The sequence below is a fragment of the Photobacterium carnosum genome (assembly GCF_021236965.1).
Classification (GTDB): Bacteria; Pseudomonadota; Gammaproteobacteria; order Enterobacterales; family Vibrionaceae; genus Photobacterium; species Photobacterium carnosum.
Map to the genome: position 1 here is coordinate 57,672 of NZ_WMDN01000008.1, position 105,082 is coordinate 162,753.

At 40.1% G+C, this 105,082-nt stretch carries 107 protein-coding genes (1 of these 107 running past the window's edge); 52 read left to right on the forward strand and 55 right to left on the reverse strand.

Annotation, left to right across the window (positions count from 1 at the left end; all coding sequences use genetic code 11):
- Together hslU and GLP24_RS09635 are read left to right on the forward strand one after the other, a co-directional pair.
- Positions 1 to 654, forward strand: the 3' end of a protein-coding gene (gene hslU, locus GLP24_RS09630; RefSeq protein ID WP_101768090.1) for an HslU--HslV peptidase ATPase subunit. 678 nt of this gene lie to the left of the window's left edge; 654 of the gene's 1,332 nt are visible here — the last part of the coding sequence; its start codon lies beyond the left edge, outside the window; it ends in the stop codon at positions 652 to 654.
- A gap of 147 nt (positions 655 to 801) precedes the next feature.
- Complete coding sequence (locus tag GLP24_RS09635; protein ID WP_232615925.1) at positions 802 to 1,710, forward strand: 1,4-dihydroxy-2-naphthoate polyprenyltransferase; 909 nt, start codon at positions 802 to 804, stop codon at positions 1,708 to 1,710.
- A gap of 146 nt (positions 1,711 to 1,856) precedes the next feature.
- Here the strand turns inward: GLP24_RS09635 and zapB are convergent, their stop codons facing one another.
- Positions 1,857 to 2,099: a cell division protein ZapB gene (zapB, locus tag GLP24_RS09640; RefSeq protein WP_045028996.1), complete on the reverse strand. Its 243-nt coding sequence runs from the start codon at positions 2,097 to 2,099 to the stop codon at positions 1,857 to 1,859.
- A 597-nt stretch (positions 2,100 to 2,696) separates the two neighbouring features.
- Between zapB and GLP24_RS09645 the strand changes: the two genes are divergently transcribed.
- The 6 genes from GLP24_RS09645 (at position 2,697) to tpiA (ending at position 9,239) form a co-directional block, all read left to right on the forward strand.
- Complete coding sequence (locus tag GLP24_RS09645; protein ID WP_101768092.1) at positions 2,697 to 3,548, forward strand: MIP/aquaporin family protein; 852 nt, start codon at positions 2,697 to 2,699, stop codon at positions 3,546 to 3,548.
- Between the two features lie 89 nt (positions 3,549 to 3,637).
- The gene (gene glpK, locus GLP24_RS09650) at positions 3,638 to 5,161 is read left to right on the forward strand and encodes a glycerol kinase GlpK (protein ID WP_101768093.1); all 1,524 of its coding nucleotides are present in this window, start codon (positions 3,638 to 3,640) and stop codon (positions 5,159 to 5,161) included.
- Between the two features lie 207 nt (positions 5,162 to 5,368).
- Complete coding sequence (gene glpX, locus GLP24_RS09655; protein WP_101768094.1) at positions 5,369 to 6,376, forward strand: class II fructose-bisphosphatase; 1,008 nt, start codon at positions 5,369 to 5,371, stop codon at positions 6,374 to 6,376.
- A 204-nt stretch (positions 6,377 to 6,580) separates the two neighbouring features.
- Complete coding sequence (locus GLP24_RS09660; RefSeq protein ID WP_232602866.1) at positions 6,581 to 7,198, forward strand: helix-turn-helix transcriptional regulator; 618 nt, start codon at positions 6,581 to 6,583, stop codon at positions 7,196 to 7,198.
- Between the two features lie 13 nt (positions 7,199 to 7,211).
- Positions 7,212 to 7,955 carry a ferredoxin--NADP reductase gene (locus GLP24_RS09665; RefSeq protein ID WP_101768096.1) on the forward strand — a complete coding sequence of 248 codons (744 nt, stop codon included), beginning with the start codon at positions 7,212 to 7,214 and terminating at the stop codon, positions 7,953 to 7,955.
- A gap of 513 nt (positions 7,956 to 8,468) precedes the next feature.
- Positions 8,469 to 9,239 (forward strand): triose-phosphate isomerase, encoded by a 771-nt coding sequence (tpiA, locus tag GLP24_RS09670; RefSeq protein WP_152653808.1) that lies wholly within the window; start codon positions 8,469 to 8,471, stop codon positions 9,237 to 9,239.
- A 147-nt stretch (positions 9,240 to 9,386) separates the two neighbouring features.
- Here tpiA and pfkA read toward each other — a convergent pair whose 3' ends face one another.
- Together pfkA and GLP24_RS09680 are read right to left on the reverse strand one after the other, a co-directional pair.
- Positions 9,387 to 10,349, reverse strand: coding sequence for a 6-phosphofructokinase (pfkA, locus tag GLP24_RS09675; protein WP_101768098.1), 963 nt, complete (start codon positions 10,347 to 10,349; stop codon positions 9,387 to 9,389).
- Between the two features lie 502 nt (positions 10,350 to 10,851).
- Positions 10,852 to 11,334 (reverse strand): Spy/CpxP family protein refolding chaperone, encoded by a 483-nt coding sequence (locus GLP24_RS09680; RefSeq protein WP_101768099.1) that lies wholly within the window; start codon positions 11,332 to 11,334, stop codon positions 10,852 to 10,854.
- A 201-nt stretch (positions 11,335 to 11,535) separates the two neighbouring features.
- Here GLP24_RS09680 and GLP24_RS09685 point away from each other — a divergent pair, with 201 nt between their 5' ends.
- The 3 genes from GLP24_RS09685 to GLP24_RS09695 all read left to right on the forward strand — a co-directional run bounded on the left by GLP24_RS09685 (position 11,536) and on the right by GLP24_RS09695 (position 14,163).
- The gene (locus GLP24_RS09685; protein ID WP_152653807.1) at positions 11,536 to 12,228 is read left to right on the forward strand and encodes a response regulator; all 693 of its coding nucleotides are present in this window, start codon (positions 11,536 to 11,538) and stop codon (positions 12,226 to 12,228) included.
- Positions 12,228 to 13,601, forward strand: a complete 1,374-nt coding sequence (cpxA, locus tag GLP24_RS09690) for an envelope stress sensor histidine kinase CpxA (protein ID WP_101768101.1) — start codon at positions 12,228 to 12,230, stop codon at positions 13,599 to 13,601. The genes GLP24_RS09685 and cpxA overlap by 1 nt, the downstream gene beginning before the upstream one ends.
- A gap of 97 nt (positions 13,602 to 13,698) precedes the next feature.
- The gene (locus GLP24_RS09695) at positions 13,699 to 14,163 is read left to right on the forward strand and encodes a tRNA (cytidine(34)-2'-O)-methyltransferase (protein WP_101768102.1); all 465 of its coding nucleotides are present in this window, start codon (positions 13,699 to 13,701) and stop codon (positions 14,161 to 14,163) included.
- 99 nt (positions 14,164 to 14,262) lie between these two features.
- On the opposite strand, the gene cysE is transcribed toward GLP24_RS09695, so the two are convergent.
- From cysE to GLP24_RS09715, 4 genes are all read right to left on the reverse strand, one after another.
- Positions 14,263 to 15,084 carry a serine O-acetyltransferase gene (cysE, locus tag GLP24_RS09700; RefSeq protein WP_101768103.1) on the reverse strand — a complete coding sequence of 274 codons (822 nt, stop codon included), beginning with the start codon at positions 15,082 to 15,084 and terminating at the stop codon, positions 14,263 to 14,265.
- Positions 15,085 to 15,285: 201 nt separating this feature from the next.
- Positions 15,286 to 16,299, reverse strand: coding sequence for an NAD(P)H-dependent glycerol-3-phosphate dehydrogenase (gene gpsA, locus GLP24_RS09705; RefSeq protein WP_101768104.1), 1,014 nt, complete (start codon positions 16,297 to 16,299; stop codon positions 15,286 to 15,288).
- 18 nt (positions 16,300 to 16,317) lie between these two features.
- Positions 16,318 to 16,788: a protein-export chaperone SecB gene (gene secB / locus GLP24_RS09710; protein ID WP_101768105.1), complete on the reverse strand. Its 471-nt coding sequence runs from the start codon at positions 16,786 to 16,788 to the stop codon at positions 16,318 to 16,320.
- A gap of 130 nt (positions 16,789 to 16,918) precedes the next feature.
- Positions 16,919 to 17,356, reverse strand: coding sequence for a rhodanese-like domain-containing protein (locus tag GLP24_RS09715; RefSeq protein ID WP_101768106.1), 438 nt, complete (start codon positions 17,354 to 17,356; stop codon positions 16,919 to 16,921).
- A gap of 373 nt (positions 17,357 to 17,729) precedes the next feature.
- Between GLP24_RS09715 and gpmM the strand changes: the two genes are divergently transcribed.
- A complete protein-coding gene (gene gpmM / locus GLP24_RS09720; protein ID WP_152653806.1) occupies positions 17,730 to 19,271 on the forward strand; it encodes a 2,3-bisphosphoglycerate-independent phosphoglycerate mutase in 1,542 nt (513 codons plus the stop codon).
- Positions 19,272 to 19,278: 7 nt separating this feature from the next.
- Positions 19,279 to 20,571: a murein hydrolase activator EnvC gene (gene envC, locus GLP24_RS09725; RefSeq protein ID WP_232615926.1), complete on the forward strand. Its 1,293-nt coding sequence runs from the start codon at positions 19,279 to 19,281 to the stop codon at positions 20,569 to 20,571.
- A gap of 62 nt (positions 20,572 to 20,633) precedes the next feature.
- On the opposite strand, the gene GLP24_RS09730 is transcribed toward envC, so the two are convergent.
- Positions 20,634 to 21,293: a TetR/AcrR family transcriptional regulator gene (locus tag GLP24_RS09730; protein ID WP_232576058.1), complete on the reverse strand. Its 660-nt coding sequence runs from the start codon at positions 21,291 to 21,293 to the stop codon at positions 20,634 to 20,636.
- A 225-nt stretch (positions 21,294 to 21,518) separates the two neighbouring features.
- On the opposite strand from GLP24_RS09730, the gene lpxM reads away from it, so the two are divergent.
- A complete protein-coding gene (gene lpxM / locus GLP24_RS09735) occupies positions 21,519 to 22,472 on the forward strand; it encodes a lauroyl-Kdo(2)-lipid IV(A) myristoyltransferase (RefSeq protein WP_232615927.1) in 954 nt (317 codons plus the stop codon).
- Positions 22,459 to 23,640, forward strand: coding sequence for an O-antigen ligase family protein (locus tag GLP24_RS09740; protein WP_232615928.1), 1,182 nt, complete (start codon positions 22,459 to 22,461; stop codon positions 23,638 to 23,640). The genes lpxM and GLP24_RS09740 overlap by 14 nt, the downstream gene beginning before the upstream one ends.
- Positions 23,641 to 23,685: 45 nt before the next feature.
- On the opposite strand, the gene GLP24_RS09745 is transcribed toward GLP24_RS09740, so the two are convergent.
- Positions 23,686 to 24,777: a glycosyltransferase gene (locus GLP24_RS09745; RefSeq protein WP_232615929.1), complete on the reverse strand. Its 1,092-nt coding sequence runs from the start codon at positions 24,775 to 24,777 to the stop codon at positions 23,686 to 23,688.
- On the reverse strand, positions 24,774 to 25,889 hold the full coding sequence (locus GLP24_RS09750; protein ID WP_101768113.1) for a glycosyltransferase family 9 protein: 1,116 nt from the start codon (positions 25,887 to 25,889) through the stop codon (positions 24,774 to 24,776). The genes GLP24_RS09745 and GLP24_RS09750 overlap by 4 nt, the downstream gene beginning before the upstream one ends.
- A 659-nt stretch (positions 25,890 to 26,548) precedes the next feature.
- On the opposite strand from GLP24_RS09750, the gene GLP24_RS09755 reads away from it, so the two are divergent.
- Positions 26,549 to 27,640, forward strand: coding sequence for a glycosyltransferase family 4 protein (locus tag GLP24_RS09755; RefSeq protein ID WP_232615930.1), 1,092 nt, complete (start codon positions 26,549 to 26,551; stop codon positions 27,638 to 27,640).
- Between the two features lie 49 nt (positions 27,641 to 27,689).
- Here the strand turns inward: GLP24_RS09755 and GLP24_RS09760 are convergent, their stop codons facing one another.
- Complete coding sequence (locus tag GLP24_RS09760) at positions 27,690 to 28,709, reverse strand: WavE lipopolysaccharide synthesis family protein (protein ID WP_232615931.1); 1,020 nt, start codon at positions 28,707 to 28,709, stop codon at positions 27,690 to 27,692.
- Positions 28,710 to 28,966: 257 nt separating this feature from the next.
- On the opposite strand from GLP24_RS09760, the gene GLP24_RS09765 reads away from it, so the two are divergent.
- Genes GLP24_RS09765 through waaA form a run of 5 tightly spaced genes read left to right on the forward strand, consistent with a single transcriptional unit; the run spans position 28,967 to position 34,003 of the window.
- On the forward strand, positions 28,967 to 29,350 hold the full coding sequence (locus GLP24_RS09765; protein WP_101768115.1) for an HAD hydrolase family protein: 384 nt from the start codon (positions 28,967 to 28,969) through the stop codon (positions 29,348 to 29,350).
- Positions 29,341 to 30,927 carry a capsular biosynthesis protein gene (locus GLP24_RS09770; RefSeq protein ID WP_232615932.1) on the forward strand — a complete coding sequence of 529 codons (1,587 nt, stop codon included), beginning with the start codon at positions 29,341 to 29,343 and terminating at the stop codon, positions 30,925 to 30,927. Before GLP24_RS09765 ends, GLP24_RS09770 begins: the two co-directional genes overlap by 10 nt.
- A complete protein-coding gene (locus GLP24_RS09775; protein ID WP_101768117.1) occupies positions 30,924 to 31,643 on the forward strand; it encodes a glycosyltransferase family 2 protein in 720 nt (239 codons plus the stop codon). The genes GLP24_RS09770 and GLP24_RS09775 overlap by 4 nt, the downstream gene beginning before the upstream one ends.
- A gap of 51 nt (positions 31,644 to 31,694) precedes the next feature.
- Positions 31,695 to 32,729: a lipopolysaccharide heptosyltransferase II gene (gene waaF / locus GLP24_RS09780; RefSeq protein WP_101768118.1), complete on the forward strand. Its 1,035-nt coding sequence runs from the start codon at positions 31,695 to 31,697 to the stop codon at positions 32,727 to 32,729.
- Positions 32,723 to 34,003, forward strand: a complete 1,281-nt coding sequence (waaA, locus tag GLP24_RS09785) for a lipid IV(A) 3-deoxy-D-manno-octulosonic acid transferase (RefSeq protein ID WP_232615956.1) — start codon at positions 32,723 to 32,725, stop codon at positions 34,001 to 34,003. The genes waaF and waaA overlap by 7 nt, the downstream gene beginning before the upstream one ends.
- A gap of 17 nt (positions 34,004 to 34,020) precedes the next feature.
- On the opposite strand, the gene GLP24_RS09790 is transcribed toward waaA, so the two are convergent.
- Positions 34,021 to 34,749 carry a 3-deoxy-D-manno-octulosonic acid kinase gene (locus GLP24_RS09790; protein ID WP_101768192.1) on the reverse strand — a complete coding sequence of 243 codons (729 nt, stop codon included), beginning with the start codon at positions 34,747 to 34,749 and terminating at the stop codon, positions 34,021 to 34,023.
- 89 nt (positions 34,750 to 34,838) lie between these two features.
- Here GLP24_RS09790 and GLP24_RS09795 point away from each other — a divergent pair, with 89 nt between their 5' ends.
- The 3 genes from GLP24_RS09795 to coaD are packed head-to-tail and all read left to right on the forward strand — an operon-like array spanning position 34,839 to position 37,167.
- Entirely contained in the window at positions 34,839 to 35,906 is a 1,068-nt protein-coding gene (locus GLP24_RS09795; RefSeq protein ID WP_101768120.1) for a glycosyltransferase family 9 protein, read from the forward strand.
- The gene (locus tag GLP24_RS09800; RefSeq protein WP_232615933.1) at positions 35,903 to 36,679 is read left to right on the forward strand and encodes a glycosyltransferase family 2 protein; all 777 of its coding nucleotides are present in this window, start codon (positions 35,903 to 35,905) and stop codon (positions 36,677 to 36,679) included. The genes GLP24_RS09795 and GLP24_RS09800 overlap by 4 nt, the downstream gene beginning before the upstream one ends.
- Positions 36,680 to 36,684: 5 nt before the next feature.
- A complete protein-coding gene (gene coaD, locus GLP24_RS09805) occupies positions 36,685 to 37,167 on the forward strand; it encodes a pantetheine-phosphate adenylyltransferase (protein ID WP_232577363.1) in 483 nt (160 codons plus the stop codon).
- A gap of 34 nt (positions 37,168 to 37,201) precedes the next feature.
- Here the strand turns inward: coaD and GLP24_RS09810 are convergent, their stop codons facing one another.
- The 7 genes from GLP24_RS09810 to radC all read right to left on the reverse strand — a co-directional run bounded on the left by GLP24_RS09810 (position 37,202) and on the right by radC (position 42,651).
- Positions 37,202 to 38,140 (reverse strand): glycosyltransferase, encoded by a 939-nt coding sequence (locus GLP24_RS09810; protein WP_232615934.1) that lies wholly within the window; start codon positions 38,138 to 38,140, stop codon positions 37,202 to 37,204.
- 548 nt (positions 38,141 to 38,688) lie between these two features.
- A complete protein-coding gene (locus tag GLP24_RS09815) occupies positions 38,689 to 39,693 on the reverse strand; it encodes an NAD-dependent epimerase (RefSeq protein WP_232602843.1) in 1,005 nt (334 codons plus the stop codon).
- Positions 39,694 to 39,806: 113 nt separating this feature from the next.
- Positions 39,807 to 40,616: a bifunctional DNA-formamidopyrimidine glycosylase/DNA-(apurinic or apyrimidinic site) lyase gene (mutM, locus tag GLP24_RS09820; RefSeq protein WP_232578798.1), complete on the reverse strand. Its 810-nt coding sequence runs from the start codon at positions 40,614 to 40,616 to the stop codon at positions 39,807 to 39,809.
- Positions 40,617 to 40,638: 22 nt separating this feature from the next.
- Positions 40,639 to 41,133, reverse strand: coding sequence for a hypothetical protein (locus tag GLP24_RS09825; RefSeq protein ID WP_232598252.1), 495 nt, complete (start codon positions 41,131 to 41,133; stop codon positions 40,639 to 40,641).
- A 254-nt stretch (positions 41,134 to 41,387) separates the two neighbouring features.
- Positions 41,388 to 41,555 (reverse strand): 50S ribosomal protein L33, encoded by a 168-nt coding sequence (gene rpmG / locus GLP24_RS09830; RefSeq protein WP_005371942.1) that lies wholly within the window; start codon positions 41,553 to 41,555, stop codon positions 41,388 to 41,390.
- 13 nt (positions 41,556 to 41,568) lie between these two features.
- Positions 41,569 to 41,805 carry a 50S ribosomal protein L28 gene (gene rpmB, locus GLP24_RS09835; RefSeq protein WP_045031821.1) on the reverse strand — a complete coding sequence of 79 codons (237 nt, stop codon included), beginning with the start codon at positions 41,803 to 41,805 and terminating at the stop codon, positions 41,569 to 41,571.
- A gap of 171 nt (positions 41,806 to 41,976) precedes the next feature.
- Positions 41,977 to 42,651 (reverse strand): RadC family protein, encoded by a 675-nt coding sequence (gene radC / locus GLP24_RS09840; RefSeq protein ID WP_101768127.1) that lies wholly within the window; start codon positions 42,649 to 42,651, stop codon positions 41,977 to 41,979.
- A gap of 237 nt (positions 42,652 to 42,888) precedes the next feature.
- Here radC and coaBC point away from each other — a divergent pair, with 237 nt between their 5' ends.
- The 3 genes from coaBC to slmA all read left to right on the forward strand — a co-directional run bounded on the left by coaBC (position 42,889) and on the right by slmA (position 45,397).
- Complete coding sequence (coaBC, locus tag GLP24_RS09845; RefSeq protein WP_232615935.1) at positions 42,889 to 44,103, forward strand: bifunctional phosphopantothenoylcysteine decarboxylase/phosphopantothenate--cysteine ligase CoaBC; 1,215 nt, start codon at positions 42,889 to 42,891, stop codon at positions 44,101 to 44,103.
- Between the two features lie 9 nt (positions 44,104 to 44,112).
- Positions 44,113 to 44,571 (forward strand): dUTP diphosphatase, encoded by a 459-nt coding sequence (gene dut, locus GLP24_RS09850; RefSeq protein ID WP_101768129.1) that lies wholly within the window; start codon positions 44,113 to 44,115, stop codon positions 44,569 to 44,571.
- 235 nt (positions 44,572 to 44,806) lie between these two features.
- On the forward strand, positions 44,807 to 45,397 hold the full coding sequence (gene slmA, locus GLP24_RS09855) for a nucleoid occlusion factor SlmA (RefSeq protein WP_045035899.1): 591 nt from the start codon (positions 44,807 to 44,809) through the stop codon (positions 45,395 to 45,397).
- Between the two features lie 93 nt (positions 45,398 to 45,490).
- Here the strand turns inward: slmA and pyrE are convergent, their stop codons facing one another.
- On the reverse strand, positions 45,491 to 46,132 hold the full coding sequence (gene pyrE / locus GLP24_RS09860; RefSeq protein ID WP_101768130.1) for an orotate phosphoribosyltransferase: 642 nt from the start codon (positions 46,130 to 46,132) through the stop codon (positions 45,491 to 45,493).
- A gap of 164 nt (positions 46,133 to 46,296) precedes the next feature.
- Complete coding sequence (gene rph / locus GLP24_RS09865; RefSeq protein ID WP_101768131.1) at positions 46,297 to 47,013, reverse strand: ribonuclease PH; 717 nt, start codon at positions 47,011 to 47,013, stop codon at positions 46,297 to 46,299.
- A 257-nt stretch (positions 47,014 to 47,270) separates the two neighbouring features.
- Between rph and GLP24_RS09870 the strand changes: the two genes are divergently transcribed.
- From GLP24_RS09870 to GLP24_RS09900, 7 genes are all read left to right on the forward strand, one after another.
- Complete coding sequence (locus GLP24_RS09870) at positions 47,271 to 48,134, forward strand: YicC/YloC family endoribonuclease (protein ID WP_101768132.1); 864 nt, start codon at positions 47,271 to 47,273, stop codon at positions 48,132 to 48,134.
- A 211-nt stretch (positions 48,135 to 48,345) separates the two neighbouring features.
- The gene (gmk, locus tag GLP24_RS09875; RefSeq protein ID WP_101768133.1) at positions 48,346 to 48,972 is read left to right on the forward strand and encodes a guanylate kinase; all 627 of its coding nucleotides are present in this window, start codon (positions 48,346 to 48,348) and stop codon (positions 48,970 to 48,972) included.
- A gap of 51 nt (positions 48,973 to 49,023) precedes the next feature.
- Complete coding sequence (rpoZ, locus tag GLP24_RS09880) at positions 49,024 to 49,302, forward strand: DNA-directed RNA polymerase subunit omega (protein ID WP_101768134.1); 279 nt, start codon at positions 49,024 to 49,026, stop codon at positions 49,300 to 49,302.
- Positions 49,303 to 49,317: 15 nt separating this feature from the next.
- A complete protein-coding gene (gene spoT / locus GLP24_RS09885) occupies positions 49,318 to 51,420 on the forward strand; it encodes a bifunctional GTP diphosphokinase/guanosine-3',5'-bis pyrophosphate 3'-pyrophosphohydrolase (protein ID WP_232615936.1) in 2,103 nt (700 codons plus the stop codon).
- Between the two features lie 115 nt (positions 51,421 to 51,535).
- Positions 51,536 to 52,264 (forward strand): tRNA (guanosine(18)-2'-O)-methyltransferase TrmH, encoded by a 729-nt coding sequence (trmH, locus tag GLP24_RS09890; protein ID WP_232615937.1) that lies wholly within the window; start codon positions 51,536 to 51,538, stop codon positions 52,262 to 52,264.
- Between the two features lie 2 nt (positions 52,265 to 52,266).
- The gene (gene recG, locus GLP24_RS09895) at positions 52,267 to 54,348 is read left to right on the forward strand and encodes an ATP-dependent DNA helicase RecG (protein WP_232615938.1); all 2,082 of its coding nucleotides are present in this window, start codon (positions 52,267 to 52,269) and stop codon (positions 54,346 to 54,348) included.
- Positions 54,349 to 54,622: 274 nt separating this feature from the next.
- The gene (locus GLP24_RS09900; protein WP_232598247.1) at positions 54,623 to 56,032 is read left to right on the forward strand and encodes a uracil-xanthine permease family protein; all 1,410 of its coding nucleotides are present in this window, start codon (positions 54,623 to 54,625) and stop codon (positions 56,030 to 56,032) included.
- A gap of 87 nt (positions 56,033 to 56,119) precedes the next feature.
- On the opposite strand, the gene envZ is transcribed toward GLP24_RS09900, so the two are convergent.
- Both envZ and ompR read right to left on the reverse strand, forming a co-directional pair.
- The gene (gene envZ / locus GLP24_RS09905) at positions 56,120 to 57,454 is read right to left on the reverse strand and encodes a two-component system sensor histidine kinase EnvZ (protein ID WP_152653782.1); all 1,335 of its coding nucleotides are present in this window, start codon (positions 57,452 to 57,454) and stop codon (positions 56,120 to 56,122) included.
- Between the two features lie 3 nt (positions 57,455 to 57,457).
- Positions 57,458 to 58,177 (reverse strand): osmolarity response regulator transcription factor OmpR, encoded by a 720-nt coding sequence (ompR, locus tag GLP24_RS09910; protein ID WP_101768140.1) that lies wholly within the window; start codon positions 58,175 to 58,177, stop codon positions 57,458 to 57,460.
- 416 nt (positions 58,178 to 58,593) lie between these two features.
- On the opposite strand from ompR, the gene greB reads away from it, so the two are divergent.
- Both greB and GLP24_RS09920 read left to right on the forward strand, forming a co-directional pair.
- On the forward strand, positions 58,594 to 59,067 hold the full coding sequence (gene greB, locus GLP24_RS09915; protein WP_101768193.1) for a transcription elongation factor GreB: 474 nt from the start codon (positions 58,594 to 58,596) through the stop codon (positions 59,065 to 59,067).
- A 118-nt stretch (positions 59,068 to 59,185) separates the two neighbouring features.
- Complete coding sequence (locus GLP24_RS09920) at positions 59,186 to 61,519, forward strand: Tex family protein (RefSeq protein ID WP_232615939.1); 2,334 nt, start codon at positions 59,186 to 59,188, stop codon at positions 61,517 to 61,519.
- Positions 61,520 to 61,575: 56 nt separating this feature from the next.
- Here GLP24_RS09920 and GLP24_RS09925 read toward each other — a convergent pair whose 3' ends face one another.
- Both GLP24_RS09925 and bioH read right to left on the reverse strand, forming a co-directional pair.
- Positions 61,576 to 62,034 carry an ATP-dependent Lon protease gene (locus GLP24_RS09925; RefSeq protein WP_101768142.1) on the reverse strand — a complete coding sequence of 153 codons (459 nt, stop codon included), beginning with the start codon at positions 62,032 to 62,034 and terminating at the stop codon, positions 61,576 to 61,578.
- A gap of 134 nt (positions 62,035 to 62,168) precedes the next feature.
- Entirely contained in the window at positions 62,169 to 62,933 is a 765-nt protein-coding gene (gene bioH / locus GLP24_RS09930) for a pimeloyl-ACP methyl ester esterase BioH (RefSeq protein ID WP_232576038.1), read from the reverse strand.
- Positions 62,934 to 62,968: 35 nt separating this feature from the next.
- Here bioH and GLP24_RS09935 point away from each other — a divergent pair, with 35 nt between their 5' ends.
- Positions 62,969 to 63,679, forward strand: coding sequence for a phosphoribosyltransferase family protein (locus GLP24_RS09935; protein ID WP_232615940.1), 711 nt, complete (start codon positions 62,969 to 62,971; stop codon positions 63,677 to 63,679).
- Between the two features lie 126 nt (positions 63,680 to 63,805).
- Positions 63,806 to 64,393 (forward strand): Fe-S biogenesis protein NfuA, encoded by a 588-nt coding sequence (gene nfuA, locus GLP24_RS09940; protein WP_167388531.1) that lies wholly within the window; start codon positions 63,806 to 63,808, stop codon positions 64,391 to 64,393.
- Between the two features lie 74 nt (positions 64,394 to 64,467).
- Here nfuA and GLP24_RS09945 read toward each other — a convergent pair whose 3' ends face one another.
- From GLP24_RS09945 to GLP24_RS09970, 6 genes are all read right to left on the reverse strand, one after another.
- Entirely contained in the window at positions 64,468 to 64,851 is a 384-nt protein-coding gene (locus GLP24_RS09945; RefSeq protein WP_101768145.1) for a 3D domain-containing protein, read from the reverse strand.
- A gap of 115 nt (positions 64,852 to 64,966) precedes the next feature.
- The gene (gene dinF / locus GLP24_RS09950) at positions 64,967 to 66,304 is read right to left on the reverse strand and encodes an MATE family efflux transporter DinF (RefSeq protein WP_232583757.1); all 1,338 of its coding nucleotides are present in this window, start codon (positions 66,302 to 66,304) and stop codon (positions 64,967 to 64,969) included.
- Between the two features lie 99 nt (positions 66,305 to 66,403).
- The gene (cyoE, locus tag GLP24_RS09955; RefSeq protein WP_232577382.1) at positions 66,404 to 67,330 is read right to left on the reverse strand and encodes a heme o synthase; all 927 of its coding nucleotides are present in this window, start codon (positions 67,328 to 67,330) and stop codon (positions 66,404 to 66,406) included.
- A 15-nt stretch (positions 67,331 to 67,345) separates the two neighbouring features.
- Positions 67,346 to 68,377, reverse strand: coding sequence for a COX15/CtaA family protein (locus tag GLP24_RS09960; protein ID WP_232615941.1), 1,032 nt, complete (start codon positions 68,375 to 68,377; stop codon positions 67,346 to 67,348).
- A gap of 29 nt (positions 68,378 to 68,406) precedes the next feature.
- The gene (locus GLP24_RS09965; RefSeq protein ID WP_221943634.1) at positions 68,407 to 68,940 is read right to left on the reverse strand and encodes a cytochrome oxidase; all 534 of its coding nucleotides are present in this window, start codon (positions 68,938 to 68,940) and stop codon (positions 68,407 to 68,409) included.
- Positions 68,937 to 69,617, reverse strand: a complete 681-nt coding sequence (locus GLP24_RS09970) for an SURF1 family protein (protein ID WP_232615942.1) — start codon at positions 69,615 to 69,617, stop codon at positions 68,937 to 68,939. The genes GLP24_RS09965 and GLP24_RS09970 overlap by 4 nt, the downstream gene beginning before the upstream one ends.
- 75 nt (positions 69,618 to 69,692) lie before the next feature.
- Between GLP24_RS09970 and GLP24_RS09975 the strand changes: the two genes are divergently transcribed.
- Entirely contained in the window at positions 69,693 to 69,905 is a 213-nt protein-coding gene (locus tag GLP24_RS09975; protein WP_221943633.1) for a DUF2909 family protein, read from the forward strand.
- A gap of 38 nt (positions 69,906 to 69,943) precedes the next feature.
- On the opposite strand, the gene GLP24_RS09980 is transcribed toward GLP24_RS09975, so the two are convergent.
- From GLP24_RS09980 to lexA, 5 genes are all read right to left on the reverse strand, one after another.
- On the reverse strand, positions 69,944 to 70,846 hold the full coding sequence (locus tag GLP24_RS09980; RefSeq protein ID WP_232615943.1) for a cytochrome c oxidase subunit 3: 903 nt from the start codon (positions 70,844 to 70,846) through the stop codon (positions 69,944 to 69,946).
- Positions 70,830 to 71,408: a cytochrome c oxidase assembly protein gene (locus GLP24_RS09985; RefSeq protein WP_232615944.1), complete on the reverse strand. Its 579-nt coding sequence runs from the start codon at positions 71,406 to 71,408 to the stop codon at positions 70,830 to 70,832. The genes GLP24_RS09980 and GLP24_RS09985 overlap by 17 nt, the downstream gene beginning before the upstream one ends.
- An 11-nt stretch (positions 71,409 to 71,419) precedes the next feature.
- Positions 71,420 to 73,009, reverse strand: coding sequence for a cytochrome c oxidase subunit I (gene ctaD / locus GLP24_RS09990; protein ID WP_232577388.1), 1,590 nt, complete (start codon positions 73,007 to 73,009; stop codon positions 71,420 to 71,422).
- An 18-nt stretch (positions 73,010 to 73,027) separates the two neighbouring features.
- Positions 73,028 to 74,164 carry a cytochrome c oxidase subunit II gene (gene coxB, locus GLP24_RS09995; protein WP_232615945.1) on the reverse strand — a complete coding sequence of 379 codons (1,137 nt, stop codon included), beginning with the start codon at positions 74,162 to 74,164 and terminating at the stop codon, positions 73,028 to 73,030.
- A gap of 279 nt (positions 74,165 to 74,443) precedes the next feature.
- Entirely contained in the window at positions 74,444 to 75,064 is a 621-nt protein-coding gene (gene lexA / locus GLP24_RS10000; protein WP_101768155.1) for a transcriptional repressor LexA, read from the reverse strand.
- Positions 75,065 to 75,414: 350 nt separating this feature from the next.
- Between lexA and plsB the strand changes: the two genes are divergently transcribed.
- Positions 75,415 to 77,853 carry a glycerol-3-phosphate 1-O-acyltransferase PlsB gene (gene plsB / locus GLP24_RS10005; RefSeq protein ID WP_232615946.1) on the forward strand — a complete coding sequence of 813 codons (2,439 nt, stop codon included), beginning with the start codon at positions 75,415 to 75,417 and terminating at the stop codon, positions 77,851 to 77,853.
- Positions 77,854 to 77,927: 74 nt separating this feature from the next.
- Here plsB and ubiA read toward each other — a convergent pair whose 3' ends face one another.
- On the reverse strand, positions 77,928 to 78,788 hold the full coding sequence (ubiA, locus tag GLP24_RS10010; protein WP_232613073.1) for a 4-hydroxybenzoate octaprenyltransferase: 861 nt from the start codon (positions 78,786 to 78,788) through the stop codon (positions 77,928 to 77,930).
- Positions 78,782 to 79,324, reverse strand: coding sequence for a chorismate--pyruvate lyase family protein (locus tag GLP24_RS10015; RefSeq protein WP_101768158.1), 543 nt, complete (start codon positions 79,322 to 79,324; stop codon positions 78,782 to 78,784). The genes ubiA and GLP24_RS10015 overlap by 7 nt, the downstream gene beginning before the upstream one ends.
- 170 nt (positions 79,325 to 79,494) lie before the next feature.
- Between GLP24_RS10015 and GLP24_RS10020 the strand changes: the two genes are divergently transcribed.
- Complete coding sequence (locus GLP24_RS10020) at positions 79,495 to 79,917, forward strand: flagellar basal body-associated protein FliL (RefSeq protein ID WP_101768159.1); 423 nt, start codon at positions 79,495 to 79,497, stop codon at positions 79,915 to 79,917.
- Between the two features lie 68 nt (positions 79,918 to 79,985).
- Here GLP24_RS10020 and glpD read toward each other — a convergent pair whose 3' ends face one another.
- The 9 genes from glpD to ftsY all read right to left on the reverse strand — a co-directional run bounded on the left by glpD (position 79,986) and on the right by ftsY (position 90,228).
- Positions 79,986 to 81,521: a glycerol-3-phosphate dehydrogenase gene (glpD, locus tag GLP24_RS10025; RefSeq protein ID WP_232615947.1), complete on the reverse strand. Its 1,536-nt coding sequence runs from the start codon at positions 81,519 to 81,521 to the stop codon at positions 79,986 to 79,988.
- Positions 81,522 to 81,755: 234 nt separating this feature from the next.
- Positions 81,756 to 82,517, reverse strand: coding sequence for a DeoR/GlpR family transcriptional regulator (locus GLP24_RS10030; RefSeq protein ID WP_101768161.1), 762 nt, complete (start codon positions 82,515 to 82,517; stop codon positions 81,756 to 81,758).
- Positions 82,518 to 82,636: 119 nt separating this feature from the next.
- Positions 82,637 to 84,007 (reverse strand): glycerol-3-phosphate transporter, encoded by a 1,371-nt coding sequence (glpT, locus tag GLP24_RS10035; protein ID WP_101768162.1) that lies wholly within the window; start codon positions 84,005 to 84,007, stop codon positions 82,637 to 82,639.
- A gap of 361 nt (positions 84,008 to 84,368) precedes the next feature.
- Positions 84,369 to 85,208: a rhomboid family intramembrane serine protease GlpG gene (gene glpG / locus GLP24_RS10040; RefSeq protein WP_152653768.1), complete on the reverse strand. Its 840-nt coding sequence runs from the start codon at positions 85,206 to 85,208 to the stop codon at positions 84,369 to 84,371.
- Between the two features lie 110 nt (positions 85,209 to 85,318).
- Positions 85,319 to 85,639: a thiosulfate sulfurtransferase GlpE gene (gene glpE / locus GLP24_RS10045; protein WP_101768164.1), complete on the reverse strand. Its 321-nt coding sequence runs from the start codon at positions 85,637 to 85,639 to the stop codon at positions 85,319 to 85,321.
- A gap of 548 nt (positions 85,640 to 86,187) precedes the next feature.
- Complete coding sequence (gene rpoH, locus GLP24_RS10050) at positions 86,188 to 87,048, reverse strand: RNA polymerase sigma factor RpoH (protein WP_232602793.1); 861 nt, start codon at positions 87,046 to 87,048, stop codon at positions 86,188 to 86,190.
- Between the two features lie 178 nt (positions 87,049 to 87,226).
- On the reverse strand, positions 87,227 to 88,159 hold the full coding sequence (gene ftsX / locus GLP24_RS10055) for a permease-like cell division protein FtsX (RefSeq protein ID WP_101768166.1): 933 nt from the start codon (positions 88,157 to 88,159) through the stop codon (positions 87,227 to 87,229).
- Positions 88,149 to 88,817: a cell division ATP-binding protein FtsE gene (gene ftsE, locus GLP24_RS10060; protein ID WP_101768167.1), complete on the reverse strand. Its 669-nt coding sequence runs from the start codon at positions 88,815 to 88,817 to the stop codon at positions 88,149 to 88,151. The genes ftsX and ftsE overlap by 11 nt, the downstream gene beginning before the upstream one ends.
- A gap of 4 nt (positions 88,818 to 88,821) precedes the next feature.
- On the reverse strand, positions 88,822 to 90,228 hold the full coding sequence (gene ftsY / locus GLP24_RS10065; protein WP_232615948.1) for a signal recognition particle-docking protein FtsY: 1,407 nt from the start codon (positions 90,226 to 90,228) through the stop codon (positions 88,822 to 88,824).
- Positions 90,229 to 90,312: 84 nt separating this feature from the next.
- Here ftsY and rsmD point away from each other — a divergent pair, with 84 nt between their 5' ends.
- Entirely contained in the window at positions 90,313 to 90,918 is a 606-nt protein-coding gene (rsmD, locus tag GLP24_RS10070) for a 16S rRNA (guanine(966)-N(2))-methyltransferase RsmD (protein WP_232615949.1), read from the forward strand.
- A complete protein-coding gene (locus GLP24_RS10075; protein WP_101768170.1) occupies positions 90,915 to 91,181 on the forward strand; it encodes a DUF1145 domain-containing protein in 267 nt (88 codons plus the stop codon). Before rsmD ends, GLP24_RS10075 begins: the two co-directional genes overlap by 4 nt.
- Before the next feature lie 74 nt (positions 91,182 to 91,255).
- On the opposite strand, the gene GLP24_RS19985 is transcribed toward GLP24_RS10075, so the two are convergent.
- The 3 genes from GLP24_RS19985 to GLP24_RS10085 form a co-directional block, all read right to left on the reverse strand.
- A complete protein-coding gene (locus GLP24_RS19985; RefSeq protein ID WP_456291275.1) occupies positions 91,256 to 91,381 on the reverse strand; it encodes a DUF7577 domain-containing protein in 126 nt (41 codons plus the stop codon).
- Positions 91,362 to 91,586, reverse strand: coding sequence for a putative signal transducing protein (locus tag GLP24_RS10080; protein ID WP_232615950.1), 225 nt, complete (start codon positions 91,584 to 91,586; stop codon positions 91,362 to 91,364). The genes GLP24_RS19985 and GLP24_RS10080 overlap by 20 nt, the downstream gene beginning before the upstream one ends.
- 864 nt (positions 91,587 to 92,450) lie before the next feature.
- Positions 92,451 to 92,810 (reverse strand): DUF4145 domain-containing protein, encoded by a 360-nt coding sequence (locus tag GLP24_RS10085; protein WP_232615951.1) that lies wholly within the window; start codon positions 92,808 to 92,810, stop codon positions 92,451 to 92,453.
- Between the two features lie 183 nt (positions 92,811 to 92,993).
- Between GLP24_RS10085 and GLP24_RS10090 the strand changes: the two genes are divergently transcribed.
- Entirely contained in the window at positions 92,994 to 93,326 is a 333-nt protein-coding gene (locus GLP24_RS10090; RefSeq protein ID WP_101768174.1) for a DUF2500 domain-containing protein, read from the forward strand.
- Positions 93,327 to 93,380: 54 nt separating this feature from the next.
- On the opposite strand, the gene GLP24_RS10095 is transcribed toward GLP24_RS10090, so the two are convergent.
- Both GLP24_RS10095 and GLP24_RS10100 read right to left on the reverse strand, forming a co-directional pair.
- Complete coding sequence (locus GLP24_RS10095) at positions 93,381 to 94,385, reverse strand: acyltransferase (RefSeq protein WP_232603710.1); 1,005 nt, start codon at positions 94,383 to 94,385, stop codon at positions 93,381 to 93,383.
- Between the two features lie 156 nt (positions 94,386 to 94,541).
- The gene (locus GLP24_RS10100; protein WP_045035854.1) at positions 94,542 to 95,264 is read right to left on the reverse strand and encodes an SDR family oxidoreductase; all 723 of its coding nucleotides are present in this window, start codon (positions 95,262 to 95,264) and stop codon (positions 94,542 to 94,544) included.
- Positions 95,265 to 95,470: 206 nt separating this feature from the next.
- On the opposite strand from GLP24_RS10100, the gene GLP24_RS10105 reads away from it, so the two are divergent.
- From GLP24_RS10105 to GLP24_RS10115, 3 genes are all read left to right on the forward strand, one after another.
- A complete protein-coding gene (locus GLP24_RS10105; RefSeq protein ID WP_101768176.1) occupies positions 95,471 to 96,328 on the forward strand; it encodes a LysR family transcriptional regulator in 858 nt (285 codons plus the stop codon).
- A 109-nt stretch (positions 96,329 to 96,437) separates the two neighbouring features.
- The gene (locus tag GLP24_RS10110) at positions 96,438 to 97,325 is read left to right on the forward strand and encodes a patatin-like phospholipase family protein (protein WP_101768177.1); all 888 of its coding nucleotides are present in this window, start codon (positions 96,438 to 96,440) and stop codon (positions 97,323 to 97,325) included.
- Positions 97,326 to 97,467: 142 nt separating this feature from the next.
- Positions 97,468 to 97,944, forward strand: coding sequence for a Dps family protein (locus tag GLP24_RS10115; RefSeq protein ID WP_101768178.1), 477 nt, complete (start codon positions 97,468 to 97,470; stop codon positions 97,942 to 97,944).
- A 156-nt stretch (positions 97,945 to 98,100) separates the two neighbouring features.
- Here GLP24_RS10115 and GLP24_RS10120 read toward each other — a convergent pair whose 3' ends face one another.
- Together GLP24_RS10120 and rhtB are read right to left on the reverse strand one after the other, a co-directional pair.
- The gene (locus tag GLP24_RS10120) at positions 98,101 to 99,327 is read right to left on the reverse strand and encodes an EAL and HDOD domain-containing protein (RefSeq protein ID WP_221943604.1); all 1,227 of its coding nucleotides are present in this window, start codon (positions 99,325 to 99,327) and stop codon (positions 98,101 to 98,103) included.
- Positions 99,328 to 99,402: 75 nt separating this feature from the next.
- Complete coding sequence (gene rhtB, locus GLP24_RS10125) at positions 99,403 to 100,020, reverse strand: homoserine/homoserine lactone efflux protein (protein WP_232615952.1); 618 nt, start codon at positions 100,018 to 100,020, stop codon at positions 99,403 to 99,405.
- Between the two features lie 201 nt (positions 100,021 to 100,221).
- Between rhtB and GLP24_RS10130 the strand changes: the two genes are divergently transcribed.
- Positions 100,222 to 101,196 carry an alpha/beta fold hydrolase gene (locus GLP24_RS10130; RefSeq protein ID WP_232576025.1) on the forward strand — a complete coding sequence of 325 codons (975 nt, stop codon included), beginning with the start codon at positions 100,222 to 100,224 and terminating at the stop codon, positions 101,194 to 101,196.
- Positions 101,197 to 101,354: 158 nt separating this feature from the next.
- Positions 101,355 to 102,170 (forward strand): Cof-type HAD-IIB family hydrolase, encoded by an 816-nt coding sequence (locus GLP24_RS10135; RefSeq protein ID WP_232615953.1) that lies wholly within the window; start codon positions 101,355 to 101,357, stop codon positions 102,168 to 102,170.
- Between the two features lie 63 nt (positions 102,171 to 102,233).
- Here the strand turns inward: GLP24_RS10135 and GLP24_RS10140 are convergent, their stop codons facing one another.
- Complete coding sequence (locus GLP24_RS10140) at positions 102,234 to 102,692, reverse strand: EVE domain-containing protein (RefSeq protein ID WP_152653760.1); 459 nt, start codon at positions 102,690 to 102,692, stop codon at positions 102,234 to 102,236.
- Between the two features lie 61 nt (positions 102,693 to 102,753).
- Here GLP24_RS10140 and GLP24_RS10145 point away from each other — a divergent pair, with 61 nt between their 5' ends.
- The 3 genes from GLP24_RS10145 to GLP24_RS10155 all read left to right on the forward strand — a co-directional run bounded on the left by GLP24_RS10145 (position 102,754) and on the right by GLP24_RS10155 (position 104,434).
- Entirely contained in the window at positions 102,754 to 103,173 is a 420-nt protein-coding gene (locus GLP24_RS10145; RefSeq protein ID WP_152653759.1) for a hypothetical protein, read from the forward strand.
- 81 nt (positions 103,174 to 103,254) lie between these two features.
- Positions 103,255 to 103,836, forward strand: coding sequence for a tRNA-uridine aminocarboxypropyltransferase (locus GLP24_RS10150; RefSeq protein WP_232615954.1), 582 nt, complete (start codon positions 103,255 to 103,257; stop codon positions 103,834 to 103,836).
- A gap of 130 nt (positions 103,837 to 103,966) precedes the next feature.
- Complete coding sequence (locus tag GLP24_RS10155) at positions 103,967 to 104,434, forward strand: outer membrane lipoprotein (RefSeq protein WP_101768185.1); 468 nt, start codon at positions 103,967 to 103,969, stop codon at positions 104,432 to 104,434.
- Positions 104,435 to 105,082 lie beyond the last annotated feature (648 nt).

Below are 105,082 nucleotides of genomic sequence, written 5' to 3' on the forward strand. Positions count from 1 at the left end.
GAAGAAGAAGCCGCTAAACTCGTTAATCAAGAAGAATTAAAAGAACAAGCTATTTTTGCTGCAGAAAATAACGGTATTGTCTTTATTGATGAAATCGATAAAATTTGTAAGCGTGGTGAATCATCAGGTCCTGACGTTTCTCGTGAAGGCGTACAACGTGATTTATTACCATTGGTCGAAGGCAGTACAGTGTCGACTAAACACGGTATGGTTAAAACAGATCATATTTTATTTATCGCATCAGGCGCATTCCAAGTCGCTAAACCGTCAGATTTAATTCCTGAGCTACAAGGTCGTTTACCGATTCGAGTGGAACTAGAAGCACTGACTAGCCATGACTTTAAACGTATTCTTACTGAGCCAAAAGCATCATTAACTCAGCAATATGTTGCGTTAATGGCAACTGAGTCAGTAAATATCGAATTTACCGCAGAAGGTGTTAATAGCTTGGCTGAAGCTGCATGGCAGGTAAATGAGCGCACTGAAAATATTGGTGCCCGCCGTTTATACACTGTTATGGAACGCTTAATGGAAGAGATTTCTTATGATGCTAGCGAAAAAGCAGGCGAAAAATTCCTAATCGATGATGCTTATGTACAAGCACGTTTAGGTGAATTTGTTGCTGATGAAGATTTAAGCCGCTTCATTTTATAATCAAATTTAAACCAATTATTATCATTATAAACGGTGCGTTTTTTCGCGCCGTTTTTTTGTTTTTTACAAACATTAATGGGATAAATTTGCGCATGACCAAATTTACGCCATAATACCTTTTCAGTATTCACTTTAAGTATCTAATTTATGAACTCACCCTCTTCACTGACAATTTGGTTAGATGCCGCCAGACCAAAAACCTTACCTCTTGCCATCGCCTCAATCGTATGTGGTAGCGCCGTTGCAAAATGGCATGGTAGTTTTTCTGCAAGTATTGCAGCGCTCGCGTTATTAACCGCCCTTTTATTACAAATCCTTTCTAACCTTGCTAATGACTACGGTGATGCCGTTAAAGGTACCGATAACAATGATCGTTTAGGTCCACAACGTGCCATGCAATCAGGTTTAGTTACGGCAGCAACAATGCGTAAAGCAATGATTGTTAATATTATTCTTACCGCTATTAGTGGCTTAACCTTAATTTTAATCGCGTGTAAAAACCCGCATGATATTATTGGATTTTTAGTACTTGGATTACTGGCAATTGCCGCTTCTATTGCCTATACCGTAGGTAATAAACCTTATGGCTACCGTGGTCTTGGGGATCTATCAGTACTGATCTTTTTTGGATGGCTTGGTGTCGCGGGTACTTATTATCTACAAACTGGGCAAATTGATTCATTAATCATGTTACCCGCAACAGCGTGTGGTTTATTGGCTGTTGGTGTACTCAATATCAATAATTTACGTGATATTGATAATGATAAAGCCTGTGGTAAACAAACCTTAGTGGTACGCATGGGCCCGCAATGGGGGCGTAAATACCATCTAATACTACTTTCGACTAGTGTGGTATTGTTTAGCTTGTTTGCCCTATTAGAAGTAAAATCACTCTTTGGCTGGTTATTTATTCTCAGCCTACCACTTCTAATTAATCATGGTCGTCAAGTGTATGATTCAACGGATGGCGCAGCCCTAAGACCCATGATGGCAACCATGGTTAAATGTGCCTTAATCACCAATTTATTGTTTGCTATCGGTATGGTATTAGCCTAATAAATTGCACGGTGGCATTAACTACCATTCGATATAAACTCATTCGTTGTTGTAAACATAATCTCAACACATAAAATATCGGCTCGGCATATCACCTTTTTCAGGTGTTATACCGAGCCGATAATCGTATTAAAATAAATACGCGATTATTCTACGCTATCCATCTTACCTAGTAGTGTACGTACGCGATCTTGCCATACGTTATGCTCACCACGTAGTGCTTCGTTATCTTGAACAAGACTCTCACGACCAGAACGTAGTTCTTGTGCTTCCATAGCTAGGCTATCATTTTTTTCTTTTAGTTCATCAATTTCCATTTGTAACAAAGAAATTGAATCCACAGCCATTTGAACTTTGGCTTCCAATTTTTCCAACATTTCTAGAGACATATTGTTCACCTGATCTATGCCCATATATTTACCTTAACAATTGAAGGTAATCTCTACGGACAGGGTTATATATATTTAGCTACTATTCTAACGAGGCAATGGCTTGCTGACATCTACATTTCCATTGCATTCGTGCAATTGACGGAAAATCATACAAGTCTGATGTAATTTTTGCAAAGGCAGCTAATATCTACTTAATTTAGCAGTTAAAAACAGCTAAATTCAACAACTTTAAGCATATTTAACCCACGTTAATACCATCAAAATCATTTTTTCACAGTCAACCGTCAATAATGTAATAACTGCGAACCTTCTCAAATTATGTCTGACATTACCATGATAATTTAGCGCCGCTATTTTATATTTCATGGTTCTAATCCATACCCTCGCGACAATATAACCTAAATATCACAATCGATGATCTGTCCCTAACTAACTCGACAATAAAAACCCACCAAACGCTCACTTTAGAAAATAATTTATGCTCGAACGCACATTACTGAGTCGTTATTATTTTAAAAAAAAGTAACTATTGTAAATTACAGCGCATAAAGGATAACGAGATACCCTACATTACTTATCAAAAGGACTGACAATATGGCAAGTTCCAAACCTAATGCGCTAGTCGGAGAATGTTTTGCAGAATTTATCGGTACTGGACTACTGATATTTTTTGGTGTTGGCTGTGTCGCGGCGATGAAATTAACCGGTGCTGACTTTGGTCAATGGGAAATAAGTATAATGTGGGGTCTTGGCGTCGCCATTGCTATTTATGTCACAGCAGGGGTTTCTGGTGCCCATTTAAACCCAGCAGTAACCATCGCCTTAGCCAGTTTCCATGGTTTCAATAAACGCAAAGTTTTGCCTTATATCATGGCGCAAGTATTAGGTGCTTTTGCAGCGGCAGCGTTAATTTATGCTTTATACAGCAACCTTTTTACTGATTATGAAGCCAGCCATAACATTGTTCGTGGCACGGTTGCTAGCCTTGATACCGCCTCTATCTTTTCAACATTCCCTCACCCATCATTAAGCTTTGGTGGTGCATTTGCGGTTGAATTTACCATTACAGCAATTTTAATGTTTGCCATTTTAGCGATTGGCGATGATAAAAATGGTGCCCCTCGTGGTGCTATGGGTCCTTTGCTCATCGGCTTAGTGATTGCCGTTATCGGTGGCTCATTAGGTCCACTAACTGGCTTTGCCATGAATCCTGCGCGTGATTTTGGACCAAAGTTACTCACTTTCTTTGCGGGTTGGGACACAGTAGCACTCACTGGTGCTAAAGATATTCCTTACTTTATCGTACCAATACTGGCACCAATTTGTGGCGCACTTTTTGGTGGCTGGGCATACCCTAAATTTATGGGTGTTTACCTTCCAGGTAACAAATGTACGCTACCGAACAAATGTGAAGGCAATACAGAGACCCCTGCGGTTGAAGCATAATATTTGAACCATAAATACAATCAAAGGGGTCTTAATGCCCCCTCAATTGACACTGACTCTAATATAATAAAGATAACGAGGAACCCATCATGACTACTGATCGAAAATATATTGTGGCGCTAGATCAAGGAACAACCAGCTCTCGCGCGGTGGTGCTCGATCACAATGCCAATATCGTTTGTTCATCACAACGCGAATTTACTCAAATCTATCCTAAAGCTGGCTGGGTTGAGCATGATCCTCTTGAAATTTATGCGACCCAAAGTTCAACCATGGTTGAAGCATTAGCCAAAGCAGGTATTCGCAGCGATCAAGTGGCGGCGATTGGTATTACTAACCAACGTGAAACCACCATCGTTTGGAATAAAAAAACCGGTAAACCTGTTTATAACGCTATCGTATGGCAATGTCGTCGTACTGCTGATATGTGTGAAGAATTGAAACAACAAGGGTTAACTGATTATATTCGAGAAGCGACAGGTTTAGTGGTTGATCCGTATTTCTCCGCCACCAAAGTTAAATGGATCCTTGATAACGTTGAAGGCGCACGAGAGCAAGCTGAAGCGGGTGAATTATTATTTGGTACCGTCGATACTTGGCTGATTTGGAAAATGACTCAAGGCCGTGTTTTCGTTACTGATTACACTAACGCCTCTCGCACCATGCTGTTTAATATCAACACCTTGCAATGGGATGAAAAATTATTATCGGTATTGAATATTCCACTATCGATGATGCCAGAAGTGAAAGCCTCATCTGAAGTCTACGGTCAAACCAATATTGGTGGTAAAGGCGGTACTCGTATTCCTATCGCGGGTATTGCGGGCGATCAACAAGCCGCTTTATTTGGTCAAATGTGTGTCTCTGCAGGACAGGCTAAAAACACCTATGGTACGGGCTGTTTCTTGCTAATGAATACTGGCAAAGAAAAAGTCACCTCCCATAATGGTCTGCTAACAACCCTTGCTTGTGGTCCTAAAGGTGAAGTTGCTTACGCCCTTGAAGGCGCTGTTTTTATGGGAGGAGCCTCAGTCCAATGGTTGCGTGATGAAGTAAAACTACTTAGTGATGCTAACGATTCAGAATACTTTGCTGAAAAAGTCGGCAGTGCTAACGGTGTTTATGTGGTGCCTGCCTTTACTGGTTTAGGGGCACCTTATTGGGACCCGTATGCGCGTGGTGCGATTGTTGGCTTAACTCGCGGCGTGAATTCTAATCATATTATTCGTGCCACCCTTGAAAGTGTTGCTTACCAAACCCGTGATGTACTTGATGCGATGCAAGCTGATTCAGGCATTAAGCTCGATATATTACGAGTTGATGGTGGCGCTGTTGCCAATAACTTCTTGATGCAATTCCAAGCAGATATTTTAGCAACGGAAGTCCATCGCCCTGTCGTTACCGAAGTTACCGCTCTTGGCGCGGCTTATTTAGCAGGTTTAGCCATTGGTTTTTGGGACAGCATTGATGAACTTAAACATAAATCACAATTAGATCGTAGCTTTACACCATGCGAAGACGATAAAAAACGTAATCGTCGCTACCGTGGTTGGCAACGTGCAGTTGAATGTGCCAAAGGCTGGGCATTTGATGAAGAAGATGACGACGAGTAATCGTATTTAATAACACTTAGGGCCTGCTCGTAATAGCAGGCCTTTTTTATTTCGCCGTCACCACATAATGCTGATTCTGTTGCGTTAGATCATCAACCTATAACGTTGGCAATCTAATTTCCCACCGTGTTGATAAGCCAATTATGCTAGAATTTACGCTGAATTTTTAAACCCTTTAACCTACCGATTTATATATCTGGAGTTATCATGAAAGGCGATTTAGCAATAGCATTTGCTCGTGTTACCGAAGGCGCAGCCCTTGCTGGCCATAAATGGTTAGGCCGTGGCGATAAAATTGCAGCAGACAATGCCGCAGTGGAAGTTATGCGTACCCTGCTTAACCACACCAACATTAATGGCGAAATTGTGATTGGTGAAGGTGAAATCGACGAAGCGCCGATGCTTTATATTGGTGAACATGTTGGCTGTGGCGGTTGTGCTGTTGATATTGCAGTAGATCCTATCGAAGGCACTCGCATGACGGCTATGGGACAAAACAATGCCCTTGCTGTACTGGCTGCTGGCGATAAAGGTTGTCTGTTAAAAGCACCCGATATGTACATGGAAAAATTGGTTGTAGGACCACAAGCAAAAGGGGTTATCGATCTTGATAAGCCATTAGCGGATAACTTTGCCGCTATTGCAAAAGCACTGAACAAGCCATTAAGCGAGCTAGTCGTCACTATTCTTGCCAAGCCTCGTCATGATCAACTTATCACTGAAATGCACGCTATGGGTGTACGAGTATTCGCATTCCCTGATGGCGATGTCGCAGCGGCTATCTTAACCTGCATACCAGAAAGTGATGTTGATGTGATGTATTGTATTGGTGGTGCCCCTGAAGGTGTTGTTTCTGCTGCTGCTATTCGCGCATTAGGTGGCGACATGCAAGGCCGTTTACTGCCTCGTCACCACGTAAAAGGTGACACAGAAGAAAACCGTCGTTTAGGTGAAATGGAAATTCGTCGTTGTGCTGAAATGGGTATTGAACCAAACAAATTACTGCGCCTTGAAGATATGGCACGCAGCGATGATGTGATCTTTGCGGGTACAGGGATCACTAAAGGCGATTTAGTTGAAGGCATTCAACGCCGAGGTAATATCGCGACTACTGAAACCCTATTGATCAGTGGTAAATGTGGCACTATGCGTCGTATACAATCAAGTTATGACTTAAATCGTCAAGATGAAGCGGTTAAGCAACACACGCTATAATCTGCAAAATTTTCCAATAAAAAATGCACTACGGTGCATTTTTTATATCTATTATTACTCACGCTATTTCACCTTCCTCACTGTGCTTATTTCATTCCTAAATCTAAGAAGTCCTACTTTTAACTCATTATTATATTGTAAAGATATTGCTTTATTTAATTGGCTGATCCCATAATATAATAAGAGCAACAACAATGATTGATTATGAAAACTATTGAAAAAATCCTCTACCACATAAAATATGATGGCCCTGTTACTGTCAAAGTGTTAGCTGAAAAGTTTCAGTTAACCACCATGGGAATTCGTCAACATTTACAGACGATGGAAGAACAAGGTTTAGTCGATGCCTATGATGTAAAAGTCAAAGTCGGACGTCCAACACGCCATTGGCAACTCACCACTCAAGGCCACCAACATTTTAGTGATCACCATGGTGAACTTGCCGTACAAACTTTAGAGGCGGTGAGTGATTTATTTGGTCAGCAAGGGCTACAAGCCATCATTGAAAAACGAGAACAACACACATTAAGTCATTACCAAGCAGCCATCACTGATTGTCCTGATTTAAAAAGTAAGCTCATCACACTCACCGAATTACGCCAACATGATGGCTATATGGCAGAGCTTACCAGTGATGATAACGGCTTTTTATTAGTTGAAAATCATTGCCCTATTTGTCTTGCTGCAACTCGCTGCCCATCACTTTGCCACTCTGAGTTGGCTATTTTCCAACAACTATTAGGCGAGCAGACACATATTCAACGTCAAGAACACATTATTACAGGCCAAAGGCGCTGTGCTTATCGAATAACATCCAAATAACGAGGAGGCCATTATGGCTGATTGGATCCCTGCACAAGTTATTGAAAACCGTCACTGGAACCAAGATTTATTCAGTTTATCGCTACGCGCGAACATTGAACCATTTAAAGCGGGACAATTTACTAAGCTGGGAATAGTGATCGGTGATAATTTGATCCAACGTGCCTACTCGTTTGTTAATTCGCCTCAACAAGCAGATATCGAGATTTATGCTACTCGCGTTACCGATGGTTTATTATCACCACGCTTACATGCTTTACAAGCAGGTGACACGGTCCAAATATCAGCCCGAGCAAGCGGATTTTTTACTCTTGATGAAGTTGCTAGTAGCCAGCATTTATGGCTATTTGCGACAGGTACTGCAGTTGGCCCTTATCTGTCTATTTTAGGGCAAAAAGAGGTCTGGCATAAATACCGTAAGATTATTCTTATTCATGCTGTGCGCTATGCGGCAGATCTAAGTTACCAAGCTGAAATCAGCGCCCTCAAGCGACAATATGGTGACCAATTCATTGTGCAGCCATTTGTGAGTAGAGAGCCAGCCCCGCTATGTTTAACAGGTCGAATACCACAAGCTATTGCTGATGGTTTATTAGAGCGCCATGTGGGTTTATATTTAACGCCTGAAAACAGCCAAGTGATGTTATGTGGTAATCCACAGATGGTCCGTGATACTAAAACGGTACTTGAAGCTAAAGGACTGATTAAAAATCTCCGCCGTAAACCGGGGCAAATTACCATGGAACATTATTGGTAATCACAAACAACGATTAATAAACCACATAACAGAGTCTGAACTATCAGACCCAGTCTTAATCGTAATACTGCCGCTAACTACCGTCATCAACTATAGTTATAAATAGCGATGACGGAAGGAATAGCGAATGCACTCACTGCCTAATTTTGACCAACTGCTGCAACTCGCCGCCACTTCACCAACATTCTGTTACAACAAAAATTACAGCGCCAATTGCAACGATTCAACCAAGCACTCCAATCACTCCAATCACAATCACCGCAACATCAAGCTAAAATCCTACCGTTAAAATAAACAAATACTTACGCATTCAAAATAGAATATCTTGCCTAAATATAATACAAAAACGACAAAAACTGCATATATTGAAATAATTCTCTATTTGTAGTTCACTTTTTGTCTTGAAAAGGGTACAACCAAACACATTAATGATTTTGAACAGTAAAAATTCAGTTACGACTGGTATATTTTTACGCAGTTAATAATTACATTATTTTAATTTGGAGAAAAACTATGCGCTATCCTGTAGTTATGGGTAACTGGAAACTAAACGGCAGCAAAGAAATGGTTGCTAATCTACTTAACGGTCTTAACGCTGAACTTGAAGGCGTTACTGGCGTAGACGTTGCAGTTGCTCCACCAGCACTTTACATTGACCTTGCTGAGCGTACGCTTACAGATGCAGGCAGCGCGATCATCCTAGGTGCTCAAAACTCTGACCTACACAACAGCGGTGCATTCACTGGCGACATGTCTCCAGCTATGCTTAAAGAATTCGGTGCTACTCATATTATCATCGGTCACTCTGAGCGTCGTGAATACCACCACGAATCAGACGAGTTCGTTGCTGAGAAATTTGCATTCCTAAAAGAAAACGGCCTAACACCAGTTCTTTGTATCGGTGAAACTGATGCACAAAACGAAGCTGGCGAAACAATGACTGTTTGTGCACGTCAACTTGACGCTGTAATCAACACTCAAGGCGTTGAAGCTCTTGAAGGCGCTATCATCGCTTATGAACCAATCTGGGCTATCGGTACTGGTAAAGCGGCTACAGCTGAAGATGCACAACGCATTCACGCTCAAATCCGTGCTCACATTGCAGCGAAATCAGAAACTGTTGCTAAAAACGTTATTATCCAATACGGCGGTTCTGTTAAACCTGAAAACGCTGCAGCATACTTCGCACAACCAGACATCGATGGTGCTCTAGTTGGCGGCGCAGCACTTGACGCGAAAAGCTTTGCAGCTATCGCAAAAGCGGCAGCTGAAGCAAAAAAATAATCTTTCTTCATGATTGATTAAATCAAGGTCACCTACGGGTGGCCTTTTTATTGTCACAAATAAAGCACGGTATCAAAATATTAATCAATAAAAAAAGGCCGATATAAATATCGACCTTAATGATTTCAGTATTTTTATAACGTAATTTTAAAACAGCTTTTCAGCCAATTCATATAAATCGTTACGTACTGGACGACGCATATTTTCAATCGCATCGATAATGTCGTGATGAACCAGTTTTTCACACTGGATACCAATACAACGACCGCCTTCACCTTGTAGTAAAAGCTCAACTGCATAAGCACCCATACGAGATGCTAATACACGGTCAAATGCATCAGGCTGACCACCACGTTGAATATGGCCTAATACTGTTGCGCGAGTTTCACGACCAGTTTCAGCTTCAATGTATTTAGCCAATGCGTTAACATCAGTCATTAATTCAGTAATAGCGATAATCGCGTGTTTCTTACCTTTCGCGATACCTCTATTAATGTGAGAGATCAACTGCTCTTTATCAAGGCCAGTTTCAGGCGTAATGATATATTCACAACCACCAGCAATCGCAGACATTAACGTTAGATCACCACAATGGCGACCCATTACTTCAACAATTGAAATACGCTGATGAGAAGATGACGTATCACGTAAACGGTCAATCGCATCGATAACAGTGTTCATTGCTGTCATGTAACCGATAGTGTAATCAGTACCAGCAACATCATTATCAATCGTACCTGGGATACCAATACAAGGGTAACCCATTTCAGTTAGCTTTTTCGCACCCATATATGAGCCGTCGCCACCGATAACAACTAATGCATCAATACCGTGCAACTTTAGGTTCTCAATCGCTTTTTCGCGAACTTCCACTTCACGGAATTCAGGAAAACGTGCTGAACCTAAAAATGTGCCACCTTTATTGATAACATCAGATACACTTTGACGATCAAGCGGTTTAATGTGGTTATTATATAGGCCTTGGTAGCCATCATAAATACCACAAACTTCTAGACCTTCTGTCAACGCTACACGAACTACACCGCGAACCGCTGCATTCATACCAGGTGCGTCACCACCACTGGTCAAAACACCAATCTTCTTAATCATGGTTACCCTCTGACTTTGGGAATTTAAAAATCAAATCCAACACGATATACCAAGGTTCCCCCACTCGGTATCACAATCGATCACTATCGAATTATGTTCGTGAAAACTGAAACTTTCTTACTTATGTAGAAGTATTACAATTTTAATGAAATATTTTGTTGATTCATATCACGCTAACTCGGCACTTCTTCATCAGCCAATGTTTATTATCTGTCATTATTATTATAATTTTTCAAATAAACCTATCGTTACTCGTTATAAGTAATGGCATTAATCATTAAGGAAGTGCTGGCAATAATTAATATTACGCAGTATAGCTGTTTTATAATAAAAATTAATAACAAAACCTACCATAAAAATACAATTTCCGCCTTGTTCTCATACTACTTCGAAGTAAAAATCCCCAAAAAATCATCAAATAATAAACTTAATATCAAAAACAAAAAAAGCCATAGTAAAGACTATGGCTAATGAACGCGGCATAACACTTAATTCATCACAATTAATGGTATTTTTTGGCTTCTAAACGCATAAGATGTTTTTCTGATTGCTGTTGCTTAAGCTCAGCATATTTTTGCTTTTGCTCTGGCGTTAAAATATTCAACATTTCATGACGCTGCTCTAACATCTTAACTCGACGTTCAACTTGCTGCTGTGACATTTTTTCCGCCACCGCACGTACTGCTGACTCATCAAAATTACTGGCTAATACTAGTTTTTCAAGTTGCTGACGCTCAACTTGCATTACTTTATAATTATCAACACGCTGTGCTTTATGTTCACTGCGATTCGCTTGACGTAACGTTTTTATTTCTTGTTTTTGGGTCGCCGTAAGATCTAGCTGACTAAAAATCTTACCACCATGATGGCCTTTATTCATACCACCATTGTGCTGTTGATTATCTTGACCAGCAAATGCTGACATAGAACCTAGAACCAATGGCAATGCCATCGCTATAACAAGTGTTTTATTAAATATTTTCATAGTTATTTCTCCAGCACTATCATGTAATAAGTCACCATCTTATATGGCTTGATGGTTATCATAACCTGTAGAAAGTAAAACGCTGTCTAGCAAATGTAAACTAGCGTAAAGCTAATGCTGCTTAACTTGGCGTACTGACCAAGATTAGCGATACTAGGTCAACTTTATTAAGTAACCATCATTGCATTGTAGGACTTTATCATGGCAAAAATTCTCTTAGTTGATGACGATATAGAACTAACCGCACTTCTAAAAGATATTCTCGAATTAGAAGGATTTGATGTCGAAGAAGCTAACAATGGCATTGATGGCTTAGCTAAAATCGATAGTAGTATTGATTTAATCCTACTTGATGTAATGATGCCAAAAATGAATGGCACTGAAATGTTACGACGCTTACGCGAAAAACACACGACCCCAGTAATGATGCTAACCGCTAAAGGCGATGAAATAGATCGCGTGCTTGGACTTGAACTGGGTGCTGATGATTATTTACCAAAACCGTTTAGCGATCGTGAATTGTTAGCTCGTATGCGAGCGGTTCTTAGACGTACCCAATCAAACACCGATACTAAAACCAGTCGTAGTGAATGTCTTGTATATCAAGATCTGACCATTTACCCAGGTCGACAAGAAGTATTTTGCAATCAGACGCTTATTGAAATGACAGGAACTGAGTTAGCATTATTAAGCTATTTTGTGCAACATCCGGGTAAAATTATTGCTAAAGAAGAACTCAGCCTTGAAGTATTAGGTAAACGCTTAGCTCAATTTGATCGCGCGATTGATATGCATGTTTCAAACTTACGCAAAAAGCTACCAATACGAAGTGATGGTAAGCCATTAATAAAAACCTTACGTGGTAAAGGTTATTTATTGGTTGAGGCGATGTAATGAGAATCCCTGGCTTCACTCACCTTTATGGGCGTATTTTTGCCATCTTCTGGACCACACTGCTCGTGGTGGTAGTGATGCTTGTGCTGATGTTTCAATATGATCCACGCTCAGTGCAAGCTATTCCTGACCATCAATTAAAGCGACTACAATCACAAGCAATACAAGTTAATCAACGCTTAAGCAACCATAATATATCCAATTATGACAAACTCATCACTCGCATAAAAGCACTGACAAAACGCCGAGAAAATCATAATAGTCAGCTCTATTTTACGACGATTAATGGCGATATTATTGCACCACAAAAACACACTAAAGCACTGCGTAATTTTATTACCATTGCAGATAACCCTGACAAGCCTCAGCAACGTCTTTATGGGCGCTGGTTAATAGCTGGACCGTTTATCATTACCACTAAACAACACCCTCTTTTTATGTACAGCGGTCAAATATGGCGTGGCGGCCCCCCATTTTTCGTCCAAATAATGGATAAGCCATTTAAATTATTACTGGTTACCATGCTCGTTAGTACCCCATTTTTATTATGGTTAGCCTGGGCAGTAACGCGTCCTGCACGACGATTACAACAAGCTGCAGAGCGAGTAGCGCGAGGCGAATTTGAAGTGGATCCGACCTTAGAACAAGGCCCACAAGAATTTAAACAAGCAGGTGCTAGCTTTAATCAAATGGTGGGTGCCTTAAATAACATTATTAGTGGTCAGCAACGGTTGTTATCGGATATTTCCCATGAATTACGCTCACCATTAACACGACTGCGCATGGCAACCGCATTAGCACAACGTAAACAAGGCCAAAGCAGTGAGTTATCACGCATTGATACCGAAGCTGAACGGCTTGAAAAAATGATCAGTGAATTATTAGAATTATCTCGAATGCAGGTCAATAGTCACCAACAACAACAAATCGTTGATAGCCATAGTTTATGGTATGAAATGCTAGAAGATGCCTGTTTTGAAGCCGAGCAGTATCATAAAACATTAACCTATCATCACCTCCAAGATTGGCCGATAAAAGGTAATCCAAATTTATTAATCAGTGCATTAGAAAATGTGATCCGCAATGCAATTAAATACGGTAATGATGTGATTGAGATTACTTTTACTCAGCAACAACAACAGTTACTGATCACCATTGATGATAATGGCGAAGGGGTACCCAATGATGAACTTGACGATATTTTTCGACCATTTTATCGCGTTTCAACCGCACGCGATCGCAGCAGTGGCGGCACTGGATTAGGCCTTGCAATAACAGAAAGTGCCCTTCGCCAGCATAGCGGTACTATCAAAGCAACCTCAAGCCCACTTGGTGGTTTACGGATCAGTATGACATTACCGCTAACCCGTTAAGCATTAAGGTTAGCTCTGTACATTAAAGATGATTGCTTGTTGCCGTTACGCTTGTCACAATATGGCTTCTTTTTGCACCAAATGAAGCTGAATGACTATGTTTGATATTGCGTTATATGAACCTGAAATCGCCCCTAACACTGGCAATATTATTCGCCTTAGTGCTAATTGTGGTGCTAATTTACATTTAATTGAACCACTAGGATTTGATTTAGAAGAGAAGAAATTACGTCGAGCAGGCTTAGATTATCATGACTTAACGCATGTTTATCGCTATAAAAACTTTGAAGCTTTTCTAGAAGCAATGGCAGACCGTCGTATTTTTGCTTGTACCACTAAAACGACTAATTACCACGTTAATGCTAAATTTGGTGAAGGTGATGTGCTGTTATTTGGCCCCGAAACACGCGGCTTACCCGCTGAATTCATTGCCAGTTTACCGTTAGAGCAACGGTTGCGCATTCCAATGCAGCCCGACAGCCGCAGTTTAAATCTCTCTAATGCCGTTGCTATTATTGCTTTTGAAGCATGGCGTCAGTTAGATTTTAATGGCTCAATCTAAAATTCACGCCTTAAAAATCTGAACCTAAAAATAAAAAGGCGATCATTCGATCGCCTTTTTAACAATAGTATTAATGAGTTATAAATTCATCACTCTTACTTAATCGATATGATTAAACGTGTCATCACCATCACTACCATGAAACTGTTGATCCATTTCAGTAGCAGGTTTAGCCGTTTTTGGTCGACCAATAATAACTGCAGGTACACCAGCCACCGTTGTATGCGGCGGCACTGGATCTAAGACTACCGAACAAGCACCAATTTTCGCACCAATACCGACTTCAATATTACCCAGTACCTTCGCACCTGCCCCAATCATCACACCTTGACGAATTTTAGGATGGCGATCACCACTTTCTTTACCAGTACCACCTAACGTCACATCTTGTAGAATCGATACTTCATCTTCAATCACAGCGGTTTCACCAATCACGATCCCCGTTGCATGGTCAAACATAATGCCACAACCAATCTGTGCTGCTGGGTGTACATCGACCTGACACGTTACTGATATTTGGTTCTGTAAATACACCGCCAGTGCTTTTCGATTTTGCTTCCACAGCCAATTAGCAACCCGATACCCTTGTAGAGCATGACAACCTTTAAGGTAAAGTAATGGAATAGAATAAGCATCAATAGCGGGATCGCGTTCAACAACCGCACGAATATCATGAGCCGCAGCTTCAACAATATTACAATCGCTAGCAAACGCTTCTTCTATTACTTCACGTACCGCCATCGCAGGCATCGATGGTGTTGCCAGTTTATTGGCTAAAATATAACTCAATGCTGACGCTAAATTTTCATGCTTAATAATAGTCGCATGATAAAAACTGGCGAGCATAGGTTCTTGTTCGGCTTGCTGTCGTGCTTCCTGCTCTATCGCTAACCATAATTGATATTGTTGACATTTTTCCACAAGTCCCTCGGCTTCACTTATTATGTTAATCTTGTTAACGCTACCATTAATTATTCGTAGACAGGTAGAATTAATAGAATAACGTTGCCCAATAAAACACTAAACTAAATATTATTGTATTTTAGTACAGTTATAAAAAATAACGCGAGCCTAAGCTCGCGTTATTTAATAGATACCAGTTATCACCCTCAGCAAGCAACGTTATTCGTACTTTTTCTCACGTGCGAGTAAATCTTTCGCTGCTTCGTGAGCATCTTTACCAAGATAAAGTACTTGATAGATTTGCTCAGTAATTGGCATTTCGACTTGGTGTCGTTGTGCCAATAACCACACTTCTTTGGTATTACGATAACCTTCTACTATTTGACCAATATCCTGTTGTGCTTGCTCGACACTGCACCCATTACCGAGCGCCAAACCAAAGCGACGGTTACGTGATTGGTTATCGGTACATGTCAGTACTAAATCGCCTAAACCTGCCATGCCCATAAAGGTTTCAGGTTGCGCACCAAGTGCAGCACCCAGACGACACATTTCAGCTAAACCACGGGTAATTAACGCGGTACGTGCATTAGCACCAAAGCCAATACCATCTGACATACCCGCACCAATGGCAATCACGTTTTTAACTGCACCACCCAGCTGCATCCCAATAAAATCATTATTGCTATAAACACGAAATGTCTTATCGCAATGGATTTTTTGTTGCAAATCAACCACAAACTCAGTGTCAGGAGAAGAAACGGCAATCGCTGTTGGCATTCCTGCCGCTAATTCTTTAGCAAATGTGGGACCCGATAACACGGCTAACGGTATTTGTTCACCCAAAACCTCAACCGCAACATCTTTAAGTAAACGTCCAGTTTCAGGTTCAAGCCCTTTCGTTGCCCAGCAAACACGAGAGTCTGGACGTAAAAAAGGTTTCATTTGTGCCAGTACCCCACCAAAGACATGGCTTGGTACCACCACTAACACATCACGACTACCTTCAACAGCAGCCTGTAAATCAGCGGTTAGAATTAACGATTCAGGAAAACTAACACCAGGAAGAAACGCTTCATTGGCACGATCGATTTCCAATTGTGCCATATGGTGTGGCTCATGGCCCCACAAAATGACATTGGCACCATTTCTGGCTAATGCAATTGCTAATGCTGTCCCATAAGATCCAGCGCCTAACACTGCCATCGAAATCGTATTATTAACGTTCATCATATTGGTCACTTTTACAAATTAAGCTTCTGAATTAGCAGTATTTGCTTCAGCTTGGTTTTCTAAGTAGCTCATGAATAATGCATCAAAATTTACTGGTGCAAGGTTCAATTGTGGGAACGTACCTTTAACAACTAAGCTAGAAATTGTTTCACGAGCATATGGGAACAAAATGTTCGGGCAGAATGCGCCTAGGCAATGTGCTAGTTGTGGTGCTTCCATACCAGCAATAGTGAAAATACCCGCTTGCTGCACTTCACATAAGAACGCATTCTCTTCTTCGTTCTTAACCGTTACAGTTAAACGAAGCACCACTTCATATACACCTTCAGCTAATTCACGGCTTTGAGTATCAAGATCCAATTTTACATCAGGATTCCATTCTTTTTGGAATACGTCAGGTGAATTTGGCGCTTCAAAAGACACATCTTTTAGGAATACGCGTTGAATTTGGAAGTTTTGTTGCGCTTCGGTATTTGCTGCTTCAGCCATTTTTGGAGTCCTTTAAAAATACTCGCTACCACGAGTTATTAATTATACTTGCAACTGTGAACACCACAGACTACATCAATTTGAATCGTCACTTCACACTCAATAAGCTGCAAAATAACTTCGAATATATTTATTTTTTCTTACTTGCAACAAGCGGTAAGTTTGCTTCATTCCAAGCAATAAGACCGTCTTTTAAAACATTAACGTTAGTAAAACCATCTTTACTTAACTGATTTGCAGTCTCTTGTGACGTTTGACCCGTCTTACATACAACAATAATTGGGGCTGCTTTGTGTTTTTCAAGCTCTGGCGTGTTTTGACGTTGAATTTGGCTTGGTAAAATGTGAACTGAGCCTACAATATGACCTTTACGGAATTCATCACGATTACGGATATCAAGAAAAACACCCTCTTCGTTATTCACTAATGCTGTCGCTTCATTAATGCCAATTGTTGTATATTTAGCATTTTTCTCTTTTACCATCATGCTAATTAGTGCAATAACAATACCAATCCAAGCCAATGATAAAACAGGGTTACTAGTTAAAAATTCAATATATTGATGCATTTACTTTACTCTGTTGTCATGATTCACTACAGCAAGCCATGAAATTACGGTTTAAAAAAATGAGTGTGAGTATACCTAGGTTGCTAATCTTGTAACAGCGACCTTGAGTATAAAAGCTTATTGGCTGATGACCTATCAATGAAATAGGAAAAAACTGTGATCCAGAGCTTACACTTTGATGAATAAATGCTTATATTCGATAGAAAGCACAAACAGGCAAGCGATGATTTAGTTACATCTACTGCTACTGCTTTGATGTGCTTTTGTAGTAAAATCGTGATAATTATTATATCAATTACCTTAAGCGGTGTTTAAGACACTAAGCCCATTAAGGTAATTCATATATTTTTATTAATTCGAAGAGGGACAGAATATGTCTGCGAAGAAACCACTTGCACTTGTAATTTTAGATGGCTGGGGCTACCGCGAAGATAACTCAGATAATGCGATTGCGAACGCTAATACACCCGTAATGGATGCATTAATGGCGAACAATCCTAATACGCTTATCGCTGCGTCAGGCTTAGAAGTCGGTCTACCTGAAGGCCAAATGGGTAACTCTGAAGTAGGTCATACCAATATCGGTGCCGGCCGCGTGGTATATCAAGATCTTACTCGTATCACTAAAGCGATTGGCGATGGTGAGTTTTTTGAAAATGAAGCGCTAGTTAATGCGATTGATAAGGCAGTAACTACAGGTAAAGCGGTTCATATCCTAGGTCTTGTTTCTCCTGGTGGCGTACACAGCCACGAAGACCATATTGCAGCAGCAATTGAAATGGCCGCTAACCGTGGCGCAGAAAAAATCTACCTGCACGCATTCCTTGATGGCCGTGATACACCGCCACGTAGCGCACAGCACTCTCTTGAGCGTTTCGATGCCCTATTTGCAAAACTAGGTAAAGGCCGTACTGCATCTCTAGTAGGTCGCTACTACGCAATGGATCGTGATAACAACTGGGATCGCGTTGAAGTAGCTTACAACCTACTAACAGCAGCTAAAGGTGAATTTACCTTTGCTAACGCAACTGAAGGTCTAGCTGCCGCTTATGAGCGTGGCGAGAATGATGAGTTCGTTAAAGCAACAGAGCTACGCACTGCAGACCAAGAAACAGCATTCATTGCTGATGGCGATAGCGTTATCTTCATGAACTACCGTGCTGACCGTGCGCGTGAAATTACTCGTACATTTGAGCCTGGCTTTACTAGCTTTGAGCGTGCACAGTTCCCACAACTAGCTGACTTCGTAATGCTAACCCAATATGCGGCAAACATTGAGTTAACAACCGCTTTTGCTCCTGCAAGCTTAGAAAATACACTAGGTGAGTGGCTATCGAAGAAAGGCAAAAAACAGCTTCGTATTTCTGAAACAGAAAAATACGCACACGTTACTTTCTTCTTTAATGGCGGTAAAGAAGACGAATTTGAAGGCGAATCACGCTCACTAGTGGCATCTCCAAAAGTAGCTACTTACGATCTTCAACCTGAAATGAGTTCACCTGAACTAACTGAAAAATTAGTTGCTGCAATTAAGAGCGGCGAGTTTGACGTAATTATTTGTAACTACCCTAACGGTGACATGGTCGGCCACACCGGTATTTACGATGCTGCCGTTAAAGCGTGTGAAGCTCTCGATAGCTGTGTAGGTCAAGTTGTTGCTGCAATTAAAGAAATGGATGGTCAGCTATTAATTACTGCTGACCACGGTAACGCAGAAATGATGGTTAACCCAGAAACGGGTGGTATTCATACTGCACACACTAATTTACCAGTGCCTTTAATTTATGTAGGTAATAAAGACCTCGATCTTAAGCCAAACGGTAAGCTATCTGATCTAGCACCAACTATGCTATCGCTAACAGATATCGAAATCCCTGCAGAGATGTCTGGTCAGGTGCTATACAATCTGAAATAATTATCCCATGCGGGATATTATCAATAGACACCTCAACCTAAAAATCCGCGCCAGTGCTTTATGCACTGGCGCTTTTCTATGCGTGGTATTTGCAGTCCCATGTGCAGCATCCAGTCAAAAACAGCTTGATGGCGTAAAACAGGAAATATCACGCCAAAAAAATCAGCTCGACAATAAACAGCAAAACTATGCTGCCTTACAAAAAAAACTAAAACAACACGAACTGGACATTGCTCAAACTGCTAATAAAATCCACCAAACCAATGATTTGCTGGTAAGAACAACCCAGTCAATTACCAAGCTTGAACAGCACCAACAGCATCTACAACAACAACAACAGCAACAAATTGGCGTACTAAAAAACTTAATAGATGCACAATATCGCCAAGGTAATAATAGTGACATCGCGAATCTTCTTAGTGGCGAAAATTCAGCAAAATTAGATCGTATGACAACCTATGCTGAATATGTCAGCAAGGCACGTGCGACAGCTATTGATGCGTTAGATGCAACCAAAACAGAATTACAACTTAAAATTCATGCCCTTGCTGAACAGAAAAATGAACACCAGCAAGCACTCACAGAGCTTAACCAGCAAAAGCAGCAGCTTGATGATCAACAGCAATCACGTCAACTAACGCTTAATAAAATAAAATCACAAATCCACTCCAGCACCGAAGCATTAGCTGACTTACGCTCTGATGAGCAAAATATGTTAAAGGCGATAGCAAAAGCGAAAGCCGAAGCCATTGCACGCGCCAAAGCTGAAGCCGCTGCACGCGCTAAAGCTGAAGCTCAAGCTCAAGCCCGAATTGCGGCCGCCAAAGAAGCAAAAGCCAAAGCGATTGCAGAAGCTCAAGCTAAACAGCTCAATGCGCGCTATGCGAAAATGCAAGTCCCAATGGACGGACTCGCGAGCCACAAAGGTAAGCTAGTATGGCCATTGCGAGGTCCTATCATTCACAACTATGGTGCGCCATTACAACGTGAACTGCATTGGAAAGGTATGGTGATCAGTCAACCGATTGGTAGCCAAGTAAAAGCGACTTACTCAGGTAAAGTGGTCTTTGCCGATTGGTTGCGTGGCTATGGTCTAATGATTGCAATTGATCATGGTAGAGGTGATATGAGTTTCTATGGTTATAACCAAACGTTACTGAAGAAAATTGGCGATACCGTTCAAGCAGGTGAGCCAATAGCTTTAGTTGGTGACAGTGGAGGCCAAGAACAGCCCGGATTGTATTTCCAGATCCGCCGTAAAGGTACCCCAGTAGATCCACGCCCATGGTTACGACGCTAATTTAACAGCCAAAACGAAAAAGGTTGGTCATCAGACCAACCTTTTTTAATTACAATTCACTCTTAGTGATGTTCTTGTTCTAAATACTGTTGTTCTTGTTCTAAATAATAGTGCTGCAAGGTTGTTACCCGCTGCTGACCAAGCTCTGTCGCCAATGGTCGCACGATATTCAGCATCTGCTGCACACCATGATAAATCACGGTTTGAGTAATTTTAGCACCCGCTACTTGAGTGGTTTGATAACTGATCCACGATGAAGCCACCAGTTTTAACGTATCAGCTAATACTTTAAGATCAACATCCGCCAATGCCAGCAAACCTGCGTCACGAAAATTGATCATGATTTGACTAATGTTAACCTGCAACTGGGTTTGTACCGTTAAATATTTATGTTGTAAATCAGCATCTCGACGTAAAATATCAGGCAAATTAGCGTAAAAAAATCGATAGCGCCACATCAACAAAAATACCGCATCCAAGTAACGTAACAAACTCTCTTCGATTGCCTCAACTACATCAATAGGTTCAAAACTTATTTTTAAATCAATGGCATATTGATCAAATATGCAATGGATAATCTGCTCTTTATTCCGAAAATGATAATACAAATTACCAGGACTGATCCCTAAATCGGCAGCAATATGATTGGTGGTTACATTGGGTTCACCATGTTCATTAAATAATGCCAATGCTGCATGAATAATTCGATCGCGGGTTTTCATTTTATTATCATCCTTCGCCCTTGCAGTGGATATAATGTTATCATAAATTAATGTTTTTCAGTTTAGTAAGGCAATAAAAACCATGCCTTTATCTAACTTGATAAATAATAATTAATCGTTATCGAATTAATTATGACTTAATATTGATAACTAAAATAAACAATCAAATACACTATGGCACCACAAGCGCCAACACTATAACTTCGTGAGATAGACGTAATTTATATGACTAAAAACCATTACGATAAGCAAGCCTATAACCCTCAATTTGAGTGGTCTTTTGTGCACCCGCGTTATTGGGGAACATGGATCGCAGTGATCATTGCTTCACTATTAAGTTTGCTACCTCATGGCGCTCGCCGCTCACTGGCTACAGTTTTTGCTAAACAAGCAATTAAGCTTAAAAGTGGAGCCAATCATCGCGCACGCGTTAACCTAAAAATGTGTTTTCCTGAGAAATCAGACGCAGAGCGAGAATCTATTTTATTACAAAACTTGATCACCGCAGGTAGTTTCCTCTCAGGTTTCGCCTCGTTATCTATACGCAATAAAGCATGGCTTGAGCAGCATACCGTTATTCGCGGCATGGACAACCTCACCAACCTTACCGATCAACAACAAAGCGTTATTCTATTAGTACCGCATACGTGGGCGATTGATATTCCAGCAGTCCTGCTTGCCTCGCGCGGATTACCCGTTTCTGCGATGGCAAAAAAACAAAAAAATCCAGTTTCAGATTGGCTAATGCATCGTCAACGCGTGCAATATGGCGGCCGTGTTTATGAACGCAGTGGTGGTATTAAACCTTTTATTAAATCAGTTCGTGAAGGTTATTTAGGTTATTACCTACCGGATGAAGATTTAGGCCCTGAGCATAGCGTGTTCGTGGATTTCTTTGGCACCACCAAAGCAACAATGGCCGGCTTAGGTCGACTATCAAAATTAAGCCGCGCTAAAATTGTACCGCTCTTTGCAATGTACAATAGTGAAACGGGTATATATGAATTGGATTTTTATCCTGCCCTACCCTTTCCAGCAGAAACCGAAGAACAAGATGCACGGATGATGAATCAATGTATTGAACAGTATGTTAACCAACGCCCAGAACAATACATGTGGATTCTACGTTTATTGAAGACACGTCCGAATAATGATGAGAAGCCTTATGATAAAAGATAAGTTCGCATTTCTATTAATCATCCTTCCTTTCACGTGGATGGTAAGTGGTCAATTTGTATTTGAAAATGGTGATAAGATTCTTGTCATTATTACGCTTATAGCTCTTGTAACGATATTACTTAGATATGGTTTGGCACCATTTAGAAGTAACATTAAAAATAATTCTTATATATACCTAATAATTACTCTATCATTTATATCTATTGTTTATAACTATTACTATCATTCATATATTATTAATATTCGCTCCGCACTATGCTTCATCCTTTATTTTTCTTTTATTCCACTAAATGTAATTTCTAATAAAGTAATAACATACAGTATTTTTATTGGTAGTATCAGTGCTGCAATTTTCGCATTCTGGCAAAAAAATATATTACATTTAGACCGAGCAGCATGGCAATTAAATGCGATCCCTTATGCGACATGCTGTTTAATGTTAATGATCGCAGCTATCATGCTTACTATCATATATAAAGAAAAGAAAGAAATATTATTAATCTCAGCATTATCAATAGCAATCTCTTTTTATGCTATTATTTTAACTGAAACACGCGGGGTTTTAATTGCTGCATTCTCCATTTTCTTATGTTTACTTCTATACATTTTTACCACAAAAATACCTATTAAAATAAAAATAACTGTTATTACTCTTTTAATTACTATAACAGCAATTGGTATATATTCGACCAAAGATCGACTGATTAATGCAACGGTTCAGGGTTTATCTCAATATGAACAAGGTAATGACTCATCAAGTTCTGGTGGAAGGTTAGCAATGTGGAAAGCAGCATTGTTGCTTATCCCTCAAAAACCCATTGAAGGGTTTGGTGATAATTTTGAACCGGCTATAACAAAATTACACCAAGAAAATAAAATTAGCTCACAACTTTATAACTTAAAACTACAGCATTTTCATAATCAGTTTATTGATACTACTGTAAAACATGGAATAATAGGTTTAGTATTGTTATTGTTATTGTTATTATTTCCTTTTTATATATTACGAAAAAAACAATACTCTAAAGAAAATATATTAGCTATATTTCTATTAACTATTGGTATAGTTGTAAGTGGATTAACTGATGTGCCACTTGAACACAAACAAGTGTTTGTTCTATATATAGTTTTTATTTATATGTTTCTAAAAAGGTCATATCAAGCATAAAATAAATAATAAAGACACCATTTATATAATTATGGTGCCTTTAAATTATTTACTAATATTAATAAATAATTTAATATACTTTCTGGCAATATTAGTTGCCGCATATTTAGGGTATGTTTTTTCAAAATCTATTTTAGCATCACCTAATAATAAATCATTAATTTTATGTGCTATATTTTCAGGGGTCGCTTCTTTTACTAAATAGTGTTTCAGTTCGCCTGACATAATTTCAGCAGGACCTGAATGACAATCAACACTTATGATTGGTGTATGACAAATTAAAGCTTCTACTAATACATTTCCAAACCCCTCAGTTTCAGAGGTTAAAATCAACGCTTGAGCTTTGTTTATTATAGGAAATGGATTATCATAAAAAGGTAATATAAATACTCTATCATTAAGTTCTAATTTATCGATTAAATTAAGTAAACGTTTTTTATATTCTTCACAACCGTCACCAACAATAAATAATTTTATATTTTTATCTATTAAAGTATAAGCATTAATTAATAACTCCAGTCTTTTTTCTTTGGCTAAGCGTCCAATATAACAAATATACTCATTATCATAAAAAAATGTATCTAATGGTTGTTTCGCTAATTTTTTTATTTCTTGAATATCAAATGGATTATAAATAGTAGAAATACTATGATAACAACTTGTAATTGATGAAATAAATTCAGCCATACCTTTAGAAACACAAATGATATGCTTTTTATTGACCTTTTTTGATAGCTTTAAACGATATTTTATTTTTTTAAGATAATTTTTACTTTCATAACTTGTTTTATCACAACTATGCTGCTGAATAATAATACGAGGATCATCAAGTACAGAAACTATATTAATAGTATCACCATGAGTACATAAAATAACATCAAACCTATGCTTCAAATCCTCTTTATACAACCACTTTGAAAAAATTGGCGCATATTTTATTATTTTCTTATATTTAATTTCTTTAGGGATATTAAGTACATGAATATTTATATCAGTTCCTATTTCCAACTCTTTTTCTGCATCTAAACAAATAAAGTCACACTGATGCCCTAAGGTAATAAATTCTTTAGCTAATCGTAAGGCGACAACTTGCACGCCTTCAATTTTCAAATCTCGTAAAAAAAAACCGATTCTCATGCTAATGCCTTTAAAATAGTTGAACGAGCCAAAACTAAATCTTGCCAATCAAACTCATGAACATGAACACTATCATCACTACAAAATGGCTGTCGATTTAATAAACATTGTGAATGATTTCCTAATGGTTTCCATTCTTCATAATTTTGCATATTCTGTCGATATACACCAATAACAGGTTTATTAATTGCTGAAGCCATATGTACGACAGCAGTATCTGGCGTAAAAGTAAAATCCGCAATATTAATAATGGCTAATGACATTTCAAAACAAGCTAACTGCTGAGGTAATATAATTGCAGGATCATTTAAAATAGTAACTAATGATCCAGTGAATTTTTCCTCATTCGGGGTCGGTATAATAATCAACAAATCCTGTGGAAATTGCTGCCGCCATCGTATAAGTAACATCTTCGCTTGCTCAAATGAAAATCGTCGATATTTACCCGAGCCAAAGAAATTAATGGCAACAACATTATTGTAGGTGAGTTTTGTTCGACTTACTAACTGTTGTAGTTCAACTTTTTTCACCAAAAAATCAGGCGTTGGTAAACCATTTATCTTACCTATGGCTTGATCTACCAATAATTGGGCTGCCGCAATATATCTTTCTTTAAAATGATGGTATTTATTATCAATATTAACATCAAATAATGCATATTTTTGGCGGTTAAAACCTAAATAATGTTTTGCTTTAAATTTTGATAATAAGTAAATATCTTTATAGCTACAATGTGTACCAAGATCGATAAAAAGATCAAATTTACCCATATTATTCTGAATAATCTGATCTCTTTTTTCTTTACTATAAATGATGTAATTATCTGCAGGAGCTGCTTTATTTAACCATGATTTTGTGGTTAAACCAGTTAATACCGTAATGTGAATATCAGGGCGATACTGGCGTAAAATTTTAATAAAATTACCACACATCATCGCATCACCTAACTTATCATCCCACCGTAAGATAACAATATTCTTAATATTTGATTTATCAAAAATTAGGTTATGAGTGCGTTTATCATATTTTTTAATATACAAATTAAGCTTTAATACTTTTATTTGATTACGAATACAACGCCATTTCGCTTTGACTCTTTTTACTATTTGCATATAAACCTAACTCTAGCCCGCCAAATAACACTAATTTTGATAAAATAGCAGTGTTCTCAATCACAGATACAATTTTATTATCGAGATCTTATGTTTATTCTTGAACAAAGCATTGCTGTATATAATCGCATAAATGTTATACATCACTCAACAATGTAAATAAATATTATGAATAAACACATCAACAGATACCATAAATTCATCACTTCTTTGCAAAAAAATACGTGTCTATTATGGTGCTTTGAAAATTTAACCAACGTTACACCAGATTTATGTTCCACAGCATAAAACAATTTCACCCGCTAATGCTTTTCGACCTCGATGTAAAATAAAGGCAGCTTCATTAGGTTAGTCCATCAACAACATCGATTACCTCACACCCAAATCATTAAGCATTATTATGATATCAGACCTTCTTTCAATTACTGATTCAAAACTAACAAGCAAAACTTGAATCTTAATTTTATGATTAAATATCACATATAAAACAAATAGTTACAACAACTGCCAAAATTAAACATTAATACTACTTTAATTCATTTCAAAGAAAATATTAAGCCTTAATTCCATAATCTTCATAGCTATTGTAACCTATAAATATGCATATAAACATTTATAGGCATTAATGCAATTTAGATTATTTAATATTGGGATATGTGATGAAAATTATGGTAATTAGTTCCTATATCGATGCATGGAACAGCGTTAGACCTGAAGCTGAGATGATTATTTCAATGGCAGAACAAGGACATCATATTACTGTCGTTACTCAAGGTAATGCGCCGTACGTATCTCGTTTTCGAGATAAAGGATTAACAGTGATTGATGCTTATCCGCATAAAAAAATATGCTGTAAAACCATAACAATAATTCGTAATGAGCTAAAGAAATATCAATACGATATCGTTTATGCAACCAACTCACGTACCATTCCAAATGCAGCTTTTGCTTGTATCGGTTTTCCTGCCACAAAACTCGTTACTTACCGAGGCACGGTCGGAGGATTATATCGTCATGATCCCAGTGCGTATTTAACCCACCTTCATCCTCGCGTAAACGGTATTTCATGTGTGGCCGATAAAGTGCGTGAAGATGTAGCCAAGCAAGTATGGTCAAACAAAAATAACGTGGTTGCTATCCACAAAGGGCATGATTTAGCTTGGTACCAAACTCAAGCAGCCAATTTAAGCGCACTTAATATCAATACCGATGATTTTGTTATTATTTGTGTTGCAAATGCACGCCCAAGCAAAGGGGTACATGTATTATTAGAAGCGATGCAATACTTAGAGAAAGAACCTAATATTCATTTATTACTGGCAGGCCGTGGTATTGATACTGCCGCTAATCAACAATTAGCCCAACAAGCGCCTTACCCTAATAATATTCACTTTCTAGGCTACCGAACTGATGTGCCTGAACTCATGGCAGCAGCAAATGTACAGATTCAACCCTCAGTCAGTGGTGAAGGTCTACCAAAAACTGTTATTGAAGCAATGGCAATGGCTATACCTTCAATTGTTACAACTACGGGGGGTAATGCTGAAATAGTAAAGGATGGTGTCAGTGGATTTGTAGTTGAAACTAATAATGCTCACGTGATTGCCGATAAGATCTGCTATATTTATCACCATGCTACTGAAGCAAAGATCATGGGATTAACAGCGCAACACTATATCGCGACTACGCTTTCCGTTGAAAATACAGCACAGCAACACCTAGCTTTTTTTGAGCGTTTATTAAAGCAATAAGTTATTACTCGACAACAAAGCATAATCCTGTTGCTTATTGCTGGCAGGATTATTTATTAACTGATACTTTTTTCTGACGTTGTTGTAATCGACGTTTATTTTCTAAACGTGCTGGAAAAACATATAAACAGCGCTGCAAAAATAACTTACATTGTGCAAAGATAGGATATTGAAGATCAAAATTAGAATCACAATATTTTTGATAAAGTTGCTGCCACTCTTTAAATTGCCAATGAGCAACTTTGCCTTTAGTTCGAGAAACACGTGCTTTTACTACAAATTTACGGCATAAACCAACACCGACTTGTTGTGGATCGGCAATCACAAAGTTATTCGCAAAGCAACGATCAGAAAAAATTTGTTTTTCTGGGTTATTATCAAGCAATCCATTTAAAGTAAAACTCTGATCAAATTGCTGCATTGCTCGAATAAATAGCATCTGAGTACAATCGATCGAATAATCAGGAAAGCCAATATTATAAGGTGTGTCTTTCGTCGCGATAAAATCTTCGATTAATGGCATCTTCCAACAAGCAATCACATCCTCGGTTCGACCAAAATAAAAGAAATCACTCATATGAAATACAACAGGTAAACCTTTGGCATAACGACGAGTAAAGGTATTAATCACAACAACTCTTTCATTAAAAAAACGATCTTCATTACACCGCTTTGGAAAGGCTTGTTGCAAATGCAAAAATGCATCAGAGATTAAATAATTGTCGCTACGTAACTTCATCGTATAAGGCGTTGTAACATGATGTAACCCATCCAGTGTCGAAACAATCTGACGATTATTATTAAACATCTGTGGTGTTCCATCTACATTATAAGCACGTATATTGGTTCCAGGATCATCACATAATACTAACTGATCATAATCTAAATCGGTAAGATCTTGATTGTGCCAAGTTGATAGAATTATCTTTGCTCCTGGTAAAAATTGACGTACAGAATTCAAGCACTTTTGAGTGATCCCTAACTCTTGCTCTCTATCACTAAAAGTTTGAACTGGCCCTTGAACCACAACAGTTATATCTTTAGGGCTTATCTCTTGTTTATTATTCATTACCGATCCACTGTTTAATACTCTTTAATTAATCACCACATATCACTACGTATTAAATACCTCGTTCAAGAGTGAATTATATTTTAACTGATAACAACTAGGTATCCTAGTTAACATTGGTTTCTTTAGTTATTATAATTAGCTCTTATCTAAATGATAATAAAACTAAAAATCTACAATGCTTATTCTTGATAAACTTTAGTACTGTTATTAACAATAAATAAAAGAACGCTTCTTAAAAAGGAAATTAACATCTCATGAAAAAATTGGTTATCGATCTAGATGGAACACTAACAACCGCAAACACTACTGATTACCGACTTGTTGCACCTAATTGTGACGTTATAAACAAACTAATAGAATACCGACAGCAAGGATTTAGTATCACTATTTTTACTGCTCGTAATATGCGCACCTATGAAGGCAATATTGGAAAAATAAACATTCATACTCTACCAATTATTGTAGAATGGCTTGATAAATATAATGTACCTTATGATGAAATCATCGTTGGTAAACCATGGTGCGGTCATGACGGGTTCTATATTGACGATCGTGCGATTCGCCCTTCTGAATTCACATCACTTTCAGTTGATAAAATCAATAGCTTACTTGATAAGGAAAAAATAAAGTGTTCTTAATTATGTCAGCAGCATATGTTGATCAGGATTTAAAATCTGAATTTGGAAATATACCACCAAGTTTATTACCACTTGGAAACCGCCGTTTATTTCAACATCAAATCGCGGCGGCCCCCAAAGAAAAAACACTTTATTTAAGCCTACCTGAATCTTATGACTTACCTGATATTGATGCCCAATGGCTTCAACTGCATAATGTTACTGTGCTTGAAATTCCTGATGATATATCACTAGGGGCTTCACTTGTTATCGCTTTAAATCTCATCGATAAACCCATTAATACCAGCCTTGAAGTCTTATTTGGTGATACATTAATTTCACCTCTACCTACGATTGAAGATTCAATCACTGTCTCTCAAGTAGAAGATAGCTATAATTGGTCGGCAGTAACAAATAGCAAACACCATTGGATTCAGAACGTTGATAACGATCTTGACCATACTGAAAATAATGTTGTCAGTGGCTATTTTAACTTCAGCCAACCTCGCCAACTTATTCGTTGCATTACCCAAAGCCGTTGGGACTTTCTTGAAGGCTTAAATCGCTACAATCAATTAATTGGTTTAACGACTGTCCATACGACTGACTGGCTCGATTTTGGCCATGTAAATACTTATTATCGCTCAAAAGCAAAATTTACCACTCAACGAGCCTTTAACCAATTAAAGATATCACCAGAATGGTGTGAAAAAAGCAGTATTAATGGATTAAAAATTCAAGCCGAGGCTAATTGGTTCGAACACCTACCGCCAATGATGCGTAATTATATTCCGCAATATATGGGTCACTATGAGGAGCAAGGCATTTTCAGTTACCGTCTTGAGTACCTCCACCATACCACCTTAAATGAATTATTCGTTTTTGCTAATTTGCCTTCCATCATATGGCGCCAGATCATCAATAGTAGTTTGTCTTTTTTAACTACGTGCCAACACCACTTACAACCAAATGATCAACCAGCAGCTTCATTGGAACAATTATTTGGTGAAAAAACATCACAACGCCTTAATGATTTTTGCCAAGACCGTGATTTGTCTTTAACCACAACTTGGTGCTATAACAACCAACACCCTATTTCATTGCAACAATTAGTCACTGATAGCCATCAACATCTGCCAAAACCAGCAGCTTTTGCCACTATCATGCATGGTGATTTTTGTTTTAGTAATATTTTATATGACTTTAGAACCAATCGTATAAAAACTATCGATCCTCGAGGAATGACACCTGATGGCACCATGACTTTATTTGGGGATATTCGTTATGATTTAGCTAAATTAAGTCACTCAATTCTTGGTTTATATGACTGGATTATTGCGGGCTATTATCATGTAAATATTACTGATAATACCATACTTTTTAATGTCGCAGGCTTTGAACAACATCAAGAAAATCAGCTGCTTTTCATTGAACTAGTGCGTGATAAATTTAACTTATCAGCAGTAAATCTATACGCAATGCAAATTCAATTATTTCTGTCAATGCTGCCACTCCATGCTGATGACCCTCGCCGTCAGGATGCTTTAATGGCAAATGCCTTCCGCCTTCATCAACTAATGGTAGAACATACTTTATGATCGTTATTCCAATGGCAGGATTAAGCTCTCGTTTTTTCAATGCTGGCTATACTCAACCTAAATATATACTAGAAGCACATAATGAAAGTTTATTTGATCATGCAGTAAACAGCTTCGCTGCTTTATTTGAAACGGAGTTGTTTGTCTTTATTATTCGAGATGTTTACCAAACTCGCCAGTTTGTTGAAACACGCATTAATGCCCTTGGTATCAAGCAATTCCATATCACGGTTCTTAATCAAGAAACACGAGGACAGGCAGAAACTGTCGCGTTAGGGCTTACCGAGATTAACTATCAAGGTCCGATTACTATTTTTAATATTGATACCTTCCGCCCACACTTTAATTATCCCGATCTCACGATGTTAGGGGATGGCTACTTGGAAGTATTTGAAGGCAGTGGTGATAACTGGTCATTTGCCAAACCAGAAAAAATCGGTTCTACACAAGTTATCGAAACCGCAGAAAAAAGGCCAATATCAAACCTTTGCTGTACAGGTCTTTATTATTTTGCGGATATAAATGACTTTCATTATGCCTATAATAATTATATTTCTCAGCCAATATCTGAATGGGAAAAAGGCGAACTATATGTCGCCCCGCTTTACAATGCTCTAATTAGTAAAGGTAAAAAAATCCATTATCATCAGATAGATCGCGAGCAAGTTATTTTTTGTGGTGTTCCCCAAGAGTATCTCGATTTCTTAAATCAGTAATTAGTTCACAACAACTACACAGCCTGAGAACCTTAACCTGGTAAATTATTTATGACTAAAATTTTAATCATCGGTCCATCCTGGATTGGCGACATGGTAATGTCGCAATGCCTCTATATTGAATTAAAAAAACAACATCCAGATTGTATCATTGATGTAATGGCACCAGGTTGGTGTAAAACCGTATTGGCACGCATGCCAGAAATAAATCAGACCATTGAAATGCCACTTAATCATGGTGACTTCAATTTCTTTGCTCGCTACCAATTAGGCAAGATATTACGTGATAACCATTATGATCACGCTTATATTCTACCAAATTCGGCAAAATCAGCCTTGATCCCATTCTTCGCAAATATACAAACTCGTACTGGCTGGAAAGGTGAAATGCGTTATGGCCTACTTAATGATTTACGTAACAACAAAAAATCATTTAATTTAATGATTGAACGTTACATTTCATTAGCACATCCCGCATCGGCAATGACGGGTTCAGGTTGCCTAACAGATATGCCATTTCCTACTCTAACTGTTGACACTAATAATCAACAACAAGTAATTGAAAAATTTAATATTAACCAAAATCGCACTTCAATTGCATTATGCCCAGGTGCAGCTTATGGCTCAGCTAAATGCTGGCCTATAGATCACTACACTTCAGTCGCTAAAAGTCTTATCGAAGCGGGCTGTAATATTTTATTATTTGGCTCCGATAATGAAAAAAAATTAACCGATCAAATTGAAAAGTCTTTATCTAATGATGCCCAACATTACTGTCATAACTTAGCAGGTAAAACATCACTCACAGACGTTATCGATCTGCTTGCATCATGCTCAACGGTTATCGGCAATGACTCAGGCTTAATGCATGTTGCAGCAGCGGTGCAGTGTAATGTGGTTGCTCTTTATGGGCCAACAACACCAAATTACACTCCGCCATTGACTGATAAAAAAGTTATTTTACACACTGATATTAGTTGTCGACCTTGCTTTAAACGAGAATGTCCTTTGAAGCATAATAAATGCATGACAGAAATATCACCACAACAAGTCATCGCTGCAATTAATAATCTAAAAGCATTATGATTCGAACGCTATATACCCTATTGCTCTCATTAGCTGCTCCTATATTATTATGGGGGCTTTATCGAACCAAACCGGGAAAACCTGCTTTTGGTGCGCGTTGGAAAGAGCATTTTGGTTTTACTCCTCGCCTCGCCACGACAACTGCACCTATTTGGATCCATGCGGCTTCTGTTGGTGAAGCTATCGCGATTGTGCCTGTCATCAAAGCACTCAAACAAGCCTATCCAGAGCAAGCTATTGTCGTAACCACAACCACCAGCACTGGCGCTGAACAAGTGGCTAAATTAGGCGAATTAGTTGAACATCGTTACATGCCAATTGATTTTGCTTGGTGTGTTCGCGGTTTTTTAAACACTATCAAACCCAAATTATTCCTTATCGTTGAAAAAGAATTATGGCTCAATACCTTAACTTGTGTTCATCAACAAAAAATTCCGACGATTATTGTTAATGCGCGCTTATCAGAGCGCTCAGCCAAACGCTATCAATCGTTTAGTTTCTTTACTCATCAATTGCTCAATAAAATAGATAAAATCTTATGCTTGCATGATGATGACGCCCAGCGCTTTATCGCCATTGGCGCACAACAACATCAAATCGCGGTTACTGGCTCAATCAAATACGACATCACCATTGCAAATACCGTTTTTGAGCACGCTCAGAATCTGCGCCAGCAACTGGGTGCTCAACGACCAATTTTCGTGGCGGCGAGTACCCATCAAGGGGAAGATGAGCAAGTACTCGATGCTTATCAAGCCGTGCTACAACAGTATCCAGATGCGATGGTCATTATTGTGCCTCGCCATCCGCAACGATTTGATAGTGTTGCCAAACTGGCAATAGAACGAGGATTAACGGTTCACCGCCGTACAGACACCACCCCAATTAAAGCGAACACTCAGTTATATCTCGCAGATACAATGGGGGAAATGTTAGTCATGCTAGCGACAGCTGATGTGACGTTTATGGGGGGAAGTTTAGTCGGAGAAAAGGTCGGTGGGCATAACTTATTAGAGCCAGCCGCGGTTGCAAAACCCGCAATTACAGGCCCTAGTTTTTATAATTTTGAAGATATCACTCAACAACTATTAGCCGCAGGAGCGATTGAAATCTGTCAAAATAGCCACCAGCTCGCACAGCAACTGGTGACATTATTTAATGATCCCGAGCGTCAACAACACATGGGCGCACAAGGACAAAAGATAGTGATTGAAAACCAAGGCGCAGTGAATAAAACCATCGCCAATATTCATTTTTACTTAGATAATGATTAATTAATCACTACTTATCATTAACCAATAGTAATGCGAAGCTGACTTTTGGACGCATAACCATCACACAAAGCGTTCCAATCATCTTCGCACCACTTAATCGCACGTTTATCGACCTCTTTGAGGAAAGAACGCTTTAAACGTGCCAAATTATCCACTTTCCAATCATCGCCCTCACGGCAATCACACTTATCAAAATCAATCAGCCACGGCTGCTGACCATCATCTAATAAAATATTATGGGCATTTAAATCCGTGTGACACACTTGCAAATCATGCATCTTACCGATCATTTCACCAATATCACGCCACACTGTCGCGGCTAATGTCTGGCTTTGTAGCTGTGCGACTAAATCATGGCTATTGGCAATTTTCTCAACCAAAATATCCGCTTTATAGGCCATGCCTTTTTTAACGGCACGCGCGGCAATAGGTCGAGGTACATTTACCCCACCGTCACGTAATAATTTTAACAATGCTAATTCAGCACCGCTGCGGGTTGTATTCCAATCGGTAAACCAATAACGATCATTGTTCACTTTAGCAAACAGCCCACCACGATGATAATGACGCAATGCCATTTCCAATTTTTCATCGGCAACAAACCATGTTGTACCACGCCCTTTGGCAGAGCCAATAACTGCATCACGCTGACGCCAATACTCAATATCAAAGCAACCATGCGGATCTGCACTTAGATAATCGCTATCAAACCAAATGGCCTGGTTGTTACTGATAATTTCCTGCACTACAGCCTCTCTCGCATTTATTGTTGAATATTTTACAATTTCAATGGCTAGCGGCATAATTCACTAACCACTTTTAATAAGGTAACCCCATGGCTCTGTTCTCAACGCCACCACGTTCAATTTGTATCTTACGCTTGTCTGCTATTGGTGACGTTTGCCATGCGATTGCTGTCGTCCAAGCGATCCAACGCCAGTGGCCAACCACTGAAATCACGTGGGTTGTCGGTAAAGTTGAAGCACAATTAGTCAATGCATTACCCAATATTACGGTGATCAGTTTTGATAAAAAAGCCGGCTGGCATGGCATTAAACAGGTTTGGCAACAACTCAAATCACAACGTTTTGATGCGCTATTGGATATGCAAGTCGCCTTACGTGCAAGTGTACTATCTTTAGGGATTAAAGCTAAGTATCGCGTTGGGTTTAGTAAAAACCGCACCAAAGAAGGTCAATGGCTGTTTACTAATAAACACTTACCTAATACTAATAGTGTCCATGTGCTCGATAACATGGCGGATTTTGCGCGTTACATTGGGGTTCCTTTTACCACCCCAGAATGGAATATTCCGCTGACAACTGAAGATAACAGTGTTGCTGAACAATATATCCACCAGCCTACATTAGTGATCTCACCCGCCGCCAGTAAAGATGAACGAAATTGGCTTCCTGATCGTTATGCGGCCATCGCTGATTATGCGGCAACTAAGGGTTTAGCTGTGATTTTATGTGGCTCACCCAGTGACCGTGAGCAACAATTAGGCCAACACATTATTAGCCTCAGTAATGCACCAATTATCAATTTAATTGGCAAAACAACATTATTACAACTTACGGCATTATTGCGAGCAGCAACCGTGGTGTTAGCACCAGATTCAGGTCCAGCCCATTTAGCAACCACCCAAAACACCCCCGTCATTGGCCTCTATGGTCATAGTAATCCAGCCCGTACTGGGCCGTATTTATCATTGCCATATACGGTCAGTGTTTACCAGCAAGTCGCTGAACAACATTACGGCAAACCATTAGGCGAGTTACCATGGGGAGCACGCGTCAAAGGTAGCGATATCATGCCGCAAATTAGTGTTGCGATGGTAAAAGAAAAACTTGATCTCATCCTATCGTCAGCAATGTCATTAGCTTCCAAGGAAAATATATGAATATATCAACCGACAAACCAACACTGAGTGTTGCACTAATTGTTAAAAATGAAGCTAAGCATCTTGCTGCGTGTCTAGATACGATTAAAGACTGGGTCGACGAAATTATCATTCTCGACTCTGGTAGTACTGATGAAACAGAAACCATCGCTCGTCGTTATACGGATAAATTTTATGTCAATTTTCAGTGGCCTGGATTTGGACAACAACGTCAACTTGCTCAACAATATATCACTAGCGATTATGTTTTATGGCTCGATGCTGATGAACGAGTCACACCTGAACTAAGACAATCTATTCTAAATGTATTGCAAGATAATCAACATAATGTGGTTTATAGCATTAATCGTCTAAGTACCGCCTTTGGTAAATTTATTCGTCACTCAGGCTGGCATCCTGATTGGATTGTACGTTTATACCGCCCCCAAGAAACACACTATAATAATGCTCAAGTACATGAATCTGTTATCATTCCTTCTGAAATCCAAGTTATAAAAATAGCGGGTAATTTAGAACATTATACCTTTGAAAATTTCTTTGAGTTTCAAAAAAAACAATCTCAATATGCTGAATTATGGGCACAAGAAAAATACCTACAAGGGAAAAAAGCCTCTGTAGCTTCAGCAATTGGACATGCACTTTTTAGCTTTATACGTACCTATTTTATTAAATGTGGCTTTCTTGATGGTAAACATGGATTTATTATTGCCTGTATTAATACGCAATATGTACTCAATAAGTATCTTGGTCTTTACCTTAAACAAAATAAGTAACTATTATGACAACACGTGTTATCTATCCCGGCACTTTTGATCCAATCACTAACGGTCATATTGATCTCATCGAGCGCGCAACTGCAATGTTTGATCACGTGATTGTTGGTGTGGCATTTAATCCCAGCAAAAAACCGTTATTCACTTTAGAAGAGCGGGTTGAGCTAGCTCAGAAAATTACAGCACATTTATCTAATGTTGAGATTGTTGGCTTTTCAGGATTATTAGTTAATTTTGCCAAAGAGCATCATGCTAATATTTTAGTGCGAGGATTACGGGCAGTGTCTGATTTTGAATATGAATTTCAATTAGCCAATATGAATCGCCGCTTAATGCCTGAGCTTGAAACGGTATTTTTAACGCCAGCAGAAAAAAATTCATTTATTTCTTCAACCATAGTTAAAGAAGTCGCGCTCCATAAAGGGGATGTGAGTCAATTTGTTGACCCTCTAGTCACACAAGCCCTTCTTGCTAAATTCGTTAAATAATAATTAAAAAAGGCGCAAAAGGCGCCTTTTACAATCACCATGAGCATTCTTCTGCTTGCGCTAACAATTCAAGATGTCTTTTACACATTTTAGCGACAGTAAAATACTGTATGGCGTGATCTCTGCACCTTTTAGGAGAGATCTGATCTAATTTTTTTATTGCTTCAATCATATCGTTCTCATTATCACAAAGAAAACCGGTCTCCCCATCAATAATAAGCTCTGACATTGCACCACGATTAAAAGCAATAACAGGCGTACCAGATAACATAGATTCAACAATTGTTAATCCAAAAGGCTCCTCCCAGCGAATAGGGACAAGTAACGCCTTAGCCTTACTGATTAAATCAAATTTATCCGCACCATTAATATAACCTACAGGCTTAATTAATGGATGCCAATTAAACCATGTTTCAGGATTAGCAAATCTACGTCCACCAGCAACAATTAACGGCAAATTAACCTTTTTAGCTACTTTTATTGCTGTATCTACACCTTTTTTACTACGTTTAACTTTAGCTAAAAATAATAGATAATTATCTTTATTTTCACGAAAAATATAATCTTCTACAGGGATTCCGTTAAACGCAATAACTTTACCACCTTGTATTTTCGCATGACTCTTCGAAATGAAAACATTATTTTTCCCCTCATGTTTACCAGCATGGCAGACTTGAATACTTCCAGGATAGCGCGCTAATACATCCTCAAAAACAGCACCGTCAACCCCACCATGATGCTCGATATATTCAACGTCATGAGGAATGAGTGCAAGTAATTCCTCAAAAGTACATGGTAATGACAACGTAATATGCTGATAAAACTCTGTATCCGAGCCTATCGGAGTCATAACGTACACTTTATGCCCTTTCTTCGCTTGCTCTACTGCTAACCAATCAATTAATCGATTTGAACCACCACTAGAGCTTACAGGAGGAAGAGATTGATCATGAATATGTAAAATAACACTCATTTTTAGCTACATTTCGATTAATTAGTGAAGGCAGAATAATACACTTAAATATCCATTTTAAGTAACCCCATTAAATAAATACAAAATGACGTTAAATTCTATGTACGCACAAATTAGTTGGTTATAATTTCACACGCTACTAAATAAAAGCACCGCTAACACTTACTTGGTTCCTGATATAATATATGAAAATAGATATCATTATGATTAAGTCCTCTAGAACTCGTTTTAGATGATTATTTAAATCAGTTTGATCATAATTTTTCATTATGTATAGCTGATAATGGTTCTAATTATAAAGTTAATAACTGAATAAAACGTACTCATCAAAGCGTTAATTATTCGCTATCTTTGATACCAAGATACAGATCTTTTATCTCGTCTAGATAAATTAAGCTTAGTTTTTATAAGTACTGTAGGTTAATACCGTCAATTTTACCTAGAGCATAAAATGAACACGCAAAACCCTAAGGGTGAAAAAGCTGTTCAAGAAAAATTCTCTGTGATAACAAAATAAATAAAAAGGCCTAATTTAAGGCCTTTAAAACTTACTTATTGTAATACTCACGATACCACTCAACAAAAGCCTGTACGCCTTGTTTAACTTCAACCGCAGGCTTATAACCCGTTGTAGCAAACAAGTCATCAGTATCTGCATATGTCATGTAAACATCGCCAGCTTGCATTGGCATAAAGTTTTTCTTAGCTTCTACACCTAATGATGCTTCTAGTGCTTCAACATAGTCCATTAATTTAACGGGACTACCATGACCAATGTTATAAATACGGTATGGTGCAGAACTGGTCGCCGATGAATTAGCTTCAACCGTCCACTCAGGATTAGGCTGTGGAATCACATCCTGAATACGCATAACACCTTCAACAATATCATCGATATAAGTAAAATCACGGCTCATATCACCATTGTTATAGATATCAATTTCTTTACCTTCCATGATGGCATTAGTAAATTTAAACAATGCCATATCGGGGCGTCCCCACGGACCATAAACCGTGAAGAAACGTAAGCCAGTGGTTGGAATACCGTAAAGATGAGAATAGCTGTGCGCCATCAGTTCATTGGCTTTTTTAGTTGCCGCATATAAAGACACCGGATGATCAACACTATCATCCGTATCAAAAGGCATTTTTTGGTTTAAGCCATACACAGAACTAGATGATGCATAAACCAAGTGTTCGACTTTATGATGACGACAGCCTTCAAGGATAGTCAAATAGCCAATTAAGTTACTATCACCATAAGCCATTGGATTATCTATTGAATAACGTACACCCGCTTGACCAGCGAAATGGATCACACGATTAAACTGCTGTTCCGAAAATAAGCCAGCCATCCCTTCTCGATCAGCAATATCCATTTCAATAAATGTAAAATTTGGGTGCTCAATACGGGTTAAACGTGCGTGTTTAAGTGTCACATCATAATAATCATTAAGATTATCAATACCAATCACTTGATGGCCTTGTGCACATAAGCGCTCAGTAACCGCACTACCAATAAAACCAGCAACGCCGGTCACTAAATATTTCATTTTTCAGTCCTTAATATATCTATAAATTTAGATGGCAATAATAACAATATTTATACTTACTTTTGATCAAAAAAAGTGAACCCATCGTTAACTAAAAATGAATAAACACTCATTTAACACTGACACTTACCACAAAAAACAGTGGCTCGCTGACCCAGCTTAATGTCCGTTAAAGGTTCACCACAACGCGGACATGGTTGACCCCCTTTGCCATAAACTTGCAGCTCTTGTGCAAAATACCCAGGCTTACCATCAGCATTTTTAAAATCTTTTAAAGTCGTACCACCTTGAGCGATCGCTTTTTGTAATACGATTTTTATTTCAGACACCAATAGTTGTAATTGTACGATTGAGACTTTTCCTGCGGGACATTGTGGGTCAATCCCCGCAGCAAATAACGATTCATTGGCATAAATATTACCGACACCCACAACAATATGATTATCCATAATCAACAATTTAATTGCTTTACGCTTTCCTTTCGCCTTTGCAACTAAGTAATCACCATTAAAATCATCACTGAGCGGCTCTGGGCCCATTTTCTCTAGCACCGCGTGGCTTTCACCTGCCAGTTGCCATAACCACGCTCCAAAGCGACGAGGGTCGTTATAACGCAGTATTTCACCACTGGCTAATACCACATCAACGTGATCATGTTTTTCTACAGCTGAACCTGCGGGCAAAATACGTAAATTACCCGACATACCAAGATGGACAATCGCATATCCAATATCGGTTTCTAATAATAAATATTTTGCTCGGCGCGTAACCTTGCGGATCACTTGGCCTTCAATATTTTTAATCGCGTCAGGGATTGGCCATCGCAATCTCGAATTACGAATAATAATTTCAGTAACCACTTGTCCAACAACATGCGGCGTGATCCCCATTCGAGTCACTTCGACTTCCGGTAATTCAGGCATCTTTATCTTGCTCCAATAATAATTATAATTTTGAAGATAATCGCGGAAATAAAAAATCAGCATCAACGGTTACAGCAAGCCATTGCCCAGCGCCATTATTAAATAGCCAAAAATGGGGTAATTGATAGGCAGTGATCCGTTGCGGTTGAGAATAACCAACCAACCATGCTTCGACTGTACGAGGGGGTTTCAACTGACTTTTTAATGAAACTAACTGTTGTTCGCTCACCTCTGTCCCCGCTAACGTTTGCCAACGCGCGATAAAAGTAGCGATATCCAATGTTATCGAAGGATTACTTTCCCAACCCGCCACTGAATGTTGAAAAGCCATTTTAGGTAACAACAATCGTTGAATAGTTCGATCCTGAGCAAATAATGGAATCACCGCTGACGATGGGACTGACGCTACAGGCGTTATTAGGCGAGCACGAATAAGCCCTGGAAGCTGTATGACGGCAATAAAAGCCAAAACACCGATAATGATAACGTTATTCCATCCGCGTCGCGTTAACCGCATGCTCAGACGCTCCTATGCGTATTTACTGATAGTGATTAAGATAACATTGCCATCATCAATAACAACAGCCAATTATGTTCTTGTTGAATGTCGGTAATTAAAAATAGAAAAAAAGCAGGAAAGCAGGAAAGCAGGAAAGCAGGAAAGCAGGAAAGCAGGAAAGCAGGAAAGCAGGAAAGCAGGAAGAGTATGTGGAATTTTAAATATAAAAAAACCCAGCTAGGCTGGGTTTTTATCAAAAAATTTAAAATCAATTACTTGATTTTAGCTTCTTTGTAAAGCACGTGCTGGCGAACTACTGGATCAAATTTCTTGATCTCAAATTTGCCTGGCATGTTGCGCTTGTTTTTGTCGGTAGTGTAGAAGTGGCCTGTACCAGCTGATGATACTAGACGGATCTTCTCACGAATGCCTTTTGCCATTGTTCAAATTCCTCTAAACGTTCTCGCCGCGAACACGCATCTCTGCAAGAACGATATCAATACCTTTCTTATCAATGATACGCATACCTTTAGCGGTAAGACGTAGTTTAACGAAGCGTTTTTCGCTTTCTACCCAGAAACGATGAGTTTGCAGGTTCGGCAGAAAACGACGCTTGGTGGCATTACGTGCGTGTGAACGGTTGTTACCCGTTACAGGACGCTTACCAGTTACTTGGCATACTCGGGACATTACTGTCTTCTCCAAATCGTTTCGCTCGATATCTACCATGGAAATTTAATGTAAAATTCAATTTTACATATAACCACAGCTATCAAAGGTCGCGCATTATACTAAGTCAAAACCAGTTGCTCAAGTCCCGAGCAGATCCTTTCTCACTTTTTTTACCGAAAATTGTCTATTTTATAGCCAACCGCGCTCGGCAAAGGAAATAACATCCCCCTCACCGACAACAAAATGATCCAGAACACGAATATCGACTAAAGCCAGCGAATCGCTGATCTTGCGGGTTATTCGATGGTCAGCCTGACTAGGTTCAGCAACGCCTGATGGGTGATTATGCGCTAAAATTAACGCTGCTGCATTAAGTTCTAGTGATCTTTTTACAACTTCGCGTGGATAAACGCTCGCACAATCGAGTGTTCCTTCAAATAATACCTCCCCTGTGATCACTCGATGCTGATTGTCTAGGAATAGGATATAAAAGGCTTCACGCTGTTTATGGCGTAGTTTTTTAACTAAATATTGGCGGGTATTTTGTGGGTTTGTGAGCACATTATCTTTTTTTAAAATTTCTTCTAAATATCGGTCTCCCATGGCCAAAACGGCCTGTAAAAGTGCAAATTTTGCTGGACCCAAACCTTTAACCTGACAAAAAGTCTCTTTATCCGCTGCAAGCAAAGCGCGTAAAGAGCCAAATTCTTGCAATAAATACGTCGCCAGTTCTAACGCATTCATGCCTTTTATTCCAGTACGTAAAAAAATAGCTAATAATTCGGCATCAGTTAGCGCATTGGCACCATGAGATAATAATTTTTCTCGTGGTCGCGAGGCTAACGGCAATTGCTTAAGCGACATATTCCCTCCTTGTATTGATATTTCACTAGCAAAACAGGCTATCGCTTTTATACAACCCAGCAACCAACGTTCCTGAATGCGCCTCCAAAGTTTATGATGAATACTTTGTCTTACAACTGTAGAACCTCGACATGATCACTTCTAAAAATAAAACGAGGGATTGCAAGCAATGACCATTTATACGTTTGATGCTATCGTATCTGCCAAATTTACAGGCTTCTAGACACAGGCAAAACCATGCAAACACTGGCAGGAAAAAAAATCCTTCTCGGCATTAGCGGCGGTATCGCTGCCTATAAATGCGCAGAACTTACTCGTCGTTTAATCGAACGCGGTGCACAAGTCCAAGTCGTAATGACCAAAGCGGCACAAGAGTTCATTACCCCGTTAACAATGCAAGCTGTGTCAGGTAATCCAGTTTCAAGCAGCTTATTGGATCCTTCTGCTGAAGCATCTATGAGTCATATCGAATTAGCTAAATGGGCTGACCTTGTTTTGTTAGCCCCAGCAACTGCAGATTTAATTGCTCGAATCAGTGCGGGCATGGGTAATGATTTACTATCAACATTGTGTCTAGCTACCGACGCTGCTATTGCCGTCGCACCAGCCATGAACCAACAGATGTACCGCAATGTCGCCACCCAAGAAAATATTGCGACTCTGCAACGTCGTGGATTGATGTTATGGGGACCAGCCAGCGGTGAGCAAGCATGTGGGGATGTTGGCCCAGGGCGAATGTTAGAACCAATGCAACTGGTGCATCATTGTGAAGATTTTTTTCAACAACCCGATCTTAGTGAACTAAATATTGTTATCACTGCAGGACCGACCCGTGAGGCGATTGATCCGGTACGTTACTTAAGTAATTACAGTTCAGGCAAGATGGGCTTTGCGATTGCCGCCGCCGCCGCTAAACGTGGGGCTAATGTCACATTAATCAGTGGGCCAGTTAACCTTACGACACCAACTGGCGTAACTCGAATTAATATTAATAGCGCCGTTGAGATGCAACAGGCAGCATTAGCTTGCGCAGTAAAGAATGAAATATTTATTGCTTGTGCCGCCGTTGCTGATTTCCGTCCAGCACAGGTTGCAGAACAAAAGATGAAAAAGCAGCCTGGTAATGAAGAGATGGTAATTCAACTAGTAAAGAACCCCGATATCGTTGCCTCTATTGCAGCGCTAATAGAACAACGTCCCTTTACTGTTGGCTTTGCTGCTGAAACCCAAAATGTAGAGCATTATGCTCGTGGTAAACTCACCACTAAAAATCTCGACCTTATTTGTGCTAATGATGTCTCCGTCCAAGGCCAAGGTTTTAATAGCGACACTAATGCACTCCATTTATACTGGCCTAACGGCGATAAAGCATTACCATTAGCCACCAAAGCAGATCTCGGCCAACAATTAGTTACCGAAATTGTTGCCCTTTATCAACACGCCACGCACTAGAGCATAATTATGAATACTATCGATCTTAAAATTCTTGACCCTCGAGTGGGAACAGAGTTTCCATTACCCGCGTATGCAACCACTGGCTCTGCTGGGCTTGATTTACGTGCATGTCTTGATCAAGCATTAACCGTTGCACCAGGTGAAACCCATCTTGTCTCAACGGGGTTAGCGATTCATATTGGCAATCCTCAGCTTGCAGCAACAATTTTACCGCGCTCAGGCCTTGGCCATAAGCATGGCATCGTCTTAGGTAACCTAGTTGGACTTATTGATTCAGATTACCAAGGTCAATTAATGGTGTCAGTTTGGAACCGTGGTGATACCACCTTTACTATTGAACCTGGCGATCGTATTGCACAGCTCGTTTTCTTACCTGTCGTACAAGCGCAGTTTAATATCGTGACCGATTTTGACGATGCAAGTCAGCGTGGTGAAGGTGGTTTTGGTCACTCAGGCCGTCAATAGTTTTATTTAAATCAATAACTGCCGACGCTATACCTTTAATGTATAAAATGGTTTTGATGATAAAATAACCAATAATGTTTAAGTACAAAGCGCGACTATTGAGAGTTGCGCTTTTTTTGCGGATAAACTGCATACATTTACCATCGATCGCTTTTCACGACGCAACGGCATCGCTAAGATAAGCGGGGTTCATGCTGTCCATGGACAGTCTCATTTTGTAAAGGAACGATAATTCATGGCTGGCACCAAAAAAAGCAATCGCCGCGAAGAGATACTTCAGTGTCTTGCTCATATGTTGGAATCAAATCAAGGAAGCCAACGTATTACCACCAAAATGCTGGCGGCTAATGTTGGGGTCTCGGAAGCTGCACTCTATCGCCACTTCCCAAGTAAAGCACGGATGTTTGAAGGCCTGATTGAATTTATCGAAGATTCAATTATCACCCGTATTAACCGCATTCTTGATGACGAAAAAGATACCCTTACTCGTCTGCGTATGGTGCTACAACTAATCTTAATGTTTGGTGAACGTAACCCGGGTCTAAGTCGCATCATGACTGGACACGCATTAATGTTTGAACAAGATCGCCTACAGTCTCGCATTAATCAATTATTTGAACGAATTGAATCACAATTACGTCAAATACTGAAAGAGCGTAAGTTACGTGAAGGCAAAGGCTTTCCTGTTGAGGAATCAATCTTAGCGGCTCAGCTACTCGGTCAAGTTGAAGGTAGCCTTAGCCGTTATGTTCGTTCTAGCTTTAAATATAAGCCAACCGAAAACTTTGATGATTACTGGCAACTGCTTAGCGGCCAGTTAGGTTAACCACACCAACAAACCCACTATAAAAGCACCATAAAAAAAGCGAGAGTCCATTGACCCTCGCTTTTTTATTACCGCTTACGGATTAAACCACTATCACACGCCATATTGAGTACGGTACGCGGTGACAGATGCTAAATGTTGTTCCATATCCGCTTGTTCGCTTAAGTAGGTGACGACATCCCCTAGCGATACAATTGAAATCACGGCACAACCAAAGTCACGTTCAACTTCTTGAATCGCAGATAATTCACTTTGGCCTTTTTCTTGGCGATCAATTGCGACTAATACGCCCGCTAAATCAGCACCGTTCGCTTTAATGATTTCCATTGATTCACGAATGGCCGTTCCTGCGGTGATCACATCATCAACTAACATAATACGACCGACAAGATCACTCCCAACAAGATTGCCACCTTCACCATGATTTTTAGCTTCTTTACGGTTAAAGCAATATGGCGTATCAATATCATGGTGATCCGCTAATGCCACAGCCGTCGTCGTTGCAATGGGGATCCCTTTGTACGCAGGGCCAAACAACACATCAAATTCAAGCTTGGCGTCAACCAATGCTGCAGCATAAAAACGGCCTAGACGCGCAAGATCACGACCAGTGTTAAATAATCCCGCATTAAAGAAATACGGACTCTTACGGCCGGACTTCAGAGTGAACTCACCAAACTTCAATACACCTTTCTCTAGGGCAAATTCGATGAACTGACGCTGATATGCTTTCATTGTGGCTCCTTAAAACGACTTTCGTGTTTTACAATATTGAAATGGAAGCAACCTTTACATTACGGCTAAGCATGTAAAACTGTTGCGGCTAAAAATTACGACTATTCCTATAGCCAATAAAATTTAGATAAAAAAAAGCGGCTCCAATAGGAACCGCTTAATCATTAATTTTCTAAGACTTGTTTTTGCATCGATATAATCTCGGTTATACCGTCTTTGGCCAGTGCGAGCATTGCCAACAACTCTTCATGACTGAACGCCTCACCTTCGGCGGTCCCTTGAATTTCAATCATCTTGCCATCTTCGGTCATCACTACATTCATGTCAGTTTCAGCGGCTGAGTCTTCAAGATATTCAAGATCGCAAATTGGCTCGCCTTTATAGATACCAACAGAAACGGCAGCAACCATTCCTTTAAGTGGGTTTTTCTTAATCATACCTTTTTCAAGCATATAATTAATTGCATCAACCAACGCTACCATTGCACCCGTAATAGAAGCAGTTCGTGTACCGCCATCAGCTTGAATCACATCACAATCAATAGTGATCATTTGCTCGCCAAGGACTTTTAAATCAACCGCTGCACGTAAACTACGCGCAATCAGACGTTGAATTTCCATGGTACGACCGCCTTGTTTACCACTGGCAGCTTCACGACGATTACGAGTATGCGTTGCACGTGGCAACATGCCATATTCTGCAGTCACCCAACCTTGGCCTTTACCTTTAAGCCAACGCGGCACATTTTCTTCAACACTAGCAGTACAAATTACTTTGGTGTTGCCAAATTCAACTAATACTGAACCCTCAGCATGGGCTGTATAATTACGAGTAATAGTGATTGGACGTACCTGAGTGGCACTTCTTCCGCTTGGACGCATCGGGATTTCCCTTTGGCTGGATGATATTAACCAGCGATTATAGCGACATCTCAATCCCAGTGCACGAGAAACCCACGGCTATAACGATGGATTCAACCTTGTTTTGCATTTACAACAGTAGCCCACAATGGACGATTTCGCATATAATGATAAAACTCGGTTACGACGCACCGCTATCGTTATTAACAGACCAGACTTACCATTGAATATGCTAAATCTAGCCGTCGAAACCATTATAACTAAAAGGTCACAAGCCAATGATCCATAGTATGACTGCTTATGCCCGTCGCGAAGTAAAAGGCGATTGGGGTACTGCTGTGTGGGAAATCCGCTCAGTAAACCAACGTTATCTTGAAACCTACATTCGTATGCCAGAGCAATTCCGTAGCCTTGAGCCAGTATTGCGTGAACGTTTTCGTAAACGTTTAGCGCGCGGAAAAGTTGAATGTAATCTTCGTTATGAAGCTAATATTGCGGGTAATGCTGAATTAACTATCAATGAAGCATTAGCAAAACAAGTGATTAATGCGGCACGTTGGGTAACAGAAACCGCTGGTGAAGGTAATATTGGTCCATTTCAGGTGCTTAACTGGCCGGGAGTGATGGAAGCACCAGAACAAGATTTAGATGTAATTAATAAAGATTTATTAACGGGCTTTGAGCTCGCAATGGATGACTTTATTGCCGCGCGTGCAAGCGAAGGCGACAACATGAAGCAGTTGATCGATCAACGTTTAGTCGCAATTTCAACAGAAGCTATCAAAGTACGCACTTTAATGCCGCAAATTATGATTTGGCAACGCGAGCGTATTATGTCTCGTCTTGATGAAGCTAAAGTTGATCTTGATAGCAACCGCCTAGAGCAAGAACTGATCATGCTGGCACAAAAAAGTGATGTTGCTGAAGAACTTGATCGCCTTGATTCACACGTAAAAGAAACCAATAAAATTCTTGCTAAAGGTGGCGCATGTGGTCGTCGTCTTGATTTTATGATGCAAGAATTTAATCGTGAATCAAACACATTGGCATCAAAATCAATCAATACTGACGTCACAGCATCTGCGGTTGAACTAAAAGTATTAATCGAGCAAATGCGTGAGCAGATTCAGAACATTGAGTAAATAATCCTGACTCAAGCTTTCCAAGCTGAGGATATATCTGCTTGGAAAGTGGTTTAAAAATGTCGTCTTATTGTAAAACCTCATCAAAGCCAGCTAGGCTTAAGTTAAGTTGACATAATAAAAAGATGAATTTTTAAGCAATCAGCTAATTTCAATTATGCGCAGATCGTGATAATCTTCGCGCCCTTCTATCACTGAGTGAAAATAGGCAATGAGCAAAGGTACTCTATACATCGTGTCGGCCCCAAGTGGTGCTGGTAAATCAAGTTTGATTAATGCCCTTCTTGAAACTAATCCGACCTATGACATGAAAGTATCCGTGTCCCATACGACCCGTGGCATGCGCCCGGGCGAGGAAAACGGCGTTCATTACAATTTCGTTAGCGTAGAAGAATTTACTGACTTGGTAGAACAAGGTGCATTCCTTGAGCATGCCGAAGTGTTTAGCAATTATTATGGCACTTCTCGTCCATGGATTGAGCAGCAATTAAATAAAGGTATTGATGTCTTTTTAGATATCGATTGGCAAGGTGCACGTCAAATTCGTAAACTAATGCCTCTCGCCAAAAGCTTGTTTATTCTACCTCCGTCAAAAGAGGAATTGGAGCGTCGACTTAATACTCGAGGTCAAGACAGCGAAGCCGTTATTGCCCGTCGTATGGAAGAAGCACGTTCAGAGATATCACACTATAACGAATACGATTATGTGATCGTTAATGATGATTTCGATGTCGCGTTAATTGACTTTAAAGCAATTATTCGTGCAGAACGATTGAAGCAAGACAAGCAAACTGCTAAATATAGAAGCATGTTGACTGCGCTACTAGCAGATCAGTAAGTTATTTTGTACAATTTTCTATCCCTAATTTAATAACCACTGGAGCCCTCCATGGCACGCGTAACTGTTCAAGACGCTGTTGATAAAATTGGTAATCGTTTCGATCTGATTCAAATTGCTTCTCGCCGAGCACGTCAACTGCAAACTGGTGGTAAGGAACCATTGGTTCCTGCAGAAAATGACAAATACACAGTAATTGCACTTCGTGAAATCGAAGAAGGCCTAATTACTAAAGATATCCTTGATGCTCGCGAGCGTCAGGAACTGCAAGAGCAAGAAGCAGCTGAATTAGCTGCGGTAAGTGCTATTGCTGGCGACCATCACCGTTAATCAGGAAACCAGGCATTGTATCTTTTTGATAGCCTGAAAGAAGTCGCAACCAAGTACCTGTCGGAGCCTCAACTTGAGGTGCTTCGGCAGGCTTATCTTGTTGCTCGCGACGCCCATGAAGGCCAAACTCGTTCAACAGGCGAGCCTTATATAATCCATCCAGTTGCGGTTGCCCGTATTCTGGCAGAAATGCGTCTTGATATTGAAGCACTGATGGCAGCCTTGCTGCATGATGTGATTGAAGATACCGAGGTCACTAAAGAGGATTTAGCCTGCCGTTTTGGCGATACCGTTGCCGAATTGGTTGATGGCGTATCTAAACTCGATAAACTAAAATTCCGCGATCGCAAAGAAGCACAAGCTGAGAATTTCCGTAAAATGATCATGGCCATGGCACATGATATTCGGGTGATTCTGATCAAACTTGCCGATCGTACGCATAATATGCGCACGTTAGGGGCTTTACGTCCTGATAAACGCCGCCGCATTGCTCGCGAAACCCTTGAAATATACTCTCCGCTTGCCCACCGCCTTGGTATCCATAACATCAAATCTGAACTTGAAGAGCTTGGCTTTGAAGCGTTATATCCCAACCGCTACCGCGTTCTAAAACAAGTCGTCGCAGCAGCCCGTGGCAATCGCAAAGAAATGATTCATAAGATCCACGTAGAAATTGAGGGTCGCCTTAACGATGCGGGGATAGCAGCAAAAGTATCTGGCCGCGAAAAGAATTTATACTCTATCTATAACAAGATGAAGAATAAAGAACAGCGCTTTCATTCGATCATGGACATCTACGCTTTCCGCGTATTAGTCAACGATCTTGATACTTGCTACCGCGTTTTGGGTCAAGTACATAACCTGTACAAACCACGCCCAAGCCGTGTGAAAGATTATATCGCCATTCCAAAAGCCAATGGCTATCAGTCACTGCATACCTCATTGGTAGGCCCTCACGGGGTACCTGTTGAAGTTCAGATTCGCACTGAAGACATGGATCAAATGGCAGATAAAGGTGTAGCAGCTCATTGGACTTACAAAGACGGTGAAACCCCTGGTACTACCGCCCAAATTAAAGCCCAACGTTGGATGCAAAGCCTACTTGAATTACAGCAAAGTGCGGGAAGCTCATTTGAGTTTATCGAAAATGTAAAATCTGATCTTTTCCCTGATGAAATTTACGTTTTCACCCCTAAAGGCCGTATTGTTGAATTGCCCGTCGGTGCAACCGCAGTTGATTTTGCCTATGCTGTACATACTGATATTGGGAATACCTGCGTCGGCTCTCGTGTTGATCGCCAGCCTTATCCATTAAGTAAACCACTTAAAAATGGCCAAACCATCGACATTATCAGCGCCCCTGGTGCTCGACCTAATGCCGCATGGCTTAACTATGTGGTCACTTCACGTGCGCGCACTAGAATTCGTCAAGTTTTAAAAACCATGCGTCGTGATGAATCAATAACTCTCGGTCGTCGTCTACTCAATCATGCCTTAGGTGGCGTGAGTATGCAGACTATCGCCCCAGAAAACATCACTAAAGTATTAAGCGATCTTAAACTTGAAACAATTGATGATTTACTGACTGAAATTGGTTTAGGTGAACTGATGAGTGTGGTGATTGCGCGCCGATTATTGGGTAACGCCGACGAACTAACAGCGAAAAGCAGCGATCGTCGATTACCAATTCAAGGGGCTGATGGTATTTTACTAACCTTTGCTAATTGCTGTCATCCGATCCATGGCGATCCAATCGTTGCCCATGTAAGTCCAGGCAAAGGCTTAGTGATTCACCGTGAAGAATGTGCCAATATTCGTGGTTATCGAAAGGAACCCGATAAGTACATGGCGGTTGAATGGAGCGAAGGTATTGAACAAGAGTTTATCACTAACCTCAAAGTCGATATGCAAAATCATCAAGGTGCTTTAGCCGGTTTAACCAATACTATTGCTGCAACTGGCTCTAATATCCAAGGTTTATCGACCGAAGAAAAAGATGGCCGTTTGTATACAATAACGGTACGTCTAACCACCAAGAGCCGCGTGCACTTAGCTAATATTATGCGTCGTATTCGTATTATGCCGGATGTAGTGCGGGTTGCTCGCCAAAAAAATTAACCTTATCTGCGGTTAATGATCTTAATAAAACGCCCACTTATGGGCGTTTTGTGTATTTGGCTTTCAATCCATATTATTATAACGTTATTCTTATTTTCGCAAATAGCATAACAATATGACCCCTGATCGCTTTCAACGTATCCATCAAGTCTTAGCCACTCGCCAACCTGATCTCACCGTATGTATGGAAGAAGTGCATAAACCCAATAATGTCTCAGCGATTATTCGCACCGCCGACGCTGTTGGGGTTCACAAAGTGCATGCCGTGTGGCCAAAAGAAGCAATGAAAGTATTAAGCCATACCTCAGCGGGAGCCCGTAATTGGGTTGAACTTGAAATTCACGACACCATGGTCAATGCTATTAGCACACTAAAATCCCAAGGTATGCAAATACTCGCCACTAATTTATCGACCACTGCAGTTGATTTTCGTGATGTTGATTACACAAAACCGACGGCGATTATTCTCGGTGGCGAAAAAAATGGGATCACGGCTGAAGCATTAGCACTGGCAGACCAAGACATCATTATTCCAATGGTTGGCATGGTACAGTCACTCAACGTGTCAGTTGCCAGTGCCTTAATTCTCTATGAAGCACAACGCCAACGCCAAAATGCAGGCATGTATGATCGCACCACCACCTTGCTTGATGACAGTGTGGTTAATCGCATTTTATTTGAACGTGGTCATCCAGTATTAGCCAATGTTGCCAAACAGAAAAATCTACCGTATCCACAATTAGATGATCAAGGCCAAATTGTTGCCGATGAACAATGGTGGGCGGCAATGCAAGCAAAGAAAATTAAACGCCCAGTAGCAACTAGCGCAATTAAAAAGGATTAACCATGAGCGGACAACTCCTCAATACTGTCGCCCTCACCGAACTAACTGGTATCGGCGCAAAAATGGCAGAAAAACTGCATAAAATCGGACTTAATAATGTCCAAGATGTGCTATTTCACTTACCATTACGTTATGAGGATCGTACCCGTATTTGGCCAATTAATCGCGTTGCGCCTGGGCAATTTCTAACGGTTCAAGGTGAAGTCAGCCATTGCAGCATTCAATTTGGCAAACGCAAAATGCTGACCGTAAAAATTGGCGATGGTACTGGTTCAGTCACATTAAAGTTTTTTAATTTTAATGCTGCGATGAAGAATAGTTTTAGTGACGGTAAACAAGTCAAAGCCTATGGCGAAATCAAAGGCAGCCAATTTGGACTTGAAATCATTCATCCTGATTACCGCCTTTTTTCAGAACCAACAGAACTCAGTGTTGAAGAAACCCTCACGCCGGTATACCCAACCACTGATGGTTTACGCCAAACCACATTACGTAATTTAACCGATCAAGCTTTAGCGCTGCTTGAAAAATCAGCCGTAACAGAGTTACTTCCCGCAGGGCTATACGACCAACAAATGACGCTGGCACAAGCGCTACAATTGATGCATCGTCCTACCGCTGACATTTCATTAGAACAACTTGATGCAGGTAAACATCCAGCTCAAAAACGACTGATTTTAGAAGAATTGTTAGCCCAAAACTTATCAATGCTAGCGCTACGCAGTAAAGGTCAACAACATCAAAGCTGGTCATTTTCTCCCCAAGACACTCTCAAACAACAACTATTAGCGAGCTTACCGTTTACCCCAACAGGCGCACAGCAACGAGTAGTGGCCGATATTGAAGCGGACCTTGCTAAATCACAACCAATGATGCGCTTAGTACAAGGGGATGTAGGTTCGGGTAAAACCTTAGTCGCAGCCCTTGCCGCTTTACGTGCGATTGAACATGGTTATCAAGTTGCATTAATGGCACCAACGGAATTATTGGCAGAACAACATGTTGCCAACTTTAGCCAGTGGTTGAATCCAATGGGCATTGGTGTTGGTTGGATGGCAGGTAAACTTAAAGGCAAAGCGCGTGAAAAAGAATTAGTACGTATCGCTAATGGTGACGCCAAAATGGTGGTGGGAACCCATGCTTTATTTCAAGACCAAGTGGTATTTAATAACCTTGCCCTGATTATTATCGATGAACAACACCGTTTTGGTGTCCATCAACGGCTTGATCTCCGCGAAAAAGGCGCAACGAATGGATGTTATCCACATCAATTAGTGATGACAGCAACGCCGATCCCCCGCACCTTAGCCATGACCGCTTATGCCGACATGGATACCTCGGTGATTGATGAGTTACCGCCAGGTCGAACCCCAATTCAAACGGTAGCGCTACCGGATAGTCGTCGTCCGCAAATTATTGAACGTATTCGCGCCGCATGCCAACAAGAAGGCCGCCAAATCTATTGGGTGTGTACTTTAATTGATGAATCGGAAGTACTTGAAGCACAAGCAGCATCCGATACTGCCGATGAATTAACGCGGTTATTACCAGACATCAAGGTTGGCTTAGTCCACGGTCGAATGAAACCCAAAGAGAAACAAGCCATTATGGCAAGCTTCAAAGCGGGTGAAATTGATTTGCTGGTCGCAACGACAGTAATTGAAGTCGGGGTTGATGTTCCCAATGCCAGCTTAATGGTAATTGAAAATCCAGAACGGCTTGGATTAGCCCAATTACACCAACTACGAGGTCGAGTCGGTCGAGGTGAAATCGCCAGTCATTGTGTATTGCTTTACCATGCGCCACTAACCAAAACCGCACAAAAACGATTAGCGGTATTACGTGAAAGCAGTGATGGCTTTGTGATCGCAGAGCGCGATCTTGAAATTCGTGGCCCCGGTGAATTACTGGGAACGAAACAAACTGGTATTGCTGATTTTAAAGTGGCTGATTTGATTCGTGATCAATACTTAATTCCCCAAGTCCAAAAATTAGCCCGTCATATTCACGACCAATATCCTGATAATGCGATTGCAATTATCGATCGTTGGATTGGTCAACGAGAAAATTACTCTAACGCTTAACGCTTCTTTCATCACGGTTATAACAACCCAAAGTCATTAACCGTGATTCATTTCCTCTTTATATTTAGACCTACCGACCGCAATGATTAAAAACAAAGCAAACGATTGCTATTTTTCAAAAGATAACTACAATAGCCGCAAATTTACGCCACTTTAATCTCTGCCAGTGTTGATTTGGTTCTGAGTAACAGCAATCACAGACCACCGCCAACAACACAATCAATCGCCCATTCAGCGCGAATAATGGATACCAGAGAACCAGTTAGGATCATCTATGACTCAGCATCACACTAGCGTAACGCCAAGAAATTCTGACCTTGTTTACCGTTTAGATGATAGACCACCGTTGCCACAAACGCTCTTTGCAGCGACTCAACATTTATTGGCAATGTTTGTCGCAGTTATCACACCATCATTGATTATTTGTCAATCACTAGGCTTACCAGCAAGTGACACCAATACCATTGTCAGCATGTCATTGTTGGCATCAGGCATCGCTTCTTTTATCCAAATTAAAACCTTTGGCCCTATTGGCTCAGGGTTACTGTCTATTCAAGGTACTAGTTTTAATTTCTTAGGCCCAATCATTGGCGCAGGCTTGGCACTCAAAGCTGGCGGAGCAGATATTCAAACCATGATGGCGGCTATTTTTGGCACCATTATTTTTGCCGCTTTTACTGAAGTGTTTATCTCTCGCATTTTACAACACGCCCAGCGCATCATTACGCCATTAGTGTCTGGTATTGTGGTGACATTAATTGGTTTAACCTTAATTCAGATTGGCCTAACCTCGATTGGTGGCGGCTACAGTGCAATTGCCGACGGTAGCTTTGGCAGCCTTGATAATCTGATGCTTGCAGGGACGGTGTTAGGTTTTATTGTGTTACTTAACCGCTTTAAAAACCCTTACTTACGCGTGTCATCCATTGTTATCGCAATGGCAGCAGGAACATTACTGGCGTGGATGTTAGGCATGATAAATACCAACATCACCAGCACGAATCCGTTAATTGCGATTCCAATGCCAATGCAATATGGCCTTAGTTTTGATTGGGGATTGTTAATTCCGTTAATGATAGTATTTGCGGTGACTTCCCTTGAAGCCATTGGTGATATTACGGCGACCTCTGAAACCTCGGAGCAGCCAGTAAAAGGGCCGCTATATCTAAAACGAATCAAAGGGGGCGTACTTGCTGATGGTCTCAACTCGGCAATGGCGGCAGTGTTTAACAGCTTTCCAAACTCAACCTTTAGCCAAAACAATGGCATTATCCAATTAACTGGCGTAGCGAGTCGTTATATCGGCTACTTTGTCGCAGGAATGCTAGTACTGCTGGGACTATTCCCTGACGTAGCCAGTCTGGTTCAATTGATTCCAGAACCAGTATTAGGCGGCGCAACCATCGTTATGTTTGGCACCATTGCTGCGTCTGGCATTCGTATTATTTCTCGCTGTCATCTTGATCGCCGTGCAATTTTAATCATGGCATTGTCTTTTTCAATGGGATTAGGCATCGCCCAAAAACCTGAAATATTGCAATTCTTACCTGAGATTATAAAAAGTATTCTCTCTTCAGGCATGGCCGCTGGCGGTATTACTGCGATTTTATTAAATATCATTTTGCCCGATGATAATGCTGAGCCTCTCGATCTGATTGACGAAGAAACAGCTACCGAAAACTAATTATTACCATCATTAAAAAAGCCCGTATCAAAATGAATGCGGGCTTTTTATACGACGTTATTATGCTTAAGAAACGCACTTACACCATCACTGTTTTACTTTATGTAATGGCAAACTAATCTCAACTCTTAGACCACCTTCACTACGATTACGTACTGAAATAACCCCTTCATTTTGATCAATGATCCGTTTCACAATCGCCAGCCCTAATCCAGTACCTTCCGTTTCATTACCTCGCGCAGAGTCACCACGAGTTAATGGCTGAAACATCTTTGTTACCTGATCAGGGGCGATACCCGGTCCATTATCTTCAACACAAAACCAAGCTGATTTACGATCAACTGATGCGCCACTAGAAAGCTTAACCCAACCATTACCGTACCGTTGCGCATTAATAATCAAATTTGCAACTGCTCGTTTAAGTGCAACTGCATTAGCTGAAACTATGCCTGGAATCGGAGTTAATTGCTGTTCAATAACGTTGCCATAACTGCCTTCAGTATACGCAACATCTTCTAACAACAGATTAAGATCAACATCTTCTTCATCTTGTTTTTTAGTCGATTTCAAATAATCCATAAATTGACTAATAATGGCGTTACATTCTTCAGTATCAATAATCATCGAGTCGGCTAAGTAACTGTCCTCAGGTGACATCATTTCCGTTGCTAATCGAATCCGCGTTAATGGTGTTCGCAAGTCATGACTAACGCCTGCCATTAATAAAGCACGATCATCTTCAAGCTGTTTAATCCCTTGTGACATCTGGTTAAATGCCTTAGTTACTGAGCGAATTTCAGATGCACCTTGCTCAGGCAACTGTGGTGGCGTTTCACCACGTCCCACTTGCAATGCTGCTTGTTCCAGCTCGACTAACGGCCTATTTTGAATTCGAATAAACAACCAGCCGCCCGCTATTACAAGAAAAGCAATAATTAGGCTATAACGAAATAAAGGAGAAAAATCATCTTCTTGCAGTTCTGATAACGGGATTCGCATTAAAGAATTTGGCATCGCATCAGTTCTCATCCACAGTACATAACTATGGGCACCTAACAATAACCGCACATCCGTTGGTGAATGTAATTCACGTGACATTTCTTCACTCAAATAACTAATATGAGTGGCATCATTAAATTCTGCTGCACCTGGAGAATTAGGGGCATGTAACGTCACGCCTAATTCTTCAAGTAACTCTCGTCGAATGGGGCGATCAAGATGGACAGTTTGACCATCGGCCATCTTAATGTTTTCTTTCAGCATCAACTTTACTTCGTAAGCTAAAATACGATTAAACTGCTGAATACTAGGAAGTAGCGCATAATTGACGATGGTCAGATACGAAAAAATCTGGCTTGAAATTAACAAGCCAGCTAATAATATCAGTGTTCGCGCAAAAGTACTTTTGGGCGATAACCGCATGGCTTACGCCTCACTACCATCAGGAACAAACACGTACCCTAAACCCCATACTGTTTGAATATAACGTGGGCGACTAGGATCTTCTTCAACCATACGACGCAGACGTGAAATCTGCACATCAATTGAACGTTCCATTGCTGAATATTCACGACCACGGGCCATATTCATTAACTTATCACGTGACATGGGCTCACGCGCATTGGTCACTAATGCTTTTAATACCGCAAATTCACCCGATGTCAGTGGCATTGGCGCATCGCCACGGAACATTTCACGCGTACCAAGATTAAGACGGAATTCACCAAACTCAATCACTTTACTTGAAATACTTGGTGCACCTGGTGCTTCAATGGTTTGACGACGTAATACGGCACGAATACGCGCTAATAATTCACGCGGATTAAACGGTTTAGGCAAATAATCGTCGGCTCCTACTTCAAGCCCAACAATACGATCAACTTCATCGCCTTTTGCCGTTAGCATCAAAATAGGTAGCATATTGTTAGCACTACGTAAGCGACGACAAATAGATAAGCCATCTTCACCGGGTAACATTAAATCTAATACCATCAGGTGAAACGTTTCACGTGCAAGTAAACGATCCATTTGCTCGCCATTAGCAACGCTACGTACTTGAAATCCCTGTTCAGAAAGATAACGCTCAAGTAATGCACGTAAACGCATGTCGTCATCGACCACTAATATCTTATAATTTTCCTTCATTTTTCACCTTCATCGATCACGATAGCGTAGTGTTACTAAATGTACGTAAGTCGTAATAACTAACGCTTAATTTGATTGTAGAGTGGCAATAATCACCAACACACAATAATCACTACATGTTATAAATTATAACATGCTAATTATTATCATGATTGTGTTATTAGTATTGTTATAACGTTTAACAATTACCCTTTTTATATGCCTTTATAGCATGGCGATTCAACTCTGAACACTACTTTACCTGAGAGATTAATTTACGATACACACAAGGACACTTCTCGCCGTACTTACGCTATTTACAATTAATTCCTTCAGCGAATTAGTCCTCTTTAAAGGGGCGCAATTTATCATTATGCTACTTTCTATTTTGCACTATCGATGATAGAACAATGCCAAACTATCGTGCGAGAATGATGATGAGAACCAATTTAATCACCCGTGAAGGTTTTACTAAATTAGAGCAAGAATTAGATTATTTATGGCGTGAAGATCGTCCTGAAGTCACTAAAAAAGTCACTTGGGCTGCAAGTCTTGGTGATCGCAGCGAAAATGCCGACTATCAATATAATAAAAAACGGCTGCGTGAAATTGATCGCCGAGTTCGCTTTTTACGAAAACGTTTAGAAGCCGTTAGCGTGATTGATTACTCCCCTCAACAAGATGGCAAAGTATTTTTCGGTGCTTGGGTCGAAATTGAAAATGAAGCAGGAGAACAAAAAACCTTTCGCATTGTCGGCCCTGATGAGATTTATGGTCGTAACGATTACATCTCGATTGACTCACCAATGGCACGCGCGTTATTGAGCAAACAAGTTGACGATGACACGATAGTAACGACGCCACAAGGTAAAAAAACATGGTTTATTAATCATATTCGTTATCAAGATTAACCATGATCACAATCACCTAAAATCAGTTGTTTTAACACACTCTTCACCGCGGTTGACTTGCCAGATCAAGATTCAGCCGTAAAATGGAAGCTTAACGATCAACAAGAGATATCAACGGATGAGCAACGCTATCAACCAACAGATCGCCACCGAACTGAATGTCCGCACCGAACAAGTCAATGCGGCAGTCACCCTACTTGATGATGGTAATACGGTGCCATTTATTGCCCGTTACCGTAAAGAAGTCACTGGTGAATTGGATGACACCCAACTACGTAATCTAGAATCACGTTTAGGCTACCTGCGTGAACTCGATAGCCGCCGTCAGGTGATTTTAAAATCCATTACAGAGCAAGGTAAGCTAACAACAGCATTAGCCGCTGAAATCAATAATGCTGACAGTAAAACTCGCCTTGAAGATCTCTATCTACCTTATAAACAAAAGCGTCGTACTAAAGGTCAGATTGCTATTGAAGCAGGCATTGCCCCCCTTGCTGAATTGTTATGGAACCAACCACAACATTCACCAGAAACAGCGGCTGAGCAATACTTAAATCCAGAGCAAGGCTTTGCTGATAGTAAAGCGGTGTTAGATGGTGCGCGTGCGATATTGATGGAACAATTTGCGGAAGATGCGGCACTACTTGAAAAAATTCGTCGTCAATTAAATACGTCTGCAGAACTTACCTCTCGAGTCATTGGAGGGAAAGAACATGATGGTGCTAAATTTAAAGATTACTTTGACTATAATGAGCCGATTAAAAACATTCCGTCCCACCGTGCGCTAGCATTATTCCGTGGCCGTAATGAAGGTTTCTTACAACTATCACTCAATGCTGATCCCAATAAAGACGAAGCCGTTCGTAGCTCATATTGTGAAATCATTATTGCTGAACATTATAAGGTTACCCTTGGCTCACAAGCTGCCGATGCGTGGCGTAAACAAGTGATCAGCTGGACATGGCGTATTAAGATTTTAATGCACATGGAAACCGAGCTCATGAGCATTTTGCGTGAAAAAGCCGAAGATGGTGCAATTCAAGTTTTTGCAGATAATCTGCATGATTTATTAATGGCAGCGCCCGCAGGTCCACGAGTAACGCTAGCACTTGATCCCGGTTTACGTACGGGTAGTAAGATTGCTGTCGTCGATGAAACAGGTAAGGTTTTAGATACTGCGACCATTTACCCTCACCAGCCGCATAATAAAATCACTGAGTCAGCCAAAGTAGTTGTAGCGCTGATTAACAAGCATAACGTTAACTTAATTGCGATTGGTAATGGCACTGCTTCACGTGAAACAGATGCGTTTGTCGCGAAGCTTATTAAAGATAATCAGCTTAAAGTACAAAGTGTGATGGTCAGTGAAGCCGGTGCGTCGGTTTACTCAGCATCAGAATTAGCTGCAAAAGAATTTCCTAATATGGATGTGTCTATTCGCGGCGCAGTATCAATTGGCCGTCGTCTACAAGACCCATTGGCAGAGCTAGTTAAAATCGATCCTAAATCAATCGGTGTTGGCCAATACCAACATGATGTTAGCCAAAGCATGCTTGCGAAACGTTTGGACGTCGTCGTTGAAGACTGTGTAAATGCCGTCGGTGTAGATGTAAATACAGCATCAGCCGCGTTATTAACCCGTGTTGCAGGACTAAATGCCACCATCGCACAGAACATTGTTAATTACCGTGATGAAAATGGTCGCTTTGATGCGCGAACCGCCCTTAAAAAAGTCGCTCGTTTAGGGCCAAAAGCGTTTGAACAATGCGCGGGTTTCTTACGGATAATGAACGGTAAAAATCCACTAGATGGCTCAGCCGTTCACCCTGAATCTTATGCCGTAGTCAAAACAATATCAGCAGCCAACAACAAGCCTGTTGACGCGATTATTGGTAACAGTGACTTTTTGCGTAACCTTAAAGCCATTGATTATACCGATGCACATTTCGGTTTACCGACAGTAACAGACATCATTAGTGAGCTAGATAAACCTGGGCGAGATCCACGTCCTGAGTTCACCACCGCTACTTTTGCTGATGGCATTAATGAAGTAAAAGACTTAATTCCGGGAATGGTATTAGAAGGTGTGATCACCAACGTAACCAACTTTGGTGCTTTTGTTGATGTCGGTGTTCACCAAGATGGTTTAATCCATATCTCTGCCCTGTCTGATAAATTTATTTCAGATCCACGAGAAGTGGTTAAAGCCGGTGATGTGGTTAAAGTTAAAGTGATGGAAGTAGATATTCAACGCAAACGTATTGCGATGAGCATGCGTTTAAATGATGAACCTGGCCAAGAAAAGCCAAGTCGTCATCAATCAACGCCAGCACCTCGCCAGCAACCATCTCATCAACAGCCACGTCAAAACAACACATCTGCACCACAAAAGAATACCCCACCAATGGGTAACGCTTTTGCAGCTGCATTTGCTAAGGCCAAGAAAAAATAATAACCACTGATGTGATTATTACCCCCAACAGCCAGACATTTGCTCTGGCTGTTAATTTAGATAACGCTAAGATACTGCGTGGGTGGGTTGGGTAATGTTGATTGAGCGTAATGATGACTCACCACACCTTTAGTACGTTCACTGGCACTGATTAGCGCTAATTGTTGTAATAGCTCTCGGGGCAGTTCAATGTGCATCGAATAACCTAATGGCTGATCTGGTGTCACATAATTATCGAGAGATAAAACCTGCACAATCTGTGCTAAGTGTTGTTGGTAACCTTTAAAAAATTTAGTTTGTGGCTGGCTATAATTAGGATGATCACTCGGGTCCCAACTCGATTTATTACGCTGTTTCTCTTCTGCACTAAGGGCATTTTCAGCGGCGGCCTCCCTACTTTCAACAATCGGTACAATCTTTTCACGCACACGGTTATCCCGCGCGACTTGATCCGTTAATGGATTAATGGTTGTCGCTAATACTGGCGTTGTTGACTGTAATGGCGCAATCACCATAGTAGATAATCCATTATCACCATACCCTCAAGGTTGTTATACCACTCTACTAATGATATCGACCGCTCCCGTTAATTATTAACCTAAATCGACCACTATAAATCCAATTATCTGACGCAAAGCACTAAAACCAATCACGTCATAAAATTCTTTATTACCGTAATAAATTCATCCAAATGAGAAATAAACGGTGCATGAGATGCGTTAGCAAAAATATAACTCTGTGATTGAGGATATAACGCACCTAATAGCGGTTCAGTTTTAATCGGCACTAACGCATCTAAACGCCCATATAACCGTAACCATGGTTGTGATAACGCAGTTAGCGATTGGCGTAAATCAACGGTCTCTAATAATTCTAACCCTAGCGTTAAAGCCGCTAATTGCGGCTGCGGCCGAGATAACACCGCAGCTTTTAATTGCCGAATATCTTCTTTGGCGGTTTGACTACCCAATGCCTGTAAAACTAAAAACCGTTCAATAGTGAGCGCGAAATCGGTCACTAATTGGAGTTGAAAATTAGCCAAGACTCGCGGTTGAATACCCATCCAATCAGTTTGAGATCTAAAGCAAGGTGAACTCGCAACCGTGATCAATTGCGTTACCCGTTGAGGTGCAACCAAAGCGGCTTGAGTAGCAATAACCCCACCTAATGACCATCCTAACCACACTGCTTTTTCAGGAGCTTGCACTAATAACAGTTCGACAATGTCATTCAATGACGTCGCACTAACATTGCCGTTATCACCATAACCCGGAAGATCGCACCAATGAACGCAATAGTGCTGACTTAGTCGCGGGATCACATCTTGCCATACTCCTGTATTCATTCCCCATCCATGAATGAGAACCAGATCAGGTCCTTGGCCTTCACAATGCCAATTAAACTGTGATGTCATTTATACTTCCTTTCATCAATTACGAACGAGGGATAATGATGCCAAACAGAGTGCCATCGTGGCGAGATAATTTATATCATCACTTATTATTTCAGCACTGTTCACTATGCCAACTTCCCTTAACTGCATCTGAACATTTTTGGTGCCACCATTGCCTATCTCAGTTTCCATCTTCTCCTTATTGTCAACATTGTGGCACCACCACCTTAACCACTATTGAACATTGTGGTCGTTGCTTAACCTCCCCACCGCTATGGCATCGTCTCTATCGTTTAGGCGAATATCAACCACCATTACAACAACTAGTGCACCAACTGAAATTTTGTGGGAAATTTTGGTTAGCACGACCACTGGCACAACAATTAGCTCATCAAATTACTCAACCTGCACCACTATTATTACCCGTACCTTTACACTGGCGGCGTTATTGCGGGCGCGGTTTTAATCAAAGTCATCAACTCGCATTAGCCCTTGGGGCTATTTTAAATAGCCACGTTGATCACCATGCTTTTCAGCGTTTACGGCATACACAACCGCAACAACAGCTGACACAAATTCAACGGCAACATAACTTACACCATGCGTTTCGATTACGACCAATAATCTTGCCTGAACATGTCGCTATTGTTGACGATGTCGTCACCACCGGCGCTACAGTAGATCAATTAACTCGGCTGCTAATTCGACACGGTGTAAAACAAGTAGATATTTATACGTTATGTCATACTGAACAATCAGTTAGTTAATCTTGCACAAAAAAGACGCGCATTAATTAATAAAACGTGGTCAAATAAAAAATGTCGCTTTAGAGATGCGACAATGACTCACAAAGAGTAGAATAAATAAAACTTACTAAATCAGTCAGGTATTACATCGTGTCTATGATCACTATTACTGAAAACGCTCAGCAGCACTTTAGCAAGCTACTTGCTCAGCAGCCTGAGGGTACTAATATCCGTGTTTTTGTTGTAAACCCAGGCACTCAAAGTGCTGAATGTGGCGTATCCTACTGCCCACTAGATGCGGTTGAAGCAAGTGATACGGAAATGAAACTTGAGCTATTCTCGGCTTTTATTGATGAATTAAGCCTCACCTTCCTTGATGACGCTGAAATCGATTTTGTCACAGATAAAATGGGCTCACAGCTAACATTAAAAGCGCCTAACGCCAAAGTGCGTAAAGTCGCTGATGATGCATCATTGATTGAACGTGTTGATTACATTCTACAGACTCAAATCAACCCGCAACTTGCTGGCCATGGTGGTAATGTTTCATTGGCTGAAATCACTGAAGATGGCGTTGCCATTCTACAATTCGGTGGTGGTTGTAATGGTTGTTCAATGGTTGATGTCACATTAAAAGAAGGCATTGAGAAAGAACTATTAGCACAATTTGAAGGCGAATTAACGGGCGCACGTGATATTACCGATCACGCCCGTGGCGATCACTCTTACTATTAATCGTTTCGAGCCACTTATTGTAAATAGCAAAAAGCCGCATCAAAATGCGGCTTTTTTATTAGTATTCATTATGATCAGAGGACAGTAATAGTTACCCGCCGTTTTCCCCAATTTTTTGCAGCCCTAACATTTTTACCCATATAGATATCAATTTTACGACTCCAACGGTGATGCATTTTATCTAGCACCACGTACTCACCGGGTAAGCCTGAAATTTTCACTTTAGAACCACGCTTTAAACCCATTTTTAGTAAATCACGGGAAACAGCGATGGCTTTCATGCCGGGTTTTAAACGATCGCCCCAAGCCGCTATGCTAGGGCTGGAATCTGTTTGAGTTGATACTGAATTATATGCTGTTGCTGTAACATTCAATTTTTTAAAGCTACTAGCATAACTATGAACACTGAAGGTTAAACTCAGCACCAGTAATAAATAACCTATAATCTTAGTTGTCATTCGCACCACCTGGATAAGAAGTGAACGCATTTAAGCAAATCACAATCATGATTGGAAGCCTTTTTTGTACAAAAAATCATCAATACTGTTCACTGTAATGATAAGTGGTTGTTTATTAAGTATGCGGTAAAAATATATTTTTTCGCCATAAAGAAATGAAGATCACCGCTAATATCAGCCCTCGCAATGCCATAAAACCGATCATTGCCGCCCACAATGCATGATTTCCATAACTACTCATTGACCACCAAATAGCAAAAAATCCACACGTTGCTAAGAACATACTATTACGCATATCTTTGCCACGAGTAGCACCAATAAAGACCCCATCTAATAAAAAACACCACATCGCCACTAAAGGCACTGCTGTTAACCATGGTAAATACTGGTCGGCTTGCTGCTGTACTGCTGGAATATCAGAAACAATACCAATAATTTGTGTACCAAAGAGTACAAAAATAACGGTTAATACTAATGATATCAATAAACTCCAAAATGTCGTCCCAACTAAATAGCGCTCAAGTTGACCCTTATTTCCTGCACCAACAGCTTTGCCCACTAACGCTTCCATCGCATAAGCAAAACCATCCATTGCGTAAGAGACCAACATTAAGAAACTCATTAATACCGCATTCGCTGCCACCACATTATCGCCTAAGTGTGCCCCTTGAAAGGTCATAAAAACAAAGGTGGCTTGTAAACATAAACTGCGTAAAAAGATATCGCGATTAAGCTTCAGTAACCGTCCCATACCATGACGCACACTGGCCAACTTTTGTTTTAATGGTGGTAAACCTAACCGTAACCATTGTTGAGCAACAAACCATAATCCTAATATCATGCCACTATAATCGGCAATGACAGACGCAGCTGCCGCACCTTGTACTTTCCATCCAAAATCAAGCACAAATATTAGATCTAGCGTTATATTGACGACGTTCGTTACAATTAATAACCACATTGGTAATTTGGCATTCTGCATTCCAAGCAGCCAACCCATGATCACAAAATTAGCTAAAGCGGCGGGAGCACCCCAAATACGAATTGAAAAATATTGTGCGGCATACAGTTTTACTTCACTGCCTGCGCTACTAAAATGAAAAATAACTTGGCTCACTGGCTGGTGCAATGCCACTAACACCACGCCAAATAACCAAGCAAGTGCCATACCTTGGACAAAAATTACCGCTTGTGCATCTTTGTTAGCACTACCTTGCGCTTGTGCAGTAATGCCCGTGGTCGCCATCCGTAAAAAACCAAGCAGCCAAAAGGTCACATTAATCATGGTGCCGCCAACAGCCACACCACCTAAATACCATGATTTATCAAGATGACCAATAACAGCAGCGTCAACCAAGCCCAGTAAGGGTACGGTAATATTAGATAACACCATTGGCAGTGCTAACGCAAAAACTTGGTAATGTAATGCTTTATCTTTTAATACAGCCAGCACACTCGTCCCTTACTCAAGGTATAAACTAAGAGGTTAGTGTACCTATTTGAAGAGAATGACAACAGTCTGATTTTGATACTAAAATATCAGTTGATCCCATTAGGAATGTACTAATGTCCACGAAAGCCACCAATGATCAACTAACAGCACCACAAATAAGGTTAATAAATGCCAAATAGAATACTTAAATGTTGCCCATGCATGCCCTTCCGTATCAAAAAATTTCAGCTTAATGGCATAACCAATAAAACCGAGGTTTAACATGCTACTGCCAATTAAATAAATTCCACCACTCATACCTGTTAGCCACGGTAACAACCCCACCGCAAACAACAATAAGGTATAAAACAACACCATGGTTTTAGTGTATTCAATACCATGCGTCACTGGCAGCATTGGAATGCCCGCTTTAGCGTAATCATCACGCCGATGAATCGCTAAAGCCCAAAAGTGTGGTGGCGTCCATGCAAACACTAGCATCACTAATAGCAGCGCATAAGGATTCAAACTTCCCGTCACGGCTGTCCATCCTAATAAAGGTGGAGCTGCTCCAGCTAAGCCGCCAATCACAATATTTTGCGGTGTTGCATGTTTTAGCCATACCGTATAAACCACCGCATAACCAACTAAACTTGCCATCGTCAGCCATGCTGTTAATGGATTAAGCTGCCACAATAAAATAAATCCTGACACCATTAATACACATGCAAACAACACTGCTTTGGAGGTCGCTATGCGCCCTTTAGCTAACGGCCGATGATAAGTACGTGTCATCTGAGCATCAAAATGACGATCTAATATATGGTTAAAAACAGCGGCGGCTGCTGATTGCAAACCAATACCAGCGAGTCCGAGTACCACAACATAAATAGTTGGTACGGTTGGCACAGCAAGACACATTCCCACTAAAGCGGTAAGCAATAACATCGCTACCACTTTGGGCTTTGTCATTGTGAGATAATCTCGCCACACTGCAGTCGTGACGGTTGAAGTACTTAAACGATCAAGCCATTGTGATTTATCCATGTCATTTATCCTCCTTCAATAGCGGCGATATTGCTGTGATTGTCGATAGCCAGCACCAACACGATAGCTAACAGTGACCATCATCACTAATAATCCTAGACCTGTGACGTTATGTGCTACGGCTACAGCAAGAGGTAAACTTGCAACAACATTAGTCACCCCTAATGCAACTTGCAGCGTCAGCAATAATACTAACCCCCAGCTATAACGTCGTAATATCGGCTGTAACCAACATAACCATGCCATAGCTAATACGACAACGGTCGTTACCATCGCACCTATACGATGCACAACATGAATTGACACTCGCTGCCCATAATCAAGCACCCCATATTGATAACTATCATGTTGCGGCGGTACTAATAAAAAGGCTTTACTATCAAATAACTGTTGCCAATTAGCTTCACAAATAGGTAATTGAGTACACACCAAAGCAGCATAATTAGCCGCCGTCCAACCCCCTAATGCAACTTGGGAGATAACCACAATAACACTAACAATTGCCGCTATTCGCAGCCGATATAATGGTTTTATTCCAATCTGAGTCATGCTTACAGGTCCAATATGAAGCTGTAACCGTAATAACCACAGCAAGCTCACAATGGTAAAGCCCCCTAATAAATGCGCCATCACTACCACCGGCATAAGCACTAATGTCACCGTCCACATACCTAATAGTGCTTGAATAATCACGGTGATGAGTAGCAATAATGGTAATAGTTTTGGTCGTGATAGTTGTCGCCACGCCATAATATTGATCGCTAAAATGAAGATACCTAACGTGCCTGCAATATAACGATGCAGCATTTCATTCCATGCTTTTTGAGGCTCAAGTGGCGTTTGAGGGAAAAATTTAGTGGCAGTTTGTTGTTCAAGTGCCGTTTGAGGTACAGTTAAAAAACCGTAGCAACCCGGCCAATCAGGACAGCCAAGCCCGGCTTCAGTCAATCGAGTAAAAGCACCTAATGCCACCACGGCTAGCGATAACACAAAACTAAAACTGACTAAATAAAAGAAGTATCGATCATTCTTGTTGGTGAGAATCATTTGTTATCCTCCATAATAACAGCAATGACTTAGCCAATTTTTGAGACTTTTAATAACCTTTTTAAATCACGTAACACATCTTTACCTTGCATTAAAATGGCCTTTTCGCCAACAACTAAGGGGTAAGCCATCAGCATATTACCGTGAGGGTCTGCAATATAAATCGAGGTTAAACCATATTCTAATTGGATTAACTGTTGACGTAATAACCCACTCACTTGGCGCAGTTCTAACCCTTGTAATAATGCGTTTGAGGAGGTCGGTTGATCCGCAACAAGGACAACACTTTGTAACCGCACACTATCAGCACCCGCAGCTTGTGGTACTTGGCGTAAATTAAATAAAGCCCCTTGGCAACGCTCATCACACGTTGGCGGCAACCAATAAATTAATTGCCATGTTTGTGGCTTTGAAAATGCAGTCACTGTTATTGCAGGCTGTAAAAGTTGACCTCGGTTAGTCACCCCGCCTTGATACCATTGCTGCTGCAATATCAATTTCGCAATAATAATCGGTAATGCAAACACAACTGCAACCATTAACAATAAGTGATATTTATTCATACTTCGCGCTCCTTGCGTAGCCATAATAAAGAGATAACAACCACCGCAGTCGCTAATAAAAACCACTGTATCGCATAACCATAATGTTTCTTAGGGCCCATCACGACAGGTTGCCATGTTTGAGTTAACGCTATCGGACTTGAGGCTGATATTTGAATAACCCACGGCAACAGTGGTTGTTGTAATTGCAGAGCGAGCCTATCTAATTCAATATTTTGTACCCGTAAAGGCCACTGCTCATCGGTGTTATCGGGTTTAAACTGTAATAATTGCTGAGCGGGAGCTATCACACCACTAATCACCTTTCGCCCATTAAGTTGCGGTAATTTCGGTAATATTTCACGGTATAGTGGTGCCGCAATCCAACCGACATTGACTAACACTTGTTGCTGTTGACTAATGAAAGGTAAATAAAGGTGATAACCCGGTCGACCACGAAACAGTTGATTATCTAACAATATTGGATGTTGATTATCAAATTCCCCTTCAAGGGTAATGCTATGCCATAAGGGTTCAACAGGGAGTTGTGCTAAATCAACAACCCTCATTTGTTGCCGATCTTGAATTTGTGATTGCAGCTGTTTTTTTTCATCAGCACGACTCAGTTGCCACCAGCTAAGTTTGAGTAACAAACTCACCACCGCAATAGAAAAAAGAATAAAAGCGATAGTTCGCATTATTACACCCCCCCCCTTTTTATTACTAATAGTGAAAACCCGCTATGCTTAAATAACCACAAAGGAGCAACTAACATGCTAATAAAAATGTTATTTATCGTATTGTTACTCTTAATGGTGATTCACTTGTTCCGTGCGTTACCATCCATCATTAAAGGCCAATCATCACGCCCGTTATCGCATTATCTTGGGCATCGATTACTGATTGCAGTGATACTATTTGGACTGGTGGTTATTGCTTTACTGACTGGTATTATTCAACCGAATCCAAGCCCCTACACGCTCTAACTTATTGAGCGATTAATATTTATTTGATCATTAACCGCTTATAAAATATAAACAAACACAAACAAGCATAACCACACCACATCAACAAAATGCCAATACCAAGCCCCAGCCTGAAAAGCAAAATGGTGTTGAGGGGTAAAATGACCTTTTAACACTCGACACCAGACAATGAATAATACAATCGCACCTAAGGTGACATGCACACCGTGAAATCCAGTTAACATAAAGAAGGTATTGCCGTAGACACCACTTTCTAAACGTAGATTCAACTCATGATAAGCATGGATATATTCCACGGCTTGTAGGTAAACAAACACCCCACCAAGTAATACGGTGACCAATAAAAACAGGCTTAATCGACGCCGTTGATTATTTTCTAACGCAAGATGGGCAATATGCAGGGTTATTGATGAGGTAAGCAGAATAATAGTGTTATATAACGGCAATCCGATCGGCCCCATAGCTTGAGTTTCAGTGCCATCAGGAGTAACAACAAGCGGCCAATCTGCGATAAAATCAGGCCATAATACAACGTTGGTCATTGCATTATTACTGGCACCACCTAGCCATGGCACCGCAATCATTCGAATATAAAATAGCGCCCCAAAAAATGCCCCAAAGAACATCACTTCAGAAAAAATAAACCAACTCATGCCCTGTCGAAATGACCGATCCATTTGAGTGCTATATAAGCCGCCCATCGATTCAGTGATCACATCACGAAACCAACCCGTTAGCATCAGTAAAATTAACCCAACCCCAGTTAATAAAACCCATGGTCCTTGGCCTGCCAGTAAATCACCGACTGTCGCACCTGCACCTAAGGCAATTAAAAATAATGCCACCGCACCTAAAATAGGCCAACCGCTAGCCGCAGGAACATAATATTCATCAGAACTGGCTGCCGTTGATTGCTTAGGATCATCATAAGAGTTCGACATCTTTCACCTCATTCTCTTGCTCATTGGATTGAGTAATGGGTTGCACATCAGGGGTTACGTCATAAAGCGTATAGGCTAATGTCAGTATCTTAATATCACGCGGTAAATCAGAATCGACATAAAACACCAACGGCAACTCAGCTTGTTCTCCTGCCGCTAATGGCTGATGGTTAAAACAAAAACATTCAATTTTATTAAAATATTTTGCCGCAATTCCTGGTGATACTGAAGGTACAGCTTGTCCAATTGAAGCCTGTGAATTAAGATTTTTAGCATCATATTTAATGATTGTCGTCTCCCCTGGGTGAACATCTACTTGAGTCACCTGTGGCGTAAATTGCCACTTCACATTCGGGTTTATATAAGCAACAAATTCAACCGTCACGGTTCGACTGCGATCAATATTGTCGCTAGCCTTTGTTGGTGTGGTCGCTGTTTTGCCATTAATCCCCGTAATGTCACAGAAAACGTCATATAACGGCACTAGCGCAAACGCAAATCCAAACATAGCTATTGCTGCAAATACCAAGGCAATCACGGAGCGTTTTGATTGCGGTTCCATATCAGCCTCCGTTAATCAATCTTGGGTGGCGTTGAAAAGGTATGATATGGCGCGGGAGAAGGCACCGTCCATTCGAGCCCTTCCGCCCCTTCCCACGGCTTTGATGCCGCTTTTTCTCCGCCTCGAATACACTTCACCACTACCGCGACAAATAACAATTGTGATAAACCAAATAAAAACCCACCGATGCTGACCACCGCATTGATATCAGCAAACTGCAACGCATAATCAGGAATTCGACGCGGCATCCCCGCTAATCCGAGAAAGTGCATTGGGAAAAATAAAATATTGACTGAAATTAATGAACACCAAAAATGCCACTGCGCTAAACGTTCATTGAACATATACCCAGTCCATTTTGGTAACCAATAATAAGCGGCCGCCATAATCGAAAAGATCGCGCCAGACACCAACACATAATGAAAATGTGCCACCACAAAATAGGTATCATGATATTGAAAATCAGCTGGCGTGATCGCCAACATCAGTCCAGAAAAACCACCGATGGTAAACAACACAATAAACGCAATCGCAAATAGCATCGGCACTTCAAACGTCAGCGATCCACGCCACATGGTTGCCACCCAGTTAAACACTTTCACCCCTGTCGGCACCGAAATCAGCATGGTGCAATACATGAAAAACAGCTCGGCCGCGACAGGCATGCCAGTAGTAAACATATGGTGCGCCCATACCAGAAAACTCAATCCAGCAATCGAAGCGGTGGCATACACCATTGAACTATAACCAAAGAGTTTTTTACGCGAAAATGCAGGGATAATTGCCGAAATAATACCGAAACTTGGCAAAATCATAATATAAACTTCAGGGTGACCAAAAAACCAAAATATGTGCTGGAACATGACGGGATCACCACCACCAGCGGCATCAAAAAAACTGGTACCGAAGTATTTATCGGTTAAGACCATGGTTACCGCACCGGCTAACACTGGCATTACCGCTATCAATAAAAAAGCGGTGATTAACCATGTCCACACAAATAACGGCATCTTCATATAAGTCATACCGGGAGCGCGCATATTGATAATGGTCACCACCACATTAATCGCCCCCATGATCGAACTGATGCCCATAATATGAATCGCAAAAACAAATAATCCAGTACTGGCCGGGCTATAAGTCGTCGATAATGGCGCATAAAATGTCCAACCAAAATTAGGCCCGCCCCCTTCCATAAATAGCGTCGACAACAACAGACTAAAAGCAAATGGTAGGATCCAAAAACTCCAATTATTCATTCGTGGTAGTGCCATGTCTGGCGCACCAATCATTAACGGAATCATCCAATTAGCTAAACCGGTAAAGGCTGGCATTACCGCACCAAAGACCATAATCAAACCATGAACAGTGGTCATTTGATTAAAAAAATTAGGTTCAACCAATTGTAACCCTGGCTGAAATAACTCAGCACGAATTACCATTGCCATCGCACCACCAATAAAAAACATCGATAAGCTAAATAACAAATAAAGCGTACCAATATCTTTATGATTAGTGGTAAATAGCCATCGCTTAATCCCTTTCGGTGGATGATGCTCATGGTGATCAATAGTGGGTTGTTGATGCAATATATCCGTCATGCTGATAATTCCTTATAACTACTGTCCGTTTTTAATTGCCTGAATATCAGCCGCTTGTACGGTTTCTCCAGTATTATTACCCCAAGCATTACGCTCATAAGTAATCACGGCCGCTAACTCTTTAAGACTTAATTGCGGACCAAAAGCTTGCATCGCGGTTCCGGTACTGCCATGTACCACAATCTTGATATGTTCAATTCGACGTTGCGGATTAATCGAAATGCCTTCAGCCGCTAACGCAGGAAAAGCCCCCGGAATCCCTTTACCATTAGCTTGATGACACATTGCACAGCGGTTGTTATAGGTTTTTTCACCAAGTGTCATTAGTTCATCCATTGGCATGGTCATGTCTAATAATTGTTGTTCTTGCTCACTCGCTTGACGCTGACTGGCTTGGGTTTGTTGCAACCATTGATCGTACTCAACTTGTGTTTTTGCAATGACCACAATCGGCATAAAGCCATGATTTTTACCACACAACTCTGCACACTGGCCGCGATAAATACCCGGCTTATCAATACGTGTCCATGCTTCATTAATAAAGCCAGGATTAGCATCTTTTTTAACGGCAAAAGCAGGTACCCACCAAGAATGGATAACGTCTTGTGAGGTAATTAAAAAGCGGATTTTTTTGTTAATCGGCACCACTAATGGGTAATCGACTTCTAATAAATAATTGGCTCGTTTAGGTTGTTGGTTATCAATTTGAGCAGCACTGGTCGCTAGGTGTGAATAAAATTCAACATCTTGATCAAAATAGCGGTAATGCCATTTCCATTGCGAACCTGTCACTTGAATAGTGAGATCTGATTTTGAAGGGTCTTCCATTGCAAGTAGGGTTTTTGTGGCCGGAATAGCCATCGCAATTAAGATAATAAAGGGGATCAGTGTCCAAATAATTTCGACTTTGGTACTTTCATGAAAAGAGGCAGCAACAGCACCTTTAGATTTTCGATGATGGAAAATAGACCAAAACATGGCCCCAAACACCACCACACCGATAGCGATGCAGATATAAAGAATCGTCATATGTAAGCCAAACACATCTTGGCTTATTGCAGTAACGCCCCGCGTCATATTGAGTTGCATTGTTTCACTCAACAATGGGGATGAAAATATGATTAATCCACAACTACCGATCAGTTTACGTATCATCGTTCTGACCTCCTTTGTCGGCAACATCTCGCCTTACACAGCACATGCAGCGACAAATTGATCCACCCGCAGCAAAGCTAAAATAACATTCCTCTATGTTTAACTTAGGCACTAAACAGTAATAGCGCAAAAAAATACTCATAAAAAATTACTAACAAACTACTAGATAAGCTAATGATATAAGGAAGAAAATAATTACTCACCATTTTAAAGACAAAAAAAAGCGCAGCTTATGCGCTACGCTATTTGGTGTTTACTCAATCTGTCGTTAGCGGATCTTTACATCCAGTCAGCGGTACGAATCACGCCAACAGCAATACCTTCAATGGTCAGGCTTTGATGTTCTAAATTAACTTCAATGGGTGAAAACTCTTCATTTTCAGCATGAAGCAATACTTTAGCACCTTGTTTATCAAGTCGCTTAACGGTCACTTCATCATCAACTCGAGCAACAACCACTTGGCCATTATGTACATCTTGGGTTTTATGCACAGCAAGTAAATCACCATCCATAATACCAATATTCTTCATACTCATACCATTGACGCGTAATAAGAAATCCGCGCGAGGTTTAAATAAGCTTGGATCCACCTCATAATGAGCTTCAACATGCTCTTGCGCCAAAATTGGCTCACCAGCAGCTACTCGGCCAATTAAAGGTAACCCTTTTTCATCTGCTGCATCGTCCGCAATTAATAAACGGATCCCTCGTGATGCACCAGGAATAATTTCTAATACACCTTTACGGGCTAAAGCTTTTAAATGTTCTTCTGCTGCATTAGCAGAGCGGAAGCCAAGTTCGCGAGCAATTTCAGCTCGTGTCGGTGGCATTCCAAAGTCATCGATTTTTGTTTTGATTAAATCAAAGACTTGTTGTTGTCGCGGCGTTAACGGCTTCATGAGTCACCTGTCTTTTTATACAGTTGCTGTGAGTATATCCAGTGTTCAGAGACAATAAAAGCCAATTGTTTACGAAAACAGCAATTTGAGTAGGAATTCAAAGCCATTCAGTAACTTGGCTAAAAAAAATATAAAACTATTATTTACAGCAATAATTCTAACAGAATCAATCATCTTTCATTAACTGGTCATGCCAGATCGATTTTCAATCCAAAAGTTGTTATAAAAATAAACCATGACTTAGTCAAAAAAGTGGTATTTTAAGCTTTATTTACCGCATATCTCTTGCATGAAAGCGGCATTTTTCTGCTGTTGTGCGGCGTATTTAGATTCAGAGGCTAATTATATCTATGTCAAGCGGGCAAAAAATCTATCAACAATTATTAAAATTGCCACTTTCTATATTGGTAAAACCTCATTCGATCCCATCTGATCCAGTTGCTGACTTAGAACTCGATTTAGCACGCCCAATCGTCTATATATTGCCGTACCGTTCTAATACTGATCTATTAACTCTACGTAGCAGTGCACTCGCATCAGGCTTACCAGATCCATTATCGCTATTAGAAATTAATGGCCAATCCTTTCCTCGCTTTGTTTGTGTTGCTGAAAATCCAAGTGTATTTGGTAATAAAACTGGTTTACCACAAGACTCAATCACGCTTTTTAGTGACTTATTGGAATTACATAAACAAGACAGTGAATTAAATATCCAATTAATTCCAGCCTCTATTTTATGGGGTCGCGCGCCGGGTAAAGAATCAAAAAACAAACCTATTCTACGTCCTCTTAATGGCCCTAAAAAAACCTGGGCGATTGTGGGTCATGGTCGCGATTGTTTAGTCCGTCTAAGTACACCAGTATCTTTACGTTATATGGCAGATAATCACGGTACTGATGATGCCATTGCACAAAAATTAGCACGAGTAGCAAAAATTCACTTTTCGCGCCAATTACTAGCAACCTCAGGTCCTCGTCTGCCGGATCGTAAACAACTTTTTAAACGTTTATTAGCATCGAAAGCGATTGATAAAGTCGTACAAGAAGAAGCATTAAGCCGTCAAGTTCCCGTTGAAAAAGTGCGTCGTGAAGCGATTGCAATGATGGAAGAAATTGCAGCAGATTTCTCTTATCCATTAATTAAAAATGGTGAGCGTTTCTTAGGCTGGTTATGGAATAAACTTTACCAAGGCCTCAATATCACCAATGCGCAGCGTATTCGTCGATTAGCGCAAGATGGGCATGAAATTGTCTATGTTCCTTGTCACCGCAGTCATATGGACTATTTGTTACTGTCTTATGTTCTGTACCAAGAAGGTTTAGTACCACCGCATATTGCCGCCGGTATTAATCTTAATTTCTTCCCTGCCGGCCCTATCTTCCGCCGTGGCGGTGCATTCTTTATTCGTCGTAGCTTTAAAGGCGATCGTCTTTATTCAACAGTTTTCCGCGAATATCTAGCACAGTTGTTTGCTAAAGGTTATTCGGTTGAATATTTCAGTGAAGGCGGCCGTTCTCGTACAGGACGCTTACTTCCTGCCAAAACGGGCATGCTATCAATGACCATCCAAGCAATGTTACGTGGCTTAAATCGTCCTGTAACCTTGGTACCCGTTTATATTGGTTATGAGCACGTAATGGAAGTGGGTACGTATGCCAAAGAGCTACAAGGCAAACGTAAAGAAAAAGAAAATGTTGGCCAAGTACTGCGTACCCTACGTAAATTACGTAATTTTGGTAAAGGCTATGTCAACTTTGGTGAGCCGTTATCACTTAATCAATATTTAAATGATAACGTGCCTGACTGGCACCAAGACATCAACCCGATAGAACCCCAACGTCCAAGCTGGCTCTCTCCGGTCGTGAATGATTTAGCGGTTAAGATGATGACCCATATTAATGATGCCGCAGCGACTAATGCACTAACATTATGTGCGCTGGCACTATTGTCATCACGTCAACGGGCATTAAGTCGCAGTTCATTAGAACAACAAATTGAGTGTTACCTTGAACTACTGCGTAATGCACCATATTCAAAACATTGCACCACACCAAAAGACAATGCTACTCAATTGGTCGATCATGCAATTACCATGGACAAGTTCTTGGTCGAGCGTGACGTATTAGGTGAAATCATCTCGCTTGATCGTGAACAATCAATCTTGATGACTTATTACCGCAATAACATTATTCACTTGTTTGCGCTACCATCATTAATTGCCCATATTGTGATCCAACAGCAAAGCCTAAATCGTGCTGAGATCCATCAAAAAGTTGAGTTATTGTATCCGTTCTTAAAAGCTGAATTATTTTTACGCTTTGATGCCGAACAGTTACCACTAGAAATTGATCGTTTAATTGCAGAATTAGTACGTCAGCGATTGTTGCTACTTGATGGTGACACTATTGCGATTAATAATACACGCATTGGTCCATTACAGCTCCTAGCTCGCACTATTACTGAAACCTTACAACGTTACGCAATTGCGTTGACACTACTTAATGCTGAACCGCAATTACCTAAAACCGATTTAGAACAACAGAGCCAAGTACTTGCTCAACGTTTAAGTCGTTTACATGGTATCAATGCGCCCGAATTTTTCGATAAAGGGGTGTTTAGTACGCTAGTGAAAACATTACGTAATGAAGGCTATCTCAATAAGGAGTGCCATGCTGTTACTCAACCGGTTGAAAAACTTGCTGATTTATTAACGTCATTAGTTTCACCTGAAGTAAAATTAACCATTCAAGCCGTTATGCAGCCAGATGAAGAACGGATAAACGACTAATGGTTCGCCACAAAAAAAGCGCCTAACGGCGCTTTTTTTATGCTTCAAGATTAATGACTACCCATTACCACTTATTACCATAATACACTTAAGCTAATACCGATAAATATCACCATTCCAACGTAATTATTATTTAAAAATGCTTTAAAACATTGCTCACGTTGACGGCCTTGAATCAGCATTTGTTGGTAAACAAACAAAGCTGATGCTAATAATAGCGCCCAATAATAACCTTGATTTAATTGTAAAATACCACCGATAGCAATCAGTAACATGATTGTTGCTAGCTGCAATATTCCAATAATTAATTTATCAAACCGACCAAAAAGAATCGCGGTAGATTTAATTCCAACCTTGATATCATCATCACGATCAACCATTGCATACAGCGTATCGTAAGCAACCGTCCATAAAATATTAGCAACAAATAACAACCATGCCACAGTGGGTAATCCACCTGATTGGGCAGCATAGGCCATTGGAATTGACCAACCAAAAGCAGCGCCCAAGACTAACTGCGGTAAATGGGTATAGCGCTTCATAAACGGATAAGATGCAGCCAATATTACGGCTACCACTGACAACATAATAGTCAGGTTATTCATGGTGAGTACTAATAAAAACGACACTAACACCAATAAAATAAATAGCCCCAGCGCTTCGCGTTCAGAGACTTTTCCTAATGGCATTGGTCTATTAGCAGTCCGCTTTACATGACCATCAACATTGCGATCTGCAAAATCATTAATCACACATCCAGCGGCACGCATAAACACCACCCCAAGCACAAACACCACCAACACATCTGATTTAGGAAAGCCATCTCCAGCCAAAAATAACGCCCATAAGGTTGGCCATAATAATAATAAACTGCCAATTGGGCGATCAAAACGGGCTAACTGCCAAAAAGCTCTGGCCTTGGTTATTTCTAACATCCTTTTTCCTTAGCATATACTGGCGATTCGATTAAGAATAACTCCGCCACCAGCATTGGCTTTTCATTGATCCATAATCGCGAACGTCGCGCCCATCGAGGCTGTTGCTGAGTACCAAGATTGGCAACTTCCAAAGCATCACGGCGTGAATTTTTATCATTAAAGACACGATACCCTAACGGAATATCACCTAAATCGACGAGGTCTTGTTCCTCACCACTTAAGGTTGTCATTGGGATCAACGTTCGCGCAAATACCCATGGTTGTTGATCACCATAAAGCATTACTTCTCGTTCTAAACAATCACTATCACCTACAAGTTGCCGTTCCATAACTGACAGATGACTGTTGCTAATCATTGTCTGAGCTAACACTGTCACGGTAAAATGTTGACAATATTGTGCCAATCGACGTGACAATGATTCAGACTCTAGCAACCAGGCTCCATGTGATGTTTGTTCTAATGCCCATGATTGTACCGAGTACCATTTAGCACTTTGAATCAATGGACTGTACAACTGTTTGAATTCCGACATTTTTTATACTACAAAATTAACAAAGACGTGATCAAAAACACTTGGTTGAAAGCAGTTAATTTATTACCATATTGATCTGCTATTGTAGCAAGAGGTAACGAGTTCGAATATCGTTAACCGTGGTAGATTACACCTAGTTGCGTCTAAATGTCCCTAACTGCATGAGTATCATGATGAAAAAAACTGTTTTTGTAGCTTGTTTCTTGATGGTGATAACATTACTGTCGCCAATCACTTATGCAAAACAGCCCACTAGCGATCCAACCCAATCAAATATTGGTTATTACACCTTAACACCAGATATCACTACCAACTATGTCATTAATGATTCTCGATTAGGGTATATTCAGTTGCGAGTCGATTTAATGCTGAAGAATAACAATCAATTAATGAATATTAAGCATCATGATCCTTTGATCCGTGACGCTATAATTAGCATTATTAACCAACAATCAGAACAACAAATAAAATCATTAACTGGCCGTGAAAAAATTCGTCAATTAAGTAAACAAAAAATCAACCAATTATTACTTGTCGAGACAGGCCATACTCCAGTCAATGAACTTTTATTTACTAAATATTTATACCAATAATAACGCCCATAAAAAAAAGCGCCCATCGGCGCTTTTTATTGAAATGTTTACCATAAAGATAATAATGGCTATGCAGCCGCAATTACCGTTTGTGCTTGATGATCAATAATATAATCACCAATTAATTGTTGCTGTGATGGCGTTAAATACAAACCTAGTTTACTGCGACGCCATAGCGCATCCGTCGCTGTTTGTACAAATTCATGCGCTATTAAATAATCAAGCTCACACTGATAAACCCCTTCACCAAAATGCTGTCCCATCTCAGCTTCGGTGGTAATTCCTGCCAATAACGTCTTGGCACGAATACCATAATTGTGTGCTATGCGCTGACAAGTAAATTCATTTAACCACGGATACTGTTGTTGTAGCTGCGTTGCTAACTTATCGCCATCAAAATCAGCACTGCCACCAGGTAAGTAGCTATCTTTGGTCCAAGAAGGACCCATGTTAGAATAAAACGGCGCTAATTTAGCTAATGCTGATTCTGCCAACTTACGGTAGGTAGTGAGCTTACCACCAAACACAGAAAGCAAAGGCGCTTCATCTGCTTGCTGCTCTAACTCTAAGGTATAATCACGCGTTACCGCTTGTGGTGAATCGGATTCATCATCGCACAATGGTCTAACGCCACTCCAATTCCATACCACATCTTCCCGCTGGCATTGATGCACAAAATGGTTGTTATACACCTTCAATAAATAATCAATTTCTTGATCATCAATGGCGACATCACGCGGATCACCATGATATTCAACATCGGTAGTACCAATCACAGAGAAGCGATCTAAATAAGGGATCACAAATACAATTCGATTATCTTCGTTCTGAAGAATATACGCTTGCGGCTGCTCATGCACCCGCGGCACCACAATATGGGAGCCTTTAATTAATCGAATATTGCGTGGTGATTCTAAATCTGTACTGTGATCATAAAATGATTTCACCCATGGTCCAGTTGCATTCACTAGCCCATGAGCACAACGTTGGAATGTTGCGCCCGTTACAATATCTTTAATAGTCACGCGCCAAATATCCCCTTCTCGAACGGCTTTTTCAACCCGACAACGGTTACGCACTTCTGCGCCATATTTTGCGGCTTCCATCGCATTTAAAATCACTAATCGCGCATCATCAACCCAACAATCAGAATATTCAAAACCTTGTTTAATCGTAGGTACTAATACCGAATCAGCACCAAATGATAATCCTTTGCTGGCTGGTAAGGTGGTGCGTTTACCCAAGTGATCATATAAGAATAATCCAGCACAAATCATCCATGCAGGACGTAAATGCGGCTGGTGTGGCAGTCGAAATCGCATTGGTTTAGCAATATGAGGCGCTTTTTTTAGTAATACTTCTCGCTCAGCTAAGGCTTCAGCCACTAACCGAAATTCATAATGCTCAAGATAACGCAAACCACCATGAATTAATTTTGAACTGGCTGATGAGGTCGCTGATGCAAAATCATCCGCTTCATAAAGACCAACACTCAACCCGCGACCCGCGGCATCAGCAGCAATGCCAGTACCATTAATGCCGCCACCAATCACAATTAAATCTAACGTTTGACTATTTTCGAGGCCGCTTAATGCTACTGTCATAATGTTCACACCTATTCAATCAAACATAACAAAACGAACTATAAATGTTCGTTCGAAAGTAATTAATTTAATAATAGCGTATATATTGATCTAATCCAGCATTAGTTAACATTGTTATGACAAAAATTTGATCATTACCGCAAACTTAATGCTTATAACAATTACAAACCAAAAAAAACGGGCTTCTATTTAAAGAAGCCCGTTATTTAAGTCTCTGGTTATCGATATAATGATTTACGCTACCACCTCAAAATGGATTTCATTTTCTTGTAATCGCTCAACCAAACTGAGTGGGGGTAATTGATCAGTGAATAACATATCAATTTGACTAATATCACCTAGATTTACCATCGCATTACGACCAAACTTAGTGTGATCAACGCCTAACATCACACAACGGCTATTCTCAATAATCGCTTGTTTAACCCGAACTTCATGGTAATCAAAATCTAATAATGAACCATCAAGATCAATACCACTGATACCCAAAATACCGAAATCTAATCGAAATTGTGATACAAAATCGAGCGTTGCTTCACCTACAATACCGCCATCACGATTACGTACCTCACCACCAGCTAAAATCACTCGAAAGTTTTCTTTAGCCATCAGTAAGCTAGCAACATTAAGGTTATTAGTTACGATCCGTAAATCGTTATGATTCATTAATGCGCGCGCCACCGCTTCTGGCGTAGTACCTATATCTATAAATAAGGTTGCACCGTCAGGAATATGGCTCACTAATGCTTTGGCTATGCGGTCTTTCTGCTCTAACTGTAAGACCTTACGAGTGGTATAAGCCGTATTAACTGAACTGGAAGGGACGGTTGCACCGCCATGATGACGACGAATTTTATTTTCATCGGCCAGCTCATTAAGATCGCGGCGAATCGTTTGTGGGCTTACATTAAAACGCGCCACAAGATCGTCAGTACTGACATATCCCTGGCCCATAACTAAATCAATAATTTCTTGATGACGTTTACTTTGCTTCACGGCTGGAAAGCTCCTATCTATACCTGCCATATTCAGCAATGAAAGGTAATAAAAACAAGGCTCCGCCAATGCGAAGCCTTTTTATATTACTCACAGCTTTACCAAGAAGCCAAACTTAATCAACCATTTTGCTGTTGTAACTCAAGTTGCTGCTTCTGATAGGCCTTCTTTTCACCAATCATAGTGATAATAAAGAAGAAAATAGCTAACACACAAGAACCGGTTAGAACCATAAAGCCGCCATCCCAACCAAAATTATCTACCGTATAACCCAGTAATGCATTCGCTGCTACTGCACCACCTAAATAACCAAATAACCCCGTTAGCCCAGCCGCAGTACCTGCTGCTTTTTTAGGTGCAAGCTCTAACGCATACAAACCAATCAACATCACAGGACCATAGATTAAGAAGCCAATCGAGATCAATGCCATCATATCAATAGTCGGATTACCCGGAGGATTAAGCCAGTACACCAATACTGCAACAGTCACTAGCACCATAAATAAAATCCCTGCTGGTGCTCGACGACCTTTAAATAGCTTATCGGATATCCAACCACATAATAATGTACCGGGGATCCCTGCCCACTCATAAAGGAAATAAGCCCATGATGATTTATCGACGGTAAAGCCTTTCGCTTCGCCTAAATACACTGGTGCCCAATCTAATACGCCATAGCGAATCAAATAAACAAACGCGTTCGCAATCGCAATAAACCACAATAATTTATTATTAAAAATGTACTTAAAGAAAATTTCTTTGGCGGTCATCTCTTCTTCAAAAGATTTATCATAGCTCTCAGGATAATCGTCTTTGTATTCTTCAATCGGTGGTAAGCCACAAGACTGCGGTGTGTCACGCATCACTAAGATAGTAAATCCCGCAACTAATAGCGCAAAAAAAGCAGGTACATAAAACGCTGAACGCCAATCATCATTAAACGCCCATAAACCAAATAAGAACAATGGGCCAATTAAGCCACCACCGACGTTATGAGCCACGTTCCAGACCGAGACTAACCCACCTCTTTCTTTATGTGACCACCAGTGCACCATGGTTCGCCCACAGGCTGGCCATCCCATCCCCTGAAACCAGCCATTTAAAAATAACAGCACAAACATCGCGGTAATACTGCCAGTCGCCCAAGGCATAAAACCAAAGCACAACATCACTATCGATGACAATATCAATCCCGAGGCTAAAAAGAAGCGAGGATTGGATCTATCTGACACATTCCCCATTAAAAATTTAGATAAGCCATAAGCAATTGATACTGCCGCTAACGCAACCCCTAATTCACCGCGGCTATAGCCATATTCTTCAATCAAATAGGGCATCGCTAGCGAAAAGTTTTTACGCACTAAATAGTAACCAGCATAACCAAAAAAAATACCTACAAACAATTGCCACCGCAACCGCTTATAAACTGGATCGATACTTCCATCAGGCAAGCGCTGTTTATGCGCTTCAGGGGTAAATAAACCAAACATAAATGTTCCTTTCTGTTATCTCACTGCTGTAGGGCATCGAGTACCATTCGCGCATCACAATACGCTGTGGCATCTTATAGATACTATTTTTACAATCCCACGCTATAAACGATCGTTTTATTTTCGATGTCGCTCAAAACGAGACTGATTATTGCGCGAATGAATAATTAAAAATGTGAAAACAGTCAAAGACAGACGGATAAATATGAATAGATATGAAAATAACGCGGATTTATATCAACATTGGACTCACTGTCAAATAATCAACAGCTTTAGTTAATATCAAGATAATTATCACTACTGTGGTGATGTAAGCAGACCAAACATCACCACAGTAGTTGCAGGAAAAACAGCCAGAAGACTAGTGTTTAGGACCAAGTAATTTAGCATCCACTAACGCAATCGCACAGCCCGTCAATAAACCCATTAAGTGCGCCATATTCGCAATGGCAATGCCTGCGGGCTCAGCAAAACCAATGATCAACCACACCAACATAAACACTACATAAGAGCGAGCAATCACTAATCCACGTTGTGGTGCTAGCCAACCCATCCACCAGATATACCCCAACAAGGCATAGACAACACCAGATAGGCCACCAAAATTAGGACCATCAAGCCAAAATTGACCAAAGCCAGAAATTAGCGAAGAGATAAGAAATAACTGTACTAATTTAGCAGAGCCACTGTGACGTTCAATTTGTCCGCCTAATAACCACCACCACAAACAGTTAAAAATTACATGCATGGCTGAAAAGTGGAGTAGCGCATGGCTGAAATAACGCCACAACTGCCATTGATCACCATTCATAAACGGGAAATGGAACCAATTAAATAATAGCGATTCAAATCCTAATAACCACAATCCGTAAATGACCAGTGATGCCACCATCACTAGTAATGTAAATGGACCGGCTTGGGCTTTAACCATCGAGATTAGACTCGGGCTAGAATAATCAAATTTTGCAGTGCGACTCTCTGCCACTTGCCATGATGCTTCTTGATATTTGCTATCATTAGGATTAGCAATAAATGCATTCAATTCAGCTTCGGCTTCAATCAGATGTTGGTTATCTTGCAACCATAACGCAAACTTACCCTCAGGCTCTGGCGCTAAAGTCAGTTCAATCCCCCGTGAAGCCATATAATCAATAAATGCTTGTGCGTGACGAGGGTTATAAAATTCAGCTAAGCGATGCATAGTTATCACTCTAATGGATTGGAGATTATCAGTACTAAATACCAAAGGTAGTTACATTCAAAGTGAGTAACTCGCCCTCTTATTACTCATCTTATCAAGGATAAACTTAACTAAGCTTGTACCATCGGTAAGCCTTCACGACGCCAAGCTTCAAAACCACCCTCAACGCTATACACCTGTTCATAACCTTGATTAGCTAAATATTGCGCGGCGCCCTGACTACTGACACCGTGATAACACATCACTAATAATGGTTGTTCAAAGTCAACCTCATCCATCAATGTCACCATTGTATCGTTAGTAAGGTGAAATGCCGCTTGAGCATGGGCTAATGCATAAGATTGGGGATCACGGATATCAACCAGTACGGTCTCTGGTTGTTGTAATAATTGCAGGGCATCTTGTACTGAAATATGTTGAAACTGTTCCATGATGTTTCCTTTTAATGGCATCAATAAAAGTAATAGCAAAGGCTGATAATGCTATTTATGATCGCGATCGATAATGTTCATATTGGATCGTAAACACACGATCCTGACAATTCATCCACCAAAATCAGTAATTAATCACTATTGTACCTTAGCTTAAGCACTGTATCTCCCACCAAAAAATAAGGCTTTATCCACATAACAATCACGGCTCGCAACAATAACAGTTCAATACCAACAAGGAGTTATTGGTGATAGCAATTTACAATCGAACACAAAGTAACCACCTGTGGAAAAGTCTGTGGATTGCGTTGATAATGTGGTTTTCACCAAAAAGATCCACAACATGTAGATCGGATCCCACAACAAGCTGTGTATAAGTCAACTAAGCATACACACAATTATTCACAAATGTGACTTATGACACATAAAATCAGATAGATAAGCTCCTACCTTATAATAGTGATTAGCGACTATAAATTTAGACGATCGACAGCTACAAAAAAACCGACACTAAGGTCGGTTTTTATAGCGTAAAGTAACATGACCAATTAGTAAAAATCGCCCACTGAATCTTTAAGCTTTTTCATGGCATTTTTTTCTAACTGCCGAATACGCTCTGCTGATATACCATAATTATCGGCTAAATCTTGCAAAGTCGACTTTTGATCATCTAACCAACGTGAACGAACAATATGCTGGCTGCGTTCATCCAGACTGGCTAATGCTTGAGATAAACGATTATTGGCATGAGTTTCCCAATTACTTTCTTCATAACTCAAAGCAACATCAGAGCCTTTATCTTCAAGGAAATATGCGGGAGCCATAGGTGCTGAATCACGTTCATCATCATCATTTTGCATTTCAAACGTAGGATCTTGTGCCGCTAAACGTGATTCCATTTCGCGTACTTCAGCAGGTTCAACCCCTAACTGTTGAGCGACCATGTTCACTTCGTCGTTATTAAACCAGCCTAAGCGTTTCTTTGATTTACGTAAATTAAAAAATAATTTCCGTTGTGCTTTGGTAGTTGCTACTTTTACTATTCGCCAATTACGTAATACATATTCATGAATTTCAGCTTTAATCCAATGTACCGCAAAAGACACCAATCGCACGCCAACTTCTGGATTAAAGCGTTTAACCGCTTTCATCAACCCAATATTACCTTCTTGGATTAAATCAGCAATCGGCAAACCATAGCCAGAATATCCACGAGCAATATGCACCACAAATCGCAAATGGGACATCACTAATGCTTTAGCAGCATTAATATCACCTTCATAGTGTAAAGCTTCAGCAAGCTCTTTTTCACGCTCAGGCGTTAGCATTGGATAACGGTTTACAGTCTGAATATAACTTTCAAGACTATCCGCCGAAACTAGAACTAATTTCGACATCTCATTTGACATTCGAAAACCTCGTGTAATTTTCGTGCAATCACAACGGTTATTGAGCACATGCTATCGTTGTGTGAACCGACAATGATGCCTGTAAACATAGTTCAAATGCAAGTCACAGCACAAATATATATGATTATAAGCATCACTTTTTCTTATCATGTTGTTTTAAAATGATTAACAACAACAATTATACTGGGTTAATTTCACGCAAATGACGTCCAGCAGCAAGACGAGCAGCCATTAGACCTAAGAAGGTGGCTATCATTATCATGATTACGCTCTCATCCCAATTCAAGCCCAGCATTCTAAAATGACTACCATACAAATTAGATAACTGCGCAACAGCATCACCTAATAATAAAACTACCCCTTGGGTTAATCCCCATGCAATTAGCGCTGCAATCAAGCCATACCACACCCCGACATAAAGATAAGGGCGTAAAATATAACTATTGGTCGCACCAACCATTTTCATGACTTGGATTTCATCTTTATGGCTAAGCACTTGTAAGCGCAGGGTGTTACCCACAATTAAGAACACCGCAAACAGCATTAGGCCTGACATTAATAATGCCAACGCAATCGCTAACTGTTGAATTGCGGCTAAACGTTGCAGCCAATCACGATCTAAACGCACTTCAGCAACATGCTTTTGCTGTCCCAATTTTTGGGCTAATTCATTGGCTTTAGCCGTCGTTTGCCAATCACTCTTTGGCTCAACAATTACCACTGCGGGTAAAGGATTATTTTGCTCATCAAACAAATTGAGGGCTTTATCAAAACCACCATTTTGCCGAAACTGCTCTAAACCTTGATCCGCGGTAATAAATTTGACGCTATTAACTTGTGACCAATTTTTAATTTCATCAGCAAGTGCCTGCCCATCGTCATTACTGGTATTGTGCTTTAAATACAGTGTGATTTGGCTTGGGTTTTGCCACGCATCAGCAACCGCTGTAATATTTTTCGCCATTAAATAAAAAGTACATGGCAAGGTTAATGCGACAGCTAATACGGCAAGAGTTAAAAAATTACCGAGTGGATGACGAAACATGTCTTTTAATGCAGAGCTTGCTTGTTGGCGATGAATTGCAAAAAAACCAATAGATTTACGCGCCATGAGCTAGCTCCCTTAAATTACCTTTATGTAGATCTAAACGACGATAATCACGGCTAGCAAGCAATGATGTGTCATGCGTTGCCATTAATACTGTTACGCCAACTCGATTAAATTCTTCAAATAATCGCAACACTTGTTGTGATAATTCAGCATCCAGATTACCTGTTGGTTCATCAGCCAACAGTAACATTGGTTTGTTAACAATTGCGCGGGCAATGCCGACGCGCTGTTGTTCACCGCCAGATAATTGGATAGGCAAACATTTTGCCTTATCCAATAATCCGACTTTATCCAAAGATGCACTCACACGACGCTTGATATCATGTTCATTCATTTGTTCAACCCGTAATGGCAAAGCAATGTTATCGAAAACACTGCGATCCATTAAAAGCTTATGATCTTGAAAAATAATACCAATATTGCGGCGCAAAAATGGGATTTGTTTATTTGGTAATCGAGTAATATCGTGACCATTGAACCAAATCTTGCCGTCATTTGGACGCTCAAGGGCACAAATTAATTTCAGCAGGGTACTTTTACCAGCCCCAGAGTGACCCGTTAAAAAAGCCATATCTGCGGGTTTGAGGTGAAAATCTACTTTTTGTAGGGCTTGCCTACCACCACGATAAGCTTTACTTACCTGCTGAAATTGAATCACTTTATTATTCCTCGTTGCTAAATAACGCTTCTATAAACTCATCGGCCACAAATGGTCGCAAATCATCAATGCCTTCACCAATACCAATATAACGAATTGGAATATTGAATTGATCAGCAATTGCAAAAATAACACCACCTTTAGCCGTACCATCTAATTTAGTAATGGTGATCCCCGATACTGGAGCCACTTCACTAAACAGTTTTGTCTGACTAATGGCATTTTGACCCGTACCAGCGTCCAATGTCAGCATAATCTCATGCGGGGCTTCGCTATCAATCTTTTGCATCACCCGCACAATTTTACGTAACTCTTCCATCAAGTGACCTTTGTTTTGCAAACGCCCAGCGGTGTCAGCAATAACAACATCAACATTTTTGGCTTTAGCTGATTCAATGGCATCAAAAATCACGGATGCACTATCAGCGCCAGTATGCTGAGCGATCACAGGCACATTATTACGATCACCCCAAACTTGTAGTTGCTCCACAGCCGCGGCACGGAAGGTATCACCAGCAGCTAGCATGACTGATTTACCATCTGCTTGGAATTGTTTGGCTAATTTACCAATGGTAGTCGTTTTACCGACACCATTAACGCCAACCATCAAAATAACATAAGGCTTTTTAGTCATATCAACCACTAACGGTTGTTCAACTTTAGCCAACATTCCACCTAATTCATCTTTTAATAAACTATAGAGAGCTTCGCCGTCATGTAAATCACTGCGTGATGCTTTGTCAGTAAGGTTATTAATGATTTTTAACGTGGTATCCATCCCAACATCAGCGATCAATAATTGCTCTTCTAACTCTTCAAATAATTCATCATCAATTTTCTTACCACGGAACAAACCAAAGAAACCAGCACCAAAGTTGGTTTTAGTACGCTTTAAACCGCGCATTAAGCGGCTAAAAAAACCTTCTGATTTTGGTTTTTCTTGTTCAGTAGCCGCCGTGATGACTACAGTATTTTGATCGTCATCGTCAGCAATTACATCACTAACATTGGCATCAATAGCATTTTCAGTTACCGATGTTAGTAATGGCTCACTTCCATCATTACTATTATTTAATAACGCTTGATGGTTTTCATCTACGGTTACAATCTCATCATTAATAACACTATCAGTAACAATACTGTCTTTTTGATGATCATTTTCTTGCAACGTCGTAGCCAATTGGCGATCATTAGTTTTAGCGATTAATTCTGGGTCGATGGGTGTTTCTAGCTCAAAGTCATCATTATGACCGGCTTTCAACGACTCATCGTCAGAGGAATGTGTTGATTTTTGGCTATCAACCGAGCCATCAACTACTGATTGATCAGTAGCTTGTTCCTTTGATGCGTCGTTATCTTCAGAGCTAAATCCTAGCCATGAAAATAATCCGCGTTTCTTTTTTTCTGCCATTGGCAAATCCTAGCGCTTGATTGGTACAATTTACGGCCTAAAAACAGGTGTATACTATCATTTTCTTAACGGTCAAAAAAATCTATGACGCAGCGAAGACAGCAAACAACTCGCAAAATACAAAATAATCGTCCTGGTGGATTCGTTAGAATCATCAGCGGACAATGGCGTGGACGCAAATTACCCGTTCATGATGTCGAAGGACTCCGCCCAACCACTGACCGTGTCAAAGAAACACTTTTCAACTGGTTAGCGCAAGACATTTATCAATCTAAATGCCTCGATCTCTTTACTGGTAGTGGTGGCTTAAGTTTTGAAGCACTTTCACGTGGTGCAGAAAGTGTCACCATGCTTGAACTTGATAAAAAAGCGGCCACACAACTCGAAATAAACCTCAACACAGTAAAAGCGACCAATGCTACTGTGATCAATGGCGACAGTTTACACTTTTTGTCACAAACAGGTACGCCACACGATATTGTTTTTATCGATCCTCCGTTTCGAAAAGATCTTATTCAGGATGTTATCACAGCGTTAGAAAATAATGGCTGGTTAACACCACATGCAATGATTTATATTGAAGCAGAAAAGGAATTAGGTCAGTTGGCAATACCTAGCCACTGGCATTTACATCGTGAAAAAAGCGCAGGCCAAGTGTGCTACCGCTTATTTTCCAGAGAGGAACCATGAAAGCACTGATCATTACTGCCAAAATAGCGATTGCCTTAGTCTGGCTAATATTATTCATTAATATCGTCCACCCATTTCCAGGAGTGTCCGCGATAGCGCTGTATATCATGACCGCTTTTTTATTCATGATGCATGGCTTACAAATGCTCATTTTCGTTGGCGCATTTGGTGATAAAATCAAGATGTCGCGTTGGGAGTATTGGTCAATTTTAATTTTTGGTATCTTCGCGCTGCTAGATATCCGTCGCAAGCACATGATGTAATACCTATTGAGCGGGCAACATCATTGATGCTCGCTTTTATTATCTATAACTCAAATATTATCTATAACTTAAAATTAATGATCGAGTGACTCTTCTTTATCATGCTGACACTGCCAACACAGTTCAAATTGGCCCTGATTAACCTCGCCACAATGCTTGCAATGCCAATCGTGATAATCATTACGTAAATACCCCCTCAATAACGACTAAAGCTTGCTGCCATTGAGATACGGTAACCCATAACTGCACTTCAATCACACTCATCGGTAGCTCACCCGCAGCAGCAGCTAATGCTTCCCCCGTCAACCGTACTGACATTCCAGTATTTTCTAACAAACCTTTTAAACTATGTGCTTCTAAGCTGTTTCCGGCGCTATACACACATTGCCATTGTTGATTCGCCATATTTCTACCCTACTAAATATGAAAATAATTAATTAAAGATAGCAATACTGACTCAAGTCTCTGTCTCTAATCTTAAATCCACTTGATTCCTCACTCATTATTACACAATGAAAAACAAATAAAATCACGTTACTTATCATTACTAATTCAGCCAAAAAATCGAAAGATTACATATAAATAAAATAAAATAAAATAAAAATAATGCTTTAAATACAATTGGTTAATTTTAAATCTTGTTAAAATATAGAAAAAAAACAACAAGCCATACCAATGCTCAATTTAATAATGAAAACAATATTTTTTATTGCTAAAAAAAATGAAAAACCAATAACTTAACCATTTAATATACAACCGCCGTTACAGATCAAAAGATAACCAAAAAAAACAATACAAAAATAGCATTACAGACACACAACATCTATTTTTGGTTATTTTTTACAAAAATCATCATAGCCATTACAGATTGAAAGAAACAAAGAAATAAAATACATTAAAAACAATGAGTAACATTAAAAACAAACCGCAAGACAACAGTTAACATTATATTTACAATATAAAAAACTATGGGTTTAATAGTGATAAATGGCTTTTATTGCCATGTAAAATGTTTTTATATGACATAATTATCCATCCACACTGTAAATAACGTTAAAAACATGTTATCTTTATTGTCAAGAAAAAATAAAACCACCATTAAGGATTATAAATTATGCTTACACACTCACAAAAACAAGGGCTTGTAATGATTGCTATTGTTGTTGGTTTAATGACACTACCTGTTATTTACTAAGCTTTACTCAAGAAACAAAAAAATAGCGCCTAATGGCGCCATTTTTTTATCTGGATTATCTCTATGCTCTTTCGTTATAACGTAATGTGCTGCCAATGATAAAAATAGAACCCCAACGCCGCTAACGTAATCCCCCCAAGCAGTAAAACCGCAGCTCCCCACACTAAGCGACTACTACGTGGCATTAATTCCACTTCACACTCCGCACATAAATCCATAAACAACTGATAATTATCGATATCAAAGCCATCTTCCATCATTAACTTCTGATGTATTATATTAATTTCATTTAATTTACTAGAGACATCATCAGGAAAACGATTATCACAACTATGAACTAATTGCGTTAAATCAGTACCTTTAGCGTGATAATGTTGGCGTAATAAGTCTTCTAGCCGACGCGATCTCTCAATGACTTGTTCAATATCCATCATCACCTCCCTCAACCTTCAATTACAATTACCTTACCTAAGCTACCCATTCAACATAGTGTTTTAGTAAAATAATTGTATTCAGATCACGCTTTTATTATCCAAAGTTAGGCATGTATAAATTTGCTGTGAATAATATCGCGGTATTTATTTAATATAGCGTATTAACCACCAAGGAGCTTGGAGATGCCGACATGGATTATTGTCGTACTGTGCCTACTATTACTACTGGCATTAACCTATTTTATCTATAACTATCGCCGTCATATCTTAGGTATTGATGCACCAGAAAAAAAAGTTGATGTTCAAATTTTAGATAAACAAAGTAACCGTATTATTGGTGCGCAGCCGGGAGAGGAAGATGAGGAATATTGGTTTTATGTTCAACCGTTAGCGGGCGGGCCTAAGCGTGAGTTTATGATTGGTATTCATTATTACCAAGCGCTCAATCCTGGCGACATCGGTACCATGACCTACCGTGGCCAGCAATTTATTCACTTTGCACTACAGCGCCAATAGCCATCGTACTGTTTGCTCATTGCCTAATGAGCAAACAGACAATAATTAACACCGTTATGGCACTAACCACGCCGTATAACGACTACGACTCAATAACCAACTGGTCGCCAGCGCTAAGCTCGCTGCAATCATTGTCCATACTGGAATAGCAATTAACGGATTAGCAAAATAGAGATCATATTCCCGTAATGGCCATAAAAAGATCGGATGAATCAAATACACTCCAAGGCTATATTTACTTAACCAACCTAATTGAGTTTGAGTCGATACACTTAACTTATTACTCGCCGCTCGACAAAGTAAAAAGACCGTCGCAGCAACCACAACCGTGTTCAACGTTTTGTATGACATCCAGCGAGCGACTTTATATTCATCAGCAGCAAAACTATGGCTGATCACGCTATAGTCAGTTGCGACAACCGCAATCACCGCTAACGGCAGTAGTACCATTAAACTAGGCCAACGGTATTGATACAGGCAATAACCTAATAATAAATAACCGCTATAAAGTAAATAGGTTTCACTCCATAAGCCATCAATATAAAACAGATATAACCCCGTGATCAGCAGCCATACCATAATGACCCCTTTCACTTGCCCTGGTTCTGCTTTTTGTACCCACCACTGAATAACCGGAATAACCAAATAAAGAGGAATGAAGTAATAGAAAAAACCAAGGTGATAATAGGTTTCATGGGTCGGCAGTTTTTTCAGTACCGACCAACTTAGTGCGCTATCAAAACCATTAACCGTTAGACCAGAGAAGAAGGCATAAAATACCGACCATACCAAAAAGGGGATTAATACTTTACCGAGGCGACGTTTAATATAATAAACAGGCTCAAAAGGACGCTGATCACTGAGCATCAATGCTCCAGTAATCATAATAAACACAGGGACAGCCCAGCGACTAAGGCTATTGATCGTAATCGCACTCATCCACTGCCAATCCGGTATTTGACCCAACTGATCTCGATAGGGGCCAAGGACATGGATCACGACGACTGCCAAGGCAGCAACGACTCGCAGTAAATCAAAAAATCCCACTTTTTCTCTCACCAACGACCCCTTATATAAACAGCAGATATAAAAAAGCAGAGCCATAATCATTTATGGCTCTGCTTTGAATATAGCAGTCACTTAACTGTAAGTATCTATCACATTGATGAATTAACCGATAACTCACTCATTATTGACAGCGATTTAACCTGAGGCTTAAGGTTGTTGACGTGTTGCCGCTAATACAATTTCACGCACACATAAATTTTGAGGCTGGTTATAAGCATAGCTAATCGCATTAGCAATATCTTGTGGTGCAATTACACCACCCATGCCTTGTTTCCATTCTTGGTAGCCGGCTTTAATCGCATCGCTACTAGTATGGCTTAGTAATTCAGTTTCTACTGCACCAGGCGCAATAGTAATAAAGCGTACGTTATCATCAGCCACTTCTTCACGGATATTTTCAGTGATAGCGTGTACAGCAAATTTAGTGCCGCAATAAGCTGCATGGTTAGGGAAGGTTTTACGACCCGCAATTGAGCTGATGTTAATAACAGTACCTGTTTTACGTGCTTTCATGCCCGCAAGAACAACATGAATACCGTTCAGCATCCCCATCACATTGACATTAAACATGGTTTGCCATTCAGCAGGATCCTGCTCATCAGCAAGACCTAATAACATCATACCGGCATTATTGATTAAGCAATCGACTGGACCAAATTTTTGCTCAGCTTCAGCAACCGCCGCCGCAATCGCTTTAACATCAGTCACATCTACTTTACGGCACAATGTATTCGGTAGGTTTAATGCTTCCATCGCTTCAACACGACGCGCTAACAATAATAATGGGTAGCCTTCTGCTGCTAATTTACGCGCAGTAGCTTCACCAATACCTGAACTTGCACCGGTGATCACAACTAAAGATTTCGACATGTTTTTGTTCCTCTAGAATAAACCGCACTATTGATGCAGCCAGCTAAGATGCTGTTGATGGCAATAACTATAGAACGAATTATCGAAACTGAAAAATATCTATTTCCTTGGTTTATCATCAATAAAAACTATGGATAACAACAAGCCGTCATAAGTTTCAACAATGTGATAGGCTAACCGCGTCTTTTTTGATCGAGTATTACCTGATGGACTTACGCTTATTACGGTTTTTTATTGCTGTTTATGAAGAAAAAAATATCACTTTAGCCGCAGAGCGCTGTTGTGTATCTCAACCATCAATATCAAGTGGTATCAAGCAATTAGAACAAGAGCTAACAACTCAACTTTTTGTGCGACATAAAAAAGGGGTTAACCTTACCGACGAAGCACACTATCTATATCCATTAGCGATTCGATTATTAAATGACGTTAATACGCTGCCACAACTCTTTCAACAACGCACTGAACGTTTACCCCTAACATTGGCTAATTTTGCCGATCTTAGTCAAAGCCAATTAGCACTTGTATTAGCACAATTGCACCAGCAAATTCCAAATCTTTTAATTGAATTAGTCGATCATGATAAAAAAGCCGATGCGCGATTAACGTTAGATATGTTTAAAGCTGAAGATGAAATTTTTCTGCCGTTATGGGATGAGGATTATGTGCTGTGCATGTTGCCCGATCACCCACTCGCCAGCTTAACCAGTGTGTCGCCTCAACAATTACACCAACATGATTTTATTGAGTGTCCGCCGTGTGAAGCACATCAACAAACTATTGGCTTACTGGCGTGCGATGGTCTATCGCTTAATTTAGTGGCTAAAGCAGAACATAAAACCCAAGTAATGCATTTAGTTCAAGCTGGATTAGGGATCTCTTTTCTACCGACGGGTGTGTTAGAAAGTGCGACCCAATTAGTCACAGTCCCTCTTGAAGGGCCACGCATGTTTCGTCGTTTAGGGTTATGTTATCCCGCTACTAAAACGCTAAATCCGGCGTTAGCAGCTTGTATTAAAGTGTTAAGCCAACGCGTTGCAATTGACCACCAATCTAACCATTAAGTTTTACCTATCACAGTAATAAGAAAAATCGAATTTTTTATTACTGTAAATCTCTTTATCCTTACATTAGAGAATATGAGTTAAATAGATTAAATAAATAGGTTACTCAATGAATACAACCCAACATACTTCCCATGCATTAGTCGTTGAAGGTGGTGCAATGCGCGGTATTTTTGCCAGTGGTGTGTTGGATGCATTCCTTGAAAATAACTATTTACCGTTTAATTTTGCAATTGGTGTTTCGGCGGGAGCAACTAATTTAATCGGTTATTTAAGTGGTAATTATGGTCGCAGTCATAAAATTATTACTCAATATTCTCGTGATCCTCAATTTATTAATTTTTCTCGTTTCACTCACGGCGGTCATTTAACCGATATCGACTGGTTATGGCGTACAACCTCTCGTTATTTACCGCTGAACCTACTCAAATATGAGCAACGCCAAATCCCACTTTATGCGACCACAACCAATTTAGAAACGGGCTCCGCAGAATATATTAAGGTAACGCGCCATAATATTATGCCATTAATGGAAGCGACCTGTGCCCTGCCTGTTGCTTATCGTCATAATCCGACGATTGATGGCATTGCAATGAGTGATGGCGGAATTGGTGATTCAATTCCTGTTATTGAAGCATATCGCCGTGGAGCGCGTAAGATCACGGTTATTTTATCTAAACCACTTGGTTTTCATAAACAGGACACCAAACTGCCGTGGTTAATCAAATCCATGTTTCACGATCACCCCGCTTTTGCAGACGCCGTGATGACGCGCGCTAGCCGCTATAATGCCGCCCTCGATTTTATTAATCATCCGCCAGCAGATTGTACGATTACCGTTATCGCACCTAATCACGATTTTCATGTTGGTCGTCTAACTCGCAATCTCAATAAATTAGAACAAGGTTACTTTCAAGGAAAACAAGCCGGTCATCGTATCTGTGGAATTATTCCTTGTGAAGGTGAGCATTGCGATCCTGAAGTATTAGTTGCCTAGTCATTCATCGCTTAGTAATTATAGATTAAAACTATCGTTACAATAGATAACAACAGTTATACCTATCAATAGTGTTTATCTATACTGACTTCATCAAAATGAAACCTGCTTTTGTTTTTAACCATTTTATGAGGAATGTACCATGGCTCACCAAACCAATTTAATCGGTCTTGATAGTGATAAAGCCCAAGCGCTAGCGACAGACCTCAATCAGCTGTTATCTAACTACCAAGTGTTTTATATGAATACGCGTGGTTATCATTGGAATATCAAAGGCCAACAGTTTTTTGAATTACATTTAAAGTTTGAAGAAATTTATACGGATCTTCAAATTAAAATCGATGAATTAGCTGAACGTATTCTAACCCTTGGCTACACACCCGATCACAGCTTCAGCCGCTATTTAGCAGCAAGTGACATCAAAGAACAACAAAATATCTGTGATGGTCAACAAGGGGTACAAGGCTTAGTTAATAGCTTTAGTATTTTACTCGGTCAACAACGTCGCATTCTTATAGCGGCAGGTGATGCAAGTGATGAAGGTACTGCGGCATTGATGGGCGATTATATTCGCGAACAAGAAAAATTATTGTGGATGCTTAATGCTTATCTGCAATAACTATAATCGAAACTACATAATGTTAGTGAATTAGTCACTTACTAACATTTAAAAAATATACGAGTGTCATAACCGTATATTTCTATCCAAGGCGACCCGCCTGACTATGGCAATACATTATATGGTTCTTTTTGGGGTCTTTATGGCCCCGTTTTTTTAATTCGAACAATCAATTTGAGTACAGTTTTCAGCCCACGTAACAGCTTGTAAATAACTGTCTTGCACCTGCTGTTCTGATAACCCTAACCCACTACATTTTATTGCCACTTGTTGCCAATCTGCTTTATCAAAAGCATCAACTAAATCTAATACTTGTCCAAGCTCCCCTTCGCGATGTAACAACGATGCTTGAATATGAGGCTGCAGTTTTAATAACACTAATAAATCGGCTAACGAACTGTCTAATAATGCATCTAATAATGAAAACATCCCCGCCAAAAACGCCTGTTCTTTGGGTATCATTGATGAACTATAATTAACTAATTCTTCACACATTTTAGCGCGTTGTAATGATAGAGCATACAGTGCTTTAGGTTTATCTAATGCAGCATGAGCGGTTGCGACAACCCCCACAAACATGCGGAGTTTCTCTTCCCCTAAATACACTAATGCCTGATGAAAGGAACTGATGGGTTCAACTAATCGATGATGATTAGCATTATTCACATAACGCAGTAATAAATAAGACAGTGATACGTCACTACTAATGATCTTTTCGATATTATCAAAATCAACGGGTTCACAACTAATAGCTTGTAATAACTGAATAGTGATTAATTCAGATGCAGCAACTTTACGATGTTTTAAAACTTCAGGCCGACTAAAATAATAACCTTGAAAAAAATCAAAACCCGCAGCAAGTGACGCCTGAAAAGCAGCATGATTTTCAACTTTCTCTGCTAAAAATTTTACTTTTAAATGACGATTATCGCGCACAAAATCACACGCCTTTTTCAAACCGAGCATCAACAAATCAAGTTTAATAATATGTACATAACGGAAAAAACGTTGCCATCTTATATCATATTCAAAATCATCAAGCGCAATAATATAACCTTTTTGATAAAGGCGTTTTATAGCGAAAAATAACTCATCATTGGGAATACAGGTCTCTAATATTTCAATAACCACTTTATTTTTTGGTAGTAATAATGGCATTAAATTTACTAAACAATTTTGGGGGAAATTGATAAAGTTTCGTTGACCTTTAAAAATATGATTATTGCCAATTGCCATATAATTTTCAAGGACAAGTCGACATGTTGCTTCGTTAGCATCAATCACAGGAAAAGCATTACACTCTCCATCACGAAATAACAGCTCATGACCAATCGTTTGTTGACGACGGTTAAAAATAGGCTGACGAGCAACATAAGAAAACATGGTAATAATACCTTTTAGACCACAATGATTAATGACAGGTTATCACAAGATACCAACCTCGAAATATTATCGATATTATGCGCGCGCTAAGGCAAGTAATGCACCACAACCAATAAACATCGACCCAAATATACGATTAAGGCGCGTCATTACAGTCGCTGAACGAATATAGTGGGTAAAACGTGATGCCAAGCTAACATAAAATAACATCACACAAGCATCAATAATCAATGTTGTTCCCCCTAAGATCAATAATTGTGGTAATTGCGGCTGAATCGCGTCAATAAATTGTGGGAATAGAGCCACCAAGAATACAATCGTTTTAGGGTTGGTCAAATTCACCAGCACCGCCCGTTGAAATAAACGCTTAGCAGTCACTGACTTATCAACGCTATCAATGGATAATGCACTCTGCTCACGCCATTTTTGAATGCCTAACCAAATTAAATACACCGCACCAATCCATTTTATCAACGAAAAAGCCACGGTTGATTGAGCAACTAAAGCCCCTAATCCAACCCCAACCAATACGATATGAACCGCCATCCCCAATTGCAAACCAACAATTGATGCTAATGACTTACGCCAACCATACACCATGCCATTACTGATCGAATTAATGGTGCCAGATCCAGGCGCAAAACTAAACACAATAGCAGCAACAACATAAGTCAGCCAAACTTCAACGTTCATTGATATTCCTTGATGATTGTATCAAACAATTAAAAGGCGTGTTATACCTTAATCTTTGATTAGCAAGCAACTTATTGCTTTGTTACGCTACAAGTAATAAATAAGGTATACTGGCAAATATGATAATAAGCAACGAGATAACTTGTCGGTGTAAATATCATTTAATACTTTGCCTCATAGTTCACAACTTTCGGAAACGTTATGACCCTCTCTGCCTTACCTTTTTCACAAGAAGCTAGCTTCAGTCGTATGATGGCAGATCCAATCACAAAATTATGGCAACAACGGTATCAAGGCACCTTGCAAGGCGTCAATCAGTGCCAATTAAGTTGGGTTAGTTTAACCCCCGGCAAAAGTAATAAAGTGATTGTAATTGTAAATGGGCGTATCGAAAGTTATTGTAAATACCAAGAGCTATTCTTTGATTTAATCAATCAGGGGTACCACATTTACTCTCTTGATCACCGTGGGCAAGGGATGTCACAACGATTAACCGTCGATCCTGAAATGGGTTATGTTGATCAATTTGATGATTACGTCACTGACCTTCACACATTTATAACTGATATCGTCAAACCACAAGGCTATCAACATCTCTTTTTATTGGGTCACTCAATGGGCGGAGCGATCAGTAGTTTACTGCTTGCACGTCATCCTAAACTGATTGATCGAGCAGTATTAAGTGCACCAATGCATGGCATTTATCTAAAGCCAAGCTTACGTTTTTTTGCCGAACCACTCGCTCGCTTTAATGATTATATTCATCGCCAACCGACCTATGCGCCAGGGCAACGATCTTATTATCCTAAACCCTTCGCTAATAATCCATTAACCCATAGTGATATTCGTTTTCAATGGACAAAAACGCTCTACCAACAACAACCACAATTACGTTTAGGTGGTGCCAGTAATCGTTGGGTATGGCAAAGCCTTGCTGGGGCTCGCGCAAGTATTCTTGAGGCAAAAAACATCATTACCCCAACCTTAATATTACAAGGTAGTGCTGATCATATTGTCGATAACCAAGCACATCGTCATTTTTGCCAACAAACACCGCATTGTAGCCAATTAGTCACTATTGATGACGCTCATCACGAATTATTATTTGAAAGTGATCAATATCGTAATATCGCCCTATCGGAAATTTGCAACTACTTTGCTACGTCAGAACAGTAAATAGCCCTAAAAAGACTACGCCATCACAAAAATAAAAGCGGAAATATTTATTACTAACATCAACCCCTTTTTATCTCTCATAGTAGTTTAAGATTAACGACTCACATTCGATCTCGTTATCTTTATTTTCGCTACATTTCTATTTATTGAGAGCTTTCATGTATCAAATTGTTGCTTCAGATTTAGATGGCACATTACTAAATCCAGAACATAAAATTGCGCCATTTACTCGAGATGTATTACAACGTCTTGCCCAACAAAAAATAAATTTCGTGTTTGCAACGGGTCGTCATCATATTGATGTTGCAGAGATACGTGAAAAATTAGCTATTCCAGCCTATATGATCACCTCAAATGGTGCTCGAGTACATAACAGCGAAGGCGAACTGGTCTTTCAACAAGATCTTAGCGCTGACGTTATTCGTGGTGTAATTGGACTTGCTAAAGATGATCCTGCGCTGCATATTCATATGTATTGTGGCGATCAATGGCTACTGAATCATGATAATGAACAGTTAAAAGAATTCCATGATAGCTTTAGTTATCATTTGTACGATGCCAACAATCCACCCGTAGAAAATGTAGCTAAAGTCTTCCTTACCCGTGATGATGAGGATCATGAAGCGCTGGTAAAATGGGAACAATGCTTTAATACTCACTTTGGCGATAAAGCTAATGTTGCTTTCTCTACCCCGTGGTGTCTTGAAGTAATGGATGCAGGCATATCAAAAGGTCATGCTCTTAAAGCCGTTGCTGAAGCTTTAGGTTATCAACTTGCAGACTGTATCGCCTTTGGTGATGGTATGAATGATGCTGAAATGCTAGCAATGGCTGGCAAAGGTCTGGTAATGAGCACCTCTCACGAAAAAGTGAAACAGGCATTACCTAATAATGAAGTTATAGGCTCTAACGCCGATGAAGCAGTAGCGCATTATTTAGAGCAACATTTATTAACGCCCTTAGTCGTATCGTGATTCATTCTTCTAAATAACATAACCAGTGACAGTCATAGCGTAGTCTACTGTCACTGATTATGATCAACCCTGCCCCGTCATCGCTAATATACATTGCCACTGAGCGAAAGTTACAGGCATGACACTGAGTCGATTACCTCGTTTAACTAATGGCATGTCGGCTAATTCAACTGCCTTTTTCATTCGCGCTAAACTCACTAACCGTAAATGTTGCAGATATTCAATATCAACCATTACCCACGGTGGTTTATCTCGGGTTGCCTTGGGATCAAAATACCCACTTGTCGGTTCAAATTGAAAATGATCGGGATACGCCTCTTTAACCACGTTGGCAATACCAACCACGCCAATATCTTTACAAGACGAATGGTAAATCAATACTTGATCACCCCATTTAATTTCATCTCGCAACATATTTCGAGCCTGATAATTACGAACCCCTTCCCAAGGTGAAACTTTTTGTTGTTTTAAAGTGTCTATTGAAAAGGTGTCGGGTTCGGTTTTAAATAACCAATACGCCACTGATCTCCCCTAATTGTGCTAATTTCAATGTTGAAATAAAGCCTACCATAGAGAATACATAATGACCTACCCACGCTTATCACTTGCATTGTTGTTAGCGGCAACAACCTTATCGGGCTGTGCCAGCTGGATGCCTTCAGCGTTTAAAAGCGATCCAGCAGAATCACAATGGGTGGGTAACTATAAGAGTGATACTGAAATGGGGTTAACGACACATCTTCATTTAGCCAGTGATCATGCAGCAACAACAACCTACACCTATACCAATGGCGATCCTGACTTATTAGAAACTGGTCATTGGCAAGCTATTAACCCAACGAGTGTAAAAGTCACTATGATTACCCACCAAGGACGACCACTTAATAGTGAACGTATTTATAGCTATGACCCACACTCAGAGCAATTAAGCACTCAGCAAGAAACCGTTGATGGGCAAACCTATGAATTAGGTGTTGAAGGATTAATTTTACAACGTCAATAAAGCCCCCTCTTATTCTCTATCGTGACTCAAAGGTGGCGTTATGCCACACTGCCACCTTTATTGTTCACTTTGAGAGAAATTATGGCTTGTCAGCGTTGCGGTTTTCAATTTAATTGTATTTGTGATACCGAACCACAATTACAATCAACGGCCGACTTTGTGCTACTTACTCATCCGCGTGAATGCAACAAAGATACCAACACTGGCGTGTTAATGACTCGAACACTGCCCAGCTGTCGTGTCGAAATATGGCACCGCACTGAACCACCACAAGCATTATTAGACCAACTACAAGATCCTAACTATCAAGCATGGTTAGTCTTCCCTAGTAATGAACAACATCCGTCAATATCATTACCACAACCGCAGACTAATCACCGCAAAATACTATTTATTATTCTTGATGCAACCTGGCAAGAAGCACGAAAAATGGTACGTAAAAGTCCATGGTTAAATCAATTGCCGCGCATTGCTATAACGCCACAACAAACATCCAGCTATGCCTTACGCCGTAATCAACAACCAGGACACCTTTGTACCTGTGAAGTAGGGATTGAATTATTAGATCTATTACAACACCACCAAGCAGCACAACAATTACAAACCTATTTTAATCATTTTATTAATATCTATCACGCCGACAAAAGTGGTCACGCGAAATAACCATCAGCTGTGATTAAACTATCTAACTGTTGTTTTTGTAATATCAGATTTACTGCTTTATTTTCTAAATAAAAAGGCTCAGATTAAAAAGAACCATTTTATACACCGTATTTTTAGTGAAGCAGATACCATGAAAACCAAAATTCTTGCTGTTGTAATAATAGCCTCTACCTTAGGTCTTGCAGGCTGTGCGGCTAATCCTTATGGCAATGCCTACAATGTAAATGACGCTCGCCAGATGCAACAAGTTTATTACGGTACCGTTATGCGTACTCAAGCTGTAACGTTAAACGGTAACGGGAATGGCATTGGTACATTAGCCGGTGGTGCTATTGGTGGTATTTTAGGTTCAGGCGTTGGCGGCGGAACCGGTTCTGAAATCGCTGCGATAGGTGGTGCTTTGCTTGGTGGCTATTTAGGTAATGCCGCAGGGAATCAAGTGACAAAACACAATGGCGTTAACTTAACCATAAAAATGGACAGTGGTCGCACCGTTTCTATTGTGCAACAAGTCAATCCTCAAGTGATATTCCATACTGGTGAGCGAGTACAAGTTAACCTTAGTGATAATGGCACTTCACGTGTAACACCCGCTTAAGCACAATATTATTTTCAATAAAAAGGAGCTTATGCTCCTTTTTTAGTGCCTAAAAATGGTATCTAGTTTATAAAAATAACCTCCACACCTCGTATTTTATCCATTAAATCTCCCTCTAAACATTCATCTTAGATTAAGGTTTGTTATTATTAAAAAAAAATAACAAATCAATGGAACATAGAATCTCACAATTAATGCATAACTATTTCAGAATTATGGGGGTGGACTGCTAGTTTATATTACAAACATCAATCATTAATTAAATTAAATCACTGTTATTAAGTAATTTTTAATATTTACATTCCCACGTTTTATAATGGAATGTTAATTTCCACTAAATTAAGCGATCGAATAACAATACTGTTTATCAAATTACGCTCTAAATATGCAACGTTTCTTTGCGCTTTTACCGTTTTTTTTTTATCAAAATAGCAGCATCATAGCTCGCGTTAAATCGCTAAACGGTGATGCCATTAAATAATTACAATAAAAGAATTATAATTAATTTATTTTTTTGATTAAGTAAGATAGTCAAAAAAATAATTTAACTGTTACTTTTTATTTATATTATTTAGTTAGCATGACTTTATTTTCATTACGATAAATAAACTATGTATATAGCGTTTATATCCCTTCCTATAATAGGTA

Coding starts and splice junctions, on each gene's coding strand:
- GLP24_RS09635 (WP_232615925.1), top strand. CDS start 802: ATGAACTCACCCTCTTCACTGACAATTTGGTTAGATGCCGCCAGACCA.
- zapB (WP_045028996.1), bottom strand. CDS start 2,099: ATGTCTCTAGAAATGTTGGAAAAATTGGAAGCCAAAGTTCAAATGGCT.
- GLP24_RS09645 (WP_101768092.1), top strand. CDS start 2,697: ATGGCAAGTTCCAAACCTAATGCGCTAGTCGGAGAATGTTTTGCAGAA.
- glpK (WP_101768093.1), top strand. CDS start 3,638: ATGACTACTGATCGAAAATATATTGTGGCGCTAGATCAAGGAACAACC.
- glpX (WP_101768094.1), top strand. CDS start 5,369: ATGAAAGGCGATTTAGCAATAGCATTTGCTCGTGTTACCGAAGGCGCA.
- GLP24_RS09660 (WP_232602866.1), top strand. CDS start 6,581: ATGAAAACTATTGAAAAAATCCTCTACCACATAAAATATGATGGCCCT.
- GLP24_RS09665 (WP_101768096.1), top strand. CDS start 7,212: ATGGCTGATTGGATCCCTGCACAAGTTATTGAAAACCGTCACTGGAAC.
- tpiA (WP_152653808.1), top strand. CDS start 8,469: ATGCGCTATCCTGTAGTTATGGGTAACTGGAAACTAAACGGCAGCAAA.
- pfkA (WP_101768098.1), bottom strand. CDS start 10,349: ATGATTAAGAAGATTGGTGTTTTGACCAGTGGTGGTGACGCACCTGGT.
- GLP24_RS09680 (WP_101768099.1), bottom strand. CDS start 11,334: ATGAAAATATTTAATAAAACACTTGTTATAGCGATGGCATTGCCATTG.
- GLP24_RS09685 (WP_152653807.1), top strand. CDS start 11,536: ATGGCAAAAATTCTCTTAGTTGATGACGATATAGAACTAACCGCACTT.
- cpxA (WP_101768101.1), top strand. CDS start 12,228: ATGAGAATCCCTGGCTTCACTCACCTTTATGGGCGTATTTTTGCCATC.
- GLP24_RS09695 (WP_101768102.1), top strand. CDS start 13,699: ATGTTTGATATTGCGTTATATGAACCTGAAATCGCCCCTAACACTGGC.
- gpsA (WP_101768104.1), bottom strand. CDS start 16,299: ATGATGAACGTTAATAATACGATTTCGATGGCAGTGTTAGGCGCTGGA.
- secB (WP_101768105.1), bottom strand. CDS start 16,788: ATGGCTGAAGCAGCAAATACCGAAGCGCAACAAAACTTCCAAATTCAA.
- GLP24_RS09715 (WP_101768106.1), bottom strand. CDS start 17,356: ATGCATCAATATATTGAATTTTTAACTAGTAACCCTGTTTTATCATTG.
- gpmM (WP_152653806.1), top strand. CDS start 17,730: ATGTCTGCGAAGAAACCACTTGCACTTGTAATTTTAGATGGCTGGGGC.
- envC (WP_232615926.1), top strand. CDS start 19,279: ATGCGGGATATTATCAATAGACACCTCAACCTAAAAATCCGCGCCAGT.
- GLP24_RS09730 (WP_232576058.1), bottom strand. CDS start 21,293: ATGAAAACCCGCGATCGAATTATTCATGCAGCATTGGCATTATTTAAT.
- lpxM (WP_232615927.1), top strand. CDS start 21,519: ATGACTAAAAACCATTACGATAAGCAAGCCTATAACCCTCAATTTGAG.
- GLP24_RS09740 (WP_232615928.1), top strand. CDS start 22,459: ATGATAAAAGATAAGTTCGCATTTCTATTAATCATCCTTCCTTTCACG.
- GLP24_RS09745 (WP_232615929.1), bottom strand. CDS start 24,777: ATGAGAATCGGTTTTTTTTTACGAGATTTGAAAATTGAAGGCGTGCAA.
- GLP24_RS09750 (WP_101768113.1), bottom strand. CDS start 25,889: ATGCAAATAGTAAAAAGAGTCAAAGCGAAATGGCGTTGTATTCGTAAT.
- GLP24_RS09755 (WP_232615930.1), top strand. CDS start 26,549: ATGAAAATTATGGTAATTAGTTCCTATATCGATGCATGGAACAGCGTT.
- GLP24_RS09760 (WP_232615931.1), bottom strand. CDS start 28,709: ATGAATAATAAACAAGAGATAAGCCCTAAAGATATAACTGTTGTGGTT.
- GLP24_RS09765 (WP_101768115.1), top strand. CDS start 28,967: ATGAAAAAATTGGTTATCGATCTAGATGGAACACTAACAACCGCAAAC.
- GLP24_RS09775 (WP_101768117.1), top strand. CDS start 30,924: ATGATCGTTATTCCAATGGCAGGATTAAGCTCTCGTTTTTTCAATGCT.
- waaF (WP_101768118.1), top strand. CDS start 31,695: ATGACTAAAATTTTAATCATCGGTCCATCCTGGATTGGCGACATGGTA.
- GLP24_RS09795 (WP_101768120.1), top strand. CDS start 34,839: ATGGCTCTGTTCTCAACGCCACCACGTTCAATTTGTATCTTACGCTTG.
- GLP24_RS09800 (WP_232615933.1), top strand. CDS start 35,903: ATGAATATATCAACCGACAAACCAACACTGAGTGTTGCACTAATTGTT.
- coaD (WP_232577363.1), top strand. CDS start 36,685: ATGACAACACGTGTTATCTATCCCGGCACTTTTGATCCAATCACTAAC.
- GLP24_RS09810 (WP_232615934.1), bottom strand. CDS start 38,140: ATGAGTGTTATTTTACATATTCATGATCAATCTCTTCCTCCTGTAAGC.
- GLP24_RS09815 (WP_232602843.1), bottom strand. CDS start 39,693: ATGAAATATTTAGTGACCGGCGTTGCTGGTTTTATTGGTAGTGCGGTT.
- mutM (WP_232578798.1), bottom strand. CDS start 40,616: ATGCCTGAATTACCGGAAGTCGAAGTGACTCGAATGGGGATCACGCCG.
- GLP24_RS09825 (WP_232598252.1), bottom strand. CDS start 41,133: ATGCGGTTAACGCGACGCGGATGGAATAACGTTATCATTATCGGTGTT.
- rpmG (WP_005371942.1), bottom strand. CDS start 41,555: ATGGCAAAAGGCATTCGTGAGAAGATCCGTCTAGTATCATCAGCTGGT.
- rpmB (WP_045031821.1), bottom strand. CDS start 41,805: ATGTCCCGAGTATGCCAAGTAACTGGTAAGCGTCCTGTAACGGGTAAC.
- radC (WP_101768127.1), bottom strand. CDS start 42,651: ATGTCGCTTAAGCAATTGCCGTTAGCCTCGCGACCACGAGAAAAATTA.
- coaBC (WP_232615935.1), top strand. CDS start 42,889: ATGCAAACACTGGCAGGAAAAAAAATCCTTCTCGGCATTAGCGGCGGT.
- dut (WP_101768129.1), top strand. CDS start 44,113: ATGAATACTATCGATCTTAAAATTCTTGACCCTCGAGTGGGAACAGAG.
- slmA (WP_045035899.1), top strand. CDS start 44,807: ATGGCTGGCACCAAAAAAAGCAATCGCCGCGAAGAGATACTTCAGTGT.
- pyrE (WP_101768130.1), bottom strand. CDS start 46,132: ATGAAAGCATATCAGCGTCAGTTCATCGAATTTGCCCTAGAGAAAGGT.
- rph (WP_101768131.1), bottom strand. CDS start 47,013: ATGCGTCCAAGCGGAAGAAGTGCCACTCAGGTACGTCCAATCACTATT.
- GLP24_RS09870 (WP_101768132.1), top strand. CDS start 47,271: ATGATCCATAGTATGACTGCTTATGCCCGTCGCGAAGTAAAAGGCGAT.
- gmk (WP_101768133.1), top strand. CDS start 48,346: ATGAGCAAAGGTACTCTATACATCGTGTCGGCCCCAAGTGGTGCTGGT.
- rpoZ (WP_101768134.1), top strand. CDS start 49,024: ATGGCACGCGTAACTGTTCAAGACGCTGTTGATAAAATTGGTAATCGT.
- trmH (WP_232615937.1), top strand. CDS start 51,536: ATGACCCCTGATCGCTTTCAACGTATCCATCAAGTCTTAGCCACTCGC.
- recG (WP_232615938.1), top strand. CDS start 52,267: ATGAGCGGACAACTCCTCAATACTGTCGCCCTCACCGAACTAACTGGT.
- GLP24_RS09900 (WP_232598247.1), top strand. CDS start 54,623: ATGACTCAGCATCACACTAGCGTAACGCCAAGAAATTCTGACCTTGTT.
- envZ (WP_152653782.1), bottom strand. CDS start 57,454: ATGCGGTTATCGCCCAAAAGTACTTTTGCGCGAACACTGATATTATTA.
- ompR (WP_101768140.1), bottom strand. CDS start 58,177: ATGAAGGAAAATTATAAGATATTAGTGGTCGATGACGACATGCGTTTA.
- greB (WP_101768193.1), top strand. CDS start 58,594: ATGAGAACCAATTTAATCACCCGTGAAGGTTTTACTAAATTAGAGCAA.
- GLP24_RS09920 (WP_232615939.1), top strand. CDS start 59,186: ATGAGCAACGCTATCAACCAACAGATCGCCACCGAACTGAATGTCCGC.
- GLP24_RS09925 (WP_101768142.1), bottom strand. CDS start 62,034: ATGGTGATTGCGCCATTACAGTCAACAACGCCAGTATTAGCGACAACC.
- bioH (WP_232576038.1), bottom strand. CDS start 62,933: ATGACATCACAGTTTAATTGGCATTGTGAAGGCCAAGGACCTGATCTG.
- GLP24_RS09935 (WP_232615940.1), top strand. CDS start 62,969: ATGATGCCAAACAGAGTGCCATCGTGGCGAGATAATTTATATCATCAC.
- GLP24_RS09945 (WP_101768145.1), bottom strand. CDS start 64,851: ATGACAACTAAGATTATAGGTTATTTATTACTGGTGCTGAGTTTAACC.
- cyoE (WP_232577382.1), bottom strand. CDS start 67,330: ATGGATAAATCACAATGGCTTGATCGTTTAAGTACTTCAACCGTCACG.
- GLP24_RS09960 (WP_232615941.1), bottom strand. CDS start 68,377: ATGATTCTCACCAACAAGAATGATCGATACTTCTTTTATTTAGTCAGT.
- GLP24_RS09965 (WP_221943634.1), bottom strand. CDS start 68,940: ATGAATAAATATCACTTATTGTTAATGGTTGCAGTTGTGTTTGCATTA.
- GLP24_RS09970 (WP_232615942.1), bottom strand. CDS start 69,617: ATGCGAACTATCGCTTTTATTCTTTTTTCTATTGCGGTGGTGAGTTTG.
- GLP24_RS09975 (WP_221943633.1), top strand. CDS start 69,693: ATGCTAATAAAAATGTTATTTATCGTATTGTTACTCTTAATGGTGATT.
- GLP24_RS09980 (WP_232615943.1), bottom strand. CDS start 70,846: ATGTCGAACTCTTATGATGATCCTAAGCAATCAACGGCAGCCAGTTCT.
- GLP24_RS09985 (WP_232615944.1), bottom strand. CDS start 71,408: ATGGAACCGCAATCAAAACGCTCCGTGATTGCCTTGGTATTTGCAGCA.
- ctaD (WP_232577388.1), bottom strand. CDS start 73,009: ATGACGGATATATTGCATCAACAACCCACTATTGATCACCATGAGCAT.
- coxB (WP_232615945.1), bottom strand. CDS start 74,164: ATGATACGTAAACTGATCGGTAGTTGTGGATTAATCATATTTTCATCC.
- lexA (WP_101768155.1), bottom strand. CDS start 75,064: ATGAAGCCGTTAACGCCGCGACAACAACAAGTCTTTGATTTAATCAAA.
- plsB (WP_232615946.1), top strand. CDS start 75,415: ATGTCAAGCGGGCAAAAAATCTATCAACAATTATTAAAATTGCCACTT.
- ubiA (WP_232613073.1), bottom strand. CDS start 78,788: ATGTTAGAAATAACCAAGGCCAGAGCTTTTTGGCAGTTAGCCCGTTTT.
- GLP24_RS10015 (WP_101768158.1), bottom strand. CDS start 79,324: ATGTCGGAATTCAAACAGTTGTACAGTCCATTGATTCAAAGTGCTAAA.
- GLP24_RS10020 (WP_101768159.1), top strand. CDS start 79,495: ATGATGAAAAAAACTGTTTTTGTAGCTTGTTTCTTGATGGTGATAACA.
- glpD (WP_232615947.1), bottom strand. CDS start 81,521: ATGACAGTAGCATTAAGCGGCCTCGAAAATAGTCAAACGTTAGATTTA.
- glpT (WP_101768162.1), bottom strand. CDS start 84,007: ATGTTTGGTTTATTTACCCCTGAAGCGCATAAACAGCGCTTGCCTGAT.
- glpG (WP_152653768.1), bottom strand. CDS start 85,208: ATGCATCGCTTAGCTGAATTTTATAACCCTCGTCACGCACAAGCATTT.
- glpE (WP_101768164.1), bottom strand. CDS start 85,639: ATGGAACAGTTTCAACATATTTCAGTACAAGATGCCCTGCAATTATTA.
- rpoH (WP_232602793.1), bottom strand. CDS start 87,048: ATGTCAAATGAGATGTCGAAATTAGTTCTAGTTTCGGCGGATAGTCTT.
- ftsX (WP_101768166.1), bottom strand. CDS start 88,159: ATGGCGCGTAAATCTATTGGTTTTTTTGCAATTCATCGCCAACAAGCA.
- ftsY (WP_232615948.1), bottom strand. CDS start 90,228: ATGGCAGAAAAAAAGAAACGCGGATTATTTTCATGGCTAGGATTTAGC.
- rsmD (WP_232615949.1), top strand. CDS start 90,313: ATGACGCAGCGAAGACAGCAAACAACTCGCAAAATACAAAATAATCGT.
- GLP24_RS10075 (WP_101768170.1), top strand. CDS start 90,915: ATGAAAGCACTGATCATTACTGCCAAAATAGCGATTGCCTTAGTCTGG.
- GLP24_RS10080 (WP_232615950.1), bottom strand. CDS start 91,586: ATGGCGAATCAACAATGGCAATGTGTGTATAGCGCCGGAAACAGCTTA.
- GLP24_RS10085 (WP_232615951.1), bottom strand. CDS start 92,810: ATGATGGATATTGAACAAGTCATTGAGAGATCGCGTCGGCTAGAAGAC.
- GLP24_RS10090 (WP_101768174.1), top strand. CDS start 92,994: ATGCCGACATGGATTATTGTCGTACTGTGCCTACTATTACTACTGGCA.
- GLP24_RS10100 (WP_045035854.1), bottom strand. CDS start 95,264: ATGTCGAAATCTTTAGTTGTGATCACCGGTGCAAGTTCAGGTATTGGT.
- GLP24_RS10105 (WP_101768176.1), top strand. CDS start 95,471: ATGGACTTACGCTTATTACGGTTTTTTATTGCTGTTTATGAAGAAAAA.
- GLP24_RS10110 (WP_101768177.1), top strand. CDS start 96,438: ATGAATACAACCCAACATACTTCCCATGCATTAGTCGTTGAAGGTGGT.
- GLP24_RS10115 (WP_101768178.1), top strand. CDS start 97,468: ATGGCTCACCAAACCAATTTAATCGGTCTTGATAGTGATAAAGCCCAA.
- GLP24_RS10120 (WP_221943604.1), bottom strand. CDS start 99,327: ATGTTTTCTTATGTTGCTCGTCAGCCTATTTTTAACCGTCGTCAACAA.
- rhtB (WP_232615952.1), bottom strand. CDS start 100,020: ATGAACGTTGAAGTTTGGCTGACTTATGTTGTTGCTGCTATTGTGTTT.
- GLP24_RS10130 (WP_232576025.1), top strand. CDS start 100,222: ATGACCCTCTCTGCCTTACCTTTTTCACAAGAAGCTAGCTTCAGTCGT.
- GLP24_RS10135 (WP_232615953.1), top strand. CDS start 101,355: ATGTATCAAATTGTTGCTTCAGATTTAGATGGCACATTACTAAATCCA.
- GLP24_RS10145 (WP_152653759.1), top strand. CDS start 102,754: ATGACCTACCCACGCTTATCACTTGCATTGTTGTTAGCGGCAACAACC.
- GLP24_RS10150 (WP_232615954.1), top strand. CDS start 103,255: ATGGCTTGTCAGCGTTGCGGTTTTCAATTTAATTGTATTTGTGATACC.
- GLP24_RS10155 (WP_101768185.1), top strand. CDS start 103,967: ATGAAAACCAAAATTCTTGCTGTTGTAATAATAGCCTCTACCTTAGGT.